The 114212-nt window shown below is 71.4% G+C and carries 107 protein-coding genes and 3 pseudogenes; 71 read left to right on the top strand and 39 right to left on the bottom strand.

Translation table 11 applies throughout. The features are described from left to right. Positions 1-152: 152 nt before the first annotated feature. The 9 genes from ACIBA9_RS25495 (at position 153) to ACIBA9_RS25455 (ending at position 7943) form a co-directional block, all read left to right on the top strand. On the top strand, positions 153-797 hold the full coding sequence (locus ACIBA9_RS25495) for an HAD family hydrolase (RefSeq protein ID WP_399366424.1): 645 nt from the start codon (positions 153-155) through the stop codon (positions 795-797). Between the two features lie 92 nt (positions 798-889). After that, entirely contained in the window at positions 890-1627 is a 738-nt protein-coding gene (locus tag ACIBA9_RS25490; protein WP_399366422.1) for a VC0807 family protein, read from the top strand. A gap of 82 nt (positions 1628-1709) precedes the next feature. Next, on the top strand, positions 1710-2927 hold the full coding sequence (locus ACIBA9_RS25485; RefSeq protein WP_399366420.1) for an MFS transporter: 1218 nt from the start codon (positions 1710-1712) through the stop codon (positions 2925-2927). After that, a complete protein-coding gene (locus ACIBA9_RS25480) occupies positions 2878-4050 on the top strand; it encodes an acetoin utilization protein AcuC (RefSeq protein ID WP_399366418.1) in 1173 nt (390 codons plus the stop codon). Before ACIBA9_RS25485 ends, ACIBA9_RS25480 begins: the two co-directional genes overlap by 50 nt. Positions 4051-4189: 139 nt before the next feature. Then, on the top strand, positions 4190-5005 hold the full coding sequence (locus ACIBA9_RS25475; protein WP_399366416.1) for a phosphatase: 816 nt from the start codon (positions 4190-4192) through the stop codon (positions 5003-5005). 129 nt (positions 5006-5134) lie between these two features. Then, the gene (locus ACIBA9_RS25470) at positions 5135-5344 is read left to right on the top strand and encodes a helix-turn-helix domain-containing protein (RefSeq protein WP_362165604.1); all 210 of its coding nucleotides are present in this window, start codon (positions 5135-5137) and stop codon (positions 5342-5344) included. Positions 5345-5478: 134 nt separating this feature from the next. Further along, on the top strand, positions 5479-5577 hold the full coding sequence (locus ACIBA9_RS25465) for a 30S ribosomal protein bS22 (RefSeq protein WP_003948845.1): 99 nt from the start codon (positions 5479-5481) through the stop codon (positions 5575-5577). Positions 5578-5796: 219 nt separating this feature from the next. Continuing rightward, on the top strand, positions 5797-6858 hold the full coding sequence (locus tag ACIBA9_RS25460; protein WP_399366414.1) for an NAD-dependent epimerase/dehydratase family protein: 1062 nt from the start codon (positions 5797-5799) through the stop codon (positions 6856-6858). Positions 6859-6872: 14 nt separating this feature from the next. Next, positions 6873-7943, top strand: a complete 1071-nt coding sequence (locus tag ACIBA9_RS25455) for a lysophospholipid acyltransferase family protein (protein ID WP_399366412.1) — start codon at positions 6873-6875, stop codon at positions 7941-7943. 87 nt (positions 7944-8030) lie between these two features. Here ACIBA9_RS25455 and ACIBA9_RS25450 read toward each other — a convergent pair whose 3' ends face one another. The 3 genes from ACIBA9_RS25450 to ACIBA9_RS25440 all read right to left on the bottom strand — a co-directional run bounded on the left by ACIBA9_RS25450 (position 8031) and on the right by ACIBA9_RS25440 (position 11736). After that, positions 8031-9266 (bottom strand): DUF5667 domain-containing protein, encoded by a 1236-nt coding sequence (locus ACIBA9_RS25450; RefSeq protein ID WP_399366410.1) that lies wholly within the window; start codon positions 9264-9266, stop codon positions 8031-8033. Positions 9267-9513: 247 nt separating this feature from the next. Further along, positions 9514-10293, bottom strand: coding sequence for an ECF subfamily RNA polymerase sigma factor, BldN family (locus tag ACIBA9_RS25445; protein WP_362165600.1), 780 nt, complete (start codon positions 10291-10293; stop codon positions 9514-9516). Between the two features lie 513 nt (positions 10294-10806). Continuing rightward, positions 10807-11736: an HAD family hydrolase gene (locus tag ACIBA9_RS25440; RefSeq protein ID WP_399366408.1), complete on the bottom strand. Its 930-nt coding sequence runs from the start codon at positions 11734-11736 to the stop codon at positions 10807-10809. A 137-nt stretch (positions 11737-11873) separates the two neighbouring features. On the opposite strand from ACIBA9_RS25440, the gene ACIBA9_RS25435 reads away from it, so the two are divergent. From ACIBA9_RS25435 to ACIBA9_RS25415, 5 genes are all read left to right on the top strand, one after another. After that, positions 11874-12146: a glutaredoxin family protein gene (locus ACIBA9_RS25435; protein WP_362165597.1), complete on the top strand. Its 273-nt coding sequence runs from the start codon at positions 11874-11876 to the stop codon at positions 12144-12146. Between the two features lie 281 nt (positions 12147-12427). Then, positions 12428-13192 carry a redox-sensing transcriptional repressor Rex gene (locus tag ACIBA9_RS25430; RefSeq protein WP_362165596.1) on the top strand — a complete coding sequence of 255 codons (765 nt, stop codon included), beginning with the start codon at positions 12428-12430 and terminating at the stop codon, positions 13190-13192. Beyond that, positions 13189-14880, top strand: coding sequence for a glutamyl-tRNA reductase (locus ACIBA9_RS25425; protein ID WP_399366405.1), 1692 nt, complete (start codon positions 13189-13191; stop codon positions 14878-14880). Before ACIBA9_RS25430 ends, ACIBA9_RS25425 begins: the two co-directional genes overlap by 4 nt. After that, positions 14877-15872, top strand: a complete 996-nt coding sequence (gene hemC, locus ACIBA9_RS25420; RefSeq protein WP_399366403.1) for a hydroxymethylbilane synthase — start codon at positions 14877-14879, stop codon at positions 15870-15872. Before ACIBA9_RS25425 ends, hemC begins: the two co-directional genes overlap by 4 nt. Next, the gene (locus ACIBA9_RS25415) at positions 15869-17578 is read left to right on the top strand and encodes a uroporphyrinogen-III synthase (RefSeq protein ID WP_399366401.1); all 1710 of its coding nucleotides are present in this window, start codon (positions 15869-15871) and stop codon (positions 17576-17578) included. The genes hemC and ACIBA9_RS25415 overlap by 4 nt, the downstream gene beginning before the upstream one ends. A 217-nt stretch (positions 17579-17795) precedes the next feature. Here the strand turns inward: ACIBA9_RS25415 and ACIBA9_RS25410 are convergent, their stop codons facing one another. Both ACIBA9_RS25410 and ACIBA9_RS25405 read right to left on the bottom strand, forming a co-directional pair. After that, entirely contained in the window at positions 17796-17975 is a 180-nt protein-coding gene (locus ACIBA9_RS25410) for a DUF397 domain-containing protein (protein ID WP_399366399.1), read from the bottom strand. Next, on the bottom strand, positions 17972-18805 hold the full coding sequence (locus ACIBA9_RS25405) for a helix-turn-helix transcriptional regulator (protein WP_399366397.1): 834 nt from the start codon (positions 18803-18805) through the stop codon (positions 17972-17974). Before ACIBA9_RS25405 ends, ACIBA9_RS25410 begins: the two co-directional genes overlap by 4 nt. Positions 18806-18923: 118 nt before the next feature. Here ACIBA9_RS25405 and ACIBA9_RS25400 point away from each other — a divergent pair, with 118 nt between their 5' ends. After that, positions 18924-19391: an ATP-binding protein gene (locus tag ACIBA9_RS25400; protein WP_399366438.1), complete on the top strand. Its 468-nt coding sequence runs from the start codon at positions 18924-18926 to the stop codon at positions 19389-19391. 265 nt (positions 19392-19656) lie between these two features. Beyond that, positions 19657-20637: a helix-turn-helix domain-containing protein gene (locus tag ACIBA9_RS25395; RefSeq protein ID WP_399366395.1), complete on the top strand. Its 981-nt coding sequence runs from the start codon at positions 19657-19659 to the stop codon at positions 20635-20637. A 53-nt stretch (positions 20638-20690) separates the two neighbouring features. Here ACIBA9_RS25395 and ACIBA9_RS25390 read toward each other — a convergent pair whose 3' ends face one another. Then, positions 20691-21683 carry a phospholipase D-like domain-containing protein gene (locus tag ACIBA9_RS25390; RefSeq protein WP_399366393.1) on the bottom strand — a complete coding sequence of 331 codons (993 nt, stop codon included), beginning with the start codon at positions 21681-21683 and terminating at the stop codon, positions 20691-20693. A gap of 262 nt (positions 21684-21945) precedes the next feature. Between ACIBA9_RS25390 and hemB the strand changes: the two genes are divergently transcribed. Then, positions 21946-22938, top strand: coding sequence for a porphobilinogen synthase (gene hemB / locus ACIBA9_RS25385; protein WP_399366391.1), 993 nt, complete (start codon positions 21946-21948; stop codon positions 22936-22938). Between the two features lie 116 nt (positions 22939-23054). On the opposite strand, the gene ACIBA9_RS25380 is transcribed toward hemB, so the two are convergent. The 3 genes from ACIBA9_RS25380 to argS all read right to left on the bottom strand — a co-directional run bounded on the left by ACIBA9_RS25380 (position 23055) and on the right by argS (position 26755). After that, entirely contained in the window at positions 23055-23876 is an 822-nt protein-coding gene (locus ACIBA9_RS25380; RefSeq protein ID WP_399366389.1) for a DUF4253 domain-containing protein, read from the bottom strand. 176 nt (positions 23877-24052) lie between these two features. Next, the gene (locus ACIBA9_RS25375) at positions 24053-24736 is read right to left on the bottom strand and encodes a chaplin family protein (RefSeq protein WP_399366387.1); all 684 of its coding nucleotides are present in this window, start codon (positions 24734-24736) and stop codon (positions 24053-24055) included. A gap of 249 nt (positions 24737-24985) precedes the next feature. Beyond that, on the bottom strand, positions 24986-26755 hold the full coding sequence (gene argS, locus ACIBA9_RS25370) for an arginine--tRNA ligase (protein WP_399366385.1): 1770 nt from the start codon (positions 26753-26755) through the stop codon (positions 24986-24988). A gap of 127 nt (positions 26756-26882) precedes the next feature. Between argS and lysS the strand changes: the two genes are divergently transcribed. Next, on the top strand, positions 26883-28628 hold the full coding sequence (lysS, locus tag ACIBA9_RS25365; protein ID WP_399366383.1) for a lysine--tRNA ligase: 1746 nt from the start codon (positions 26883-26885) through the stop codon (positions 28626-28628). Positions 28629-28727: 99 nt separating this feature from the next. Here lysS and ACIBA9_RS25360 read toward each other — a convergent pair whose 3' ends face one another. The 3 genes from ACIBA9_RS25360 to ACIBA9_RS25350 all read right to left on the bottom strand — a co-directional run bounded on the left by ACIBA9_RS25360 (position 28728) and on the right by ACIBA9_RS25350 (position 32151). Then, complete coding sequence (locus ACIBA9_RS25360; RefSeq protein ID WP_399366381.1) at positions 28728-30023, bottom strand: DUF2637 domain-containing protein; 1296 nt, start codon at positions 30021-30023, stop codon at positions 28728-28730. A gap of 92 nt (positions 30024-30115) precedes the next feature. Then, positions 30116-31129, bottom strand: coding sequence for a DUF3558 domain-containing protein (locus ACIBA9_RS25355; RefSeq protein WP_399366379.1), 1014 nt, complete (start codon positions 31127-31129; stop codon positions 30116-30118). Between the two features lie 113 nt (positions 31130-31242). After that, a complete protein-coding gene (locus ACIBA9_RS25350) occupies positions 31243-32151 on the bottom strand; it encodes a DUF3558 domain-containing protein (protein WP_399366377.1) in 909 nt (302 codons plus the stop codon). A 229-nt stretch (positions 32152-32380) separates the two neighbouring features. Between ACIBA9_RS25350 and ACIBA9_RS25345 the strand changes: the two genes are divergently transcribed. Further along, positions 32381-33574, top strand: coding sequence for an RtcB family protein (locus ACIBA9_RS25345; RefSeq protein WP_399366375.1), 1194 nt, complete (start codon positions 32381-32383; stop codon positions 33572-33574). Between the two features lie 55 nt (positions 33575-33629). On the opposite strand, the gene ACIBA9_RS25340 is transcribed toward ACIBA9_RS25345, so the two are convergent. The 3 genes from ACIBA9_RS25340 to ACIBA9_RS25330 are packed head-to-tail and all read right to left on the bottom strand — an operon-like array spanning position 33630 to position 34943. Next, complete coding sequence (locus ACIBA9_RS25340; RefSeq protein WP_393902154.1) at positions 33630-33776, bottom strand: hypothetical protein; 147 nt, start codon at positions 33774-33776, stop codon at positions 33630-33632. Then, entirely contained in the window at positions 33776-34552 is a 777-nt protein-coding gene (locus ACIBA9_RS25335) for an SDR family NAD(P)-dependent oxidoreductase (protein WP_399366373.1), read from the bottom strand. Before ACIBA9_RS25335 ends, ACIBA9_RS25340 begins: the two co-directional genes overlap by 1 nt. A gap of 52 nt (positions 34553-34604) precedes the next feature. Next, on the bottom strand, positions 34605-34943 hold the full coding sequence (locus tag ACIBA9_RS25330; RefSeq protein WP_393902152.1) for a YnfA family protein: 339 nt from the start codon (positions 34941-34943) through the stop codon (positions 34605-34607). A 343-nt stretch (positions 34944-35286) separates the two neighbouring features. Here ACIBA9_RS25330 and ACIBA9_RS25325 point away from each other — a divergent pair, with 343 nt between their 5' ends. Then, on the top strand, positions 35287-35592 hold the full coding sequence (locus ACIBA9_RS25325; RefSeq protein WP_399366371.1) for a hypothetical protein: 306 nt from the start codon (positions 35287-35289) through the stop codon (positions 35590-35592). Between the two features lie 29 nt (positions 35593-35621). Here the strand turns inward: ACIBA9_RS25325 and ACIBA9_RS25320 are convergent, their stop codons facing one another. Beyond that, entirely contained in the window at positions 35622-36041 is a 420-nt protein-coding gene (locus ACIBA9_RS25320; RefSeq protein ID WP_393902151.1) for a winged helix-turn-helix transcriptional regulator, read from the bottom strand. Between the two features lie 136 nt (positions 36042-36177). Here ACIBA9_RS25320 and ACIBA9_RS25315 point away from each other — a divergent pair, with 136 nt between their 5' ends. The 4 genes and pseudogenes from ACIBA9_RS25315 (at position 36178) to ACIBA9_RS25300 (ending at position 40040) form a co-directional block, all read left to right on the top strand. After that, complete coding sequence (locus ACIBA9_RS25315) at positions 36178-37068, top strand: NADP-dependent oxidoreductase (protein WP_399366368.1); 891 nt, start codon at positions 36178-36180, stop codon at positions 37066-37068. Positions 37069-37158: 90 nt separating this feature from the next. Then, a pseudogene (locus tag ACIBA9_RS25310) lies at positions 37159-37581 on the top strand (LLM class flavin-dependent oxidoreductase); the annotation flags it as partial. A 233-nt stretch (positions 37582-37814) separates the two neighbouring features. Continuing rightward, positions 37815-38588: a response regulator transcription factor gene (locus ACIBA9_RS25305; protein WP_399366366.1), complete on the top strand. Its 774-nt coding sequence runs from the start codon at positions 37815-37817 to the stop codon at positions 38586-38588. Beyond that, positions 38589-40040 carry an ATP-binding protein gene (locus tag ACIBA9_RS25300; RefSeq protein ID WP_399366364.1) on the top strand — a complete coding sequence of 484 codons (1452 nt, stop codon included), beginning with the start codon at positions 38589-38591 and terminating at the stop codon, positions 40038-40040. A 437-nt stretch (positions 40041-40477) separates the two neighbouring features. Here ACIBA9_RS25300 and ACIBA9_RS25295 read toward each other — a convergent pair whose 3' ends face one another. The 5 genes from ACIBA9_RS25295 to ACIBA9_RS25275 all read right to left on the bottom strand — a co-directional run bounded on the left by ACIBA9_RS25295 (position 40478) and on the right by ACIBA9_RS25275 (position 47758). Next, a complete protein-coding gene (locus tag ACIBA9_RS25295; RefSeq protein ID WP_399366362.1) occupies positions 40478-42328 on the bottom strand; it encodes a phosphatidylglycerol lysyltransferase domain-containing protein in 1851 nt (616 codons plus the stop codon). 113 nt (positions 42329-42441) lie between these two features. Next, positions 42442-42705, bottom strand: a complete 264-nt coding sequence (locus ACIBA9_RS25290) for a hypothetical protein (protein WP_399366360.1) — start codon at positions 42703-42705, stop codon at positions 42442-42444. Between the two features lie 223 nt (positions 42706-42928). Further along, on the bottom strand, positions 42929-45193 hold the full coding sequence (locus ACIBA9_RS25285; protein WP_399366358.1) for a hypothetical protein: 2265 nt from the start codon (positions 45191-45193) through the stop codon (positions 42929-42931). 674 nt (positions 45194-45867) lie between these two features. Next, the gene (locus ACIBA9_RS25280) at positions 45868-46401 is read right to left on the bottom strand and encodes an NUDIX domain-containing protein (protein WP_399366356.1); all 534 of its coding nucleotides are present in this window, start codon (positions 46399-46401) and stop codon (positions 45868-45870) included. Position 46402: 1 nt separating this feature from the next. Further along, positions 46403-47758, bottom strand: coding sequence for a tetratricopeptide repeat protein (locus ACIBA9_RS25275; protein WP_399366354.1), 1356 nt, complete (start codon positions 47756-47758; stop codon positions 46403-46405). Positions 47759-47985: 227 nt separating this feature from the next. Here ACIBA9_RS25275 and ACIBA9_RS25270 point away from each other — a divergent pair, with 227 nt between their 5' ends. From ACIBA9_RS25270 to ACIBA9_RS25250, 5 genes and pseudogenes are all read left to right on the top strand, one after another. Then, positions 47986-48735, top strand: a complete 750-nt coding sequence (locus ACIBA9_RS25270) for a hypothetical protein (RefSeq protein ID WP_399366352.1) — start codon at positions 47986-47988, stop codon at positions 48733-48735. Between the two features lie 77 nt (positions 48736-48812). After that, positions 48813-49724, top strand: coding sequence for an aminoglycoside phosphotransferase family protein (locus ACIBA9_RS25265; RefSeq protein ID WP_399366350.1), 912 nt, complete (start codon positions 48813-48815; stop codon positions 49722-49724). Then, positions 49725-50417 (top strand): class I SAM-dependent methyltransferase, encoded by a 693-nt coding sequence (locus ACIBA9_RS25260; protein WP_399366348.1) that lies wholly within the window; start codon positions 49725-49727, stop codon positions 50415-50417. It abuts the gene before it with no gap. Between the two features lie 29 nt (positions 50418-50446). Beyond that, positions 50447-51019: a hypothetical protein gene (locus tag ACIBA9_RS25255; protein WP_399366346.1), complete on the top strand. Its 573-nt coding sequence runs from the start codon at positions 50447-50449 to the stop codon at positions 51017-51019. Further along, a pseudogene (locus tag ACIBA9_RS25250) lies at positions 50974-51392 on the top strand (tyrosine-type recombinase/integrase); the annotation flags it as partial. The gene ACIBA9_RS25255 and the pseudogene ACIBA9_RS25250, both read left to right, overlap by 46 nt. A gap of 9 nt (positions 51393-51401) precedes the next feature. On the opposite strand, the gene ACIBA9_RS25245 reads toward ACIBA9_RS25250, so the two are convergent. After that, on the bottom strand, positions 51402-51839 hold the full coding sequence (locus tag ACIBA9_RS25245) for a hypothetical protein (protein WP_003974483.1): 438 nt from the start codon (positions 51837-51839) through the stop codon (positions 51402-51404). A 582-nt stretch (positions 51840-52421) separates the two neighbouring features. Between ACIBA9_RS25245 and hemL the strand changes: the two genes are divergently transcribed. The 8 genes from hemL (at position 52422) to ACIBA9_RS25205 (ending at position 60714) form a co-directional block, all read left to right on the top strand. Beyond that, positions 52422-53738 (top strand): glutamate-1-semialdehyde 2,1-aminomutase, encoded by a 1317-nt coding sequence (gene hemL, locus ACIBA9_RS25240; RefSeq protein ID WP_399366436.1) that lies wholly within the window; start codon positions 52422-52424, stop codon positions 53736-53738. Positions 53739-53821: 83 nt separating this feature from the next. Next, the gene (locus ACIBA9_RS25235; protein ID WP_399366434.1) at positions 53822-54481 is read left to right on the top strand and encodes a histidine phosphatase family protein; all 660 of its coding nucleotides are present in this window, start codon (positions 53822-53824) and stop codon (positions 54479-54481) included. Positions 54482-54627: 146 nt separating this feature from the next. Beyond that, the gene (locus ACIBA9_RS25230; protein ID WP_399366344.1) at positions 54628-55920 is read left to right on the top strand and encodes a hypothetical protein; all 1293 of its coding nucleotides are present in this window, start codon (positions 54628-54630) and stop codon (positions 55918-55920) included. 137 nt (positions 55921-56057) lie between these two features. Then, on the top strand, positions 56058-56648 hold the full coding sequence (locus tag ACIBA9_RS25225; RefSeq protein WP_393899637.1) for a TlpA family protein disulfide reductase: 591 nt from the start codon (positions 56058-56060) through the stop codon (positions 56646-56648). Position 56649: 1 nt separating this feature from the next. Further along, entirely contained in the window at positions 56650-57414 is a 765-nt protein-coding gene (locus ACIBA9_RS25220; RefSeq protein WP_393899636.1) for a cytochrome c biogenesis CcdA family protein, read from the top strand. A 3-nt stretch (positions 57415-57417) separates the two neighbouring features. Continuing rightward, positions 57418-59127, top strand: coding sequence for a cytochrome c biogenesis protein ResB (locus tag ACIBA9_RS25215; RefSeq protein ID WP_399366341.1), 1710 nt, complete (start codon positions 57418-57420; stop codon positions 59125-59127). Then, entirely contained in the window at positions 59124-60224 is a 1101-nt protein-coding gene (gene ccsB / locus ACIBA9_RS25210) for a c-type cytochrome biogenesis protein CcsB (RefSeq protein ID WP_399366339.1), read from the top strand. Before ACIBA9_RS25215 ends, ccsB begins: the two co-directional genes overlap by 4 nt. Before the next feature lie 25 nt (positions 60225-60249). Continuing rightward, the gene (locus tag ACIBA9_RS25205; RefSeq protein ID WP_362154845.1) at positions 60250-60714 is read left to right on the top strand and encodes an SRPBCC family protein; all 465 of its coding nucleotides are present in this window, start codon (positions 60250-60252) and stop codon (positions 60712-60714) included. 166 nt (positions 60715-60880) lie between these two features. On the opposite strand, the gene ACIBA9_RS25200 is transcribed toward ACIBA9_RS25205, so the two are convergent. From ACIBA9_RS25200 to ACIBA9_RS25190, 3 genes are all read right to left on the bottom strand, one after another. Then, the gene (locus tag ACIBA9_RS25200) at positions 60881-62287 is read right to left on the bottom strand and encodes a condensation domain-containing protein (RefSeq protein ID WP_399366336.1); all 1407 of its coding nucleotides are present in this window, start codon (positions 62285-62287) and stop codon (positions 60881-60883) included. A gap of 159 nt (positions 62288-62446) precedes the next feature. Further along, positions 62447-62896 carry a nucleoside deaminase gene (locus ACIBA9_RS25195; protein WP_399366334.1) on the bottom strand — a complete coding sequence of 150 codons (450 nt, stop codon included), beginning with the start codon at positions 62894-62896 and terminating at the stop codon, positions 62447-62449. Positions 62897-63012: 116 nt separating this feature from the next. Continuing rightward, positions 63013-63330 carry a PLD nuclease N-terminal domain-containing protein gene (locus tag ACIBA9_RS25190; protein WP_399366332.1) on the bottom strand — a complete coding sequence of 106 codons (318 nt, stop codon included), beginning with the start codon at positions 63328-63330 and terminating at the stop codon, positions 63013-63015. A gap of 103 nt (positions 63331-63433) precedes the next feature. Here ACIBA9_RS25190 and ACIBA9_RS25185 point away from each other — a divergent pair, with 103 nt between their 5' ends. After that, positions 63434-63922 (top strand): DUF3515 family protein, encoded by a 489-nt coding sequence (locus ACIBA9_RS25185; RefSeq protein ID WP_399366330.1) that lies wholly within the window; start codon positions 63434-63436, stop codon positions 63920-63922. A 3-nt stretch (positions 63923-63925) separates the two neighbouring features. Here ACIBA9_RS25185 and ACIBA9_RS25180 read toward each other — a convergent pair whose 3' ends face one another. Beyond that, positions 63926-64489 (bottom strand): TlpA family protein disulfide reductase, encoded by a 564-nt coding sequence (locus tag ACIBA9_RS25180; protein WP_399366328.1) that lies wholly within the window; start codon positions 64487-64489, stop codon positions 63926-63928. An 86-nt stretch (positions 64490-64575) separates the two neighbouring features. Here ACIBA9_RS25180 and ACIBA9_RS25175 point away from each other — a divergent pair, with 86 nt between their 5' ends. The 9 genes from ACIBA9_RS25175 to ACIBA9_RS25135 all read left to right on the top strand — a co-directional run bounded on the left by ACIBA9_RS25175 (position 64576) and on the right by ACIBA9_RS25135 (position 71848). Beyond that, complete coding sequence (locus tag ACIBA9_RS25175) at positions 64576-66033, top strand: menaquinone biosynthesis decarboxylase (protein ID WP_399366326.1); 1458 nt, start codon at positions 64576-64578, stop codon at positions 66031-66033. Continuing rightward, entirely contained in the window at positions 66030-66932 is a 903-nt protein-coding gene (gene mqnP, locus ACIBA9_RS25170) for a menaquinone biosynthesis prenyltransferase MqnP (RefSeq protein WP_362154862.1), read from the top strand. The genes ACIBA9_RS25175 and mqnP overlap by 4 nt, the downstream gene beginning before the upstream one ends. 91 nt (positions 66933-67023) lie before the next feature. Continuing rightward, positions 67024-67698, top strand: a complete 675-nt coding sequence (locus ACIBA9_RS25165; protein ID WP_362154865.1) for a UbiX family flavin prenyltransferase — start codon at positions 67024-67026, stop codon at positions 67696-67698. A 59-nt stretch (positions 67699-67757) separates the two neighbouring features. Then, on the top strand, positions 67758-68213 hold the full coding sequence (locus tag ACIBA9_RS25160) for an Lrp/AsnC family transcriptional regulator (protein ID WP_399366322.1): 456 nt from the start codon (positions 67758-67760) through the stop codon (positions 68211-68213). Positions 68214-68251: 38 nt separating this feature from the next. Further along, on the top strand, positions 68252-69415 hold the full coding sequence (gene mqnE, locus ACIBA9_RS25155; protein WP_399366320.1) for an aminofutalosine synthase MqnE: 1164 nt from the start codon (positions 68252-68254) through the stop codon (positions 69413-69415). A gap of 67 nt (positions 69416-69482) precedes the next feature. Next, positions 69483-70139 carry a UdgX family uracil-DNA binding protein gene (locus ACIBA9_RS25150; RefSeq protein ID WP_399366318.1) on the top strand — a complete coding sequence of 219 codons (657 nt, stop codon included), beginning with the start codon at positions 69483-69485 and terminating at the stop codon, positions 70137-70139. A gap of 76 nt (positions 70140-70215) precedes the next feature. Beyond that, positions 70216-70740 (top strand): GNAT family N-acetyltransferase, encoded by a 525-nt coding sequence (locus ACIBA9_RS25145; RefSeq protein WP_399366316.1) that lies wholly within the window; start codon positions 70216-70218, stop codon positions 70738-70740. Positions 70741-70838: 98 nt separating this feature from the next. Then, positions 70839-71138, top strand: a complete 300-nt coding sequence (locus ACIBA9_RS25140; RefSeq protein ID WP_399366432.1) for a DUF4229 domain-containing protein — start codon at positions 70839-70841, stop codon at positions 71136-71138. Between the two features lie 68 nt (positions 71139-71206). Then, positions 71207-71848, top strand: coding sequence for a TetR/AcrR family transcriptional regulator (locus ACIBA9_RS25135; protein ID WP_399366314.1), 642 nt, complete (start codon positions 71207-71209; stop codon positions 71846-71848). 367 nt (positions 71849-72215) lie between these two features. On the opposite strand, the gene ACIBA9_RS25130 is transcribed toward ACIBA9_RS25135, so the two are convergent. Both ACIBA9_RS25130 and ACIBA9_RS25125 read right to left on the bottom strand, forming a co-directional pair. Beyond that, positions 72216-73112 carry a MaoC family dehydratase gene (locus tag ACIBA9_RS25130; protein WP_399366312.1) on the bottom strand — a complete coding sequence of 299 codons (897 nt, stop codon included), beginning with the start codon at positions 73110-73112 and terminating at the stop codon, positions 72216-72218. A gap of 59 nt (positions 73113-73171) precedes the next feature. Then, positions 73172-73339, bottom strand: a pseudogene (locus tag ACIBA9_RS25125) (short chain dehydrogenase); the annotation flags it as partial. A 451-nt stretch (positions 73340-73790) separates the two neighbouring features. On the opposite strand from ACIBA9_RS25125, the gene ACIBA9_RS25120 reads away from it, so the two are divergent. Continuing rightward, positions 73791-75749 carry an AMP-dependent synthetase/ligase gene (locus ACIBA9_RS25120; protein WP_399366310.1) on the top strand — a complete coding sequence of 653 codons (1959 nt, stop codon included), beginning with the start codon at positions 73791-73793 and terminating at the stop codon, positions 75747-75749. A gap of 198 nt (positions 75750-75947) precedes the next feature. Beyond that, positions 75948-76844, top strand: a complete 897-nt coding sequence (locus tag ACIBA9_RS25115) for a LysR family transcriptional regulator (RefSeq protein WP_399366308.1) — start codon at positions 75948-75950, stop codon at positions 76842-76844. Here ACIBA9_RS25115 and ACIBA9_RS25110 read toward each other — a convergent pair. From ACIBA9_RS25110 to ACIBA9_RS25100, 3 genes are all read right to left on the bottom strand, one after another. Continuing rightward, positions 76780-77259, bottom strand: a complete 480-nt coding sequence (locus ACIBA9_RS25110; protein ID WP_399366306.1) for an ATP-binding protein — start codon at positions 77257-77259, stop codon at positions 76780-76782. The genes ACIBA9_RS25115 and ACIBA9_RS25110 overlap by 65 nt on opposite strands. 113 nt (positions 77260-77372) lie before the next feature. Beyond that, on the bottom strand, positions 77373-78023 hold the full coding sequence (locus tag ACIBA9_RS25105) for a methyltransferase domain-containing protein (RefSeq protein WP_399366304.1): 651 nt from the start codon (positions 78021-78023) through the stop codon (positions 77373-77375). Between the two features lie 93 nt (positions 78024-78116). Continuing rightward, positions 78117-78320: a cold-shock protein gene (locus tag ACIBA9_RS25100; protein WP_003998944.1), complete on the bottom strand. Its 204-nt coding sequence runs from the start codon at positions 78318-78320 to the stop codon at positions 78117-78119. Between the two features lie 286 nt (positions 78321-78606). Between ACIBA9_RS25100 and ACIBA9_RS25095 the strand changes: the two genes are divergently transcribed. From ACIBA9_RS25095 to ACIBA9_RS25070, 6 genes are all read left to right on the top strand, one after another. Then, positions 78607-79455: a menaquinone biosynthesis protein gene (locus ACIBA9_RS25095; protein WP_362154895.1), complete on the top strand. Its 849-nt coding sequence runs from the start codon at positions 78607-78609 to the stop codon at positions 79453-79455. A gap of 87 nt (positions 79456-79542) precedes the next feature. Continuing rightward, positions 79543-81354: a protein kinase gene (locus ACIBA9_RS25090; protein ID WP_399366302.1), complete on the top strand. Its 1812-nt coding sequence runs from the start codon at positions 79543-79545 to the stop codon at positions 81352-81354. Positions 81355-81461: 107 nt separating this feature from the next. Further along, the gene (locus ACIBA9_RS25085) at positions 81462-82376 is read left to right on the top strand and encodes a prepilin peptidase (RefSeq protein WP_399366300.1); all 915 of its coding nucleotides are present in this window, start codon (positions 81462-81464) and stop codon (positions 82374-82376) included. 70 nt (positions 82377-82446) lie between these two features. Beyond that, positions 82447-83661, top strand: coding sequence for a cyclic dehypoxanthinyl futalosine synthase (gene mqnC, locus ACIBA9_RS25080; protein ID WP_393899618.1), 1215 nt, complete (start codon positions 82447-82449; stop codon positions 83659-83661). A 7-nt stretch (positions 83662-83668) separates the two neighbouring features. Further along, positions 83669-84268 carry a hypothetical protein gene (locus ACIBA9_RS25075; protein ID WP_362154904.1) on the top strand — a complete coding sequence of 200 codons (600 nt, stop codon included), beginning with the start codon at positions 83669-83671 and terminating at the stop codon, positions 84266-84268. A gap of 124 nt (positions 84269-84392) precedes the next feature. Continuing rightward, on the top strand, positions 84393-85106 hold the full coding sequence (locus tag ACIBA9_RS25070) for a demethylmenaquinone methyltransferase (RefSeq protein ID WP_399366297.1): 714 nt from the start codon (positions 84393-84395) through the stop codon (positions 85104-85106). Here the strand turns inward: ACIBA9_RS25070 and ACIBA9_RS25065 are convergent. Then, a complete protein-coding gene (locus ACIBA9_RS25065; RefSeq protein WP_362154908.1) occupies positions 85096-85404 on the bottom strand; it encodes a PASTA domain-containing protein in 309 nt (102 codons plus the stop codon). The two genes, ACIBA9_RS25070 and ACIBA9_RS25065, sit on opposite strands and share 11 nt — an antisense overlap. A gap of 109 nt (positions 85405-85513) precedes the next feature. Then, a complete protein-coding gene (locus ACIBA9_RS25060) occupies positions 85514-86032 on the bottom strand; it encodes a GNAT family N-acetyltransferase (protein WP_399366294.1) in 519 nt (172 codons plus the stop codon). Positions 86033-86130: 98 nt separating this feature from the next. On the opposite strand from ACIBA9_RS25060, the gene ACIBA9_RS25055 reads away from it, so the two are divergent. Further along, complete coding sequence (locus ACIBA9_RS25055; protein WP_362154912.1) at positions 86131-87414, top strand: geranylgeranyl reductase family protein; 1284 nt, start codon at positions 86131-86133, stop codon at positions 87412-87414. Positions 87415-87461: 47 nt separating this feature from the next. On the opposite strand, the gene def is transcribed toward ACIBA9_RS25055, so the two are convergent. Continuing rightward, positions 87462-88088 (bottom strand): peptide deformylase, encoded by a 627-nt coding sequence (gene def, locus ACIBA9_RS25050; RefSeq protein WP_399366292.1) that lies wholly within the window; start codon positions 88086-88088, stop codon positions 87462-87464. A 229-nt stretch (positions 88089-88317) separates the two neighbouring features. Then, positions 88318-89148 (bottom strand): C40 family peptidase, encoded by an 831-nt coding sequence (locus ACIBA9_RS25045; RefSeq protein WP_399366290.1) that lies wholly within the window; start codon positions 89146-89148, stop codon positions 88318-88320. Positions 89149-89891: 743 nt separating this feature from the next. Between ACIBA9_RS25045 and ACIBA9_RS25040 the strand changes: the two genes are divergently transcribed. The 15 genes from ACIBA9_RS25040 to recQ all read left to right on the top strand — a co-directional run bounded on the left by ACIBA9_RS25040 (position 89892) and on the right by recQ (position 108271). Continuing rightward, positions 89892-90251 carry an NADH-quinone oxidoreductase subunit A gene (locus ACIBA9_RS25040; protein ID WP_003992243.1) on the top strand — a complete coding sequence of 120 codons (360 nt, stop codon included), beginning with the start codon at positions 89892-89894 and terminating at the stop codon, positions 90249-90251. Positions 90252-90264: 13 nt separating this feature from the next. Further along, a complete protein-coding gene (locus ACIBA9_RS25035; RefSeq protein ID WP_020941564.1) occupies positions 90265-90819 on the top strand; it encodes an NADH-quinone oxidoreductase subunit B family protein in 555 nt (184 codons plus the stop codon). A 92-nt stretch (positions 90820-90911) separates the two neighbouring features. After that, positions 90912-91649: an NADH-quinone oxidoreductase subunit C gene (locus tag ACIBA9_RS25030; protein ID WP_399366430.1), complete on the top strand. Its 738-nt coding sequence runs from the start codon at positions 90912-90914 to the stop codon at positions 91647-91649. After that, positions 91646-92968, top strand: a complete 1323-nt coding sequence (locus tag ACIBA9_RS25025) for an NADH-quinone oxidoreductase subunit D (RefSeq protein WP_362154923.1) — start codon at positions 91646-91648, stop codon at positions 92966-92968. Before ACIBA9_RS25030 ends, ACIBA9_RS25025 begins: the two co-directional genes overlap by 4 nt. Then, on the top strand, positions 92965-93834 hold the full coding sequence (nuoE, locus tag ACIBA9_RS25020) for an NADH-quinone oxidoreductase subunit NuoE (RefSeq protein ID WP_362154925.1): 870 nt from the start codon (positions 92965-92967) through the stop codon (positions 93832-93834). Before ACIBA9_RS25025 ends, nuoE begins: the two co-directional genes overlap by 4 nt. Continuing rightward, positions 93831-95180 carry an NADH-quinone oxidoreductase subunit NuoF gene (nuoF, locus tag ACIBA9_RS25015; RefSeq protein WP_399366287.1) on the top strand — a complete coding sequence of 450 codons (1350 nt, stop codon included), beginning with the start codon at positions 93831-93833 and terminating at the stop codon, positions 95178-95180. The genes nuoE and nuoF overlap by 4 nt, the downstream gene beginning before the upstream one ends. Continuing rightward, positions 95177-97681 (top strand): NADH-quinone oxidoreductase subunit G, encoded by a 2505-nt coding sequence (locus tag ACIBA9_RS25010; protein WP_399366285.1) that lies wholly within the window; start codon positions 95177-95179, stop codon positions 97679-97681. Before nuoF ends, ACIBA9_RS25010 begins: the two co-directional genes overlap by 4 nt. Beyond that, positions 97678-99042 (top strand): NADH-quinone oxidoreductase subunit NuoH, encoded by a 1365-nt coding sequence (gene nuoH / locus ACIBA9_RS25005; protein ID WP_399366283.1) that lies wholly within the window; start codon positions 97678-97680, stop codon positions 99040-99042. The genes ACIBA9_RS25010 and nuoH overlap by 4 nt, the downstream gene beginning before the upstream one ends. Continuing rightward, the gene (gene nuoI / locus ACIBA9_RS25000; RefSeq protein WP_399366281.1) at positions 99035-99676 is read left to right on the top strand and encodes an NADH-quinone oxidoreductase subunit NuoI; all 642 of its coding nucleotides are present in this window, start codon (positions 99035-99037) and stop codon (positions 99674-99676) included. The genes nuoH and nuoI overlap by 8 nt, the downstream gene beginning before the upstream one ends. Beyond that, positions 99673-100518, top strand: coding sequence for an NADH-quinone oxidoreductase subunit J (locus tag ACIBA9_RS24995; protein WP_399366279.1), 846 nt, complete (start codon positions 99673-99675; stop codon positions 100516-100518). Before nuoI ends, ACIBA9_RS24995 begins: the two co-directional genes overlap by 4 nt. Continuing rightward, positions 100515-100814 (top strand): NADH-quinone oxidoreductase subunit NuoK, encoded by a 300-nt coding sequence (gene nuoK, locus ACIBA9_RS24990; RefSeq protein WP_362154940.1) that lies wholly within the window; start codon positions 100515-100517, stop codon positions 100812-100814. Before ACIBA9_RS24995 ends, nuoK begins: the two co-directional genes overlap by 4 nt. 15 nt (positions 100815-100829) lie before the next feature. Next, complete coding sequence (nuoL, locus tag ACIBA9_RS24985) at positions 100830-102776, top strand: NADH-quinone oxidoreductase subunit L (RefSeq protein ID WP_399366277.1); 1947 nt, start codon at positions 100830-100832, stop codon at positions 102774-102776. 5 nt (positions 102777-102781) lie between these two features. Continuing rightward, entirely contained in the window at positions 102782-104353 is a 1572-nt protein-coding gene (locus ACIBA9_RS24980; protein ID WP_399366275.1) for an NADH-quinone oxidoreductase subunit M, read from the top strand. After that, on the top strand, positions 104350-105999 hold the full coding sequence (gene nuoN, locus ACIBA9_RS24975; RefSeq protein ID WP_399366273.1) for an NADH-quinone oxidoreductase subunit NuoN: 1650 nt from the start codon (positions 104350-104352) through the stop codon (positions 105997-105999). The genes ACIBA9_RS24980 and nuoN overlap by 4 nt, the downstream gene beginning before the upstream one ends. 247 nt (positions 106000-106246) lie before the next feature. After that, positions 106247-108271, top strand: coding sequence for a DNA helicase RecQ (gene recQ, locus ACIBA9_RS24970; protein ID WP_399366271.1), 2025 nt, complete (start codon positions 106247-106249; stop codon positions 108269-108271). Between the two features lie 519 nt (positions 108272-108790). Here the strand turns inward: recQ and ACIBA9_RS24965 are convergent. The 4 genes from ACIBA9_RS24965 to ACIBA9_RS24950 all read right to left on the bottom strand — a co-directional run bounded on the left by ACIBA9_RS24965 (position 108791) and on the right by ACIBA9_RS24950 (position 113905). Next, positions 108791-111571 (bottom strand): fumarate reductase/succinate dehydrogenase flavoprotein subunit, encoded by a 2781-nt coding sequence (locus ACIBA9_RS24965; protein WP_399366269.1) that lies wholly within the window; start codon positions 111569-111571, stop codon positions 108791-108793. Positions 111572-111664: 93 nt separating this feature from the next. After that, positions 111665-111892, bottom strand: coding sequence for a ferredoxin family protein (locus ACIBA9_RS24960; RefSeq protein WP_399366267.1), 228 nt, complete (start codon positions 111890-111892; stop codon positions 111665-111667). A gap of 78 nt (positions 111893-111970) precedes the next feature. After that, entirely contained in the window at positions 111971-112759 is a 789-nt protein-coding gene (locus ACIBA9_RS24955; RefSeq protein ID WP_399366265.1) for a GntR family transcriptional regulator, read from the bottom strand. A gap of 207 nt (positions 112760-112966) precedes the next feature. Next, positions 112967-113905 carry a M56 family metallopeptidase gene (locus ACIBA9_RS24950; RefSeq protein WP_362154959.1) on the bottom strand — a complete coding sequence of 313 codons (939 nt, stop codon included), beginning with the start codon at positions 113903-113905 and terminating at the stop codon, positions 112967-112969. Positions 113906-114212: the final 307 nt, after the last annotated feature.

Here is a 114212-nt window from a genome sequence, read left to right as displayed (position 1 = left end):
CGGAAGCTAAGCCTCACAGCGCCGATGGTACTGCAGGGGGGACCCTGTGGGAGAGTAGGACGCCGCCGAACAAATATTGGGAAAACCCCCGCATCGAAAGATGCGGGGGTTTTCTGCGTTCAGGGCCTATCGCCCTGTTTTATTGTCGACGCATGCGCTACGACCTCATCATCTTCGACAACGACGGTGTCCTGGTGGACAGCGAGCCGATCTCCAACCGGCTGCTGGCCGCCTCGCTGACCGAGCTGGGGCATCCGACGACATACGAGGAGTCGATACGGGACTACATGGGGTCCGCGATGCACCGGATCCACGATCTCGTGTTCGAACGAACCGGCCGGCGGCTGCCGGACGACTTCGACGACGTCTTCCACGCCCGCGTCTTCGCCGCCTTCGAGCGGGAGTTGCAGCCCGTGGCAGGTGTCGCCGGGGTGCTGGAGAAACTGGCCGCTGACGGAGTGCCGTACTGCGTGGCCTCCTCCGGGAGCCACGAGCGGATCAGGGTCGGGCATCGGACGACCGGGCTCGACCGGTGGTTCACCGAAGAGCGGATCTTCAGTTCGCAGGACGTCGGGCGGGGCAAGCCGGCCCCCGATCTGTTCCTGTACGCGGCCGAGCGGATGGGGGTCGCCCCGCACGCGTGCCTGGTGGTCGAGGACTCCCCGCTGGGCGTCCAGGCGGCCGTCGCGGCCGGGATGGACGTGTACGGGTTCACCACGATGACGCCGGCGTCCAGGCTCGCCGGGGCGAACCAACTGTTCACGACCATGGGTGAGTTGGCCGACCTGCTGGTATGACCCGAGCCATCGGCCGGGCCTGACATTTGTCACGCGGTCGTCCGGACGATCGTTCCTACCGGCCGGCCCCCGGCGCAGGCGATGCTGAGGTCATGAGGAAGAACACGGGGGCCCAGGGCCGGAACGACCAGCGCAGGCAGAATCCGAGCGTGCTGGACAACTTCAAGCCGCTCATCGTCGACCTGGCGGTGCCGCTCGGCTCGTACTACCTCCTCAAGGGCGGCTTCGGGATGAGCACCTTCGCCGCGCTCGCCTGGAGCAGTGTGGTGCCGGCGGCGCGGACCGTGTGGAGCCTGGTCAGGGAGCGCAGGACCAACGCGCTGGCCGGCCTCATCCTCGCCGTCAACGTCGTCTCGCTGGGCTTGAGTTTCGTCTCCGGCGACCCCCGGCTGATGCTGGCCAAGGACAGTGGGATCAGCAGCACCGTCGCCATCGGGATCCTGGTCTCCGTCCGGCTCGGGAAGCCGATGATGACCGCCGGTATGAAGCCGTTCCTCGTCAAGGGCGACGCGGCGAGGGAAGCCGCCTGGGAGCGGCTGGCGTCCGGTGCGGCGGCCGGATCCGCGGCCTTCCGCGGTAAGGAGAAGGCGTTCTCCGTCGTCTGGGGTCTGGTGCTGTTGACCGAGTGCGTCGCCCGGGCCGTGGGCGCGTACACCATCCCCGTGGACACCATGGTGTGGCTGGGCACGGTCATCATGATCGGGGCGATGGGAGTCGCCTTCGTGATCAGCGGCGGGCTGGCCGTCGGGCCGATGGAGGAGCTGCTCACCGCGGAGGCGGAGGCCGGGGCGGCCCCGGTCGAGGAGCCCGAGGTCGCCGTCGCCGCCTGACCTCCCCTCGTGGGAGAGCTGAATGAAACTCATCTTTGGCTCGATCTACCCACAGGTAGCCCGGGGCCCTACGCTCGCCGCCATGACTGATGTGCTGCGGCGCGGTAGGGCCTCGTTGGCGTTCGGCTTCTTCGCCCAGGGCGTCACCTTCGCCCTGCTCGTGACGCGCATCCCGGCCATCCAGGACCGGTACGGCATCTCCGACGCGCTGTTGCCGGTCTTCCTGGCCGCCGTGCCGATCCTCGCCGGCGTCGGCAGTGTGACCACCGAGCACCTGGTGAAGCGGGTCCGGCCCAGCAGGCTGCTGCGCTGGTCCCAGCCCGTCGTACTGCTGGCGCTGCTCGGAGCGGGAGCCGGCGGGCATGGGCAGCTGGCGGCGGTCGCGGTGGCGCTCGGCGCCTTCGGGCTGGCGGTGGGGGCGTTGGACGCCTCCATGAACATGCTCGGCGTCAGCCTTCAGCGCACGTACCGGCGCAGCATCATGCTCAGCTTCCACGCCGCGTACAGCCTGGGCGGGATTGTCGGGGCCTCGCTGGCCTGGGCGGGGGCGCACTGGCAGCTTCAGCTGTGGGTGTCGTACCTGCCGGTGGTGGCGGTGCTGCTGCCGGCCACGCTGGTGGCGAGCCGGTGGTACGTCGACGGGGACGCGGTGCCCGTCACGGCGGACGGTGAGCGGGGCGGGGGCGTCGTCTTCAAGCTGCTGCTGCCGCTGTGCCTGGTGATGACCTTCGCGTACATCGGGGACTCGACCGTCTCCAACTGGAGCGCGAAGTACCTCCAGGACGTACTGGGGAGTTCGGAGCAGCTGGCGACGCTGCCGTACAACGTGTACATGGTGACCACGCTGGTGGGGCGGACCATCGGGGACTTCGGGGTCCGCAGGTTCGGGGCCGCGGCGGTCGTACGGCTCGGGGCGCTGGTCGCGGCCGGTGGGTTCGCGGTGGTGGCGTCGGCGTCCGGCGCGTGGGTCGGGATGCTCGGGTTCACGCTGCTGGGCCTCGGACTGTGTGTTCTGGTGCCGCAGACGTTCGCGGCGGCGGGCCGGCTGTTCCCGGGGGCGTCGGACGCGGCGGTGGCGCGGCTGAACATCTTCAACTACGTGGGTTTCCTCGTCGGTTCGCCGTTGGTGGGGGCGGTCGGGGACGCCTGGAGCTACCGCGGCGCCATGCTTGTGCCGATGGTGTTGGTGCTGGTGACGTTGGTGTACGCCAGGTCGTTCGCCGCTCAACCGGACCGATACGGTGGCGGGCATGAGCGGCCGCGCACAGCTGATGTGGGACGAGGCAGTAACGGGCTATGACTTCGGCCCGGATCATCCGATGGATCCGGTCCGGCTGGAGCTGACCCGGAAACTGGTGGACGCCTTCGGGCTCGACCGGCGGATGGAGGTCGTCGCGGCGAAACCGGCGGGGGAGTCGACGCTGCGGCTGGTCCACCGGGAGGACTACATCGACGCCGTGAAGGCCGCGTCCGCCGATCCGGCGGGGGCCCTCGGGGCGTACGGGCTGGGTACGGTCGACGATCCCGCGTTCGCCGGGATGCACCAGGTGTCCGCGCTGATCGCCGGGCAGTCGGTGGGGGCCGCGGAGGCGGTGTGGCGGGGGGACGCCGAGCACGCCGTCAACTTCGCGGGCGGACTGCACCACGCGATGCCGGGGGGCGCCTCGGGGTTCTGCGTCTACAACGACGCGGCGCTGGCGATCGCCCGGCTGCTGGAACTGGGGGCCGAGCGGGTCGCCTACGTGGACGTCGACGTGCACCACGGCGACGGGGTGCAGGCGGCGTTCTGGGAGGACCCCCGGGTTCTGACGATCTCGCTGCACGAGCACCCGAGTACGTTGTTCCCGCAGACCGGGTGGCCGCAGGAGACCGGTGCGGGGGCGGGCGAGGGAGCGGCCGTGAACCTGGCCCTGCCGGCGGGGACCGGGGACGCGGGGTGGCTGCGGGCGTTCCACGCGGTGGTGCCGGAGCTGCTGGCCGACTTCCGGCCACAGGTGGTCGTCTCACAGCACGGGGCCGACACGCACTTCGAGGACCCGCTGGCGCACCTCGCGGTGTCGCTGGACGCGCAGCGGGCGGTGCAGATGGCGTGTCACGAGCTGGCGCACGAGTACGCCGGGGGCAAGTGGGTGGCGCTGGGCGGGGGTGGATACGCGGTGGTGGACGTCGTACCGCGGTCGTGGACGCATCTGGTGGGGATCGCGGCGGGGTGGCCGGTCGCTCCGGAGACGCTGACCCCCGAGGAGTGGCGGCGGCAGGTGTTCGCGCGGACGCGGCAGTTGGGGCCGCAGCGGATGACCGACGGCCGCTGGCCGGTTCAGTGGGCGTCGTGGGAGTCGGGGTACGACCCCGCCGACCGTGTGGACCAGGCCGTGCTGGCCACCCGGCGGGCGGTCTTCCCGCTGCGAGGGCTGCTGCCCTAGCCGCCCTGTGCGGGCCCGGCTCCGGCATGGGGCCGGTGTCAGGGCCGGTGCCGGGGTGTCGTCCGCCGCGTTAGGCCGACCGTGGGAACTTCCCCCGTTCCGGCCTCGCCCGCTACGGCCGTGCGTCACCATCGCACCCGTGTCGACCCGCGACGAGCTTCGTGCGCATCTGCTGGCCACGCGGCTGGCCGGGACCGTGCGGACCTCGCGGGAGGACAGCCTGCGGAGCTATCGGCTGTTCGCGGCCCGGGATCCGCGCGCCCTGATCGGGATCGATCCGCGGCGGCCGTGGGAGCAGCGGGACCTCCTCGCGCTGATGGCCGACAGATGCGGGGTCTCGGCCGATCCCCGGCACACGTCCGGTCCGGACGTGATCGACCCGGAGCGGACGCTGGCGGCGCTGGACGCCTTCGCGGAGCGGGTCGGCGGGGCGGCCCGGCGAGGCGCGCCCGTGCTGTTCGGCACCGGGCACCCGCGGCGGCTGCTCGGTTTCTACGCCGCCTTGGCGTACGCGCTCTCGGCGAGGGGGTGTGAGGTACTCACCCCGGCGCAGGGTCGCTGTGTCGACATATTGACCCGGTTCGGTCTACGCACGTACCGCCTCGACTACGTACGAGGGGTTGCCTTGGTGCGGGAACCGGCGGCCGAGCGCCCCGGTGGTGAGCCGGGTGTCCACAGCCATTCGCCCCTGCCGGTTCGGGTCGCCCTCGATGCCGCCGCGCAGTGTGGAGGGCCGCTCCCGGAGTTGGTCGTCGGGGACCACGGATGGGTCTGCGGCGCTGGTCAGCTGGGGTTTGAGGCGATCGGGCTGGCCGACACCGACGATCCCGCGCCGTTCGTGGGCGAGGCGGAGGGAAACGTGGCCGTCACCGTTCCGGTTGACGACGGGGCACGCTCCGATCACTACGGCCCACTCACCCGCTACGTGCTCAAACGAGCGTGTCTGTCACAGTAGGGCGGGGATCGGTGCACCTCTTCCCCACTCGCATCACCCGCCCCTACATTGGGGAGTGAGCGCGCAACGACGAAGAGTCACCGGAAGGGGAAGCCGGTGGCCGTCGAGTGCGGAAGGTTCAGGTGTGTCATGGCTGCAGGCGAGAGGCCTCTGAACGAGGTTCAGTTCCTTACCGTGGCGGAGGTCGCCACGGTGATGCGAGTGTCGAAGATGACCGTGTACCGGCTGGTGCACAGCGGTCATCTGCCCGCGATCCGGGTGGGGCGGTCCTTCCGTGTCCCGGAGCAAGCGGTACACGAGTACCTCCGCGACAGCTATGTGGGGGTGGAAACGGCCTGACTGGGCCGCCGCATGAGCCCCGGAGAACCCTCGATTACGACCTCGGCGCTCGGTTGGGTAGGCTAGCCCCTCGTAGGTCGTGTGGGCCCATGGCGCCCAAACAACCGAGTGATGAGAAGTGAGCGAGGGTAGTCGTGGGCTCTGTTATCAAGAAGCGGCGCAAGCGGATGGCCAAGAAGAAGCACCGCAAGCTGCTCAAGCGCACGCGCGTTCAGCGTCGCAACAAGAAGTAAGCGGCGCCGCCGAGGCGTGTACCTGTGGCCCCCCACCTACAAGGGTGGGGGGCCACAGGCGTGTTCGGGGGCCTCTCCCTCGTCACCCGGCACATTCCGATGGGGGACATTCGGTCACCTCGCGCATCGGGCGGTCACCCCAGCGCAACACCGACCCGCTAAGTTGGCCGCAGACGGGGAACGCGGGATACCGGTAACGCGGGAAGGAAGGCGCTGATCTTGGCGAAGGTCGTGCTCGTCACCGGAGCGGCCCGACAGCTGGGCGGCCGGTTCGTGCGGCGGATCCAGCGGGACCCGGAGGTCGACCGGGTGGTCGCCGTGGACGCGGTGCCGCCCGAGCACCATCTCGGCGGCGCCGACTTCATCCAGGCCGACATCCGGCAGCCGACCATCGCCCGGGTGCTCGCCGAGACCGGTGCCGACACGGTCGTGCACATGGACGTCACGGGCACGGCGCTGGCCGGCGGCAGCCGGGCCACGGTCAAGGAGACCAACGTCATCGGCACCATGCAACTGCTCGGCGCCTGCCAGAAGTCGCCGACCGTGCGCCGGCTGGTGGTGAAGTCCAGCTCGAACGTGTACGGCTCGGCGCCGCGCGATCCGGCCGTGTTCACCGAGACGACCCCGGCGAAGTCCCTGCCCAGCGGCGGCTTCGCGAAGGACGCCGTCGAGGTCGAGGGCTATGTGCGCGGGTTCGCCCGGCGCCGGCCGGACGTCGCGGTGTGCGTGCTGCGGTTCGCCAACATCCTCGGTCCGGCCGCGGACACCCCGCTCGCCTCGTACTTCGCCCTGCCGGTCCTGCCGACCGTGTTCGGCTACGACCCACGGCTGCAGTTCGTGCACGAGGACGACGTCGTCGAGGTCCTGCGGATCGCCTCGCACGAGCCGCGCCGGGGCACCCTCAACAGCGGCACCTTCAACATCGCCGGGGACGGCGCGCTGCTGCTCTCGCAGTGCTCCCGGCGGCTGGGCCGCCCCACCGTGCCGTTGCCGCTGCCCGCGGTCACCTGGGCCGGGTCCCTGTTCCGTACGCTGGGGATGACGGACTTCTCACCCGAGCAGATCCGGTTGCTCACCCACGGACGGGTCGTGGACACCGTCCAGATGCGCGAGACCCTGGGCTTCACGCCCAGGTACACGACGGCGGAGACGTTCGCGGACTTCGCCCACGGCCAGGGTCCCGGCCTGTTGCCGCCGGAGGCCCTCGCGGGGGCCGTGGACCGGATCGCCACGCTGGCCGTGCCGGGCACCGGCCGGCCCCCGACGCACAGCGCCAACTGAGGAGCGCAGCAACGATGGCGGACGCCAAGGTCATTCCCTTCGACGACGACCGCTCCCGCGGCGGCGCGGCCCAGCGCCCGGCGCGGCGCCGGAGCACGGGCAGCCGGCGGCGCGGGGCCGGTGAGGCCGGGGTCGGCGAGGTCCAGCCCCTGCCGGGCCGGGGGCAGGCGCGCGAGGATGGGACGGTGAGCCGCGAGCGGGAGTCGCCCGAGCCGCCGGACGCCGTGGGGCGGGACGGCCGGGACGACGGCCTGGATCGGCGCGTGGCGGCCGGGCTGGCCTTCCTGCGGCGCCGGCTGACCGGGGAGTACGAGGTCGACGACTTCGGCTACGACGAGGAGCTGACCGACCAGGTCCTGATGTCGCTGCTGCGGCCGGTGTACGAGAAGTACTTCCGGGTCGAGGTGAAGGGCATCGAGAACATCCCGGCCGAGGGCGGGGCGCTGATCGTCGCCAACCACTCCGGGACGCTGCCGCTGGACGGTCTGATGATGCAGGTCGCGGTGCACGACCACCACCCGGCCGACCGGCATCTGCGGCTCCTGGCGGCCGACCTGGTCTTCGTGCTGCCGGTGGTCAACGAGCTGGCCCGCAAGCTGGGGCACACCCTGGCCTGCGCGGAGGACGCGGAGCGGCTGCTCGAACAGGGCGAGCTGGTCGGGGTGATGCCGGAGGGCTTCAAGGGCATCGGGAAACCTTTCGGCGAGCGCTACAAGCTCCAGCGGTTCGGCCGCGGCGGCTTCGTCTCCACCGCGCTGCGCCAGGGCGCGCCGATCATCCCCTGCTCGATCGTCGGGGCCGAGGAGATCTACCCGATGCTCGGCAACGCGAAGACGCTCGCCCGGCTGCTGGGCTTCCCGTACTTCCCGCTGACGCCGACCTTCCCGTGGCTGGGCCCCCTGGGCGCGATCCCGCTGCCGACGAAGTGGACGATCCAGTTCGGTGAGCCGATCCCGACGGACGGCTATCCGCCGGAGGCGGCCGAGGACCCGATGCTGATGTTCAATCTGACCGACCAGGTCCGCGAGCAGATCCAGCACACGCTGTACAAACTCCTGGTGCAGCGCAGGTCGGTGTTCTTCTGACGTCAGGCGTCCGCCGCCGTCCACCGCGCCCACGACGATGGGGGCGCCCCGCTCGGGAGGGGCGCCCCCACTGTCGTAGGCGTGACGTCAGTTCGCGTCCTCGCCGTCGATGCCCAGGCCGGGCAGCAGGCCGGGCAGGAGCGGCGGAAGGGTGACGTCCGGTGCGCTCGTCGGGGGCTTGATGACGGACGGCGTACCGCTGCCGGTGCCGGTCTTCGGCGGGTCGAGCAGACCGCCGGTGTCGCCGCCGATGAGGCCGTCACCGCTGCTGCCGGTGGCCGGGCCGCTCGGGTCGCCGGTGCTCGAGTGCCGGCCGGCGGACGGGGTGCCGCCCGGGCTGCTCGGTGCCGCCGACCGGTGGGTGCCGGCTGAGCCGGTGGGCGACGAGCCGGATCCGCTGTGCCGCCTGCCGTCGCCGGGCTGGGCCGACGGCTGCGGAAGCAGGGACTGCAGCGGGGCGACCTCGTCGTCTATGGCGTCGAAGACCGACGACACCTGCTGTTTGACGTCACCGAGCTGCACGGGCAGCTTGTCGCTGAGCGCGCTCCACATCTCGCGATGGGACCGGGAGAAGGACGACAGCGCCTGGATGGGGCCCAGGGAGTCGGGGTCGGCCTCGTAGGCCGCGTGCAGCAGCCGGTGGCCCTCGGTGACGTCGTGCCGCATCCCGGACAGGGTGCGGCGGATCTCACCGATGGACTCGTGGTCGAGGTGCCCGCCGCGGCCGCGCTCCAGCAGCCGACGGGCTTCGCTCAGCCGGGTGGAGGCCTGGTCGAGGTAGTTCTGGCCGCGCTGGTCGTCGCCGTCGGCCAGGTAGTTGAGCTTGAAGTCCTCGATGCCGCGTTTGAGGCCGTAGAGCGAGTCTCCGGGCAGCGCGTGGGAGCTGGCGGCGGCGACCCCGCCGAAGGCCCCGGCGGCCACACCGACGCTCAGCCCGCCCGCGGCGAGCCCCTTGGTCAGCCTGGAACGCGGGCGGAGTTTGCCCAGCGGGCTCGCCCGGTGCGCGCCCTTGGCCCGGTGGGAGCGCTGTTCCGGTACCGACGCGTTCGCCGCCCCGGTCCCTTCCAGGAGCATGGCCTCCATCGCGGCCACCAGCTGGGCGCGCTGGACGACCTTGACCTCCGGGTCGAGCTGCGGTTTGGGCAGCGCGCCGAGACCCGTCGTCAGGGACAGCAGCGCGCCCAGCTCGGTCCGCTCCTCGGCGGTCGGCGGTGACTCCGCCGGTGCTGAGGACCGCTCGGCCGCCGTATCCCGGTCGGACTGCTCCTCCAGGGTCTGGGCGAAGGCGTTCGCCCGCCGGTGCGCCGATACGTTCGCGATCACTGGCGGCACCTCCTCTCGTCATGACGGTCGACTCCCCAGGGGGTCCTGAGGGTTGCACGCCCACGACCACTTCCACACGATCGAGCGATCAGGGTCGGCCAGGACGTGACCACAGGGAGCCTGTATCCCGCACAACGACTGGCGCGGCACTTGGGTTACGGACGGCGGAGGATCGGCTCGGAACGGGCAACGCGCTCTCACGCACCGTGAGTTGGACGTTGCCCTGTGTGGCGGCCCGGGGCCCCGATCAGCGCGCGTCGTCCGGCAGGAGCCGGGCGAGGGTGCGCACGGCACGGTACTGGAGGGTCTTGATGGCCCCCTCGTTCTTGCCCATCACCCGGGCGGTCTCGGCGACCGAGAGGCCCTGGAGGAAGCGGAGCGTCACGCACTCCTGCTGCTGCGGGTTGAGCCTGCGTACGGCGTCCAGGAGGGCGGCGTTCGACAGGGACTCAAGGACGGAGTCCTCCGGGGAGCGCTCGACCTCGTTGGCGTCCAGCATCTCGCCGGTGGTCACCTCGAGGCGGAAGCGGCTGGACTTGAAGTGGTCGGCGACGAGGTTGCGGGCGATCGTCACCAGCCAGGCCCCGAAGTCGCGGCCCTGCCAGGTGAAGGTGCCGATCCTTCTGAGGGCGCGCAGAAAGGTCTCGCTCGTGAGGTCCTCGGCGGTCGCCCGGCCGCCGACGCGGTAGTAGATGTACCGGTACACCGTGTCGCTGTACTGGTCGTAGAGGCGCCCGAAGGCCTCGGCCTCCCCCGCCTGGGCGCGTTCGACGAGGTCCATCATCCGCGCGCTGTCGCTGTCCGCGGCGGGGCGGCGGGTGGTGGCGGCGCCGGCGGAGCGCCCTCGTCTGCCGACCGCGGCGCTGCCGTCGGCCAGTGCGTAGCACGGACCGGCGGGCGCGGCGGCGGCGAAGGCGGGGATGGCGTACGCGGTCGGGACGAAGCCGCGCAGCGTCTCTTTGACGGTTGCGACCGTTGCGCGCAGCGTAGCCAGGCCCGAGGCGTCAACCCCGACGTGTGGGTACACGGGACTCCCAGAGGCAGAGCTTCCATCACGTGCAGTGCGGGACCGTTCACCCGTCGTAGCGACGGAGGGGTACCGGTTTGCGTCTGAGGAGAATAACGCTTCGTGCAGGCCCTGCTACACCGAGTTGCTCAAACTATCGATTGCGTCGCTTCTGTAGCCGATTGAGGCGCCATCAAGTGCCTGATAGTGATCGGTTGCTGAACGGAAAGCGGCGCTTTTCGGTGAAGTAGGGGACGTCTTGAAATGGCCGCGGCATAATTCGGGCGCGCGGGAAGAAGGCGGAGGAAGGCGGCCCGGGGCGTCGCAGGGGGCTAGGCCCTGTCTGACAATTCGCGTCTGCCGCGCGACGCCATGCACGCTCCCCCAGCCTTCGGCCGGGGGGACCCCCACTCGCCGCACCGGCCCCAGACCCGAGTACGTCCAGTACGAGGGCCTGGGGCCGGCACGGCGAGAGCACGCACCTGACGCCGCGCGGCCGCCCTTCGGGCGACGACGCGAATTGTCAGACAGGACCTAGCGACGCCGGCGGCTCAGGGCGATGGCGGCCGCGGTGCCGCCGGCGACCGCGCCGACGCCGGCCGCCGCCGGGATGCCGACCTTCGCCGCCTTGCGGCCCGTGCGGTAGTCGCGCAGCCGCCAGTCCTTCTCGTGGGCGTGCCTGCGTAGCTTGGCGTCCGGGTTGATGGCGTAGGGGTGGCCGACCAGGGACAGCATGGGGATGTCGTTGTGGCTGTCGCTGTAGGCGGCGCAGCGGGTGAGGTCGAGCCCCTCCGCCGCGGCCAGGGCGCGGACCGCCTCCGCCTTCGCGGGCCCGTGCAGCGGTTCGCCCACCAGCTTGCCGGTGTAGACGCCGCCGACCGATTCCGCGACCGTGCCGAGGGCGCCGGTCAGACCGAGTCGGCGGGCGATGACCTGGGCGATCTCCACCGGGGCGGCGGTGACGAGCCACACCTTCTGGCCCGCGTCCAGATGGGCCTGGGCCAGGGCGCGGGTGCCGGGCCAGATGCGGTCGGCCATGTACTCGTCGTAGATCTCCTCGCCGATCGTCTCCAGCTCGGCCACCCGGTGGCCCTTGACGATGGACAGGGCCGAGTCGCGGGCCTCCTGCATGTGCTCGGGGTCCTCGACGCCGGCCAGCCGGAACCACGCCTGCTGCCAGGCGAACCTGGCCAGGTCGCGGGTCTCGAAGAACTTCCGCTTGTACAGGCCGCGGCCGAAGTGGAAGAGCGCGGCGCCCTGCATGACGGTGTTGTCGAGGTCGAAGAAGGCGGCCGCCTTGTCGTCGCCGATCACCGGGAAGACCGGTTCCTCCGCGGCGACCCGCGCGGTCTTCGGTGCCTCCTGCGAGGACTTGCGGGCAGCCTCCGCCGAGGCCTCGCCTGCCAACACGCTCCGCGCCGTGGCGGAGCGCCTACGGGGGGTGAGCCATCCGAGAGCGGCCATGTCGTGAGCATAGCCAGTCCGTTCCGTGCTTCCGGAGACGAGAGGTGGGAAGGGTGTGAACTCTGCACGACCGCGTCGTCGAGGATGTGCGCGAAGACGACCGGAACGGGGGCGCCGAACGCGCGAGAATGGCCGGTATGACGCCCCTTTTCCGACGCAGGACCGAGCCGCGCGAACGGCTGGTCACCCTCGTCCGCAAACCCGGCTGCCATCTGTGCGACGACGCCGAGCTGGTGGTCGTCAAGGTCTGCGACGACCTCGGCGTGCCCTGGGAGCGGCGGGACATCACCGAGGACCCGGAGCTGCACGAGCGGTACTGGGAGCAGATCCCGGTCGTGCTGATCGACGGTGAACAGCACACCTTCTGGCGCGTGAACGAGCAGCGACTGCGCCGGGCACTGACCGACTAGTCCAAACTGGGCCGGAAAGTCGCTTAGGATCGACGGCAGATTGGTCTCGGGGGCGGGAATCGTGAGGAGAGTGTGCGGTTTTGCCCCCAGTAACGAAGGAACGTCGGTGCGTATGTGCCGGTTCCCGCCGTGGGTGCGAAAGGTGCGTGACCCCGGTCACTTCTGCCCGGCAAATCGGACACCATCTTTGTGCACGCGTTCACAAAGACATAGCCTGCTGTGGACGGGGCGGTCTGGGGACGTATGACCGCCTGCAGCCCCGCTCTACCCGCAGGAGCACCGTGGCAACTGGCCGAACACACCGACCGGCGACCCGTAGCCGAGGGATTCCCGAGGCCACCGTCGCCCGGCTTCCGCTGTACCTCCGAGCCCTGACCGCACTGTCGGAGCGCTCGGTCCCCACGGTCTCCTCCGAGGAGCTGGCCGCGGCGGCGGGGGTCAACTCCGCCAAGCTGCGCAAGGACTTCTCCTACCTGGGCTCCTACGGAACGCGCGGTGTCGGCTACGACGTGGAGTATCTCGTCTACCAGATCTCCCGTGAACTCGGTCTGACCCAGGACTGGCCGGTTGTGATCGTCGGTATCGGTAACCTCGGCGCGGCGCTGGCCAATTACGGGGGCTTCGCCTCCCGCGGCTTCCGGGTCGCCGCCCTCATCGACGCCGACCCCGCGATGGCCGGGAAGCCGGTCGCGGGCATCCCCGTCCAGCACACCGACGACCTCGAGAAGATCATCAAGGACAACGGGGTCTCCATCGGTGTGATCGCCACCCCGGCCGGTGCCGCCCAGCCTGTCTGCGACCGGCTCGTGGCCGCCGGGGTCACCTCGATCCTGAACTTCGCGCCGACCGTGCTGACCGTCCCCGACGGTGTCGACGTGCGCAAGGTCGACCTCTCCATCGAGCTGCAGATCCTCGCCTTCCACGAGCAGCGCAAGGCCGGCGAGGAGACCGCGGCCGGCGCCGGCGCCCGGCCCGCGGCCACCACCCGCCCCGACTCCACCGACCAGGGACCCGACGGGGACGTACCCGCCGTGATGCCGGCATGAGCCTTCTCGTCGTGGGCCTCAGCCACCGCAGCGCCCCGGTCAGCGTGCTGGAGCGGGCCGCGCTGAGCGCGGACGCCCAGAGCAAGCTGCTGCAGGACACGGTCGCCGCCGAGCCCGCCACCGAGGCCGCGGTGCTCGCCACCTGCAACCGCATCGAGCTGTACGCCGACGTGGACAAGTTCCACGCCGGTGTCGCCGAGCTGTCCACGCTGCTCGCCCAGCACAGCGGGGTCGGACTGGACGAGCTGACCCCCTACCTCTACGTGCACTACGAGGACCGGGCCGTCCACCACCTGTTCTCGGTGGCCTGCGGCCTGGACTCGATGGTCGTCGGCGAGGGTCAGATCCTCGGACAGATCAAGGACTCCCTGGCCCGGGCGCAGGAGCTGCACACCGCCGGACGCCTGTTGAACGACCTGTTCCAGCAGTCCCTGCGGGTCGGCAAGCGCGCCCACACCGAGACCGCGATCGACCGCGCCGGACAGTCCCTGGTCACCTTCGGCCTGGAGCAGCTGGCCGCCGGCGCCGAGGTCGCCACCTGGGCCGAGGGCAGGACGGCGCTGGTCATCGGCGCCGGGTCGATGTCGTCGCTGGCCGCCGCCACGCTCGCGCGGGCCGGGGTCGGCGAGGTCGTCGTGGCCAACCGCACCTTCGAGCGCGCCGAGCGGCTCGCCCGGATCCTGACCGAGGGCGACGACACGGCGGTGGCGGCCCGCGCGGTACCGATGGACGCGGTGCCGGACGAGCTGACACGTGCCGACGTCGTCGTCTCCTGTACCGGGGCGACGGGTCTGGTGCTCACGGCGGAGACGGTCGTGCAGGCGGTCGAGGGCCGCACCGGACAGGCCGCCGCCGAACTCCCCGACAGCGCCCGTACGACCGAGCAGCCCAAGGCGCCGCTGCCGCCGGCCGCTGCCGGCGACGACAACTGCCCGCTGGACCTGGCCGCCGTACAGCCCGGCTTCTCCGTCATGGGCGAGGCCGCCGTGGCCGGGATGGACGCGGCCACCCTCGAACAGCACGCGACGTGGGCCGCGGGCGGCACGGTGGACCGGCGCGAGCGCCGGAGTCCCGAGGCGGACGCCGAGCTGATCACCGCGCTCGCCGCGGCCGCGGCCACCTTCGGCCGCATCCCCGAGCACCGCAAGCCCGAGCCGGTCGCCGGGGTCCCGCGCCCGGCACCCCGCGTTTTCCTCCTCGACCTGGCCATGCCCCGCGACATCGACGCCGCCGTGCACCGGCTGGCCGAGGTGCGCCTGGTGGACATCGAGTCGCTGGCGGAAGCCTCCGCCGACGCTCCGATGGCGGCCGACGTCGACCAGGTGCGGCGTATCGTCTCCGACGAGGTCGCGGCCTTCGGGGCGGCACAGCGGGCGGCGCACATCACGCCGACCGTGGTGGCGCTGCGCACCATGGCCGCCGATGTCGTCGCCGGGGAGATCGCGCGCCTCGACGGCCGCCTGCCCGGCCTGGACGAACGCCAGCGCGGCGAGATCCGACAGGCCGTGCACCGGGTCGTGGACAAGCTGCTGCACGCGCCGACGGTACGGGTCAAGCAGCTCGCGGCCGAGCCCGGCGGTGCCGGGTACGCGGACGCGCTGCGCACCCTGTTCGACCTCGACCCCGAGACGGTTGCCGCCGTCTCCCGGGCCGTGGACAGCACAGACGAGAAGGACCGACCGGCATGAGTGAGAAGGCTTTGAGGCTGGGGACAAGGCGCAGCAAACTCGCCATGGCCCAGTCCGGGCAGGTGGCCGAGGCCGTGAGCCGGGTGACCGGACGGCCCGTCGAGCTGGTCGAGATCACCACGTACGGCGACACCTCGCGCGAGCACCTGGCGCAGATCGGTGGCACCGGCGTCTTCGTGACGGCGCTGCGCGACGCGCTGGTGCGGGGCGATGTCGACTTCGCGGTTCATTCGCTCAAGGACCTGCCGACCACGCAGCCCGAGGAACTGGTCCTGGCCGCCGTACCGGTGCGCGAGGACCCCCGGGACGTGATCGTCGCGCGGGACGCGCTGAAGTTCACCGACCTGCCGCGCGGGGCCCGGATCGGAACCGGCTCCCCGCGCCGCATGGCCCAGCTGAACGGATACGCCCGCGCCCACGGCCTGGACATCGAGACGGTCCCGATCCGCGGCAACGTCGACACCCGGATCGGATACGTCCGGGACGGCGAGCTGGACGCGGTCGTCCTGGCCGCCGCCGGACTGAACCGGATCGGCCGGATCGACGAGGTGACCGACTTCCTGTCGGTCGACACGGTTTTGCCCGCCCCCGGCCAGGGGGCCCTGGCGATCGAGTGTGCCGCGGACCACGCGGAACTCATCGCGGCGCTCGGCGAGCTCGACGACCCGTTCACACGGGTCGCCGTGACCGCCGAACGGTCACTGCTCGCCGCCCTGGAGGCCGGGTGCAGCGCCCCTGTGGGCGCGCTGGCCGACCTGTCCCCACTCTCGGCCCCGCTCGAGCGGGGGAACCCCCGGGTCGGCATGCAGATTGTCAAGGAAATGCGCCTGCGCGGCGTCGTCGGCACGACCGACGGCACTCGTACGGTGCAGCTGTCCACCACCGGTTCCGTGCCCCAGACGCATGAGCAGGCGATGGCACTCGGTCGCGAACTCGCCACCGAAATGCTCGCCCAGGGCGCGGCCGGTCTGATGGGGGAGCGAGCACTGTGAGCCCCACCACCCTTCCCGCCGGTCCGGAACACGGGCACGTCACCTTCCTCGGTGCCGGACCCGGGGATCCGGGACTGCTGACCCTGCGCGCCGTGGAGGCGCTGTCGAACGCGGACGTCCTGGTCGCCGAGCACGAGGTGCTCGACGTCATCCGGACGCACGCCCGACAGGGCGTCTCCATCGTGCCGATGGACGCTGACTCCTCCTCGGTGTCACCGCCTGGCACGGGCACGCCGCAGCTGACGGTGGTTGACGGCACGTCAACACCCGTCGCTGCCCCGACCCCTGCCAGGGATGCCGCTCATCTTGTCATGCAGGCCGCGCGGGGCGGCAGGCGGGTCGTCCGTGCGGTGTCCGGGGACCCGGGACTTGATACGTACGCGGCCGAGGAAATGCTCGCCTGCGCCGCGGCCGGTGTGCCCTTCGAGGTGGTACCGGGTGTGGCGGCCGCCGTCGGTGTGCCCGCGTACGCCGGTGTGCCGCTGCGCGACCCGCAGGGCGCGGACGTCCGGTTCGTGGACGCCCGTACCGCCTCCGACCGCTGCTGGACGGAGGTGGGCGCCTCGGACGGCACGGTCGTCGTCTCCACGACGCTGGACTCCGTGGCGGCCGCGGCCGGCGAGCTGGTCTCGGCGGGCCGCAAGCCGGACACCCCGCTGACGGTGACGATCGCCGGTACGACGACCCGCCAGCGCACCTGGGCGGCGACGCTCGGCACGATCGCCCAGACGCTGAAGCAGGCGAAGGTGCTGCCGTCGCCGGACGGCGGCCGGCCGGTCATAGCCGTGGTCGGTGAGCGTTCCGCAGCCGCCCAGCGCGACCAGCTGTCGTGGTTCGAGTCCAAGCCGCTGTTCGGCTGGAAGGTCCTCGTGCCGCGCACGAAGGAGCAGGCGGCCTCGCTCTCCGACCAGCTGCGCTCCTACGGCGCGGTGCCGCACGAGGTCCCGACGATCGCGGTGGAGCCCCCGCGCACCCCGCAGCAGATGGAACGCGCCGTCAAGGGCCTGGTGACCGGCCGCTACGAGTGGATCGCCTTCACCTCGGTGAACGCGGTCAAGGCGGTGCGCGAGAAGTTCGAGGAGTACGGCCTGGACGCCCGTGCCTTCGCGGGCATCAAGGTGGCCGCGGTGGGCGAGCAGACGGCCAAGGCGCTGGTCGCCTTCGGCGTGAAGCCCGATCTGGTGCCGAGCGGTGAGCAGTCGGCCGCCGGTCTGCTGGAGGACTGGCCGCCCTACGACCCGGTCTTCGACCCGATCGACCGCGTGTTCCTTCCCCGCGCGGACATCGCCACGGAGACCCTGGTCGCCGGTCTGATCGAGCTGGGCTGGGAGGTCGACGACGTCACGGCCTACCGGACGGTGCGCGCCTCGCCGCCGCCCGCGGAGACGCGGGAGGCGATCAAGGGCGGCGGTTTCGACGCGGTGCTCTTCACGTCGTCGTCCACCGTGCGCAACCTGGTGGGCATCGCCGGCAAGCCGCACAACGTCACGGTGATCGCGTGCATCGGCCCGGCCACGGCGAAGACGGCCGAGGAACACGGTCTGCGGGTGGACGTGATGGCTCCCGAGCCGTCCGTGCACAAGCTGGCCGAGGCGCTGGCCGCCTTCGGTCTGAAGCGGCGGGCCGCCGCGCTGGAGGCCGGCGACCCGGTCACCCGGCCGAGCGAACGCCGCCCGGGGGCGCGAAGGCGCCGGTCCACGACGTAGTCCTGCTCAGCGGTTTACGGGGCAACTCCGACGCCCCGCCGTCCCTGCACTCGGGAAACGGCGGGGCGTTCGCGTGGGGCACGCACCCCCCCAGGGGGCCAGTTTTCATCAGCCCGACCGCGGATCATGGCCCGAGTGCTGCGTCTGCTGCGCAAGCACGGCTATCCGCCGGGCAAGCGGCCTGCGGCGATCGGGCGAGGGCACCTTCGCTGGTGTGTCAGCGCCCGGAGGCGTACGGCAGGAAGGTCGCCCACGCGTCGGGGGTGAGGGCGAGGCGGGGGCCGGTGGGGTTCTTGGAGTCGCGGACGAGGATGTGGGTCTCGTCGGGGGTGGCCACCTCTACGCAGTCGGGGCCGCTGGACGTGCTGTAGCTGCTCTTTATCCACTCCAGCTTCATGTCTCTCCAAGCACTTTCTCGATGAGGGCCGTCGACTCCCCTGGGCTGAGAGCCTGTGCCCGGATGATTCCATACTGGATGTCCAGGAGTTGCACCTCTTTGGGCTCGGTGATCACACGGCTGATGTGCACCACCTCGGTGTGGCCAACCGTGGTGCCGTCCTTGAGCCGGAGCAATCTGAACGGTCCGTCGAGTCCCGAGTTCTCCTCCCGGCGCAAGGGCAGCACCTGGAGATCGACATTGCGGAACCCGGCAACCTCCAACAGTCGTTCGAGTTGTCCGCGTATCACCATCTTGCCTCCGATGGGCCGACGGAGCGTCGACTCGCACTGCACAAAACTGAAGACAGGGCGGGCCGTGGTGTCGTTGACGATCTCCTGCCGTGCCACGCGGGCCGCTACCTGCTGCTCCAACTGGTCGGCGGTGAAAGGTGGGCGGCGGGCGCTGAGCACCGCCCGTGCGTACGCCTCGCTCTGCAACAACCCATGGACGACGGAGTTGTTGTACGCGCACAACTCGACCGCATCCGCCTCCAGCTTCTTCAGGTCCCGCACCTTCTTCGGATACCGGACCTCTGCCAAGTCCTTCTTCATGGCGGCGATCCTCCCGCCAGCGTCCAACGCCTCGTCCGCCGCGTCCAGGTACTCCGGCCGGGGAATCCGCCGCCCCCGTTCCACCGAGGAGACCAGTTCCTCCCCGTACCCGATGGCCTCCCCGAACTCGGCCTGGGTGAGGCCGGCCGCCTCCCGCCACAGCTTCAGCTGCCGTGAGACCGTCCGGATCACCGCCCCGGCCTCGTCGTCGTCCAGCTCCGCATCCCAGTCGCTCACCTGAGCCGTCCTCCCGTCACCACTCACCCCGTACGGCCCGGACGCACCCGGACACCGCACGGACAGCCTCCGTCCGCACGGGCTGCCCCTCTTCACAGGCTAAGCACGGGTGGACACGCTGAGTGACGTGAACGAGCGAATCTCCACCCTCCACATCGCGGCGCGCCAGTTCTGCGTGCCGCTCTCCTCGACCCGGCGCGGCGCCCGCCTCGGCCGGCTGCTCGCGACGGAGCAACTGCGCTCCTGGGGGACGCCGTTGGATCCGGCACGGCTGATCGTCGCCGAGTTGACGGCGAACGCCGCGCTGCACGGCCGGGTGCTCGGGCGGGGCTTCCGGCTGGCGCTCGCGGTGACGGCCGAGGGAGTCCTGCGCATCGAGGTCACCGATACGCGTGGCGACGCACTGCCCGTTGCGCAGGCCGTCGCCCCGGGGCCGGCCGAGTCCGGCTACGGACTGCTGCTGATCGAGGAGTTGGCGGACCGCTGGGGCGTGCGGCAGGGGCCGGTGCCGTGCAAGACGGTGTGGGCCGAAATCGATACGGCGGGGCCATCGGCCCACGTCGCACCGGAGCCGGGGAACGCGTGACGCGGTGGCTCCGCGGCCGGGGCTGCGGGCCGTAAAAGACCTAAGAACCCGGGGAAAAAAACCAACCAACCAAACCAAACCCCGTGCAGGTCACTCGCGCGGGTGAAACGGGTCGGTCCGGCTGGCGCAGTGGCGGTTCGGGCGTGCAGTCTCAGCCCGGGGCATATGCGCCTCGTCGCTTCACAACCCCACACATGCATCGGCCCCCGCCGGGACTGGCATCCCAGTGCGAGGGCCTGACCATCGAGGAAGAAGGACCTTCCCCATGGCTGAGAAGAAGCCTAACGCCGCCCTGCGCCCGATTCAGGATGTTCGGCGATCCGCCACCCACTCCGGTGTCACCCACGTACGCACGTACCAGTCCGGACACTACGTGGTCGTCGGCAACCACCTCGCCCAGCACCGCGAGCTGTCGCTGACCGCCATCGGACTCGCGACCCACATCCTGTCGGTGCCCGAGGGCACCCCGGTGGACATCCGGACTCTCGCCGACCGCTTCCCCGAGGGACGGGACCGGATCGCGTCCGCGCTGCGCGAGCTGGAGGCGCACGGCTATCTGGCGCGGGTCCGCGAGCACACGGAGTCGGGCCGCCTGGTGACGCGGACGTACGTCCACCACACACCTGCTCCTGCCGCAGATGCCGGTTCTCCCACACCGCTTCGTCTCGCCGGGCGCCCGCCCCGTACCCACGACCGTCGGCCCATGGCAGGTACGGACGTCCAGGCAGCACCCGAGGAGGACGACCAAGTCCCTCCCCAGCAGCCGCCCGAGCCCGAACCGCCCGCGCCCACGTCCACCCCGACGCCCACGCCCACAGCGAGCGGGCCACGCGACCCCCGGTACGACCGGGCCGCAGCCCTCCTCGCGGGCCTGCGCCGTACCGACGACCGCCTCATCCTCTCCCAGCGGCAGGTGGACCGACTCGCTCCCACCGTCACCGCGTGGTTCGAGGCGGGGGCTACGGAGGCCGCTGTTCACCACGCTCTGAGCACCGGTCTTCCCGTGCACATGCCGCACCCGGCCGGTGTGCTCGCTTATCGGCTCGACGCGATGCGGCCGGTACCGCTCCCCCCGGGTCCCGTAGCCTCGCCGTCCACCGCGAAGCCGGTCGGAGCCGGCGGTCGGTCCGCCCCCCTGCAGAACTGCGACGGCTGCGATCGCGCCTTCCGCGCCCCACACCCCGGCCGCTGCCGTGACTGCCGCACCGCTTGGACGGTGCCAGAGGAGCGTGTGTGCGTTGCATGAGCCTGTTGAGCGGCAGGCGGGTATCGGTGGTGTTCGCCTGCCGCTCGTGGAGGTCAGGCCCCCGTACCGCCCGCATAGTCGCCGTTGAACGTCGTCTCGACCGTCTGGGCGACCGGCTGGGCCACGCCCGTGCCGGTCAGGATGATGCCCAGCTCGCGGTTGTTGCTGAGCGAGTTGCTGCTGATGTTCATGGAGCCCGCCTCCACCTCCTGGGTGGACAGGCCGTAGTCGGCGACCATCGCCTTGGCGTGGATGTAGAAGCCGTTGGGGTCGGAGTAGCCGACGACGGTGCCGCCGGCGGCCTTGACGGCGGAGACCTCGCTGGAGTAGCTGGAGGGGTTCTCCAGGACGACGCGGACCTTCACACCGGCCTTGGCGCGGGCGACGATCGCGTTGACCACCGTGCTGTCGCTGAACTCCAGTTCCTCCACGTCCAACGTCTTGGTCGCGGAGTTGATGAAGGACACCAGGCGGTTGCGGGAGTCGGTGGGGGACCACAGCAGGTGGTCACCGTCGGTGGGGGTGACGGACGTCGCCGTGTAGTCGGCGTTGAAGACCTTCTCGATGGCGGCGACGTCGCGGGTGTCGTCGGTGAAGACGCCGTAGTCCCGGCTGGTCGTGTAGTACTGGGACGTCAGATTGCCCGTCATGACCAGGGACTTGACGCCGTCCACCGTGATCGTCTTCTGATGGGTGTAGACGAAGGCCGAGGACGACCAGACCACGCCTATGCCCGCGTTCTTCAGGGACGTGTACGCCGGGTTGTTGGCGCCCTGGTGCTGGCGGTCGAGGATGACCCGGACCGTGACGCCCTTGTTCTTCAGGGCTATGAGGTCGTTGACGGCTGTGGTGTCCTCCAGCTCGTACATGGTCATGTCGAGCGTGCTGGTGGCCGAGTTGACGAAGTCGTAGATCGTGGGCTGGCTGCCGGTCTGGGAGAAGGCGAACGCCGAGTAGCTGGCGGCGTTCGCGGGTACGGCGGTGACGGCGACGGCGGTGCCGGCGGCGACGACGACGGCCGCACGGGTGAGGGCCTTCCGCAGCATGCGTGACTCCTGGGGTGAGCACCGGGAGGGGGTGGCGCGTGCATGACACCACGCGCGTAGAACGCTGGGGAGGACGGAGGATCCAGGGATGCCCAGGGGAGCGCAAAGACTTCGTATCCGCGCGCCGTTATGCCCGAGAATGGCGTGAATGGTCTGTCTGTGGACCCCCTATGGGCCCGTGACCGGGCAGACTGTGACTCCCGTCACCGGCCCGACAGGGCGTCGGCAAAGGAGGGGGCGCGGCGGGCGTAGCGTAGAAAGCATGACGAAGTACGGATCCTTCCCCGGTACGCGTCCCCGGCGGCTGCGCACCTCGCCCGTCATGCGCCGCATGGTCGCCGAGACGCGCCTGCACCCGGCCGACTTCATCCTTCCGGCGTTCGTCCGGGAGGGCGTGAGCGAGCCCGTGCCGATCGCCGCCATGCCCGGTGTCGTCCAGCACACCCGGGACAGTCTGAAGAAGGCCGCCCTGGAGGCCGTGGAGGCCGGGATCTCCGGGATCATGCTGTTCGGCGTGCCGGAGGAGTCCGGCAAGGACGCCCAGGGCACCGTCGGCACCGACCCGGACGGCATCCTGCAGGTCGCGCTGCGCGACGTGCGCGCCGAGGTCGGCGACGACCTGCTCGTCATGTCCGACCTGTGCCTGGACGAGTTCACCGATCACGGTCACTGCGGGGTGCTGGACGCCGAGGGGCGTGTCGACAACGACGCCACCCTGGAGCGGTACGCCGAGATGGCCCAGGTCCAGGCCGACGCCGGCGCCCATGTCGTGGGCCCCAGCGGGATGATGGACGGGCAGATCGGCGTCATCCGGGACGCGCTCGACCAGATCGGGCGCGAGGACGTGGCGATCCTCGCCTACACCGCCAAGTACTCCTCCGCCTTCTACGGCCCCTTCCGCGAGGCGGTCGGGTCCTCGCTCCAGGGCGACCGCAAGACCTACCAGCAGGACCCCGCCAACTGGCGCGAGTCCCTGCGGGAGCTGGAGCTCGACCTTGCCGAAGGCGCCGACATGGTGATGGTCAAGCCGGCCGGACCCTATCTGGACATCCTCGCCCGGGTCGCGGACAGCGTGGACGTGCCCGTCGCCGCGTACCAGATCTCCGGCGAGTACTCGATGATCGAGGCGGCCGCGGAGAAGGGCTGGATCGACCGGGACCGGGCCATCATCGAGACCCTGACCGGCATCAAGCGGGCCGGAGCACGGAACATCCTCACCTACTGGGCCACCGAGGTGGCGCGCAAGCTGCGCTGACCCCGGCTCACCAGCCGAGCGCGCGAGCGGCGCCAACGGCCGCCCCGGCTAAGCGTTTTCGCTGGGCGGGGCGGGCTGGGGCGAGGAGGCCACGACCAGGTTCCGACCCGGCGCGGTCAGTTCCACCGGAAGTGCCAGACGCGGGCGCCGACCAGTTCCCCGGCGTGGTCGCCCAGGCCGCCCGGGCCGATCCGCGCGAGGACGTCCGGGCAGAACGCGAAGTGCTCCGCCGCCAGCGGCTCGGCGTCGGCGAGGTCGGCGGGTGGCGCGGCCACGGACACCACCAGCGTGTCGAAGCCGAGCGCGACGACCCGTATGCCGAAGCGGTCCTCCCAGGAGCGCAGGACCGCGCACGAACGGGCCACGTCGTCCTCGTGGTCGAGCGGGCCGGACCAGCCGATGGCGGCGGGGATGTCGGCGGAGCGACGGGCCGGCACCAGGGCCAGCCGCGGTGGGTTCGCCGGCCGGGAGCGGGAACCGTCGGTCAGCGAGTCGGCCAGCCGGGCGGCGCAGGTGTCGGGATCGACGGTGAGGGCACCGGCCGGCGCGAGACCGGGCCAGTCCGTGTCGAACGGCGCGAGCGGCTCGGCCTGTTCGCCGTCGGGGTCCCCGTCCTCCCAGTACTCGGCGAGCACGTCCTGCGGGTCGTGGTCCCCGGGGTACGACGTGTGCCCGGGCCGCAGTTCCCAGTCGCCGGGGCCGCCCTGGGCGCCGTCGACATCGAGGAGTACCGGCAGGAGTCCCGCCCGGCGGGCCGGTATGCCCAGCGCCGCCCAATGCCCCGGCGCGGTGGGACCGCCGGCGTGCCACAGCAGCGGTTCCGGCCACGGGCCGTCCACCGTCGCGTCGATCAGCCGGCCGGGCGGCAGTTGCAGCCCGAGGGAGCGCCCGCTGGGGTCGGTGGCCAGCCTGGGCAGCGGGTTGGGAAGAGTCGCCATGGACGTGACTGTAGGGGCAGCCACTGACAGTCGGCCCCGCCGCGCACGGCCACCGCCGACGGGGCGTCAGACGCCGCGTCCCGCTGCCCCCGGGCGTCGTACGGCCTGGTCGGCCTGGTCGGCCTGGTCGGCCTCGTCGGGACGTGACCGACGAGGCCGTACGCCCGCGCCTGGGCTCATCCCTCGCGGTGGAGCGTCCGGGCGCGGAAGCGCCGGTAGAGCACCGTGCCGCCCAGCAGCGAGGCCATGCTCGCGGCGACGGCTGTCCAGGTGTCGTCCGTGCCCGTGTGGGCGAGGGTGCCGACGGTGGGGTGCCGTTCGACGACGGGCGTCGGCTTCGGCGCCGGGTGCTCCCTGACCGGCTGGGGCGGGGCCGGGGGTTCGGTGTGCTTCGGCGGGGTGACCCGGGTGGGCGGCTCGGGCTGCGGCTCCTCGTGGCGGGGGGTGGAGGTGTTGACGGACGTGTTGCCGAAGACGGGGTTGCCGATGCCCACCACGTCGACGGAGTTGCCGCTGACGTTCACCGGCAGATCCACCGGCAGCTGGACGCCGTTGCCGGAGACGACGCCCGGCGAGTTGTGCGTACTGCTCGCGGCGGTGGCCCCGCCCTTGGCCGGGCCGTGGTCCTTGGCGGTCCCGCCGCCGCCCACGTTGGCGCAGGTGTTGCCCATGGCGGGGTTGAGCAGTCCCACCACGTTGACGGTGTTGCCGCAGGCGTTCACCGGGACGTGCACCGGCAGCTGCACCGTGTTCCCGGAGATCAGACCGGGCGAGCCGACCGCGGCACCGTCCGCGGTGGAGTCGGCGTGCGCCGGACCTGCCATCGCCATCGCGCCCGAGGCGGCGGCGATGGCGATCACACTGTTTCGGGTAACCCGGTTCATAGGTTCCCTGCCTCTCCCAGACAATCGTCGCGGGCACTCACCCGCACACCGGGTGAAACGCGGCGGAAACCGTCTGAGTTATGGCTTATCCATCTTTCGCCCGGCGCCGGGTAAGTATTCGCTGCTCAGCGCCTAAAGATTGGGTACCGCCGGCCGTGGCGGACCGGGCGAAAGACGGCACCGCCGGTCCGATAAACCTCTCGGGAAATCGGACCGGCGGGTCTGTCAGAGCTTCTCGGGCGTCCGGATGCCCAGCAGGGCCATGCCCTGGTGCAGCGTGCGGGCCGTCACGTCGCACAGGAACAGACGGTTCTCCATCTGCTCCGGGGTCTGCGCCTTCAGCACCGGGCACTGGTCGTAGAAGGTCGTCAGGAGCGAGGCCAGCTGGTACAGGTAGGCGGCCAGCTTGTGCGGCTCGTACGACGCCGCCGCCTCCAGGACCGTCTCACCGAACCGGTCCAGGTGCAGGCCCAGCGCGCGCTCCGCGGGGGCCAGCTCCAGTTCCGGGTGGGCGGCGGGGCGGGCCTCGCCGGCCTTGCGCAGGATGGACTGGATCCGGGCGTACGCGTACTGGAGGTAGACGGAGGTGTCGCCGTTCAGTGACACCATCTGGTCCAGGTCGAACTTGTAGTCCCGCACGGCGGACGTGGACAGGTCCGCGTACTTCACCGCGCCGACGCCGACGTAGGCGCCGTTCTCGACGATCTCCTGCTCCGTCAGGCCCACCTTCCCGGCCTTCTCCCGGACGACCGCCGTGGCCCGCTCGACGGCCTCGTCCAGTAGGTCCTGGAGCCTGACCGTCTCGCCCGCACGCGTCTTGAACGGCTTGCCGTCCTTGCCGAGGACCGTGCCGAAGGCCAGCTGGGCCGCCGTCACGTCGTCGCCCAGCCAGCCGGCCCGGCGGGCGGTCTCGAAGACCATGCGGAAGTGCAGGGCCTGGCGGGCGTCCACCACGTACAGCAGGGTGCTCGCCTTGAGGTTGAAGACGCGGTCGCGGATCGCGGAGAGGTCGGTGGCCGCGTAGCCGTAACCGCCGTCCGACTTCTGCACGATCAGCGGGACCTGGTTGCCGTCCGGGCCCTTGATGTCCTCGAAGAAGACGCACAGGGCGCCCTCGGAGCGCACGGCGACGCCGGACTCCTCCAGCAGCCGGCAGGTCTCGGCCAGCATGTCGTTGTAACCGGACTCACCGACGATGTCGGCGTCCTGGACCCGCATGTCCAGCTTCTCGAAGACGGAGAAGAAGTAGATCTTCGACTCGTCCACGAACCGCTGCCACGTCGCGAGCGTGGCCGGGTCGCCGGCCTGGAGGTCGACCACCCGGCGGCGGGCGCGCGTCTTGAACTCCTCGTCGGAGTCGAAGAGCCGGCGCGCGGCCTTGTAGAGGCGGTCGAGGTTCGACATCGCCTCCTCGCCCGACACCTGGGCGTCCTTGTGGTCCAGCTCGTGCGGGTGCTCGTCCAGGTACTGGATGAGCATGCCGAACTGGGTGCCCCAGTCGCCGATGTGGTGGCGCCGGATCACGGTCTCGCCGGTGAATTCCAGCAGCCGGCCGACCGAGTCGCCGATCACCGCGGAGCGCAGGTGCCCGACGTGCATCTCCTTCGCCACGTTCGGCTGCGCGTAGTCGATGACCGTCGTACCGGCGTGCTCGGCGTACGGCACGCCGAGGCGGTCGGACTCGTCCGCGTACCGCGCGGCCAGGTTCCCGGTGATCGCCTTGTCCGCGATCGTGATGTTGAGGAAGCCGGGCCCGGAGACCTCGACGTCCTCGATCAGGTCGCCGGTGACCACCTGGGAGACGACCTGTGCGGCCAGCTCCCGAGGATTCGCCTTCGCCTTCTTGGCGAGCGCCAGGATCCCGTTGGCCTGGAAGTCAGCCCGGTCGCTACGTCGCAGCAGCGGGTCGGCGTCGGCGGCCTCCGGCAGGGTGGCCGAGAGGGCGGACGCGAGGTGCTGCTGGACGGAATCGCTGAGGGACTTGACCGAGGCCATAGGAATGGGTGCCGTTCTCCTCGTGGGGATGGATAGTCCCGGCCAGTATCCCATGGGGGGAAAAGCGGTTTTCCCGGTCGGCAGACCGTCTGTGACAATGGGGTGTCACCCGTTCAGAAAGAAGGACGTGCCGATCGTGGCTCAGAGCACCGATACCACCGACTGGGTCTCCCGTTTCGCGGATGAGGTCATCGAAGAGTCGGAGCGCCGGGCCCCGGGCAAACCGGTCGTCGTCGCGTCCGGTCTCTCGCCCTCCGGCCCCATCCACCTGGGCAACCTGCGCGAGGTCATGACCCCGCACCTGGTCGCCGACGAGATCCGCCGCCGCGGCCACCAGGTCCGGCACCTGATCTCCTGGGACGACTACGACCGCTACCGCAAGGTGCCGGCCGGAATCGCGGGCGTCGACCAGGCGGAGTGGGCCGAGCACATCGGCAAGCCCCTGACCTCGGTGCCGGCCCCGAAGGGCTCCGAGTACCCGAACTGGGCCGAGCACTTCAAGGCCGCGATGACCGAGTCGCTGGCCGAACTGGGCGTCGAGTTCGACGGGATCAGCCAGACCGAGCAGTACACCTCCGGCGCCTACCGCGAGCAGATCCTGCACGCGATGAGGCACCGCGCGGACATCGACGCCATCCTCGACCAGTACCGGACGAAGAAGGCCCCTGCCAAGAAGCAGCAGCAGAAGGCGGTCGACGAGGCGGAGCTGGAGGCCGAGGAGGGCTCGGGCGCCGCCGCCGAGGACGACGGCAGCTCCGGTTCCGCCGGCTACTTCCCGTACAAGCCGTACTGCGGTGACTGCGGCAAGGACCTGACGACGGTCACCTCGTACGACGACGACACCACCGAGCTGACGTACACCTGCACCGCCTGCGACTTCACCGAGACCGTGCGGCTGAGCGAGTTCAACCGCGGCAAGCTGGTCTGGAAGGTCGACTGGCCGATGCGCTGGGCGTACGAGGGCGTGATCTTCGAGCCGAGCGGTGTCGACCACTCCTCGCCGGGATCCTCCTTCCAGGTCGGCGGCCAGATCGTCGGCATCTTCGGCGGCGAGCGGCCGATCGGCCCGATGTACGCCTTCGTCGGCATCTCCGGCATGGCGAAGATGTCGTCCTCGCGGGGCGGAGTGCCCACCCCGGCCGACGCGCTGAAGATCATGGAGCCGCAGCTGCTGCGCTGGCTCTACGCCCGCCGCCGCCCCAACCAGTCCTTCAAGATCGCCTTCGACCAGGAGATCCAGCGCCTCTACGACGAGTGGGACAAGCTGGGCGCGAAGGTCGCCGAGGGCTCCGCCCTGCCGGCCGACATCGCCGCCCACACCCGGGCCGTCGGCACCGCCGCCGGTGAGCTGCCGAAGACGCCGCGCCCGCTGCCGTACCGCACGCTCGCGTCCGTCGCCGACATCACCGCCGGGCACTCGGACCAGGCCCTGCGCATCCTCTCCGAGCTGGACCCGGAGCAGCCGCTGGCCTCGCTGGACGAGGCCCGCCCGCGCTACGACAAGGCCGAGGCGTGGATCAACACGCACGTGCCCGCCGACCAGCGGACCGTCGTGCGCGAGGAGCCCGACGCCGAACTGCTGAAGTCCCTCGACGAGGCGTCCCGGCAGTCGCTGCGGCTGCTGCTCGACGGGCTCGCCGAGCAGTGGTCGCTGGACGGCCTCACGCACCTCGTCTACGGCGTGCCGAAGGTACAGGCCGGGTTCTCCGCCGACGCGACGCCCAAGGAGCTGCCGCCGGAGATCAAGATGGCCCAGCGGACGTTCTTCGCGCTGCTGTACCACCTGCTGGTGGGCCGGGACACCGGCCCCCGGCTGCCCACCCTGCTGCTGGCCGTGGGCCAGGACCGGGTGCGCCGGCTGCTCGGGGAGTAGCCCGGCGGAGGCGGCGGAGAACGCAGCGAAGGGGCCCTCCCACGGGAGGGCCCCTTCGCTCTGCGCGTCGAACGCGTCACGGCGTCACGCGAGGTGCCGTCACGCGATGTGCTCCTCCTGGAGCTCCCGGGTGTGGCGCTCGGCGAACCGGCCGACCATGCGGTCCGACTCCCGGGGCGGCAGGGCGATGCCGAAGGTGGCCTCCACGTCGTCCCGGAACTGGGCGGACGTGGGATAGCTGCCGTCGATCGACTTGCGGAAGACCATGTAGAAGTCCTCCTCGGTCGGTTCGGGCTCCGGGGTGCCGCCGCCCTCGCCCAGCTCACGGGTGCGGGTCGGCCCGACCGGGATGGGGAAGCTGCCGGTCTCCTCCGGGGAGGGCTGCTGGAACCGCTCCGCCGGCTGCTCCTCGTACCAGTCCTCGTACTGCTCCTCGGGCTCGTACTGGGGCTCGGGGGGCGGCTCGTAGGCGGGGTCGTAGCCGCCGTGGTACTCGATCTCGCGCTGCGCCTGGAACCAGGGGCTCTCCTCGTCCACCGGGGGCTCGGGGCGCTGCCCGCCGGCGGGCCGTGCCTGCCTCGGGATGCCGGGGGCCTCGGCGGTGCCCTCGTCCGCCGTCGCGGCGGCGGTGGGGGCGGGGGCGAGCTGTGCGGTGGCCGTGGCCGGCTGTGGCACCGGCGCGGGCCCGGGTGGCAGCAGCGCCGGCTCGATGCCCGCCGCCGCCAGACCCGCCGGGGCCGTCTCCGTCAGGGGCACGCCGTAGCGGGCCAGCCGCAGCGGCATCAGGGACTCCACCGGTGCCTTGCGCCGCCAGGACCGGCCGAAGCGGGAGTGCAGCCGGGCCTGGTAGACGAGACGTTCCTGCTCCAGCTTGATGACCTGCTCGTAGGAGCGCAGCTCCCACAGCTTCATCCGGCGCCACAGCAGGAACGTCGGGACCGGGGAGAGCAGCCACCGGGTGAGGCGGACGCCCTCCATGTGCTTGTCGGCGGTGATGTCCGCGATGCGGCCGACGGCGTGCCGGGCCGCTTCGACGGAGACGACGAAGAGGATCGGGATCACCGCGTGCATGCCCACGCCGAGCGGGTCCGGCCAGGCGGCGGCCCCGTTGAAGGCGATCGTCGCCGCCGTCAGCAGCCACGCCGTCTGGCGCAGCAGGGGGAAGGGGATGCGGATCCAGGTCAGCAGCAGGTCCAGGGCGAGCAGCACACAGATGCCCGCGTCGATGCCCACCGGGAACACATAGGAGAAGTTCCCGAAGCCCTTCTTGATGGCCAGCTCACGGACGGCCGCATACGAACCGGCGAAGCCGATGCCGGCGATGATCAACGCGCCGGACACGACCACGCCGACGAGAACGCGGTGCATCCGAGTCAGCTGCAGTGGCGCGGCCACTCGTACTCCCCTCCCCTTGCGTGTTGTTGCGCGCAACAGAGTGGCACACGTGTGCGGCGAACGTCGTGCCGGTCGGGCCTACGGCCCTCCGGTCAGCTCTTCTTGACGGCGGCCTTCGACGCGGACGCGGTGTCGGAGGGGGCCTTGGCGCCCGCCTTGGAAGCCGCCTTGGAGGCCGACGCGGACGGCGACTTGGACGGCGACTTGGACGGCGACTTGGACGGCGACTTCGAGCCCGGCTTCGAGGGCGACGCGGACGCCGTACCCGACGAACTCTGCCCAGAACCTTCACCGTTGGCGGCCGACACCGACGCGATCGCTTCCTTGACCGCCTGCTGCGCGGCCTTCGTCAGGTCGTCGGCGTCCGGGGTCTTCTCGCCTGCCAGACCGGCCCCGTTGTAGTCGACGGTGACGACGACGTTCTCCACCCGGGCCACGACCGTCTGCTGTTTGAAGAGGCCTTCCTTCTTCTTCAGGTCGTAGCGCACCGCCGTCGCCTCGGTGCCCGTGCCGGACAGCGGGACCACCTTGGCGTTCTTGGCGCCGTCCACCGCCTGGGCGTCCTTGGTCTGCCGGGTGTAGTAGGCGTGCGCCTGGGCCTCGCCGGCGCCCCGCGTGGAGTCCGAGTCGAAGCGGAGCAGGGAGACGTTCAGCCAGCGGAACTGGGAGCCCTTGACGCCGTTGTTGTCCAGGCTGCTCCAGGCGCAGGAGGAGCGGGACGAGGGGCTGTCCGAGCTGCCCTTCTTGCCCGACTTCCCACTCTTGGGGACCAGGTCGGTCAGGGTCTTCTTCGTCAGCACCGCGCACGCGTCCGGAAGCTTCCGGTACGCGGCCGGACGCACGGTCGGGGAGGCGCTGGCGGAGGGCTGCGTGGAGCCGGCCGCGGACTGCCCGGCGGAGCCGTCGCCGCCCTTGGCCTCGGAGCCGCCCGAGTCCGAGGAGCAGGCGGCGGTGATCAGCACCGCGGGTACGGCTGCCGCGCAGACAAGGGCCCGGCGGAGGCGCTTGGCTCGCTGGTCACTTCGCCACTGCCTGGACGGCGTGGGAGGTACCCCCTGGGCACGGTCGTCTCGCTGGGCTGCTCGCTGCATGGTTCCTTCACTCATGACGCTCGGTGTTCGTGCGGGTTCCTGCGGGGCCCCACCGTACGCGGTGAAGAAGCGGCGCGGCTCGTGTCCGGCCGCTCGCCGGACGGGGCCGGGCGGGGGCGCGACGGCCGTCAACCACCCAACTTGTCGGCCAGTTGAGAGGCCAGATCACGGGCCCTGTCCTGCATTTCCTTGCTGTCGGGGGGCGTTCCCACGGCCGTCGGCTGCTCCTCGTACTCGATGGTGACGATGACGTTGGACGTGCGGAACACCACAGTCACCGTCCGCGGTTCGGCCGTCGAACCGGAGGTGCTCAGCTGGTCGTCGAGATACGCCTCGTCACCGAGATCGGGCAGGACGCGCGGCTGCAGGGCCGCCAGATCGGCGCCGGACTGGGGGCCGGCGGCGGAGCCGGAGCCGGAGGCCGAGCCGGACGGGGAGCCGGCGGGGGAGCCGGAGCCGGAGGCCGAGCCGGACGGGGAGCCGGCGGGGGAGCCGGACGGCGAGCCCGAGGGGTCCGCCTGGTCGCTCGCGGAGTCCGTGGGCGAGGCGGGGGCGGTCGAGGCGCCCGTCGTCGCCGAGCCGCTCGGCTCGGGCAGATCGGCGGCCGTCTCCTGCTCCTGGTACAGCTTCTGCGCCTGGTCGTCGTCGCTGACCGCGTTGTCGTACGACACCACGCGCTCGAAGTCGACCGAGAGGCGGTCGGTGGCCTCGGCGGACATCACCTTCCAGCGGCAGCCGACCTTGCGGTCGGTGTCGTAGGTGAGCGAGGCCTCGCCCTGGTAGGCCTTGTCCCGCTGGCTCGGGTCGGTGATCTGCTTGACGCCGGGCAGCATCGAGTCGAGCGTGTCGTGGCCGACCGCGCCGCAGGGCTCGGGCAGGGTGCGGTACTTCCCGGGCTGGGCGGTGACCGCGGCCGTGCCGGCGTCCCCCGGATTGGCGTCGTCCGTCGGGCTGCCGCCCCCGGAGCCGCTCGTGCAGCCCGCCAGCAGCGCCGCGAGGAGGGCGGCGGTGCCGGATACGTACGCCTTGCGCCGCACGGTCGGTCTCCTCTCGTCGGTGTGCGATCCGACGGAGGTCGATCGCCCGGTGCTCCAGTGTCCCCGCTGGTTATTCGCTTGCCGCCGCGGGGCGTCCCCTGGAGACAATGTGTATCGCACGCACCGCCGTGGATGCCGGTCCCTCGTCCCTTCCGTAGACCTTCGCGCCGCTTTTGCGTTTTGTTGCTTTTAAGCCTTTTGTTGTCTTTGTCGGGGGAATGAGGAACACATGTCGTACGTGGAGATGCCGGGCGCCAAGGTCCCGATCCGGATGTGGACGGACCCCGCGACGGTCGAGGACGTGGCCCTGCGCCAGCTCCAGAACGTCGCCACCCTGCCGTGGATCAAGGGTCTGGCCGTGATGCCGGACGTGCACTACGGAAAGGGTGCGACGGTCGGATCGGTCATCGCGATGGCGGGCGCGGTGTGCCCGGCCGCGGTGGGCGTGGACATCGGCTGCGGGATGTCGGCCGTACGCACGTCCCTGACGGCGAACGATCTGCCGGGGGACCTGTCCCGGCTGCGCTCGAAGATCGAGCAGGCGATTCCGGTGGGGCGGGGGATGCACGAGGACCCGGTCGACCCCGGCCGCTTCCACGGCCTGGCCACCAGTGGGTGGGAGTCGTTCTGGGACCGGTTCGACGGGGTGGCCGAAGCGGTCAGGTTCCGTCAGGAGCGGGCCACGAAGCAGATGGGAACGCTCGGAAGCGGTAATCACTTCGTTGAGGTGTGCACGGACACGGACGGCGCGGTCTGGCTGATGCTGCACTCCGGCTCCCGCAACATCGGCAAGGAACTGGCCGAGCACCACATCGGCGTGGCCCAGAAACTCCCGCACAACCAGGGCCTGGTGGACCGGGACCTCGCCGTCTTCGTCGCGGACACCCCGCAGATGGCGGCCTACCGCAACGACCTGTTCTGGGCGCAGGAGTACGCCCGGCACAACCGCACCCTGATGATGGCGCTGCTGAAGGACGTCGTCCGCAAGGAGTTCAAGAAGGCCAAGCCGGCCTTCGAGCCGGAGATCTCCTGCCACCACAACTACGTGGCGCAGGAGCGGTACGAGGGCATGGACCTGCTCGTCACCCGCAAGGGCGCGATCCGGGCCGGCTCCGGCGAGTACGGGATCATCCCGGGCTCGATGGGCACCGGTTCGTACATCGTGAAGGGCCTGGGCAACGAGAAGGCCTTCAACTCCGCGTCGCACGGCGCCGGTCGGCGGATGAGCCGGAACGCTGCCAAGCGGCGCTTCTCGACGAAGGACCTGGAGGAGCAGACCCGGGGCGTGGAGTGCCGCAAGGACTCCGGTGTCGTGGACGAGATCCCGGGGGCCTACAAGTCGATCGACCAGGTGATCGAACGCCAGCGGGACCTCGTCGAGGTCGTGGCCAAGCTGAAGCAGGTCGTCTGCGTGAAGGGCTGACGCCCCGCGATGACGCGGTACGCCCGTGGGCGGTCCGGAACGGTTCCGGGCCGCCCTACTTCGCGTGGCGGACCGCGTAGATCATGACGAAGGCCAGGAAGTGGATGCCGAAGAGGAAGTAGGCCAGGAAGTACCAGACCTGGCGCTCGTCCTTCGTCTCCTGGGCCAGCCGGCGCTTTTCCAGGGAGTCCTCGTCGGACATCACCGCTCCCGGTGCACCTTGGTGTTGGAGGCCTGGGCGCGGGGGCGGACGACCAGCAGGTCGATGTTGACGTGGCTGGGGCGGGTGACCGTCCAGGTGATCGTCTCGGCCACGTCGTCGGCGCTGAGGGGCTCGGCGACACCCTCGTAGACCTTCGCCGCCCTCTCCTCGTCGCCGCCGAAGCGGGTCAGGGCGAACTCGTCCGTCTTGACCATGCCGGGCGCGACCTCGACGACCCGGACCGGCTTGGCGACGATCTCCAGGCGGAGCGTCTCGGCGAGCACATGGGCGCCGTGCTTGGCGGCGACGTACCCCGCGCCGCCCTCGTACGTGCTTAGTCCCGCGGTGGAGGAGACGACCACCACCACCCCGTCGCCGCTCGCCTCCAGCTTGGGCAGCAGCGCCTGGGTGAGGTTCAGGGTGCCGATGACGTTCGTCTCGTACATCGTGCGCCAGTCCGCCGGGTCGCCGGTGGCCACCGGGTCCGCGCCGAGGGCGCCGCCCGCGTTGTTGACGAGGACGCCGACCGTCTCGAAGGCCGTCGCGAACTCGTCCACGGCCGCGCGGTCCGTCACGTCCAGCTGGTAGGCCACCGCCGAGTGGCCCGCCTGCGTCAGCTCCTCGGCCAGGGCCTCGATCCGGTCCTTGCGGCGGGCGGTGAGGACGACGCGGTAACCGGCCTCGGCGAGCCGACGCGCCGTGGCGGCGCCGATGCCGCTGCTCGCACCGGTGACGACGGCGATGCGGGACGCGGCGGACGGGGCTGCGCTGGCCATGGGGTGCTCCTGGGCTCGGTGTGCGGACGGTTTCGTCCAGCGTAGGCGAGGCTCAGGCGCCGTTCCTCGGGGCCCACATGATCACGGCCATCCCGGCCAGGCAGATCAGCGCTCCGGTGACGTCCCAGCGGTCGGGGCGGTAGCCGTCGGCGACCGCGCCCCACAGCAGGGAGCCGGCCACGAAGACACCGCCGTACGCGGCGAGGATGCGACCGAAGTGGGCGTCCGGCTGGAAGGTGGCGACGAAGCCGTACGCGCCGAGGGCGAGGACCCCGCCCGTGACCCACAGCCAGCCGCGGTGTTCGCGCACCCCCTGCCAGACCAGCCAGGCGCCGCCGATCTCGAACAGCGCTGCGACGACGAACAGGGTGGCGGAGCGGAGGATCGGCATGGGGGCAGCCTCGCACGCCGGCGCCGCGTCCCCGACAACGCGTGTCACCTGTCGCAGGGCGCCTGTCCGGCGACCCGCGTGGCATACGTCCGGACGGCATGCGGGATCGCGTGTGCGTCCGGCGGTGAGGAGCGGTGCGCGGCGGCCGGAGGCGTGCGGGTGCGGACGGGACTGGGTGCGGCCGGGTGTGTGCCCGCGCCGCCCTGGCGCCGGGAGGCGCGTCGGCCGCCGGCGGGCCGGTGGGGGCGGTGGGCCGGTGGGGGCGGTGGCCGGTCCTCGGGCCGTGCGGAGCGTGCGGCCCGCTCCGGTGCCGGAGGGGGATCCGGCCTTTCACGGGGCCGCGGTGCTGACCGGGGACCGGGTGGAGGTGCGACTGGCCCCGCGCGACGACGGGGCCGCCGACGTCACCGACGCCACCGTGCGGCTGCGCTGGTCGGTGCGGCCGGCGGACCGGCAGCGGCTGCCCGCCCGGTGTGCCCGCGAGGACGAGCGGACCGTGGTGTGCGGGACCGGGGCGCCGGCCCCGGACGCGGCCGGGGAGGAGCCGCGCGTATCGGTACGGCTGCCGGGGCGGCCGTCGGAGGTGACGCTGGAGCCGGACACCGCATGGTGCGCGGGCGTGCTGGACAAGGACCGCCCTTCTGAGTAGCGCCCCTCCCGCGCGGCCCCGCCCCCGGGTCAGGCGGGGCCGGTCGCCCCGTCGTTCTCCTCGTCGTAGCGCTCGCGGGCCTCGCGCACCTCGTCCATATGGGTCTCCGCCCACTGCTTCACGGCGCTGAGCAGGCCCGCGAGGCCGGCCCCGAGCGGGGTGAGCGCGTAGTCGACGCGGACCGGCACGGACGGGGTGACGGTGCGGGTCACGATGCCGTCCCGCTCCAGCGCGCGCAGGGTCTGGGTGAGCATCTTGGGGCTGACGCCGGCGATCTTGCGGCCGAGGCCGCTGTAGCGCATGGGGCCGGCGGCCAGGGCGGCGACGACCAGGCCCACCCACTTGTCGCTGAGGCGGCCGAGGAGCTGGTTGGTGGGGCAGTCGCGCAGGAAGGCGTCGTAGTCGGCGCGGGCCTGTTCGCGCCGCTGGGCGGCGGTCATGGTCGCCATGGGTTCTCTCCTCCGGGGGACCAACGCACTCTCGGGTAACTACTTACCTATGGATAGTAGCTCTCCTAGGGTTGGTGCCGTGGCCGGGAAACCGGTCCGGAATCCGACAAGTGCCTTGTGCAAAGGGAGAGTTGACATGCTTGCCGCTGTGGTGAGGACGTTCGGCGGTCCGGAGGCCGTGGAGATCGCCGAGGTGGCGGTCCCGGAGCCGGCGGCCGGTCAGGTGCGGATCAAGGTGGCGGCCGGGGCGCTGAACCCGGTGGATCTGGCGACCCGGGCCGGGCTCTTCGGCGGGGAGGGCAGGACGATCGGGCTCGGCTGGGATGTCGCCGGGACGGTGGACGCGGTGGGGGTGGGCGCCGCCTGGCGGGTGGGCGACGAGGTCGTCGCCCTGGCGCCGGGGGTGGCCGAGCCGCTGGGGGCGCACGCCGAGTACGTCGTCGTCGCGGCGGACGCGGTGGCGAAGGCCCCGGCCTCGGTGGACGCGGTGCGCGCCGGGACCCTGCCGCTGAACGGGCTGACCGCCGCCCAGGCCCTCGATCTGCTGGAGCTCGAGCCGGGCTCGTCCCTGCTGGTGACGGGCGCTGCCGGGGCGGTCGGGGGGTTCGCGGCGCAGCTGGCCGCGCGCCGGGGCCTGGTGGTGACCGGGCATGCCCGGGCGGCCGACGAGGAGCTGGTGCGGTCGCTGGGAGCCGCGCACTTCACGGCCGAGGGCGTCCGGCCGGGCAGCGTGGACGCGGTGCTGGACACGGCGATGCTCGGTGCGCCGGCGCTGGAGTGGGTGCGGGACGGCGGGGTGTACGTCGGAGCGCAGCCCGGTAGGCAGCCCGGGTCCGTGCGCGGGGTGCGGACCACGGCGGTCGCGGTGCGCGCCGACGGGGCCCGGCTGGCGGAGCTGGTCCGGCTCGTGGACGAGGGGGCGCTGAGCCTGCGGGTGGCGGAGACCTTCGCCCTGCCGGACGCGGCCAAGGCGCACGCCCGGCTGGCCGGGGGCGGGGTGCGCGGGCGGCTGGTGCTGGTGCCCTGAGGCCGTGCTCGCGGCGACCGGAATAACCAGGGGTGGGTGACCGTTGGGCGGGTATAGTTGAACGGTCAACAATCTGGAGGGTGAGCGACCATGCAGTTCGGGATCTTCACGGTCGGCGATGTCACGCCGGACCCCACCACGGGGCGCACTCCGACCGAGCGCGAGCGGATCAAGGCCATGGTCGCCATCGCGCTGAAGGCCGAGGAGGTCGGGCTGGACGTCTTCGCCACCGGTGAGCACCACAACCCGCCGTTCGTGCCGTCGTCCCCGACGACCATGCTCGGCTACATAGCCGCCCGCACGGAGCGGCTGATCCTCTCCACCTCCACCACCCTGATCACCACCAACGACCCGGTGAAGATCGCCGAGGACTACGCGATGCTCCAGCACCTGGCCGACGGGCGCGTCGACCTCATGATGGGCCGCGGCAACACCGGACCGGTCTACCCCTGGTTCGGCAAGGACATCCGCGACGGCATCGACCTCGCCATCGAGAACTACGCCCTGCTGCGCCCCGGGGCTGGCCGAGCGGATCGAGAGGGCGGCCCAGGAGCTGTCGTCCCTGATGGAGAGGGCGCCGCGGCGGACCGAGGCCTCCGTGGTGCCGTTCGCCGAGCGACTGGCGGCGCTGGAGGGCTGATCCCCTTGGGGACGGGGCCGCCGGGACGGTGAGAGGCGGGTAAAAAGGGTGATCGCGAGGCCACCCGGCCCGGCCGAAGCACCGGCGGCCTTGGCAGACTGGAGCCGTGCCCCAGACAGTGCTGCTCGCCGAAGACGACCGTGCCATCCGTCATGCCCTCGAGCGTGCCCTGACCCTGGAGGGCTACGACGTGACGGCGGTCGCCGACGGCGTCGAGGCGCTGGCGCAGGCGCACAAGTCCCCGCCGGACGTGCTGGTGCTCGACGTGATGATGCCAGGCATCGACGGCCTGCAGGTCTGCCGCGTGCTGCGCGCCGAGGGCGACCGCACCCCGATCCTCATGCTCACCGCGCTGGTGGAGACCGCCGACCGCATCGCGGGCCTGGACGCCGGGGCCGACGACTACGTGGTCAAGCCGTTCGACGTGGAGGAGGTGTTCGCCCGGCTGCGCGCGCTGCTGCGCCGTACCAGCCCGGTGCCCGCACCGGAGGGCGACACCGGCGGCACGGGCGACGACACCGGCGTGATCACCAGCGGTGCCACCATCGAGCCCGGCCGCCCCGAGGCGCAGGTCTCCGGCCGGCGGCTCGAGGCCGCCGCGATCCGCATGGACCTCCAGGCCCGCCGGGCCTGGCGCGGCGGACGCGAGCTGGAACTGACCCGCACCGAGTTCGAACTGCTGGAACTGCTCGTGCGCAACGCGGGCATCGTCCTCGACCACTCCACGATCTACGACCGGATCTGGGGCTACGACTTCGGGCCCGGCTCCAAGAACCTCGCCGTCTACGTCGGCTATCTGCGCCGCAAGCTCGACGAGCCCGGCGCCCCGCAACTGATCCACACGGTGCGGGGCGTGGGTTACGTGCTGCGGGAGGACTGAGTGGGCCGCCAGCGGCGGCCGCCGGTCCTGCGCCGGCCCAAGCTCGTATCCCTGCGCACCACCTTCGCCGTGTCCTTCGCGGCCGTCACCGCCGTCGTCACGATCCTCGTCGGCATCCTGTCCTACAGCTCCGCCGCCCGGCTGGTCCGCGTCGACCAGCAGTCGGTGTTCACCCAGGTCGTGCAGGACGTCCAGGGCGAGGTGCGGCAGCACGCGATGGTCCCGGATGACTTCTCCTCCTCCCGGCCGGGGCACGACCTGGTCCGGCCCGCCCGCACCGATGTACAGGTGCTCGGCGCGCGGGGGCAGATCGTCGACCACGGCAGCCCGGTGCTGCCCGTCACCGCCCGCGACCGGTCCATGGCCGTCGCGGGGCCCGCCGGGAAGGTCGTCCAGCACAAGGACGTACGGGTCGACACGGACCTCTTCCGCATCGCCACCGTCTCGCTCGGCGACGGCCGGGGCGCGGTCCAGGTCGCCCAGGAGTTCAGCGACACCGAGGACCTGCTGCGGACGTTGCAGCAGCGCACGCTGATCCTGATGGCGGCGGTCGTGGTGGCCGCCGGACTGTTCGGCTGGTGGCTGGCCCGGCGGATCACCCGGCGGCTGGTGGTCCTGACGTCCGCCGCCGAGAACGTGGCCCGCACCCGGCAGCTGGGCATCCAGGTACCGGTCGCGGGCCTGGACGAGGTGGGGCGGCTCGGGCGGGCCTTCGACCGCATGCTGGGCCGGCTCGCCCAGTCCGAGGAGGACCAGCGGCGGCTCGTCCAGGACGCGGGTCACGAACTCCGTACGCCCCTGACGTCCCTGCGCACCAACATCTCGCTGCTGCGGCGGATCGACGAGCTTCCGCCCGGCAGCCGGGAGGACCTGGTCGCCGACCTCACCCAGGAGGCCCGGGAGCTGACCGACCTGGTCAACGAGCTGGTCGACCTGGCCGCCGGGCAGTCCGACGCCGAGCCGCCGCAGGCGGTGGACCTCGCCGACATCGCCGAGGACGTGGTGGGGCTGGCCCGCCGGCGCACCGGACGGGAGATCCTGCTGCGGGCGAGCGGTGACACGACGGCCGAGGGCCGCCCCGGGATGCTGCAGCGGGCCCTGTCCAACCTGGTGGAGAACGCGGCCAAGTTCGACCGGGGCGGCAGCGCGCCGATCGAGGTCGTCGTCATGGGACCGGCGCGGCCGGGCGCCGTGCGCGTGGAGGTGCGCGACCGGGGGCCCGGCATCGCCGACGGCGACCTGATCCGTATCTTCGACCGCTTCTACCGGGCGGCCGACGCGCGCTCCCAGCCGGGATCGGGCCTCGGGCTGTCCATCGTGCGCGAGGTCGCCATGGCGCACGGCGGAGCGCCGTTCGCCTCCCGGCGCGAGGGCGGGGGAGCGGTCATCGGGTTCACGGTGGGCGGCGGGATCGTGGGCAGCGGAACCGGACACGGCGGCGCAGGCGGCTGAGCACCGCCCGCGTCCGCTCCGGACGGCGCTCAGCGGCGACGGCGGGGCAGGCCGCGCCCAGCGCGGCTCCTTGCGGGTCGGGCGGCGGGCGGTTCTCTCGCGGGTCGGGCGGCGGGCGGTTCTCTCGCGGGGCAGGCCGCGCCCGGTGCCGGTCCCTCGTGGGTCGGGTGCCGGGCCGGTCCCTCGTGGGTCAGGTGCCTGGCCGCCCCCCCCCTCGCGGGTCGGGCGCCGGGCGGTCCCCTCGCCGGTCAGGCACCCGGGCGGTTCCCTCGCCGGTCAGGCGCCCGGCCGGTCCTTCGCGGGTCGGGCGCCGGGCCGGTCCCTCGCCGGTCAGGTGCCTGGCCGCCCCCCCTCGCGGGTCGGGCGCCGGGCCGCCCCCCTCGCCGGTCAGGTGCCCGGCCGCGGTTCCTTCGCGACAGGCCCTGTCGCGGACACGCCTAGGACGCCGGGCGGTGCTCCGTCGCGGGCCGCTGCTCGCGGCGGGCGAGGCCGGGCAGGCTGGGCGGGGTCAGGAACCCCTCCGCCCGGGCGCTCGCCAGGCCGATCCTCGGGATGTCGCTGCTCTTGGCGAAGAGCAGGAAGCGGGGCTCCCACAGCGGGCGGTACTTGGCGTTGGCGCGGTAGAGGGACTCGATCTGCCACCAGCGGGAGAAGAAGGTGAGGGTCGAGCACCACAGCCGCAGCACCGGGCCCGCGCCGAGGCGTGAGCCGCGTTCGAAGACCGAGCGGAACATCGCGAAGTTGAGGGAGACCCGACGGATCCCCAACTCCTCGGCCCGCGACAGCAGTTCGACGACCATGTACTCCATCAGGCCGTTCTCGCAGTCCCGGTCGCGGCGCATCAGGTCCAGGGAGAGGCCGTGCTCGCCCCAGGGGACGAAACTGAGCAGCGCGCGCGGTTCGTCGTCGGCGTCCCGGCACTCCAGCATCATGCAGCGGCCGTCGGAGGGGTCGCCGAGGCGGCCGAGGGCCATGGAGAAGCCGCGTTCGGTGGCGCCGTCGCGCCAGTGGTCGGCGCGGTCGACGAGCAGCGCCATCTCCTCGTCGCCGATCTCCTCGTGGCGGCGGACGCGGACGGTGTAGCCGGCCCGGCGGACGCGGTTGTGGGCCTGGCGGACCCCGCGCATGGCCCGGCCCTCCAGGGTGAACTCGGCCAGGTCGACGATCGCCTCGTCGCCCAGTTCCAGGGCGTCCAGGCCGTGACGGGCGTAGATGGTGCCCGCCTCCTCGCTCGCGCCCATCACCGCGGGGGCCCAGGCGTGCCGCCGGGCCTCGGTGAGCCAGGCGTCGATGGCGCCGGGCCAGGCCTCGGGGTCGCCTATCGGGTCACCGGAGGCCAGGCTGACACCGCCGACGACGCGGTAGGCGATGGCGGCCTTGCCGCTGGGGGAGAAGATGACGGACTTGTCGCGGCGCAGGGCGAAGTAGCCGAGGGAGTCCCGGTCGCCGTGCCGGGCCAGCAGCGCCCGGAGCCTGTCCTCGTCCGCCGCGGAGAGCAGGCACTCGCCGCGGGGGGAGCGGAAGCACGCGTACAGGACGAGGAGGAAGACCACGGCGGTCAGGATGTTGACGATCACGTCGGCCCACCGGGGCGCGAGCACGGTGGGCACATGGTCGGCGAGCGGGCCGACGCTGATGCCGCGCAGGAGGGTGTACGCCAGCTCGTCCTTGAGGGCGGCGCCGGGCAGGCGGTTCGTCGCGTGGACCAGGAGGGTGCCCAGGGCGCCGCCGAGGAGGGTGCCCCCGGCGCCGACGGCGAGGGCCAGCCGCGGGTTGGAGCGGTCGCCGATGGCGTCGAACTCGCGGCGGCCGAGCAGCAGGAGGACGACGAACAGGCCGGTGAGGGCGGCGGAGAGCCAGTTGAACACATGCCCGCGGAACGGGTCGCGGGTGAGCGCGACGACGTAGAGGCAGCACAGGGGGCCGGCCAGCAGCAGGTTGAACACCCAGGCGGCGCGCTTGCGGCGGCGCATCACCACCGCCAGGAACAGGGCGAGTGCCGCCGAGCCCAGGCCCGCCGTGGCGAGGTAGGGGGTGAAGTACTCGCCCGCGTTGTGCTCGTGCACTTCCTCACGGAAGGGCAGCGACACGACGGCGACGATGTTGAGGGCCGCGAGGAGCCGCAGATACCAGACGGTGGCGGTGGCGGCGCGGGCGCCCAGCCCGCTGCCGGGGGCCGGCCCGAAGCGGATCGGCGGGATCCCGGGCGGCAGGAAGCGGACGCCGCGGCCGGGGGTGCGGGGAGCGGGAACCCGTGTGGAGGTCAGGTTCGGCTGTCGAGCGGGCATGGTGACTGGTCACCTTGAGGGCGAGGGGACGGGGACGGAGCACCGTAGACCCTACAGCTTGTAGGGTTACCGGGTCACGGAGTCCGCACAGCCGGTACCCAGGGTCTCATCCGTCAACCACGGCGCCGGGCCATGGCCAGCAGCCAGGCCAGGTTGCCCACCGCCGCCCCGGCCGCCACCACGGCGACGATCACACCGCCGGTCGCGAGACCGTCACTGAACAGGTGGGGGCGCCGGTCGAGGCTGTGCAGCCCGAACCCGCACAGCTCGTACACGCCGATGGCGGCGATCACAAGGCTGACGACCAGCACGGTCAGGGTCGGCGCGAGACTGCGGACACCGACCTCTCCGCCGAGCTCCGCTTCCGTGTCCGGCATGACTCCCCCGTTGAACTGGCGTGTGACGCTGGCGGTTGGGAACCTACAGCACGTAGGGTCGCCGTCCGGGCGGGGTGCGCGGTGCGTCGTAGGTCTTCGGGGACGGCCGGCCGGCATGCGACGGTGTACGACGACCATGGTCCCACGGCGCCGGCCGTGGCCCGGACAGCCGCCTGGGCACCCCGGCCCGGTCGGCCCCACCCAGGTTGCACAGCCGGGGTCTCTACGCGTGCCGGGGATTGACGGTCAGCGTCCGTAGGACCTCCCGGGCCTCGGCGCGGAAGCGTTCGTCGTCGAGGATGATCTGGTCCTGGAGGCCGGCGCCCACGATGCGCCGGTCGCCGTCCGCGAGATCGCGGATCAGGTCGAGCCGAGCGTCGGTGAAGGCGGTCGGGCCGAGCGCGACGCAGGCCTTCAGCACTGCCGAGGCGGAGCGCGCGTACGAGCCCGGTCTGGCCGCCGCCAGGACACGGTCGGCCAGGGTGGTCCGGGCGAACCCGGCGAGTGTGTCGGCCTCGGGATAAGCGCTGGTCAGGACGAGTACGACGACAGGGGAGAGGTGCGGATCGTCCAGCAGCGGCAAGAGGTCGGGGACGAGCGGCTCGGCCGGGGGACCGAGCAGGCAGGCGACTTCGGCGGCGCGTCTCGCCGTCTCCTGACCCCACGTATGGGAGGCCCAGGCGAGGCCCTCCTGGATCACCGGGAGCACCGCCCGCTCGTCCCCGGTCAGTTCCCAGACCAGCGCTGCGGCCCCGAGCGCCGCCCTGATCGCCGGCACGGTCTCGCGCGACTGCGGCGGTTCCGCCAGCAGTGTGTGGAGCAGCGGCAGCAGGGGACGAGCTGCCTCCCCGAGCGAGGCGGCCGCGGTGACGATGTGGTCCAGGCTGTTGCCTCGCTTGGCCAGCGACTCGGAGAGTACGGAGATCAGGGGGTCGGCGTCGCCGGTCAGGGAGTGGAGTGCGCTTGCCGCCGCCTGACGCGTGGCCGGTGTTCCCTGTCGGGCTTGGGCTCCCAGCGCCTCGATCACGTGGGCGTCGGTCTGGGGATCGGCCACGCCGGCCAGGGCGCGGCTGACCGGGTGCGGATGACGGGGCAGCGCGGCGAGCAGCTCCGGCAGGGCGGCTCTGGCCTGTCTGCCCCAGGCGGCCAGCAGCCCGCTCAGGTGAACCGGTTCGTTGGTCGCGGCCGGCCCGCCGTCGAAGACCGAACCGCGCTCGCGGGACGTTTCGGCGGCGAGCCGGACGCGTATCGCGTCGAGCAGTTCAGGGTCGTAGGGCAGGGGCGTCCGGTCCTCGCCGGGCGCGTGGACATCACGCGGCGTTCGGGTCTCACCGGTCGCGAGGCGGTACGCGGCCTTCAGCGCGCGGGGTCGCTCGGGCAGGTGGCGGGCGAGCAGCCCGTTCGCCTCCGGGGCTCCCAGGGCCACCAGCGCGGCGAGGGCCTCGTCGGCCGATGCGTCATTGCCCTGCGCGATGGCAAGCAGGGCCGGGACCGCCTCCGGGGCTGGCTGACACCAGGTGCGCAGCAGCGCAATCACGTCGGCCGCGGTGGCCGGATCGTCGAGCAGCGGGAGCAGTGCGGGCAGCAGCCGTGCCGGGGTGGTCCGTGAGCGGCGGGCGAGTGACTCGGCGGCCCATCGCGCCTCGGTGGTGGCGGCCGGCGCGTGCTCGCTCTCCTGATCCCGTAGGGCCGCGGCCCGTCCGAGCGCGGCGCCGACCACGTCGATGGCGGTGTCGACCTCGCCGCGTGTGTGCAGGGCCTTGGCGAGCGCCTGGAGCGGCTCCCGCTCCCACAGGTCACCGAAACCGTGCCGCTCCAACGGGACCAATGCCGTGACGCACGCGGTCGTCTCCATGTCCCACGGCAGGCCTTGGTCGGCAGTGACCAGCAGCGCCGCGACCTGAACCGGCGCCGGCTCGTTTCCGGCGAGCGCAGCGGAGCACAGCTCGCCGGCCGCATCGGGATCCAGGAGCGCACAGGCCGTCAGCACATCCGCCCGCACCGCCGGATCGCTCTCCGCCGCCCAGCGGGCCCGCAGCGCCGCACGGGCGTCGGGGCCGACCGCCGACCGGCACTGGGCCACCGTCCACGCCGTGGTCCGCCGCACCTCGCGATCGTCGTCCGCGAGCAGCGGCAAAAGCAGCCCCAGGTGTGCCGCAACGGCGCGGCGAGCCGCGCCGGGCACCGGAAGATCGTGCTCGTCGACACTCCCGGCGATCACGCCGAGCATGCCCACCAGGGCGCTTTGGCGCACGCCTTCGGCAACGAGCCGTGCCAGGAAGGGCACCGCGGCCGCTGTCGCCGTGTAGACCGTGCCCTGGTGGACGATGCTGCTCCACAACGCCTGCTCCGCCTCCGCGGCGGTCTCCTCCACCGGGGATGCGAGATCCCGCAGCAGCGCGGGGACGTCCTCCGCAGAGCCGTAGGCATGGCGAAGCCGTGACCACTCCGTCCGGTCGAGGTCGGCGAAGACGAGGCGGAGATCCATGCCGCGGATCATGCCACCCGGAACCGACAACGCTCGGCCGGGCCTACCTCGGCAGCGCGACCGTGGCCGAGCTCCGGGCGGGATGTGCTCGCCCAGAGCCACCAGAAGAGAGGGGCGGTGGTACTCCCCGATGCAGCGGGTCGGCTGGCCACCGCCTACGGGCACATCCTTCTGCCGGACGCGGCGACCCGGAATGATGGGCTGCCCGTCCTCGATCAGGCGGCGCAGGTTGCTCGGCAGTACAGGCTGAGCCACGAGCTGCGCGGCATCGCGGGCATCCGAAGAGGCCAGCAGGGATGAGCCAGGGAGTGCCAGCGCCAGGGACGGGTTCAGATCCGCCAGGCTCTGCAGGTTCAACCGGTGGCGCTTGGCAATCAGTTGCATTGCCTCGACGGAAGCGCAGGGCATCCCGACCTTCAGATAATGCTCAACAGATGCTAGCGCTGCCGGCGGCAGCCAGCCAAGAGTGCGGAGCTGCTTGAGTGCCGCCGCTGCAGCGTACGGACTCGGGTTCGTAGGTGTACTTCCTGGCTGCCGATCCGGCGGACGGCCATCGCGCTCCGCTGCGGGTCGTTGGTATCCGGTGTTCATGCGACCGCAAGCGAGCGACTCCGGCGGCCAGGCACGAGTGGGAGGAGGCCCCCCAGACAGCCCCTCGCGCCGCAGTTGGCCCTCTACCGCCAGCCGTCGAGGGAAACCTCCGGGCCTCCAGCGAGATACCGGTGGAGGGCGCTCGCGGTCGTGTCCACGAACTCCTCGGGGATGGCGTCGGTGTCGACCCAGCGGACCTGAGCGTGCTTGCGAGGTTCGCGATTCTCCGGCTCGCCGGACCACTCGTGGGCGACGAAGACGACCGTGAGGAAGCCGTTGGGAGCTTCCACGCCCCAGGCGCCGTGGATGATGTGGGCGACCTTGAGCGCTTCCGGCTTGACGGTCAGACCGGTCTCTTCGTACAGCTCGCGGACTGCTGTCGCGGTGATCGGCTCGCCGGGCTCGCTCTTGCCGACGGGGAGGTCCCACATGCCCTTGGCGAATTTGGCCTGGTCGCTGCGCTGGAGGAGGACCACGCGGTTGGTGGCCTTGTCGTGGACGATGACGGCGGCGACTAGCAGGGTCATGGATTCAAGGGCGGGCTTGAGCGCCTTGGGCTGGTCATCGGTTGTCGGCTGAGCCACGGGTGTCCCTTCGTCGGCCGGGTTGGTGGGCATGTTAGGCGAGCGCCTCCCGCGCGCGCCGAGCCAGTTCGGCGGCGCCGGGTACTTTGCGTCGCTGGTAGACCGCCAGGGTTGATCGGATGGAGGTGATGGCCTTGCGAGTGCGGCCGGAGGTCATTCCGTCCATCAGCGTGAGGGCCTCGCTCCAGGCGGCGACCGCCTCATCGGCGCGGGCCTGGGCGGCGAGGCTGTCGCCGAGGTCGGCGTAGGTGAGGGCGTGGACGCGCTTGTACTTCACGGGGTCCCAGCGGATGAGCGCATCGCGGTGTTGTTGCTCCGTTCCGACGTGATCGGCGAGGTCGGTGAGGGTGCGAGCCGTGTGGCTGGCGACGGTGCCGGCGGCCGGTCCGCTGACGAGGGAGAAGCTGGGCTGGGGGCCGTCGTCGCGGAGCAGAGCGTCTTCGGCTGCCAGCAGGGCGCGGGCCGCTGCGGGTTTCTCATTGACTGCGGCGAAGGCGCGAGCGTGGGTGATGTGGAGCAGGGCCTCGGTCTGACCGTCTACGCGGCCGAGTCCACGGCTGAGGGCACCTTCGACCAGGTCGACGCAGTGGTGGGGCTGTTTGAGGCTCAGGGCCTGGTGTGCGAGGGCGCGCATCATCCAGGCGGCGTGGCCATGCGGATCGGCTTCGCAGGCGAGTTGGTAGCCGACCTGGTAGTAGCGCTGGGCGGCGCCCTCCTGGCCGAGGTCGTGGTGTTTCCAGCCCGCGAGGTAGGCCAGCTCGGCGACGGCGCCGAAGGCGGCCCGGCGCAAGGCTTCTGAGGCGAAACGGGCACGCAGCATCGGAGCGGCGGTGTCGGCGAGGTGGGCGGTGACGGTGGTCAGCCCGTGGCCACCACCCAGGCGTTCGTCGGCCGCGCTGAACACGGCAGTGATCTGGCGGACCACGTCGACGTCTTCCGCTCCTACCAGGGCCCTGCCAGTGCGGGCGCGGAGCATGCGAGATGCGGCCTCGTGGTCGTAGGCCAAGGGCATGGCCACGCCTGCGGTCGTGAAGGCGGCAACGGCGAGGAAGCGGCGCCGTTCCATGTCGGCACGGCCCAGGTCGGTGACCGTGACCACAGGATCAGGGTCGTCAGGGACGGCGACCTCGGGGTCGCGCAGGCCGATCTCGGTGAGGGTGACGGTGCGGCCGGCCCGGCGGGAGAGGGCCTCCGCCAGGTAACGGCCGGTCCGTCCGGTGGGCTGACGGGTGCCGTTGGCCCAGTGGGAGATCGCCGACTTGTTGGTGTGGATGATCTCGCCGTTCTCTGCGGCGATCCGGCGTACGTCCTTGGCCAGCGCGTCATACGTGCAGCCGATCGCGTCGATGGCCTCGCGTAAACGGACATTGGGTTTGTTGGGGGCCGCCATGGCCTCCTCCGTCCTGGGGGCTGTAAACCGCGTATACCGCTTGGCCTCGCCCACACCGTACCCACTGTGCGTGACGGCGTGTTCACTGAACATCAGCCGCCCGGCCCCGGTCCGACACCGTTACCAGGCTCCCCCCTTCGGTCGGGCGGCTCCCCGAAGTTCCGTACGCCCTACTCGAGTTCAGGCATGCCTGTGCCCGAACCCGGCCGATCAGAGACGGAGACACGGTGACCACCATCGACACCAAGGCCATCACGGTCGAACTGCCGCTGGCGTTCGACGAGCGCTGGAGCCGCCTGCCGGGCATCCAGGTCGACGGCCGGCGCATCACGATCGACCCGGCCGAGTACTTCTTCCGCTTCGAGTCCAACACCTGGCTCGTCGCCGACTGGGAGCTGGTCAAGTCCCAGCTCCTGGACGTGCAGGAAACCACCGAGAGCGCGGTGGAGCAGCTCGCGCTGGACTTCATCAAGGCCCATGGCGAGTCCACCTCGGACGCCGCCCGGGTGCTGTCCACCGCCTACGAGGTGTACGCCTACCTGTTCCGCGACGAACACCTCGACGGGCTCGGACTGCCGCAGATCACCGCCGACCACCTGCGGACGCTGCGCGAGGCGGCCACGCTCATGGCACTCAACAAGGTCGAGCTCGACGGGCACATCTCCAACGTCGGCCCGTGCTGGTTCTTCCCCGCCGCCACCTCGGTCGTCTTCGACCTGGACGACGAGATGGGCGGGATGCTCGACGAGGTCTACCACGGCGGCTGGTTCAACGAGCACCGCCGCATCGAGTCCATCAAGGCCCACGCCGCCCTCGGCGGACGTCTGGTGCACGGCTGCCAGTCCGTGCCGGACCAGTCCGGCGGCGTCGTCGCGCCCTACGGTGCCTCGATGGCCAACCTCCGCGATGACCTGGCCGCCTTCAAGGCCGGCTGGATCGAGCAGGTCTACGCCCACCGCGTGACCCCCGCCGCGTAACACCCAGCAGCAAGGCTCCGGGGCGGGCAGGTCCGCTCGCCCGCCCCGGATGCCGCCACAACCGCAATGGAGCCACTGTGGACGACAACCTGACAACCGATCTCCTCGCCAACCTGTGCATCGTCGCGAACCAGACCGCCGCCAAGCGCGAGGAGGTGAGAGTGTGGTCGATGTCCGGCGTCGAACGCGTGACCTTCCCCGACGGCAGCACGCGGATCTTCAAGTACGCCAAGAGGCCCTTCGACAGCGAGGACCAAGCCCTACGACTGGCCGACACCCTCGGCACCCCCGTCCCGAAGGTCTACCACTCGGTCCAGATCGAGGGCTGGCTCGGCATGTTCCTGGAAGACCTCGGCACCCCGACCCGGGAAGCGGACGACCTCGACGGCGCCGCCGCGGCCGTGGTCCTCCACCGCACCCGCACCGCCGGCGCTCTGCCCGTACTGCACGAGGAAGGGCTGCGGGCCCTGCCCAGCCGCGCCCTGGACCACCTCAACCAGCTCCGCAAGGCCGACCGGTGGCAGGACACCGGCGACATCGAGCAGGCCCTCAACCAGATCGCCCAGGCCGCCGACGTCCGCGCGCAGGGAACCACCCTGGCCCCGTTCGGCTGGGTGCACTCCGAGTTCCACCCCACCAGCCTCCACATCGGCCGACGCGGCTGGCGCCTGCTCGACTTCGCCCGCGCCTTCACCGGACCCGGACTGCTCGACCTCGCCAGCTGGCACGGCACCCTCGACGACCCCGACCCGGTGCGCCTCCGCGTCTTCCTGGAGTCCTACGTCACCGAAGGCGGCACCCCGGACGTACTCGCCGAGCGGGGCGGCCTGCCCGCCGAGAAGTGGGCGCTGGGCTGGCACCGCATGTGGGCCGTCGAGTGGTTCATGGAGCAGTCCGTCCGCTGGATCAACGACCCCGCCACCGATCCCACCTACATCAAGGTCGTCCGCAGGCACCTCTCCGACGTCCTCCAGCTCCTGGAGGTGTAGGTGCTCGCGCAAGCCTCCCCCTGGTACGCCCACGCCCTCCAGCGCACGGCCGCCGGCCCGGCCGAACCACTCGCCCCACCCGCCCGGATGGAGTGGACTACACGGCCAGGGATCGGACCCGGCGCCGAGATCCTCGGCCCTGACCTGCGCCGCAAAGGCGTGGTCGAACTTGGCTGCGGACCCGGCCACAACGCAGCATGTCTCGCCACCCGGCATGCGGCCCACGTCACCGGCGTCGACCTGGTCGGCCTTCAAGTCCGCAGGGCCCGCTCACATTACGGACGGCTGAACAACCTCACCTTCGTCGCCGGCCACGCCCTGCACTACCTGCAGGCCAGCGGCGAGCAGTTCGACGCGATCTACTCCGTCTTCGGCGCCATCGGCCTCGTCGCCCCCGAACTCCTGCTCCCCGCCATCGCCAACCGCCTCAAGCCCGGCTGCACCCTGGCCTACTCCGTCCCCCACCCACAGCGCGGCGGCCGGGCCCCCGCTGCCGACGACCGACCCCGCCGCGACTACGTCACGCTGCCGGACCGCACCCGCCTGCCTGTCGCTCGCTGGGACTTCGATGCCAGCCGCTGGGAGAAACACCTCGACCGCGCGGACCTGTGGCTCGCCTCCGCCCAGGACTTCCACGACCCCCGACAGGGCCGCTGGCCCGCCACTCTGCTGATCACCGCACGCAAGCTCTGATACCTGCCCCGGCTTCCGCGGAGGAACCGATGCGTCCCTACCTGCTCATCGACATCGACGGCGTCTTCATACCCTTCCCCGACGCGGACGGCACCACCCCCGCCGCCCATGCCCGCCATGAGGTTGTACCCACAGGCCGCAGTGCCGACGACCCGGTCACCATCTGGCTCAACCCCGCACACGGTCCCGCGCTCATGGACCTGATCCGTACTGGCCTCCTCACACCCGTCTGGTGCACCAGTTGGCGCCAGGACGCGACAACCCTGATCGGCCCCCTTCTCGGCCTCCCGCCATTACCGCACCTCGACTTGCCACGCCCCGACATCACCACCAGCCACCCCCACGGCTACCTGTGGAAGCGCGACCACGTCGACGCCTGGCTGGGCGACGCGCCCGCTGTGTGGATCGACGACGACTTCACCAGCCTCGACCACGAATGGTCAGCGGAGCGTGTCGCCCGCGGGTTGCCGACTCTCCTGATCCAGCCCAATCCCCGAGAGGGTGTCCAACCGGAGCACTTTGCGGAGGCCTCGGCATGGGCTACGGAGGTGTCCACGTGCCTCTACCGGCCCAGCTTGCCGCTGCCCTCAAGGCGCACATGAAGGAGTTCCCGCCGGTCGAGGTCACCCTGCCCTGGGCCAAGCCGGACGGCGAGCCGAAGCCTTCCGTCTCCTCTCCGTCGACCAGAAGGGGCGGGCGTACAACCGCAGCGTCTTCAACATGGGCGACTGGAAGCGCGCCCTGGCCGCCGCCGGCGTGATCCCTCCCCGCGAGCGCGGCGCGAGGTACCTCCAGGCGGCCCGGGAGGATGGGATGCACGCCCTCCGGCACGCCTACGCCTCCGTGCTCCTGGATGCGGGGGAAAGCATCAAGGCGCTCTCCGAGTACCTCGGCCACTCGGACCCCGGTTTCACCTTGAGGACGTACATGCACATGACGAGGGCGGGGCTCGAAAACCCCGCCCGGTACCAGTGAAACCCCAGCTCACGGCCAAACAAGGCAATAAGGCTGATGTCCCGCCTCGTGCAGCCGATGTGAGAAGTCCTGCCATTCGTGGAGGAGTTGGTACACGTTGAACGCGTCGCGTGGGCCGCCCCGGTCCGGGACCGTCGACCAGATGAACGCGGCCGCGCCGACCGCCTCCTCGCCGATGCCGCGCAGGGGGTCGACGACCGTCATGGGGAGCTTGACGACCGCGTAGTCGGGGTGCAGGACGACCAGTTCCAGGGGTGGCACCTTGTGCAGGGGGACGCCCTCGATGCCGGTCAGCACCATCGCGGCCATCGTCTCCGGCTTGATCTTGGTGAACATGCCGTTCATGCCCAGCTCGTCGCCGCCGAGTTCCTCGGGGCGCATCGAGATGGGGACGCGGGCCGCGGTCGCACCGTCGGGCGCGCCGAAGTATTTGTACGTCACCCCCACCCGACTACCATTCCCGCTCCCCGCCCGCAGGCGATCGACCCGCTGGTCGAGCCGGCGGTCGCCCGGTCGGTCCAGCCGGCGCTCCAGCTGCTGGTCGATCTCCCGGTCGAGTTGCCGGTCGAACCGCTCGGGCTCACTCGGTACACCCTGTGTCTGACGTGCGTCGGCCTGACGTGTCTCGGTCGTCTCCTCCGCGTCGCGCCGGTGCCTTCCCCGCCGGGCACGTCGAGGACCCAGGTCATCAGTCCCCTCGCCCAGTCCGCCACCGCGATGCATATCTCCACCCGACTGCTTTTCTAGGACGCGTGGCCCCCGCCGCGCAACCCGATCATCGTGTCAGTGACCTCCCCCACGGCCGCCCACCGAAACGTGCGGTGGAACAACAGTCCACGGGGAACCCACCCGGCCCTGATCATTACGTGCGAATGAGCTGTCTGTATCAGCTCTCAGTCTCGCAGATGCCGGACGGCATCGCTTTGATCTTGAGGCCGACCGCGGTCCGCCCGCCCCGCGGCCTACCCTGAGGGGGTCCGCACGCCACCGGAGTCCGAGAAGCCGGAGAAGACGCACGACATGAGTGCCCTGAGCGAAACGCCCTATCCCTACGAAGCGCCCGCCTCCCAGGCGCTCTTCGACCGTGCCTCCGTCGTCACGCCCGGCGGTGTGAATTCCCCGGTGCGCGCCTTCCGCGCCGTCGGCGGCACCCCGCGGTTCATGGTGTCCGGAAAGGGCGCCTACCTCACCGACGCCGACGGCCGCGAGTACGTCGATCTCGTGTGCTCCTGGGGCCCCATGATCCTCGGGCACTCCCACCCCGAGGTCATCGCCGCCGTCCAGGAGGCCGTGTCCCGCGGCACGTCCTTCGGCACGCCCGGTGAGGGCGAGGTCGCGCTGGCCGAGGAGATCGTCGCCCGGGTGGCGCCCGTGGAGCAGGTCCGGCTGGTCAGCAGCGGGACCGAGGCGACCATGTCGGCCATCCGGCTCGCCCGCGGGTTCACCCGGCGGGCCAAGGTGATCAAGTTCGCCGGCTGCTACCACGGCCACGTGGACTCGCTGCTCGCCGCCGCGGGCAGCGGTGTCGCGACCTTCGCGCTGCCGGACACCCCGGGCGTCACCGGTGCCCAGGCCGGCGACACGATCGTGCTGCCGTACAACGACCTGGAGGCCGTGCAGGAGGCCTTCCACCGGCACCCGGGCGAGATCGCCTGTGTGATCACGGAGGCCTCGCCCGGCAACATGGGCGTCGTGCCGCCGGCCCCCGGCTTCAACCAGGGGCTGAGGGACGCGTGCCACAAGAACGGCGCCCTCTACATCTCCGACGAGGTGATGACCGGCTTCCGCACCAGCCGGAGCGGCTGGTTCGGGGTCGACGGCGTCACTCCCGACCTCATGACCTTCGGCAAGGTCATGGGCGGCGGCTTCCCGGCCGCGGCCTTCGGCGGACGCGCCGATGTGATGGCCCACCTCGCGCCGGCCGGCCCCGTCTACCAGGCGGGCACCCTCTCCGGGAACCCGATCGCCACGGCCGCCGGGCTCGCCCAGCTGCGGCTCCTGGACGACGCGGCCTACGAGAAGGTCGACGCCGTCTCGGCGCAGATCCAGTCCCTCGTCACCGAGGCGCTGACCAAGGAGGGTGTGGCGCACCGGCTGCAGACCGCCTCCAACATGTTCTCCGTGTTCTTCACCGACCGACAGGTGCGGAACTACGAGGACGCCAAGCGGCAGGAGTCGTTCCGCTTCACCGCGTTCTTCCACTCGCTGCTGGCGAACGGCGTCTATCTGCCGCCGTCGTCCTTCGAGTCCTGGTTCGTGTCCACGGCCCACGACGAGCGGGCCATCCAGACCATCGCCGACGCCCTTCCGGCGGCGGCCCGGGCGGCTGCGGAGGCCACCGCGTGAGCAACAGCACCGGAAACAGCGCCGGCGACGGCATCGGGAACGGCGGCGGCGAGGGCGGCAAGGACGTCACCGTCGTCCACCTGATGCGGCACGGTGAGGTCGAGAACCCGGACGGCGTCCTCTACGGCCGGCTGCCCGGCTACCACCTGTCCGAGCTGGGCCGGCAGATGGCCGACCGCGTCGCCGAGCACCTCGCCTCGCGTGACGTCACCCACGTCGTCGCCTCCCCGCTGGAGCGGGCGCAGGAGACCGCCACCCCGATCGCCAAGGCGCACGGTCTCGACCTGGCCACCGACGAGCGGCTCATCGAGGCCGAGAACGTCTTCCAGGGCAAGACGTTCGGGGTCGGGGACGGCGCCCTGCGCAAGCCGGAGAACTGGAAGCACCTCGTCAACCCCTTCCAGCCGTCCTGGGGCGAGCCGTACGTCGACCAGGTCGTGCGGATGATGGGCGCGCTGAACGCGGCCAAGGACCAGGCGCGCGGGCACGAGGCGGTGCTGGTCAGCCATCAGCTGCCGATCTGGATCGTGCGGTCGTACGTCGAGCGGCGGCGGCTGTGGCACGACCCGCGCAAGCGGCAGTGCACGCTGGCCTCCCTGACGACGTTCACCTACCAGGGCGACCGGATCGTGTCCGTGGGCTACAGCGAGCCCGCCATCGACCTCGTCCCGGCCCATCTGCGGGCCGGTGCCAAGCCGCAGAAGGGCAAGGGCACCGTCCAGGGCAAGGCCTTCGGAGCCTGACCCGGCCGTTGTTGACGGTCCGTTTACAGGGGCTTGACGTGCTTTCGCGATTTCTGTTACGAAAAGCACACAAATCCACGGAACCTTCCCGATCGTCGCGTCCTCTCACTGGGTGACCCAGCAGGCGCGACGAATCGGGGATCCCCATGCCCACCACCTCCCGGACCTTCTCCCGCAGGGGAATGCTCGGACTCGGCGCGAGCGCGGCGGCCGCAGCCGGTCTCGCCGGCTGCGGAGGTTCCACGTCCTCGGGCGGCGCCGGGCACCCGGGCGGTTCCCCCAAGGGCAAGAACGCACCGGACGGCAGCGGCGGTTCCCGCCCGGGCCGGCCCCTCGGCGACGGCTCCACCTCCTTCACCGGCAAGCAGCCGCACCAGCCGGCCAAGCCCGAGCCGCTGGAGCCGGGGCAGACCCCGCCGCAGTTCGTGATCTTCTCCTGGGACGGCGCCGGCGAGGTCGGCAACGGACTCTTCCCGCGCTTCCTGGACCTCGCCAAGCAGCACGGCGCCAGCATGACCTTCTTCCTCTCCGGGCTGTATCTGCTGCCCGAGTCGAAGAAGCGGCTGTACGCGCCCCCGAACAACCCGCGCGGCGCCTCCGACATCGGCTACCTCACCGACGAGCACATCAAGGCCACCCTCGCCAACGTCCGCCGGGCCTGGCTGGAGGGTCACGAGATCGGCACCCACTTCAACGGCCACTTCTGCGCCGGCCACGGCACGGTCGGCAACTGGACCCCGCAGCAGTGGAAGAGCGAGATCCAGCAGGCCAAGGCGTTCGTGAAGGAGTGGCGGACCAACACCGGCTGGACCGATCTGCCGTCGCTGCCCTTCGACTACGACAAGGAACTGGTCGGCGGCCGTACGCCCTGTCTGCTCGGCCAGGACAACCTGCTGCCCACCGCCCGCGAGCTGGGCTGGCGCTACGACGCCTCCTCGCCGGGCGGCCGGCAGACGTGGCCGGTGAAGCGGATGGGGATCTGGGACCTGCCGCTTCAGCAGATACCTTTCCCCGGACGTTCCTTCGAGGTCCTGTCCATGGACTACAACATGCTCGCCAACCAGTCCGTGAACTCCACCAAGGCGCCCGCCTACAACTACCCGGGTTGGCGCAAGCAGTCGGCGGGGGCGTACATAGCGGGTTTCCAGCGGGCATACGAGACGAACCGGGCACCGTTCTTCGTCGGCAACCACTTCGAGCACTGGAACGGCGGCATCTACATGGACTCCGTCGAGGAGGCCTTCAAGCACATCGCGCGGGAGAAGGAGAAGGGCGCCGATGTGCGGCTGGTCTCCTTCCGGCAGTTCGTGGACTGGATGGACGTGCAGAAGCCCGAGGTGCTCGCGAGGCTCCGGTCGCTGGAGGTCGGGCAGCGGCCCACCGGCGGCTGGAAGGAGTTCCTGCGGGACACCAAGTCGGCCTCCTCGGACGCCGCCTGAGGTCTGCGGGGGGCGGGGCCGGGGGCACCCGGGGCGTCGTGTCCGAAATGCCCCGTGTAAATACGCCCTGAAATGCGGTTTTCCGCCCGGCAGGGGGGCGCGCGAGATCCCCGGAACAGGCATGCGAAACTTTTCACATGAGTACCCGTAGCCGCGCCGTCCTGTGCAGCGCCGTGGCCGCCGTCGCGGCCCTGACCTTGTCCGCGTGCGGCAAGGGCGGCATCTCCGGCGGCGGCGGCGACACCCACTTCGTCACCGGCCACAACGGCGTCGACGCCGCGCCCCGGGGCAAGCGGGATGCGGCGCCCGACCTGTCCGGCAAGACCATCGACGGCAAGACCCTGGACGTCGCCGACTACAAGGGCAAGGTCGTCGTCGTCAACGTCTGGGGCTCCTGGTGCGGGCCGTGCCGGGAAGAGGCGAAGTACTTCGCGAAGGTCTCCAAGGAGTACGCGGACAAGGGCGTGCAGTTCGTCGGGATCAACACCCGGGACGCCAGCACCACCCCCGCGCTGGCCTTCGAGAAGGACAACGGGATCGGCTACCCGAGCCTGTACGACCCCACCGGCAGGCTGATGCTCCGCTTCAAGAAGGGCACCCTCAACCCGCAGCTCGTCCCGTCCACGCTCGTCATCGACAAGGACGGGAAGGTCGCGGCGCGGGCGCTGGAGCCCCTCGACGACACGGCCCTGCTGAAGATGGTCAAGCCGGTTCTGGCGGAGAAGTGACGTGAGCGCACTCCTCATGCTCGCCGCGGAGAACCAGACGGTGAAGAGCGGCGCCCTGCCGATCGCCCTGCCGATCGCCCTGCTCGGGGGGCTCGTCTCCTTCTTCTCGCCCTGCGTGCTCCCGCTCGTTCCCGGCTACCTCTCCTACGTCACCGGCGTCGCGGGAACCGACCTGGCCGAGGCCAGACGCGGGCGGATGGTCGTCGGGGCCTCCCTGTTCGTGCTCGGCTTCAGTGCCGTGTTCATCTCTGGCGGGGCCCTGTTCGGGTACTTCGGCTCCACCCTCCAGGAGCACAAGGACAGCCTGTCCAAGGTGCTCGGCGTGCTGATGATCGTCATGGGTGTGTTCTTCATGGGGCTGATGCCCTGGTTCACCCAGCGCGAGTTCCGCTTCCACAAGCGGCCGACGACCGGCCTGGTGGGTGCCCCGATACTGGGAGCCCTGTTCGGCATCGGCTGGACACCCTGCATCGGCCCGACCCTCGCGTCGGTGAACATCCTCTCCCTGAACGAGTCGAGCGCCGCGCGCGGCACCGTGCTGATGGTCGCCTACTGTCTGGGGCTCGGCGTCCCCTTCGTGCTCGCGGCCGTGGCCTTCCGCAAGGCGCTCGGTGCCTTCGGCTGGGTCAAGCGCCACTATGTCTGGGTGATGCGCATCGGCGGCACGATGATGATCGTGACCGGTGTGCTGCTGCTGACCGGGGCCTGGGACAGCCTCGTGCAGGAGATGCAGGGCTGGTCCGATGGCTTCACCGTGGGGATCTGATCGATGAGCAAGACCGAAACCGACAAGGGCCAGGAGCAGGACGACCTGGGGGAGGCCGGCTCCCAGCTGTCCACCGCGCCGCGGGACGAACCGGCGAGCCTGCCCGGTCTCGGCGTGCTCGGCTGGGTCCGCTGGTTCTGGCGGCAGCTGACCTCCATGCGGGTCGCGCTGCTGCTCCTGCTGCTGCTCTCGCTCGGCGCGATCCCCGGCTCGCTGATCCCGCAGACCGGCGCCGACGTGAGCAAGGTCGACGACTTCCGCGCCGCCCACCGGACGCTGGCGCCGGTCTACGACAAGCTCGGACTGTTCCACGTCTACAGCTCGGTGTGGTTCTCCGCGATCTACATCCTGCTGTTCGTCTCCCTCATCGGCTGCATCGTGCCGCGCACCTGGCAGTTCGTCGGTCAGCTGCGCGGCCGTCCGCCGGGCGCGCCCAAGCGGCTGACCCGGCTGCCCGCCTACACGACCTGGCACACCGAGGCCGATCCCGAGCAGGTCCGCGAGGCGGCGCTCGCCCTGCTGAAGAAGCGCCGCTTCCGCGCCCATGTCGCCGGTGACGCCGTCGCCGCCGAGAAGGGCTATCTGCGCGAGGTGGGCAACCTGGCCTTCCACATCGCGCTGATCGTGCTGCTGGTCGCCTTCGCCTCGGGCCAGATGTTCAAGTCCGACGGCACCAAGCTGATGGTCGAGGGCGACGGCTTCGCCAACGCGCTGCCGATGTACGACGACATCAAGTCCGGCAGCCTGTTCCAGAACGACGACCTCGTGCCGTTCAGCTTCGACCTGAAGGACTTCGAGGGCACCTACGAGACCAGCGGCCCCAGCCGGGGCACCCCGCGGACCTTCGAAGCGAAGATCAAGTACAGCCGGGGTGCGTACGGCGCGGAGAAGCCGGCCACCATCAAGGTCAACGAGCCGCTGAAGATCGACGACGCCAAGGTCTACCTGGTCAGTCACGGCTACGCCCCCGTCATCACCGTCCGCGACGGCAAGGGCAAGGTCGTCTACCACGACGCCGTGCCGCTGCTGCCGCTGGACGGAAACGTCACCTCCACCGGCGTGGTCAAGGTGATGGACGGCTACCGGGACGGCCGGGGAGTCCGGGACCAGCTCGGTATCAAGGCCTTCTTCCTGCCGACCTACGGCGGCCCCGGCATGGAGATCGCCTCGGCGTTCCCGGCGCTGCTGAACCCGGTGCTGAACCTGGAGCCCTACCACGGCTCGCTCGGCGTCGACTCGGGCATCCCACAGAGCGTGTACCAGCTGGACAAGACCCACATGAAGGCGTTCAAGGACGCCAAGGGCGCCCAGCTGCGCACGAACCTGAAGCCGGGCCAGACCATGAAGCTGCCGAACGGCGCCGGGTCCGTGACCTTCGAGAAGAACATCAAGGAATGGGCCGGCTTCGAGATCGTCCAGGAGCCGGGTGGCGGCTGGGCGCTCGGCGGTGCCCTCACCGCGATCTTCGGTCTGGCCGCCTCCCTGTTCATCCAGCGCCGCCGGGTGTGGGTGCGGGCGGTGCGCGGCGCAGACGGCCGCACGGTCGTCGAGATGGCGGGCCTCGGCCGCAGCGAGTCCGCCAAGGTGCCCGAGGAACTGGGCGCCCTCGCCGGAACCCTCTACGACCTCGCCCCGGCGACAGCCGGCCCCGACGACACCACCGACGACTCCGCACCATCCCCAGCCGTACCTGCCGAAGGGGCTGAGAAGTGACTCTCGCCGCCGCAACCCAACTTGCCGTCGCGACCAACGAGCACCTGGCGAGCATCAGCAACACGCTGATCTACTCCTCGATGGCCGTGTACACCCTGGCCTTCTTCGCGTACATCGCCGAATGGCTCTTCGGCAGTCGCAGCAAGGTCGCCCGCACGGCGGCCGCGCTCACCGCCGACGGCGCGCGGAAGACGGCCGGCCCCGCCGTCACCGTCAAGCAGGCCGGCGGCACCGCCGTACTGGAGCGGCCCCAGGTCGTCGTCCGCTCGGCCTCCGGCGCCCGGGACGTCCCGGACGGGCCCGGCGCGCACGGCGGTGACGTCCAGGGCGACCTCTACGGGCGGATCGCCATCTCGCTCACCGCGCTCGCCTTCCTGGTGGAACTCGCCGGGGTCGTCGCCCGCGCGGCCTCCGTGGAGCGGGCGCCGTGGGGCAACATGTACGAGTTCAACATCACCTTCTCCACGGTCGCCGTCGGCGTGTACCTCGCGCTGCTCGCGCTGAGGAAGAACGTGCGCTGGCTCGGGCTGTTCCTGATCACCACGGTCCTGCTCGACCTCGGTCTCGCCGTCACCGTGCTGTACACCGCCAGCGACCAGCTGGTCCCCGCGCTGCACTCGTACTGGCTGTACATCCACGTCTCCACCGCGATCTTCTGCGGCGCGGTGTTCTACGTCGGCGCGGTCGCCACCATCCTGTACCTGTTCAAGGACGCCTACGAGAGCAAGCTCCAGTCCGGCGGCAAGCCCGGCGCCTTCGCCACCTCGGTGCTGGAGCGGCTGCCCGCCTCCGCCTCGCTCGACAAGTTCGCCTACCGGGTCAACGCGGCCGTCTTCCCGCTGTGGACGTTCACGATCATCGCGGGCGCGATCTGGGCGGGCGACGCCTGGGGCCGGTACTGGAACTGGGACCCGAAGGAGACCTGGTCCTTCATCACCTGGGTCGCCTACGCCTGCTACCTGCACGCCCGGGCCACGGCCGGCTGGAAGGGCCGCAAGGCCGCCTACCTGGCACTGATCGCCTTCGGCTGCTGGCTGTTCAACTACTACGGCGTCAACATCTTCGTCACCGGCAAGCACTCCTACGCGGGCGTGTGACCGCCCGGTCGGTGACACTGGTGTCATGAGCGGTTCCATCGAACAAGGCACCAGCCAGACGCACGGGAACACGCACATACTCCACTTCCTGGTGCGGATCCCGCGTCCCATGGAGGACGTCTGGGCGGCGGTGGCCACCCCCGAGGGCCTCGGGGCCTGGTGCACCGCCGTCGACGCCATGGAACCCCGCGTCGAGGGCGCGGTCACCCTGCGTGACTTCGGTGCCGGGCGGGTCACCGCGTGGGACGTCGACCGGGTCGCCGAGTACACCGTCGAGGGCGGCGGCCGGCTCCGGTTCCATCTGGAGCGGGACGGGGGCGGGGGCTGCGTGCTGCGCTTCACCCACGAGTTCCAGGACGAGGGTGCCTCCGAGGGCGCCTCCGAGTCGGGCTGGCGCGCCCGCTTCGAACGGCTGCTCACCGGCCCGGCGTCCGCGCCGCGGTCCCCCGCTCAGGAGGACGTGCGGCCGCTCCCGGGCCAGTTCACCTGAGACGCCCGCCGCGATTCGCACGCGGCGTGCGCCGCCTTCGGCGTCGGCTCCACGCCCGCCGGTCCGGCACGGCGAGGCGCGGCGACCGCTCGGCGTGTGCCGCGCAGGCGCCGCCGTCCCGGAAGTGCCGTGACGGCAGCCGCTCTCGTTCAGCGGCGGGGGCCTGTCACGAGACGGCCGGGAGCCTGCCGTGCGCCACCGAGGCGATGTGGTCGCGCAGCCGCTCGACGTACAGCCGCAGATTCTTCGCCGCCACGTCCGTGTCCGGGTACCGGCTGGCCAGCCACAGCCCCTCGGGCAGCCGGTTCACCCATACGCACACCTGGTCCCCGTAGGACACTCGCAGCAGCCCGTGCGCGTTCAACTCGGCCCACCGCTCGGCGCCGGGGATGGCCCGGGCGTCGATGTAGGAGACGATCGAGTACAGGTCGGGCGAGGTGGGCCGGAAGTCCGCGCCGAGCAGGCTCAGCACCCGGGCCAGCGGCATCCGGGCCAGCGGCCGGTTCGCCTGCAGCTCGGCGCGCACCGCCCGCAGGGCGTCCGGGAAACCGGGGGCGCGGCCCACGGGCACCTCGATCGGCGCGCCGCCCACGTACCAGCCCACCGAGTCGCTCCACCGGGTCTTCACCCGGGTGTGGAACGGCACCACCGTCCGGTACACCGACTGCCCGCCCAGCTCGTGGACGATGAGCGCGGTCGCGGCCAGCAGGCCGACGAGGCTGCCGCCGTAGGGCCGGCAGTACGCCTCGAACGCCGCCGCCTCGTCCGCGTCGGCCAGCGGCTCGCACAGCATCTGTTGCCGGGGCAGCGGGCCGCCCGGCCGCAGACCGAGGTCGACGGGGAAGCCGGGCAGCGTCCCGTCGCAGCGGTGGATGAACTCGCGCCAGCGCTCCACGATCGCGTGCCGGCCGTCGAGGCCGTCGGCGTCCGCCCGCTCGATCTCGCAGAAGTCGATGTAACTGGCGCTCGGGGCGCGGCTGTCGGGCTCGGTGCCGGCGAGGTGGGCCGCGTACAGTTCGTGGATCTCGGCGGGGACGCGGTTCAGGGAGTAGGCGTCCACGTTACTGTGGTCGAAGGCCATGTACACGCTCGCGCCGTCGTCCCGGACGACCGCGGTGTAGATGAGGTTCGGCCAGCGCAGCGCGTCCGCGGCGGTGTCGAAGCGGTCCTGGAGGTGCCGTACGAGGCCGTCGGCGTCGGGGAAGTCGCCCGCTTCCTCCCGGCACAGGGACACATCGGCGGCGTCGAGCGTGAACCGGCGCAGTTCCTCGCCCACCCAGCGGAAGCCGCTGCGCAGCGTCTCGTGCCGCACGGTCCAGGCGCGCAGCGCCTCCCCGAGCGCGTCGAGGTCGACCGGGCCGGGCAGGTCGAAGGCGGCACCGAGCCAGGTCGGCACGAACAGCCCGTCCTCCCGGACGCACTTGGCCGTCCTGATGTGCGACTCCTGGATGTAGGCCGGGGGCCGGGAGTCCTCCGGCAGCCCGGTCGCCACCGCGACGGTCGCCGGGCTCAGCGTCCACTCGACGAGCCGTCCCGGCCGGACCTCGCAACGCTGGATGTCAGTGATTCGCACGCGTCTCCCATCACAGAGGGGGGACCTGGGTGCGGGCCCCCCTCAAGGCAATGCCGTGGGACGCGGCCGGGACATGCCCGTACGGTTCATTTCAACGGAACGGGTGGCAGGCCGAACGCGGATGTGATTAAGCGGCGGTGACCCTCCGGGGAGCGGGGCTCACACGCCGATGTCCTCGTTCCACAGGTCCGGATGGTCCTCGACGAAGGCGCGCATCATCGCCACGCACTCGGCGTCGTCCACGAGCACGATCTCCACTCCGTGGGCGGCCAGCCAGTCGTGCCCGCCGTGGAAGGTGGTGGCCTCGCCGACCACCACCCGGGAGATGCCGAACTGGCGCACCAGGCCGCTGCAGTACCAGCAGGGGGAGAGGGTGGTGACCATGGTCGTGCCGCGGTACGTGCGCTGCCGTCCCGCCGCTCGGAAGGCCGCCGTCTCCGCGTGCGTCGAGGGGTCGCCGTCCTGGACCCGGCGGTTGCGGCCCCGGCCGAGCAGCTCACCGTCCGGGCCGTAGAGCGCGGCCCCCACCGGGATGCCCCCCTCGGCGAGCCCAGCACGGGCCTCCTCGACGGCGACACCGAGCCAGGCACGCACCCGCGATTCGTCCATTCCCCCACTGTGCGACGCGCCGGACGACCGGGCAACAACCCCGGGTGATCGTCGGCCGCAAGCAGTCAAGGGCGCGCGGCGGGGCCGTACTTGGGTCCCGGGACGGATGCCGGGGCTCAGTCGTTGTTCTTCGGGTCGTCCTTCTTGTCCTGCTTCTCCAGGGACTTGAGGAACTCGGGGTTGTCGTCGGGGGCCACCCAGCCGGCCGTGGTGCCGTGGCGCCGTTGCGCGGGGTCGGGGCCGTTCACGGGGCGGGTCCTGCCGGTGATCAGCCAGGCGACCGGGCCGACCAGGACCTCGCCGAAGAGCAAGATGACGATCACCCACACCACCTTCGGCAGATGGCGGACCTCTTCCTCGGGTGTGTTCAGACAGTCCACGAAGGCGTAGATCCACAGCGCGAGGACCAGCAGGAACGGCAGATACCTGAGCATGGTCGTGCGCTCTCCCGACGATGTGAGACGGCCCCGGTGACCGGGCCAGGGTAGCGGGTGGCCATGATGGACGCTCCGTGATCGCGGTTCGTCGGAGGGGGCCATGGGGTTACGTGCGCGCAGGAGACGGGCGGCGGCCGGGCTGGCGGCGGGCGGCCTGCTCGTCGCGGGGGTGCTGGTGGCCCGGGAACTGTCCTCGCCGGTGTTCGGTCTGCGGCAGGGCCCCTTGGCGAAGGATCCGGGCTGCGCTCGGATCGCCGGCCACTACCCGGACCGGCTGGACGGCGACCGGCTCGACCCGGTCACCTTCGAGGGACTCGCGGTGTGGGGTCACGGGACGGTGCGGCTGCGCTGCGGCCTGATCCCGCCGGCCCCGACGACGGACCCGTGCTTCGCCGTGGACGGGGTCGACTGGGTACTGCGGGAGGCCGGGTCCCACGGCGGCCGCAAGCTCCTCGTCACCTACGGCAGACGGCCGGCCGTGGAGGTGTCGATCGCGGACTCGGCAGGGCACACCGACACCGTGCTGTCGGACCTGAGCCGGCTGGTCGCTTCCCTGCCGCTCGACGACCACTGTGTGAGCGGCGGTTGACGTTCAGCGCGCCCGGTGCGCCTTCTCGCGCAGCAGCGGACGCGTGACGTCGCGCACCTCGGCCTCCGTGACGCCGCTGACGCGCAGGGCCGCGATCCTGCCGTCCCGGTCGATGACCAGCGTGTAGGGCAGCCCCACGGGCCGGTAGCCGCGGGGGAGCCGGGTGAGCAGCCGGCCGCCGGGGTCGTGCAGGCTGGGGTAGGCCAACGCGTGGTCGCGCTGGAACGCCCGGCCCGCCGACCGCTCGGCATCGGTGTCCACGCCCAGCACCCGCACCCCCCGCGCCGCCAGATGGCGCTGGGCGCGCGAGAGTTCGGGTGCCTCGGCGCGGCAGGGCCCGCACCAGGAGGCCCACACGTTCAGGACGACGACCTTGCCGCGGTAGTCGGACAGGCGGGCCGGCCGGCCGTCGAGGGTGGTGCCGGAGAGGTCCGGCGCGGCACGGCGGTCGGCGGCCGGCACCCGGTCCGGCGGGGAGCCGGCGGAGCCGCCCGTCTCCTGGGCGGGCGAGCACGCGGCGAGTACGGACAGCAGCGCGAGGAACCGTAAGCGACCGGGACGTCTCATGATCGACGAGTATTCCAGCCGCCCCGGTGCCGCCGGAGCCGCCCCGGTGACCGGTGCGGGCAGGCGGGTGGCCGATACTGGGAGGCATGGCTTACGACGATCTTCGCTCCCTGCTGCGGGCGCTGGAGCGCGAGGGCGACCTCAAGCGCATCAAGGCCGAGGTGGACCCCTACCTGGAAGTCGGGGAGATCGTCGACCGGGTGCAGAAATCCGGCGGCCCGGCGCTGCTCTTCGAGAACGTCAAGGGCTCCGCGATGCCGCTCGCGATGAACGTCTTCGGCACCGACCGGCGGCTGCTGAAGGCGCTGGACCTGAAGTCGTACGGCGAGATCTCCGAGAAGATCGGCGGTCTGCTGCGGCCCGAGCTGCCGCACGGCTTCGTCGGCGTCCGCGAGGCGTTCGGCAAGCTCGGCGCGATGGCGCACGTGCCGCCGAAGAAGGTGAAGCCCGGCAGCGCGCCCGTACAGGAGGTCGTCCTGCGGGGCGACGAGGTCGACCTGGACCGGCTCCCGGCGCTGTTCACCTGGCCGAAGGACGGCGGCTCCTTCTTCAACCTGGGCCTGACCCACACCAAGGACCCCGAGACCGGCATCCGCAACCTCGGCCTGTACCGGCTCCAGCGCCACGACAAGCGCACCATCGGCATGCACTGGCAGATCCACAAGGACAGCCGCAACCACTACCAGGTCGCGGCGAAGAGGGGCGAGCGGCTGCCCGTCGCCATCGCCTTCGGCTGTCCGCCCGCCGTGACGTACGCCTCCACCGCCCCGCTCCCCGGCGACATCGACGAATACCTCTTCGCCGGGTTCATCGCGGGCAAGCGGATCGAGATGGTCGACTGCCAGACGGTCCCGCTCCAGGTCCCGGCGAACGCCGAGGTCGTCCTGGAGGGCTGGCTGGAGCCCGGCGAGATGCTGCCGGAAGGCCCGTTCGGCGACCACACCGGTTTCTACACCCCGCAGGAGCCGTTCCCCGCCCTGACGATCGACTGCGTGACGATGCGCAAGCGCCCGCTGCTCCAGTCGATCGTGGTCGGCAGGCCGCCCACGGAGGACGGCCCCCTCGGCCGCGCCACGGAACGCTTCTTCCTGCCGCTGCTGAAGATCATCGTCCCGGACATCGTGGACTACCACCTGCCCGAGGCCGGCGGCTTCCACAACTGCGCGATCGTCTCGATCGACAAGAAGTACCCCAAGCACGCGCAGAAGGTGATGCACGCGATCTGGGGGGCGCACATGATGTCCCTGACCAAGCTGATCGTGGTGGTGGACTCCGACTGCGACGTCCACGATCTGCACGAGGTCGCCTGGCGCGCCCTCGGCAACACGGACTACGCCCGCGACCTCACGGTCGCCGAAGGCCCCGTCGACCATCTCGACCACGCCTCCTACCAGCAGTTCTGGGGCGGCAAGGCGGGTATCGACGCCACGAGGAAGTGGCCGGAGGAGGGCTACACCCGCGACGGCGGGTGGCCGGACATGGTCCTGTCGGACCCGGATACGGCGGCCCTGGTGGACCGCCGCTGGAAGGAGTACGGGCTGTGACCTCCGCGTCCGCCGCCATCCCGCAGCCGGGACGCACCAAGGCGTTCCTGCGCCTGGTGATGATCGAGCACTCGGTCTTCGCGCTGCCCTTCGCCTACATCGCCGCGCTCACGGCGATGTACGAGTGGGACGAGAACATCCACTGGGTCCGGCTGCTGCTGGTCACGGTCTGCATGGTCGGACTGCGCACGTTCGCGATGGCGGTCAACCGGATCATCGACCGCGAGATCGACGCCCGCAACCCGCGCACCGCGCACCGCGAGCTGGTGACGGGCGCGATGTCCGTCCGGCACGCCTGGACGGGCGCCCTGGTCGCGCTGGTGGTCTTCCTCGGCGCCGCGGCCCTGCTCAACCCGCTCTGTCTGGCGCTGGCGCCGGTCGCGGTGATCCCGATGGTGGTCTACCCCTACGGGAAGCGGTTCACCAACTTCCCGCAGGCCATCCTGGGGCTCGCCCAGGCCATGGGCCCGATCGGCGGCTGGCTGGCCATCTCCGGCTCCTGGTCCTGGGACGCGGTGATCCTCGGACTCGCCGTGGGCGTCTGGATCGGCGGCTTCGACCTGATCTACGCCTGCCAGGATGTCGAGACCGACCGGGAGATCGGTGTCCGCTCGGTCCCGGCCCGCTTCGGCGTCCCGGCCGCGATCTGGGGGGCGCGCGCCTGCCACACGGTGACGACGGGCCTGTTCGTCTGGTACGCCCTGGCCACCCACGCCGGCCCGTTCTTCTGGCTGGGCCTGGCGATCGTGGCGGGAGCGTTCGTCTACGAGCACCGCATCGTCCGCCCGCACGACCTGTCCCGCCTCGACCGGGCGTTCTTCTCGGTCAACGGCTTCATCGGCATCGCCCTGTTCGTGTGCGCGCTGCTGGACCTGCTGACGCGCGGTCTGACCGCCTGAGCACCCGCCGTGCCCGCCTCCCGCCCGACGGCCGGCCCCGCGGCGCGGCACCCGGCCTGAGTCCTGGGCGACCCGCCGGTACGCTCAAGGTGTGAACGCAGGAGAATCGCAGCGCGCGCCTTGGATCGTGGGGGTGTCCGGAGCTTCCGGGACGCCGTATGCGGCCGCTGTGCTGCGGGCGCTGCTGGGGGCGGGGGAAGCGGTCGACCTGGTGGTCAGCCGGGCCTCGCGGCTGACGCTGCTGGACGAGACGGGGATCTCGTTCCGGGACGCCCACTGGCAGGAGGACCTGCGCGCATGGCTGGCCCTGGGGGCGGACGGCAAGCCCGGGACCTTCGAGGTGGACGTCGACGGGGTGCGGTACTGGGGCGCGGGCGATCTCGCGGCGGGCCCGTCCTCGGGGTCGTACCCGGCGAAGGGGATGCTCATCGTGCCGGCCTCCACCGCGTGCGTGGCCGGAGTGGCGCTCGGGCTGTCCAAGGACCTGTTGCAGCGGGCGGCGAGCGTCACCCTGAAGGAGCGCCGGACGCTGGTCGTCGCGGTGCGCGAGACCCCTCTGAACGGGCAGACCCTGCGGCACCTGGTCGCGCTGGACGAGGCCGGTGCCTCGGTGCTGCCGGCGTCGCCCGCCTTCTACGCGGGGGCCACCCACATCCAGGATCTGGTGGACTTCGTCGCCGGGCGCGTGCTGGACGCGGCGGGCGTCGGGCACGACCTGTACCGGCGGTGGCGGGGCGAACTGGGCGGCGGCAGGCCCGACCAGTAGCGCCCGGCGCAACACCTCTCATCACACTTCGCAACTCTTCAGCGGAAGGCTTCGATCGCATGGACGCGGTGGACAGGCAGCTCATCCAGGCCCTGAGGGAGAACGGCCGGGCCTCCTACGCGGAGCTGGGGCGCCTCGTCGGCCTGTCGGGACCCAGCGTCACCGACCGCATCAACCGGCTGGAGGCGGCCGGGGTCATCACCGGCTACCGCGCCACGGTGGACTCGCCCTCGCTCGGTCTCGGCGTCACCGCGCTGATCGGCATCTCGCTCTCGGACGCCGCCGACCACGAGGACGTGGCGCAGCGGCTGCGGGACCTGCCGGAGATCGAGGACTGCTGGTTCATCGCCGGCGACGACTCCTTCATGCTCAAGGTGCGCTCGACGGACGTGGACGGTCTGGAGAAGACCATCCGTCGGCTGAGCGGGACCAGGGGCGTGTCCCGGACCCGTACCACGATCGTGCTCTCCACGAAGTGGGAGAACCGGGTCGGGGAGTTGCCCGAAGAGGTCTAGGGATACCGTGGGCCGAGCTGTCGTAGAAAGGTGTTGCCATGGACGTCGGGCTCAAGCGCGAGCTGGAGGAGAAGGTCCGCTCCGGTGAGCGGCTGTCCCGCGAGGACGGCATCGCGCTGTACGAGTCGGACGATCTGGCCTGGCTGGGGGGCCTCGCGCACGAGGTGCGTACCCGCAAGAACGGTGACGTCGTGCACTTCAACGTCAACCGGCACCTGAACATGACCAACGTATGCACGGCCTCCTGCGCCTACTGCTCGTTCCAGCGCAAGCCGGGCGAGAAGGACGCGTACACGATGCGCATCGAGGAGGCCGTCAAGCTCGCCAAGGCGATGGAGTCGGAGAACCTCACCGAGCTGCACATCGTCAACGGCCTGCACCCGAACCTGCCCTGGCGGTACTACCCCCGGTCGCTGCGCGAGCTGAAGGCCGCGCTGCCGCACGTCTCGCTGAAGGCGTTCACGGCCACGGAGATCCACCACTTCGAGACGATCTCCGGGCTGAGCGCGAGCGAGATCCTGGACGAGCTGATCGACGCCGGACTGGAGTCGCTGACCGGCGGCGGCGCGGAGATCTTCGACTGGGAGGTCCGGCAGCACATCGTGGACCACCGCACCCACTGGGAGGACTGGTCCCGTATCCACCGCCTGGCGCACGAGAAGGGGCTGAAGACCCCGTGCACCATGCTCTACGGCCACATCGAGGAGCCCCGCCACCGCGTCGACCACGTGCTGCGGCTGCGGGAACTGCAGGACGAGACCGGCGGCTTCCAGGTCTTCATCCCGCTGCGCTACCAGCACGACTTCGTGGACGTGCAGGACGGCAAGGTCCGCAACCGGCTCCAGGCGCGCACGCAGATGGCGACCGGCGCCGAGGCCCTGAAGACCTTCGCCGTCTCCCGGCTGCTCTTCGACAACGTCCCGCACGTGAAGGTCTTCTGGGTGATGCACGGTGTGCAGACCGCCCAGCTGGCCCTCCAGCACGGCGCGGACGACATGGACGGCTCGGTCGTCGAGTACAAGATCACACACGACGCCGACAACTACGGCACGCCGAACAAGCTGACCCGTGAGGACCTGCTCGACCTGATCCGCGACGCCGGCTTCCGCCCGGTGGAGCGCAACACGCGCTACGAGATCATCCGCGAGTACGAGGGCGCCGACCCGGCCCGCCGCGAGTCCCCGCAGCCGATGCGGCTCTGACCCCCGCCGCCGGGCCGCGGCCCGCGCGCCCCTGGTTCCGCGCCGGAACCAGGGGTACCCGCCCGGCATGGCCGTCACGAAGCCGAGGACACCCGAGGACGCCTACACCGCGGAGCCCTTCGTGCCGGACCACGGCGGCCTGCCCACCCTGCGCGAGGCCGCCGCGAACTGCCGCGGCTGCCCGCTGCACCGGGACGCCACCCAGACCGTCTTCGGGCAGGGTTCGGCGAGCGCCCGGCTGCTGCTCGTCGGTGAACAGCCCGGCGATCAGGAGGACCGGCAGGGCAAGCCCTTCGTCGGCCCCGCGGGCAAGCTCCTCGACCGCGCCCTCGCCGAAGCCGGCCTGGATCCGGCGGAGGCGTACGTCACCAACGCCGTCAAGCACTTCAAGTTCACCCGGGGCGAGCCGCGGGGGCGCCGGATCCACAAGGCGCCGAGCCTGCGGGAGATGTCCGCGTGCGGGCCGTGGCTCGCGGCGGAGCTGGCGATCGTGCGGCCCGAGCTGATCGTGGTGCTGGGCGCGACGGCCGGAAAGGCGCTGCTGGGTTCGTCGTTCCGGGTCGGCGAGGTGCGCGGGACGCTGCTGGAGCGGGAGATCCACGGCCGGGCGGAGCGGCTGCTCCCCACGGTGCATCCGTCGTCCGTGTTGCGCTCGGACGACCGGGAGAGCGCCTTGCGAGGGTTGGTGGCCGATCTGGAGGTGGCCGCACGGGCCCTGGGGTGACGGACGGCACACCGCGTCCCTGAAGACGGGCGAAGCCCTGGAGGGCACGCTGCGGGGTAATGGATAGTATGCGCCCATGCCCCTTACTTTCACCCTGGATCCGGCCGTCACGCCCGCCCTGCGCGACGGCATCCTCGACCTGTGGGCGGACGTGACCAACGCGGGCGGGGCCGTCGGCTTCGTGGCTCCCGTGAACCGCGAGGAGATACGCCCCGACCTGGTGCGTCACCTCGCGGCCATGGCCGAGGGCCGGCACCGGCTGCTGGTCGGGCACGACGAGGCGGGCGAGGTGGCCGCCACCGCCTTCTTCTCCTTCAACGGACACCGGTTGCAGCGGCACTGGCTGTGGCTCTACACGGTGATGGTCCACCCCCGTCACCAGGGCCGGGGCCACGGGCGCGAGCTGATGGCGGCCGCGGCGGACGCGGCCCGCGGCTTCGAGGGCATCGACGCGATACGGCTCGGCTGCCGCGGCGGCCTGGGCCTGGAGCGCTTCTACGCCTCCTGCGGCTACAAGGAGGTCGGCCGGGTGCCCGACGCCATCCGCGTGGCCCCCGGTGACGACCGCGACGACATCACCATGCTGCTGCCGCTGGCCTGAGCCGTCCCACCCGCCGCCGAGGCCCCGGGCCGGGCGTGCTTCACTGGACGATGCCCGATATGGGTTGTCCGACCTACGACACGGAAGAGTGGATTGAGATGCTCCGCTACACGCTGATGCGCCTCGGCATCTTCGCCGGCTGCCTCGTGGTCGTCTGGGGAGCCGTCTACTCCGGCATCTTCCCGCGCGGCTACGGCAACGCCAACTTCCTGTGGCTCCTGCTGCTCGCCATGGTGATCTCGGCGCCGATCAGCTGGGTGGTGCTGCGCGGGGAGCGGGACCGTGCCTCGGCGCGGGTCGCGGGCAGGGTGGACCGGATGAAGGCCAACCTGGACGCCAACCGCGCGGCGGAGGACGGCGCCGAAGACGGCGTTCACGCGCAGGGCCAGCCTTCCTGACCAAGCGGTCGTATCGGTCCTATCGGGCGATTCCGGGTGGTGTCCCGGACCCCGATTAGGCTTGCCCCATGGGTGCCGTCAAGACCAAGCGGATGCCGCGTGCGGTGCGGGAGCGGCAGATGCTCGACGCCGCCGTACGGATCTTCGGCCGGCGTGGATACAGGGCCGCGTCGATGGACGAGATCGCCGAACTGGCGGGCGTGTCCAAGCCGTTGGTGTACCTGTACCTGAACAGCAAGGAAGACCTCTTCACGGCCTGCATCCGCCGGGAGGCCGCCGCCCTGACCGAGGCGGTGCGCACCGGTGTACGGCCGGACCTCCCCGCCGACCGGCAACTGTGGGAGGGGCTACGGGCGTTCTTCGCGCACACCGCCGCGCATCCCGACGGCTGGTCCGTGCTGCATCTGCAGGCCCGCACGCACGGTGAGCCGTTCGCCTCCGAGGTCGCCGCGATGCGTGCGGAGATCGTCGCGTTCGTCACCCGTCTGATCGCCGACGCCGCCCGGGAGGCCCACCGGGTCCCCGATCCCTCCGAGCGTGAGGTCGCCGGCCTCGCCGAGGCCCTGGTCGGCGCGGCGGAGTCGCTGGCCGCCTGGGCCAACACCAACCCCCGCGTAACCGCCCGCCAGGCGGCCTCCACCCTGATGAACTTCGCCTGGTCAGGCCTATCCAACCTCCTACAAGGCCACCCCTGGACCCCGGCCTCATAGCCCCCCGAGCAACGACGCGCCGCCGCTCCCGTCAGGGCCACGGGGAACTCCGCGAGAACCACGACGCACCCGCACCCGTCACCGCACGCCCGCCCCGGTCAGGGGCGCGGGGAACTGCGCGAAACCCACGACGCACCCGCACCCGTCACCGCACGCCGGCCCCGGTCAGGGGCGCGGGGAACTGCGCGAAACCCACGACGCACCCGCACCCGTCACCGCACGCTCGCCCCGGTCAGGGGCGCGGGGAACTGCGCGAGAACCACGACGCACCCGCACCCGTCACCGCACGCTCGCCCCGCCCCCCTCAGGGGCGCGGGGAACTGCGCGAAACCCCACCACGCACCCGCACCCGACAGCGCGGCCCGCGTCACCCCCGCACCCCGCCGCCCAGCGCCCGCACCTCCCCGGCAAGGTGCAACTTCCCTCCCGCGCCGCGCAGATCGAACCGACCGGAGCCGTCCGCGCCGTAGGCCACCGCCCCGGGCAACAGCACCGGCGCCCGGAACCCGGCCCGCACCACCGCCGCCCCCGGCGTGCCGTGCGCCGCCAGACAGCGGGCCACCGTCCACATCCCGTGCGCGATGGCCCGCGGGAACCCGAAGAGACGGGCGGTGAGCGGATGCAGATGAATGGGATTGCGGTCACCGGAGACCGCCCCGTACCGCCGCCCCACATCCTCGGCCAGCCGCCACTCGGCGAGAACGGGCAGAGGCGTCGCCTCGACCTCCCGCACCACCGCGCCCGGTGCCGCAGGTGCCACACCATCCCCCGCGCCGTGCCGGGACAGATACGTGCTGCGCGACTCCCACACGAGGTCGCCGTCGGCGCGCAGCCCGGTCACCACGGTGGCCTCGGTGCCACGCCGGTGCGGAGCGAGACCGTCGATGTGGACGGCGAGTTCGTACTCCCCGGAGGCGGGCACCTCGGCGCGCCGGACGATCTCGATGGACGTGTGCACCAGCCCCAGCAGCGGCAGCGGAAAGTCCCGGCCGCTCATCAGCCGCATGGCCAGCGGAAAGCCGAGGACATGCGGGTAGGTGACGGGCAGCGCGTCCACGCCGGCGCACCCGTCGGCGGCCGCGGCGAACCCGCACACCCGCTCGTACGCGGCGAGCTTCGCCAGATCGACCCGCAGGCCCGGCAGCACCAGACGGGTGCGCGGGAACTCCGCGTCCGGGCCGGGACGCTTGAAGGGGGAGCGCAGGGCACCCCGGGCCAGCAGCGGGGCCAGCGCGGGCGCGGAGTGCAGCGTGACGGCGCTCATCAGGCCCCCGGCAGGCTCTGCCCGCAGACGCGGACGACCTGGCCCTCGACCGCGCCGGAGGCGAGGGCCAGGGCGGACTTCCCGGCCGTGAGGTGTGGCAACGGTCCGTCCGGCGCGGGCCGTTCGGGCGACCGGCGGCTCAGCTCGACCGGCTGGGGCAGGCCCAGGCGCCGGGCGAGGAGACGGCCGGGCGCCGTGCCGGTGAAGCTCAGATAGCGGTCGGCCATGTGCGACTCCCGCGCGACTCGGTTCCGAGGGGCTGACTTCTGCTTACTCTGGAGTAAGGTTACCGGAGGTAAGCCAAGGTGAGCCACTGTCACGGGTCAGGAGCACGTGGAGAGATGAGTCCCCTTTTCGGCCTGGTCGAGGTCGATGAGGCGTTCGCCTCCCAGGTGCCGGCCACGCTCGCCGCCCGGAGAAGCGGGGCCTGCCGCCGGCGGACCGCGTCCGGCGGAACGCGGCGGGTGTGGCGGCGGCCCTGGAACGCCCGTGAGGCTGCACAGCCCTGGCCCCGGACCCGCCCCGAACCCGCACAAGCCCCCCACGACGGACCCGTACCATCACCTGCCTGACCGGCGGTAACCCCCGTTGCGGCCCGCCACCGGTGAACGCCTCGCCACATGGGACACGTACGTCATGCAGCAAGCAGTGCGCCGCCGCACGCCTGAGGAGCCGCCCGTGACCACCCCGTACCCGAACGCCCCCGTCTCCTCCGGTGCTGCGGTCTCCTCCGGTGCCCCCGTCTCGGGCATCGACTACGACGGCCGTCCGGTCCTGGTGGAGCCCCGCATCCAGCGGCTGGACGGGGCCGTACGGGAGGTGTCCGTACCGCCGCTCGCCGCGCCGGTCACCCACGGCTCGCTGGCCGACCTGCCGTTCGACAACGCCGAGGCGGACCCCGGCGCGATCGTGCTCAGCCGCCGGCTGCCCGACGGCGGCTGGACCGACGTGACGGCCGCGAGCTTCGCCGAGCAGGTGCTCGCGGTGGCCAGGGGGCTGATCGCCGAGGGGCTGCGACCGGGCGACCGGATCGCGGTGATGGCCCGCACCCGCTACGAGTGGACCCTGCTCGACTTCGCCGCGTGGGCGGCCGGCCTGGTCACCGTCCCGGTGTACCCCACCTCCTCCGTCTTCCAGACCCGGTGGATCCTGCACGACTCCGGCGCGGTCGCCCTGGTCACCGAGACGACGGCCGACGCCTCCGCCATCGGCCCGGAACTCCAGCATCTGCCCGACCTCGGACACGTCTGGGTGATGGACCAGGGGCACGTGGAACAACTCGCCGACAGGGGCGCCCACGTGCCGGACGGCGAAGTCGCCGTACGCCGGGGCATGATGGGTCCCGCCACGCTCGCCACGCTCATCTACACCTCGGGCACCACGGGCCGCCCCAAGGGCTGCGCCCTGTCGCACGGCAACTTCCTCGCCGAGGTCGACAACGCCATCGAGCTGCTCTACCCGGTGTTCAAGGCACGGGACGAGGAGCCGTCGGTCCTCCTCTTCCTGCCGATGTCCCACGTCTTCGGCCGGATGGTGGCCGTCGCCTGCGTCCGCGCCCGGGTGCGCCTCGGCCACGCGCCCAGTCTGGCGCCGCAGGACCTCCTCCCGGACCTGGCCGCCTTCCGGCCCACCTGTCTGCTGACCATCCCCTACATGCTGGAGAAGATCTACAACTCCGCGCGGGCCACGGCCGAGGCGGGCGGCCGGGCGACGGTCTTCGACCGGGCGGCGGGCGTGGCCCAGCGCTACGGCGAGGCGGTCGAGGCCCGGCAGGCCGGCACCGGCCATGGCCCGGGACGGGCCCTGAAGACGGCCCGCAGCTTCTACGACCCGCTCGTCTACCGCCGCATCCGGTCCGCCATGGGCGGTCGGGTCCGCCACGTCATCTGCGGCGGCTCCCCGCTCGGCCGGCGCCTCGCCGCGTTCTACGCCGGTGCCGGCGTCCAGATCTTCGAGGGGTACGGCCTGACGGAGACGACGGGGGCGTCCACGGTCACCCCGCCCCTGAAGCCCCGTCTCGGCACGGTCGGCTGGCCCCTGCCCGGCACCCGGGTCCGGATCGCGGCGGACGGCGAGATCCTCCTCGCCGGCGACCACGTGCTGCGCGGCTACTGGGACCCACAGGCGGGCGGGGTCGTCCCGGCGACCCAGGACGGCTGGCTGGCCACCGGTGACCTGGGCGAACTGGACGACGAGGGCTATCTGACCCTCACCGGCCGCAAGAAGGAGCTGCTGATCACGGCCGGCGGCAAGTCGGTGGCCCCGGCCCCGCTGGAGAACTGGCTGCGCCAGCACCCGCTGATCTCCCAGGTGATGCTCGTCGGCGACGGCCGCCCCTACGTCGCGGCCCTGCTCACGCTCGACCCCGACGGTCTCACCCACTGGCGCCAGATGATCGGCAAGCATCCGGTCCCGCCGGAACTCCTGCTCGACGACCCCGAGTTGAGGGCCGTCCTCCAGCGGGCGCTGGACGAGGCCAACAAGATGGTGTCCCGGCCGGAGTCCATCCGCCGGTTCGCCGTGCTGCCGGGCGACTTCACCGAGGCGCTCGGCCATCTGACCCCGTCGATGAAGCTGCGGCGGGAACAGATCATGCGGGACTTCGCGCGCGAGGTGGAGGGCCTGTACGAGCGCTGAGCCGCACCACCGCCGGGAAGCGCCGCCCGGAAGATGGTCGGCACCCGCTCCCGTGCGAGCCCGCCTCGTCCGGACTCGGCGGGCGCGGGAGCGGGTTGCCGCCTGGGTCGGTCGCGGCCCGGGAAAATTCTCGTACGCCCCCTGAAGCCAGTCAATCCTTGGGTTTTGTCGCCAACCCCAAGTGTTAGCTTGGGTGTTGTGACCCTGGACGACCTCCGTGTGTTCGTGGCCGTGTGCCGCGCGGGCAGCCTCAGTGCCGTCGCCCGTGAACTGGGCTGCACCCAGTCCGCGGTCAGCCAGCACGTCAGGCGACTGGAGCGGGAGACCGGTGTGGCCCTGGTCGAACGCCGGCCGCGAGGCGTCGTGGCGACCCGCGCGGGGCGCATCCTGGAGGCCGCCGCGGCCGAGGGCATCTCCGGACTGGACCTCGCCGTACGGCAGTTGCGCGATCTGGTCGACGGCCACAGCGGCTACGTCCGCGTCGCCACCGGCGCCACCACGGTCCGGCACTTCATGTCCGACGCGGTGGTCGCCTTCCGCCGCCGTCACCCCGCTGTCAACCTGGAGTTCCGCACGGTCAGTTCGGGTCGGGGAACCTTCGACGCCCTCGCCGACGGCACCCTCGACCTCGCCTGGATCACCATCGGCCCGCCGGTACGGGGCATCGAGCAGCGCACGGTGGTCGAGCTGCCCTGGGTGCTCGCCGTCCGCGAGGACGACCCACTGGCCGGGCGGCGCGGGCTCACGGCCGCCGACCTGACCGACGTCCGCCTCATCCGGCTGCCGCCCAACTCCACGTCGGCCGCCCAACTCGACGCCGCCTGCGCCGAGTCGGGCGTACGGCTCACCTACGAGCCGAGCGTGGCCGACTGGGACACGGCCCTGTTGTTGGCCGAGGTGGGAGCGGGCCGCGCGGTCGTACCCGCCGTACCCGGTCTGCCCGTTCCGGGCGAGGGTCCGTTGCGCCTCGTGCCGCTGCCCGGGCTGCGCCCGCTCCCCGTCGGCTGGGCGGTCCGCCGCTGGGACGCGCTCAACCCGCCGGCCCGGGCCTTCGCGGACATGGTCGTGGAGCGCCGGGCCGCTGCCGCGGGCTGAGGGCCAGCTCCGCCCAGACGGTCTTGCCGACGTCCCGCTCGGCGACCCCCCACAGCGAGGCGAGCACCTGTACGACGATCAGGCCCCGGCCGGCCTCGGCCTCCAGGTCTCCGGTCAGGAACCGCAGGACCCGGTCGGCGCGGGGGTCGCTCACCTCGATACGCACGGTGTCCGCGCCGGGCAGCAGCAACAGCCGTAACCGGAAGTCCCGACCCGGGACACGACCGTGGGTGACGGCGTTCGCGGCCAGCTCGGCGACGAGCAGCTGAGCGGTGCGGTTGGGTTCGCTGTCGTGCGGATACCCCCAGGTGGCGAGCTGGTGGGCGGTGAGGCGGCGGGCCAGGCGGGCCCCGCGCGGGGTGGAACTCAGGCGTTGCGTGAGTTCGGTCGCGGGGGTGGGGATCTCTGCGTTCACCTCACCGAGCGTGGTCGGTTCTCCCTACCCTGACCAGGGGAGACTCGGCGACCGAGCGTAGTCGTACGGGTGCTGTACGTCTGCTGTACGGGTCGTCGGGCGGCCTGGCCTGGTCAGCGTTTCTTCCGGGCGAACAGGAACGCCTGCGGGACCGACTCCCCGAGGGCCTCGTCCGGTTCGCGGACGGTGCTGGAGCGGAGGGCGAGACCGGCGTCGCCCAGCAGCTCGGCCATCCGCTCGGGGCGGCGCCGCAGGAAGTCCAGCGCCACGGGGTGCCCCCAGGGCCGCTCGTGACGCCGGGGCCGCTCTCCGCACTGGAAGGCCAGCAGCAGGTGCCCCCCGGGAGACAGCACGCGGTGGAACTCGGCGAACAGGGCCGGGAGCCGGTCCACGGGTGTGTGGATGCTGGAGTACCAGGAGACGACCCCGGCGAGCGCGCCGTCGGCGACGGCGAGGTCCAGCATGGAGCCTTGCTGGAAGCTCAGCCCGGGGTTCTCACGGCGGGCGACGGCCAGCATGGACGCGGAGAGGTCGAGGCCGAAGACGTCGAGACCGAGGGAGGCGAGGTGGCCGGTGACCCGCCCGGGCCCGCAGCCGAGGTCGGCGACCCGCGCGCCGGGCCCGACCAGCGCGGCGTAGGCGCCGAGGAGGGCGCGCTCCAGCGGCGTACCGAGGCTCACGTCCCGGAAGCGGGCGGAGTAGTCCTCGGCGACGGCGTCGTAGAAGGTGCGGGTGGCGGCGAGGAAGTCGAGGGTGTCGGCCATGACCGGCGACCCTAACGAAAAGGCAGGAGCCCCGTCGCCGAAAGGCGTGGGGCTCCTTGGGTACTGCACTCAGGTTCTGCGATCAGGCAGAGGTCAGACGGGGGTGACGTTCTCCGCCTGCGGACCCTTCGGGCCCTGCGTCACGTCAAAGCTCACGGCCTGGTTCTCCTCGAGGGAGCGGAAGCCGCTGGCGTTGATCGCGGAGTAGTGAACGAAGACGTCGGGGCCGCCGCCCTCTTGGGCGATGAAGCCAAAGCCCTTTTCGGCGTTGAACCACTTCACGGTTCCGGTAGCCATAAGCCCTCCTTGGGCTCAAAAGGGTTGCCCTGCTCCAGAACCTGCACGTGCGAAACGGTGCTGCACAACTGCATTCGTCTGAAAACGACGAGAGCCCGCGGTCACATGCTCCGCAGGCTCTGTACTGCAAGGGAAACCAAACTGCAACTTGCGGCGAGCCTAGCACGCGGGCACCTGAAAGCAATAGAGGTCAAGATCACTTCACTCGGAGGTTTGAATCTTCGCCAGCCTGTTCGGCGGCGGGGCCGGTCCGTGCGCGCTCCGGCGCGGGGTCTACTGTCGCGATGTGGACAATTCCCGCACCCGGCCGCGCGTCGGCCACATCCAGTTCCTGAACTGCATGCCCCTCTACTGGGGGCTCGCGAGAACGGGCACGCTCCTCGACTTCGAGCTGACCAAGGACACCCCGGACAAGCTCAACGAACAGCTGGTGCGCGGCGACCTCGACATCGGGCCCATCACCCTGGTCGAGTTCCTCAAGCACGCGGACGACCTGGTCGCCTTCCCCGACATCGCCGTCGGCTGCGACGGCCCCGTCATGTCCTGCGTGATCGTCTCCCAGGTCCCCCTCGACCGGCTCGACGGCGCCCGGGTCGCGCTCGGCTCGACCTCCCGCACCTCGGTCCGGCTCGCCCAGCTCCTGCTGGCCGAGCGCTACGGCGTGCGGCCCGAGTACTACACGTGCCCGCCCGACCTCAGCCTGATGATGCAGGAGGCGGACGCCGCCGTCCTGATCGGCGACGCCGCCCTGCGCGCGAACCTCCTCGACGGCCCGCGCTTCGGTCTGGAGGTGCACGACCTCGGCGCGCTGTGGAAGGACTGGACCGGCCTGCCGTTCGTCTTCGCGGTCTGGGCGGCCCGGCGCGACTACCTGGAGCGCGAGCCGGCCATCACCCGCCAGGTCCACGAGGCCTTCCTCGAGTCGCGCAACCTCTCCCTGGAGGAGGTCGGCAAGGTCGCCGAGCAGGCGGCCCGCTGGGAGGCCTTCGACGAGGCGACCCTGGAGCAGTACTTCACCACGCTCGACTTCAGCTTCGGGCCGCCCCAGCTGGAGGCCGTCGCCGAGTTCGCCCGCCGGGTCGGCCCGACGACCGGCTTCCCGGCGGACGTGCGGGTGGACCTGCTGCGTCCGTAAGCGCGAATCACTACGCTGCCGTACACAAGGCGCCGACGGCACCCGGGGGGGCAGGGGCGGCGTCGGGGCATCGGGGGGGAGAGCGCCATGCGGCGGCTGGAAGCGGACGAGCCGGCCGAGATCGGGCCCTACCGGCTGCTCGGCCGGCTCGGTTCCGGTGGGATGGGCCGGGTCTACCTCGGCCGCAGCTCGGGCGGTCGTACGGTCGCCGTGAAGATCGTGCACCCGCACTTCGCCCTGGACGAGGAGTTCCGCGCCCGGTTCCGGCGCGAGGTGGAGGCCGCGCGCCGGGTCGGCGGCGCCTGGACCGCGCCCGTCCTGGACGCGGACCCGGAGGCCCCGGTGCCCTGGGTCGCCACGGCCTACGCGGCCGGTCCCTCCCTCGCGGCGGCCGTCACCGACGGCGGACCGCTGCCCGCGCACACCGTGCGGGCCCTGGGCGCCGGCCTCGCCGAGGCGCTGACGGCCGTACACGAGCTGGGTCTCGTCCACCGCGACGTGAAACCGTCCAACGTCCTGCTGACCCTGGACGGCCCCCTGCTGATCGACTTCGGCATCACCCGGGCCATGGACGGCACGGCGTCCCTGACCTCCACCGGGGTCTCCATCGGTTCCCCGGGCTACATGGCGCCCGAGCAGATCCTCGGCAAAGGCGTCACCGGCGCCGCCGACGTCTTCTCCCTCGGCGCGGTGATCGCGTGCGCGGCCGACGGCGAACCGCCCTTCCGGGGCGACTCCTCGGCCGCGCTGCTGTACAAGGTCGTCCACGAGGAGCCCGAACTCGGCTCCCTGCGCGGCGAGATGCGCGAGATCGTGGCGGCCTGTCTGGCCAAGGACCCGGCGGCCCGGCCCGCGCCCGCCGAGCTGAGCCGGCGGCTCGCCCCCGAAGGCACCGCCCACCTGGTCGCGGGCGGCTGGCTGCCGGGCCCCCTGGTGGAACAGGTCAGCCGCGGCGCCGTACGCCTGCTCAACCTGGACACGGGGGATCGGACGGGGGAGGAGGCACGGTCGGGACCGGTGCGCTTCGGCAACCTCTCGGTCGGTCCCGGCGAGTCCCCGGCCGCCTCCGGGACCACCGGTGGGGCCGACGCCGGCCCGCCCCTCCCGCCGCCCCCCGCCGGGCGGTTCGGGCCGGCTCCCGTCATGGCGGCCGGTGCCCCGGAGAGCGGCACAGGCAGCGCCCCCACCGGTGCGTCGACCGTCGTCCCGGCCCCCGGGGACGTACCGCCGCCCGGACGGGTCTCGCTCAGCGTGGCGGCGGCCTCCGCACCGGCGGACGGCGGCCGCGGCCGCCGGCTGAGCTGCACGGTGGCGCTGGCGATCGCCGGAGCCCTGGCCGTGGCCACCGTGGGCCTCGGCGTCCTGCTGCGACCCTGGTTCCACCCGGGCGGCGACGACACGAGCGCGGGCGGCGCCAGCACCCACTCCCCGGCACCCAGCGGTGGCGGCAGCGCGTACTCCCCGACACCGAGCGGCGGTGGCACCGCGCACTCCCCGGGCCCGAGCGCCGCCGCCAGCAGCCCCGGTGGCAAGAGCGACCAGCCGGGGACCGTCCCCGCCCGCTACCTCGGCACCTGGGAGGGCCAGGCCAGCGGGCTCGGCGGCACCCTGCCCATGGGCACCTTCCGGCTCACCGTCCAGCAGGCGCGCGCCGGCCAGGTGGTGGGACGTCTCCGGCAGACCGACCAGCTCGGCGCGGTCTGCGACGACATCCTCTACCTGAAGGAGGCGACCGGCAGCCGGCTGCTGACCACCTCGGTGGGTGCCGCCGGCAACCACGCCGGCTGTGACCCCGCCGCACACCAGGTGGAGTTGACCCCGGTCGGCGACGATCTGACGTACACGTCGGACAGTTCGGACGAGGGCAACCCGACCTCGCGGATGTCGAGAGTCCGATAGCGGCCCGGTCGGATGGTCCGTAGGCTGTCCGGCGCCCTTCCGGCCACCTTCGAGGACACCGCCATGGCCCCGCGCAGCACGCCGAGTTCGACGGAAGGCCCGACCACGTGAGCGCGGCCTGGGGTGACAGCGGCACGCCGGCGCTGGTGGTCGCCGCCGCGCTGTGGGGCGCGCTGGCGGGCGCGGTGCTGCCCCGCGCCGCGTACCGCTTCGCCGTACCGCCCGGCCGGCCCTGGCACGACCACTGCCCCGGCGGCCACCCCCTCCGAGGCTGGCTGGGAACGCGCGGGTGCGGGAGGTGCGCGGGGGAGAAGGGGCGTGCGGGGGAGAAGGGGCGCGCGCAGGCCCGGCCGTCGGTGCCGCACGCGCCGGACGCGTCCGAGGTGCCGCACGCGCCGGACGCGTCCGAGGTGCCGCACGCGCCGGAGGTGCCGGACACGCCCGAGGTATCGGACGCGCCGTCCACGCCGGGCCTGCCCTACGCCCCCTCCGTCCTCCTCCTCGCCGGTGCCACCGCCCTCACCTGTGCCGCCCTCGCCGCCGCCACCGGCACCCGGCCCGAGTTGGCGGTGTGGCTGCTGCTCGCGCCCGCCGGGGTGCTGCTGGCCGCGGTCGACCTGCGGGTGCGGCGGCTGCCCGACCCGCTGACCCTGCCGCTCGCCGCCGCAGCGCTCGCCCTGCTGGGCCTCACCGCGCTGCTGCCCGAGCACACGGGCCACTGGCTCACCGCGCTCTACGGCGCCCTCGCCCTCGGCGGCGGCTACTTCGTGCTCCATCTCCTCAACCCGTCCGGCATGGGCTTCGGCGATGTGAAGCTGGCCCTGGGCTTGGGCGCCGTGCTCGGCTGGTACGGCTGGCCCACCGTGCTGCTCGGCACCTTCGCCGGCTTCCTGTTCGGCGCGCTCTACGGCGGCGCACTCCTCCTGGCCCGGCGCGCGGGGCGGAAGACGGCGATCCCGTTCGGCCCGTTCCTGCTGGCCGGTGCCTTCGCGGGGCTGCTGGTGGGCGCGTTCACGGCCTGACGTCCTCGGTGCGAAAAGGCTGGCGTAGGCTGGTTCGGTCCGTCCACACCCTTGACGAAAGGGACGCCCGGTGACCGAGAAGGCCGACCTCGCATCCGTTGATGTCACAGCCGTCCTCGACCGAGCCGCGGCGGGCGGACGCATCACCCCCGAGGAAGCGCTCGTCCTCTACCGGGACGCCCCGCTGCACGCTCTGGGCGCCGCCGCCGACGCCGTACGCCGCCGCAAGTACGCCGGCATCGAGCACATCGCGACGTACATCATCGAGCGCAACATCAACTACACGAACGTGTGTGTCACGGCGTGCAAGTTCTGCGCCTTCTACGCGGCCCCCAAGGACACCGCCAAGGGCTGGACCCGCGACCTCGACGACATCCTGCGCCGGTGCGCGGAGACCGTCGAACTGGGCGGCACTCAGATCATGTTCCAGGGCGGCCACCACCCGGACTACGGCGTCGAGTACTACGAGCGGCACTTCAAGGCCATCAAGGACGCCTTCCCGCAGCTGGTGATCCACTCGCTGGGCGCGTCCGAGGTCGAGCACATGGCCCGGATCTCCGGCGTGTCGGTCGAGGAGGCCATCACCCGGATCCACGAGGCCGGCCTCGACTCCTTCGCCGGCGCCGGCGCCGAACTGCTCCCCGAGCGCCCGCGCAAGGCCATCGCCCCGCTGAAGGAGAGCGGCGAGCGCTGGCTGGAGATCATGGAGGCCGCGCACCGGCTGGGCGTGGAGTCCACCTCCACCATGCTGATGGGTACCGGCGAGACCAACGCCGAGCGCATCGAGCACCTGCGCATGATCCGGGACGTGCAGGACCGTACGGGCGGCTTCCGCGCCTTCATTCCGTACACCTACCAGCCGGAGAACAACCACCTCAAGGGCCGCACCCAGGCGACCCTCTTCGAGTACCTGCGGATGATCGCGATCGCCCGCCTCTTCCTCGACAACGTCCGGCACATCCAGGGTTCCTGGCTGACCACGGGCAAGGAGGTCGGCCAGCTGTCCCTGCACTACGGCGCCGACGACCTCGGCTCGATCATGCTGGAGGAGAACGTCGTCTCCTCGGCGGGTGCCAAGCACCGCTCGAACCGCCTGGAGATCATCGACCTGATCCGCAAGGCGGGCCGCGTCCCGGCGCAGCGTGCCACGACGTACGAGCACCTCGTCGTGCACGACGACCCGGCGAACGACCCCGTCGACGACCGCGTGGTCTCCCACATCTCCTCCACGGCCATCGAGGGTGGCACCGCCCACCCCGAGCTGAAGCTGCTGAGCACCAACTGAGCCTCGCGTGCTGACCCTTCACGTCGCCGAGCGGTCCGAGGAGGCGGCTGTCCTGGTCGACGGCGCGGCCATCGCCGCCGTCGGCCCCTACGAGGAACTGGCCGCCGCCGAGCCCCGGGCGCGAGTCCGGCGCTGGCCCGGCATCCTCACCCCGGGGCTGCTGAACCCGTACGCCCCGGAGCTGCTGGAGGCCACCTACCACCCCGACCCGCGCGAGGCCGGCACGCTCGGCACCGAGCCCCTCACGGGCGCGCGGGCGCGGGAGATCTTCCGTGGCGACCCCGCACGCCTCGGCGCGAGTGCGCGCCGCGGGGTGCAGCGGATGCTGGCGCACGGCACGGTGGCGGTCGCCGGGGAACTGCGCTCGCCGGCCGTGGTCGACACCGTGCGCAGGGCCGGACTCGCGGTCGGGCGGCGGCCCGACCGGCTCCCGGGCCCGGCGGCGCTGTCCCCGGTCCCCCTGATCCTGCTGCCCCGGCTCGTACCGGGCGGCCCGGCACGGTTCGCCGTGTTCGACGTCGCGGACCGCGCCGAACTCGTCCGACGCGGCGCCGGAACCTGCGTGGCGACCGTGATCGGCGGCCGCCTGGTGTACCGGGCGCGCTAGGGCGGTCCCACGGACGGATGTCCTGGCGCGCCTCGCTCCCGATCGCGCGCCCCGCCCCGATCGCGCGCCCCGCCGGAACACGGCCCGGACGGAGCCCGCAGAGCCGGGCTGCAACAATGGCCGGGTGACCCGCGCTTCCCTGAACAAGCAGCCGCACGAAGTCGCCTCGATGTTCGACGACGTGGCGGAACGGTACGACCTGACGAACGACGTGCTGTCACTCGGCCAGGACCGGCGCTGGCGCAAGGAGGTGGCGAAGGCGGTCGACGCGCGCCCCGCGCAGAAGGTCCTCGACCTCGCCGCCGGCACGGCGACCTCCTCGCTGCCCTTCGCGCGTACGGGCGCGTACGTCGTCCCCTGCGACTTCTCCCTCGGGATGCTCCAGGTCGGCAAGAAGAACCACGACTGGCTGCCGTTCACGGCCGGCGACGCGACGCGGCTGCCGTTCAAGGACGACACCTTCGACGCCGTCACGATCTCCTTCGGGCTGCGCAACGTCCAGGACACGGACGCGGCCCTGCGCGAGATGTACCGGGTGACCCGGCCCGGCGGGCGCGTGGTGATCTGCGAGTTCTCGCACCCCACCTGGGCGCCCTTCCGGACCGTCTACACCGAGTACCTGATGCGGGCGCTCCCGTCGGTCGCGCGCGCGGTGTCCTCCAGCCCCGACGCCTACGTCTACCTCGCCGAGTCCATCCGCGCCTGGCCCGACCAGCCCGCTCTCGCCGAGCGGCTGCGCAAGGCGGGCTGGTCGAAGGTGGCGTGGCGCAACCTCACCGGCGGTGTCGTCGCGCTGCACCGGGGCTACAAGGAGAGCCAGGCTCCTCTCAGCGGTTGATCACCTCGAAGGCGTCGCCCGGCTCGCCGAGTTCGCGCTGGAGTCCGCCGGCGGGCGGTCGCGGGACCCGCGGTTCGCGCACGCCTCCTCCGCCGTCGCCCTCACCGAAGTCGAACCACACGTACACCATCGAGTCCGGCGGCACCTCGGCCCCGGGCTGCGGATACTGGCGTACGACGTACTCGACGACCGTGCGAGGGAAATCCGGGCGGTCCGGCGCGTTGAGGAACAGGCCCCGCGCCCGGGCCGTCTCGCGCGCGTCCACAGCCATCAGGCCGACCAGACGCGGAACGCGCACTTCGGGTGTTTGCGGCGGTATATGCACAGATGTCACCCCCAGCGGTACTGGAAGCGTAACTCCCGCGCGCCCCGGCCGGAAGGTATTCGTGGCTATCTGTGACAGGTGACTACTCTGCGTGGTCGAAAGCGAGCCGGAAACAGAGCGCCGGCTCGTTCAGGGTGGGGTGTTCATAGGTCTCCGCCGGCTCCATGCCGAGGCGCCGGGCCACCGCGATCGACCGCGCGTTGCCCGGCCGGACCATCGCCACCACACCCGGCGTCCCCGCCCGCCGCACCCGCCGCAGCGTCTCCAGCGCCGCCGCAGTGACATACCCCTTGCCCCAGTGCGCCCGGCCGAGCCGCCAGCCGATCTCCGTCTCGCCGACCGGTCCCCAGTCCGGCCGCCAGGGCTGCGCGCCGGTGAAGCCGATGACCTCGTCCGACGCGTCCAGCATCGTCCACAGGCAGAAGCCGTGCACCGCGTCGTGCCGCCGCTGCCGCGCGGTGAGTTCCTCGTAGACCGACAGAGCCGCGGGACGGCCGCCGTAGAACTCCATGACCTCGGGGTCGCCGAAGACCCGGTGCCAGGCGACCGCGTCCTCGTGCGTGGGGACGCGCAGCCGTACCGCGGGGAGGGGTCGGTTCACAGGACAGCCCTTCAGCCGGGTGATCAAGTCTGCTGAATAGACTGCCTCTGTCCAGTGCCGGTCGGCACGCAGTTTCCGAATCCTGGGGAGATCCCGCCGTGACCGAGCCCCTCTCCGACAACACCGCCGATGTGATCGTCGTAGGCGCGGGGCCAGCCGGCTCCACCACCGCGTACCACCTCGCCCAGGCCGGCCTCGACGTCCTCCTCCTGGAGAAGACCGAGTTCCCGCGCGAGAAGGTCTGCGGCGACGGCCTCACCCCCCGCGCGGTCAAGCAGCTCGTCGCCATGGGCATCGACATCTCCGAAGAGGCCGGCTGGCTGCGCAACAAGGGCCTGCGCATCATCGGCGGCGGCTCCCGGCTCCAGCTCGACTGGCCGGATCTCGCCTCCTTTCCGAACTACGGGCTGGTCCGCAAGCGCGACGACTTCGACGAACAGCTCGCCCGCAACGCCCAGAAGGCCGGCGCCCGCCTGTTCGAGCGCTGCAACGTGGGCGCGCCGGTCGTGGACGACCGCACCGGCCGCATCACCGGTGTGACCGCCAGGCTCGGCGAGGAGAAGCGCGAGGTCACCTTCCGCGCGCCGCTCGTCGTCGCCGCCGACGGCAACTCCACCCGCCTCTCCCTGGCGATGGGCCTGCACCGCCGCGAGGACCGCCCCATGGGCGTCGCGGTGCGCACCTACTTCACCTCCCCCCGCCACGACGACGACTACCTGGAGTCCTGGCTGGAACTGTGGGACCGGCGCGGCGCCCAGGACCGCCTGCTGCCCGGCTACGGCTGGGTCTTCGGCATGGGCGACGGCACGTCCAACGTCGGCCTGGGCGTGCTCAACACCTCCGCCTCCTTCAAGGAGCTGGACTGGCGCGAGGTGCTCAAGGCCTGGTGCGCCTCCATGCCGGAGGACTGGGGCTACACCCCCGAGAACATGACCGGCCCCATCCGCGGTGCCGCGCTGCCCATGGCCTTCAACCGCCAGCCGCACTACACCAAGGGCCTGCTGCTCGTCGGCGACGCCGGCGGCCTGGTGAACCCCTTCAACGGCGAGGGCATCGCCTACGCCATGGAGTCCGGCCAGATCGCCGCCGACGTCATCGTGCAGGCCCACGCGCGGGCCACGCCCGCCCAGCGCGAGATCGCCCTCCAGCGCTACCCGCGCGTCCTGAAGGACACCTACGGCGGCTACTACAACCTGGGCCGCGCGTTCGTGAAGCTCATCGGCAACCCGAAGGTCATGCAGATCGCCGCGCAGCGCGGCCTGACGCATCCGCTGCTGATGAAGTTCACCCTGAAGCTGCTGGCCAACCTCACCGACCCCACCGGCGGCGACGCGATGGACCGCATCATCAACGGCCTCACCAAGGTGACCCCGAAGGCGTGAACTTTCCCCGGGACCCGGCCGGATCCCGGCCAGGTCCCGGGAGCCGGTCAGGTCCCGGCAGGATTGCCGGCTCTGACGGCCCGGCGGGCGAGCACCTCGTCACGCCGGGCCGCCATCTGCCCCAGGGCGTCCTTTTTCTCCCGCTTGGAGAGCCGGTCCAGGTAGAGGCGCCCCTCGGTGTGGTCGGTCTCGTGGGCCAGGCAGCGCGCGAAGTACCCCGAACCCTCGACGGCCAGCGCGGCGCCGTCCTTGTCCTGCCCGCACACGACGGCCCGGTCCGGCCGCGCCACGGCCATCACGGCGCCCGGCACCGACAGGCAGCCTTCGCCCTCGTCCAGCAGCCGTCGCCCGCTCGACCGCGTCCGAAGCACCGGATTGACAAGGTGTCCGACATGCCGGATTCCTTCGTCATCGAGGCAGTCGTACACGAACAGGCGTAGATCGACCCCCACCTGATTGGCCGCCAGCCCCGCGCCCTCGGCGACGTACAGGGTGCGGAACATGTCGTCGATCAGCGCGGCGAGGTCGGGCCCGAACTCCGTGACGTCACGGCACGGCCTGTGCAGCACCTCCTCGCCGACCTCGGTGATGCGGCGCACCATGCCGCGCCCGGCCTCGGGCGCGTACCGGGGGAACCGGTCGACGGGGCTTCCCTGCACGAACACACGTGGCATCGCGCTGTCTCCTTCGCTCGCGGACGGGCCGCCGGCCGGCGGCCCGAGCCGAGCATGGCAGGCGGGACGCGAGGCGGGCGGTCCGGCGAAGGGGCGTGCCGGACCGTCCGAAGACACCGCGAGCCGGGGCGGCGGGGCTGGGCACCCCGGCCGCGCGGCGCGGGAACGGCGCAAGGGCCGCTGCCCGGAACGGCTGCGGCCCTACGCGCGTGGATGGTGCGAGGAGCGCTCAGAGCACCCGCACGGCGCCGGTGGGCGGGTCGTACGACAGCGGACGCTCCACGACGCCCGTGGAGGGGTTCTGGGCGCCGACGAACATGCCGTCGCCCACGTACACGCCCACGTGGTACGCGCTGCCCGCACTGCCCCAGTACAGGATGTCGCCCGGCTGCAGGTTGCTCAGGCCCACCTGGGTCCCGGCGGTCGACTGGTCCTGGGAGACGCGCGGCAGGCTGATGCCGATCTGCTTGAACGCCGTCTGCACCAGGCCGGAGCAGTCGTAGGCGGAGGGGCCGGTGGCGCCGGAGACGTACGCCTTGCCGACCTGCGCCTTGACGAAGCTGATGACGGCCGCGGCCGAACCGGTGGCCGTGGACGTGCTCGTGGAGGTCGTGTCGGAGCCGGTGGCGGTGCCGGTGCTCGCCGTGGTGGACAGCGTCGTGCGCTCCGCACTGCGGGAGGCGTGCGCGGCGGCAGCCTTGCGGGCGGCCTCCTGGGCCTTCTTCTTGGCCTCCGCGGCCTTCTGCTTCGCCTCGGCGAGGTCCGCCTTGGCCTGCTTCGCGGCCTTTGCGGCGGCCGCGTCGCGCTCGGCCTGCAGCTGGTAGTTCGAGGCGGCCTGCTGCGTGGCGTCCGCGGACTGGGCCGCCTGAGCGGCCAGGTCGGCCGTCAGGGTGGGCAGTTCGAGGGTCTGCGTCACCGGCTCGGCAGCGTTCGCCGAACCAGACGCCCCGGCGACTGCCAGGGTGCCGAGGACGCCACCGGCGACTCCGGCCCGCATCGCGAGGGTCGACGCGCTGCGGCGGGGCTTCCGGTGGCTGCGTATGTGAGCGGTGTGGGGCATGGGAATAACCGGTACCAGGGTCTCCTTCATATCTTCAAGAAACGTGTGCTGCGCCACAGTTGTTCAGCCGACGCCCCTAATCCCGGGCGTGTCGCTCTTTATTGACGCCGTAACGGACATTGTGGACTGCGGCGATCAAGGCCTTGATCACGGTCTTTGATCATTACGCCCGAATTGCCCCACGCCTACCACTGGTTGGGATGGTTGGCCAAGCCCGGTTCCCGGACACCTCTCGCCGGTGTGGTGGAGGTCACGGAACGATTACCGGAGGGGTGGCGTCCGGGGCGCGCGGAGCTCGTGAACGCGCGCACGCGCCCGGACCGGCGTCCACACCCCGCCTTCCCCTCCCTCGGAGGTGTGAACGCCGCGCACTATCAGGAGCCCTCGTCCAACGCCAATTTGCATGCAACGGAACTCTCTTGATATTGAGACGACCCTTCTGGCCTGCGGTGACAAGCGGAAATGTCACTTCTGGTGATCAACTGAACGCTTCGAGTATGAAGATCACTCATCATCCGACTTCATGATCCTTCGTCAGGTGGTGGAGATCACAAAGCTTGTGCAATACCCCGTGTCGCAGATCACAGAGCGGCAGGCATAAGATGCGAGGCAGTTGGGCTTGTGACCTGCTTCACATGTTCTCGATCTTCGCCGGGACGAGCGGTGCTCGTGGGACCGGTGGGGCGGGTGTGAGCCCAGCACAACCGCCAGCAGTCAGCGCCGACTGAGAGGAGCGAGGAGCGGTGAACGCGTATGCGCCCATCCTCGTACTGGGAGCCCTCGGGGCAGGCTTTGCGATCTTCTCCGTGGTCATGGCCACGCTGATCGGTCCGAAGCGGTACAACCGCGCCAAGCTCGAGGCCTACGAGTGCGGCATCGAGCCGACCCCCACGCCGGCCGGCGGCGGGCGCTTCCCCATCAAGTACTACCTGACGGCGATGCTCTTCATCGTCTTCGACATCGAGATCGTCTTCCTCTACCCCTGGGCCGTCACCTTCGACGCCCTGGGGATCTTCGGGCTCGTGGAGATGCTGCTCTTCGTGCTCACCGTCTTCGTCGCATACGCGTACGTATGGCGGCGCGGCGGCCTGGAATGGGACTGAGGGGCCTTTAGACATGGGACTCGAAGAAAAGCTGCCGAGCGGCTTCCTGCTGACCACCGTCGAGCAGGCCGCGGGGTGGGTGCGCAAGGCGTCCGTCTTCCCGGCCACCTTCGGCCTAGCCTGCTGCGCCATCGAGATGATGACCACCGGTGCCGGCCGGTACGACCTCGCACGCTTCGGCATGGAGGTCTTCCGCGGCTCACCGCGCCAGGCGGACCTGATGATCGTCGCCGGCCGGGTCAGCCAGAAGATGGCGCCCGTCCTGCGGCAGGTCTACGACCAGATGCCCGCCCCGAAGTGGGTGATCTCCATGGGCGTCTGCGCCTCCTCGGGCGGCATGTTCAACAACTACGCCATCGTCCAGGGCGTCGACCACATCGTGCCGGTCGACATCTATCTGCCCGGCTGCCCGCCCCGCCCCGAGATGCTGATGGACGCGATCCTCAAGCTCCACCAGAAGATCCAGTCCTCCAAGCTCGGCGTGAACGCCGAGGAAGCGGCCCGCGAGGCGGAGGAGGCGGCGCTCAAGGCCCTGCCCACGATCGAGATGAAGGGGCTGCTGCGGTGAGCGACGCGAACGGCGCCAACGGCGCCAAGGGCACCGGCGGGGTGAACGGCTCCGGGAACGGGGCGAACGGGGTGAACGGCTCCGCGAACGGGGTGAACGGCTCCGCGAACGGGGTGAACCCCGAGAAGGACCTCGCCGCCTCCAACCTCCCCGGCCAGCGCGGCCAGGGCGGCGAGGAGATCCGCGTCCAGCACGGCATGTTCGGCGCCACGGCCGGCGGCGACACCTCCGGCTACGGCGGCCTGGTCCGCTCGGTCCGGCTCCCCGGGCCGGCGACCCGCCCCTACGGCGGCTGGTTCGACGAGGTCGCCGACGAACTGGAAGGCGCTCTGGAGGAGCAGGGCCTCCTCCCCGACAGCGCCATCGAGAAGACGGTCGTCGACCGTGCCGAGCTCACCTTCCACATCGAGCGCGAGCACCTGGTCCGCGTCGCCCGCACCCTGCGCGACGACCCGGCCCTGCGCTTCGAACTGTGCACCGGCGTCAGCGGCGTCCACTACCCGCACGACAAGGGACGCGAGCTGCACGCCGTCTACCACCTGCGCTCGATCACCCACAACCGCCTGATCCGCCTGGAAGTCAGCGCTCCCGACAGCGACCCGCGCATCCCGTCCCTGGTCCCGGTCTACCCGACCAACGACTGGCACGAGCGCGAGACCTACGACTTCTTCGGGATCGTCTTCGACGGTCACCCGGCCCTGACGCGGATCATGATGCCGGACGACTGGCAGGGCCACCCGCAGCGCAAGGACTACCCCCTCGGCGGCATCCCCGTCGAGTACAAGGGCGCCCAGATCCCGGCTCCGGACCAGCGGAGGTCGTACTCGTGAGCACGCAGTCAGCATCCGCCCGCGAGACCACCGAGGGCACCGTCTACACGGTCACCGGTGGCGACTGGGACGAGGTCGTCCAGTCCGCGGCCCGCGCCGACGACGAGCGCATCGTCGTCAACATGGGTCCCCAGCACCCGTCCACCCACGGAGTGCTCCGCCTGATCCTGGAGATCGACGGCGAGACGGTCACCGAGGCCCGCTGTGGCATCGGCTATCTGCACACCGGCATCGAGAAGAACCTCGAGTACCGCACGTGGACGCAGGGCACCACCTTCGTCACGCGCATGGACTACCTGACGTCCTTCTTCAACGAGACCGCCTACTGTCTCGCCGTCGAGAAGCTCCTCGGCATCGAGGACGAGATCACCGAGCGCGCCGAGATCATCCGGGTGCTCCTGATGGAGCTGAACCGGCTCTCCTCCCACCTGGTGTGCATCGCCACCGGCGGCATGGAGCTGGGCGCGACCACGATCATGATCTACGGGTTCCGTGATCGTGAAATGATTCTCGACCTCTACGAGCTCATCACCGGCCTGCGGATGAACCACGCCTACATCCGCCCCGGCGGACTCGCCCAGGACCTGCCGCCCGGCGCGGTGGACCAGATCCGCGAGTTCGTGAAGAAGATGAAGAGGAACCTCCCGGAGTACGACAAGCTCGCCACCGGGAACCCCGTCTTCAAGGCCCGTATGCGGGACATCGGCTACCTCGACCTGGCCGGCTGCATGGCCCTCGGCGTGACCGGCCCCATCCTGCGCTCCACCGGCCTCCCGCACGACCTGCGCAAGTCGCAGCCCTACTGCGGCTACGAGACGTACGACTTCGACGTCCCGACCGCCGACACCTGCGACGCCTACGGCCGCTTCCTGATCCGCCTGGAGGAGATGCACCAGTCGCTCAGGATCGTCGAGCAGTGCCTGGACCGGCTCCAGCCCGGCCCGGTCATGGTCGCCGACAAGAAGATCGCCTGGCCCGCCCAGCTCGCTCTGGGACCGGACGGGCTCGGCAACTCCCTCGACCACATCAAGAAGATCATGGGCACCTCCATGGAGGCCCTGATCCACCACTTCAAGCTGGTCACCGAGGGCTTCCGCGTCCCGCCGGGACAGGCGTACGCGGCCGTCGAGTCGCCCAAGGGCGAACTCGGGGCGCACGCCGTCTCCGACGGCGGCACCCGCCCCTACCGGGTCCACTTCCGCGACCCGTCCTTCACCAACCTGCAGGCCATGGCGGCGATGTGCGAGGGCGGCCAGGTCGCCGACGTCATCGTCGCCGTCGCGTCCATCGACCCCGTGATGGGAGGCGTCGACCGGTGACCACCAGTTCTTCGGAGCGCGGCGTCAGCCTGGGCATGCCCGAACTGCCCGCGCCCGCGTACCCGGACGAGGTCCGGGCCCGGCTGGAGGCGGACGCGCGCGAAGTGATCGCGCGCTACCCGGACTCCCGATCCGCCCTGCTGCCGCTGCTCCACCTCGTGCAGGCGGAGGAGGGACACGTCACGCGCACCGGAATGCGGTTCTGCGCGGACATGCTGTCCCTGACCACGGCCGAGGTCACCGCCGTCGCCACCTTCTACACCATGTACCGGCGCAAGCCGTCCGGTGACTACCAGGTCGGCGTGTGCACCAACACGCTGTGCGCGGTGATGGGCGGCGACGCGATCTTCGAGACCCTCCAGGAGCACCTGGGCGTCGGCAACGGCGAGACCACCGACGACGGCCTGGTCACGCTGGAGCACATCGAGTGCAACGCGGCCTGCGACTTCGCCCCCGTCGTGATGGTCAACTGGGAGTTCTTCGACAACCAGAGCCCGGCCAGCGCCAAGCGCCTGGTCGACGACCTGCGCGCGGGGCGGCCCGTGCAGCCCACGCGCGGGGCCCGGCTGTGCACCTTCAAGGAGACCGCGCGGGTCCTGGCCGGCTTCCCCGACGAGCGGCCCGGGGCCGTCGAGGAGGGCGGCAGTGCGGGACCGGCGTCGCTGGTGGGCCTTCGCCTGGCAAGGGGAGAAGCCGCACCCGCGCGCGTGGTCCATCCGCGCGACGGCGGTCCGCATGACGAACCGCAGGACCGGGTGCACGAGCCGTCGCCCGCCGAGCACCTCAGTTCTCATGACGCGCCGCAGGACACATCGGCCTCCGACCCCGCCCACCCGGCAGGGCCTACCGCCGAGGAGGGGGAGTGATGAGCGTGGCAGCCGAAATCAAGGACCCGAGCCCCGAGAAACTGCTCGCACCCGTGCTGTCGGCCTTCTGGGACGAGGACCGGTCCTGGTCTTTGGACGTCTACCGGAGGCACGAGGGATACGAGGGGCTGCGCAAGGCGCTCGCCATGTCACCGGACGACCTGATCGCGTACGTCAAGGACTCCGGTCTGCGCGGGCGCGGCGGCGCGGGATTCCCGACGGGGATGAAGTGGCAGTTCATCCCGCAGGGTGATGGAAAACCGCACTATCTAGTTGTCAACGCCGACGAGTCGGAGCCCGGGACCTGCAAGGACATCCCGCTCCTCTTCGCGAACCCGCATAGCCTCATCGAGGGCATGGTGATCGCCTGCTATGCCATCCGTTCGTCGCATGCCTTCATCTATCTGCGTGGTGAAGTCGTCCCTGTACTGAGGCGGTTGCACGAGGCCGTGCGCGAGGCCTACGCGGCGGGCTACCTCGGCGAGAACATCCTGGGCAGCGGGCTCGATCTCGACATCACCGTGCACGCGGGCGCCGGCGCGTACATCTGCGGTGAGGAGACCGCGCTGCTCGACTCGCTCGAAGGCCGCCGGGGTCAACCGCGGCTCCGTCCCCCCTTCCCTGCGGTGGAAGGCCTGTATGCCTGTCCCACTGTGGTGAACAACGTCGAGTCCATCGCGTCGGTTCCCGCCATCCTGAAGAACGGCAAGGACTGGTTCAGGTCGATGGGCAGCGAGAAGTCCCCGGGCTTCACGCTCTACTCGCTCAGCGGCCATGTGGCGAGCCCCGGCCAGTACGAGGCGCCGCTCGGCATCACCCTCCGCCAGCTCCTCGACATGAGCGGCGGCATGCGGACCGGGCACCGCCTCAAGTTCTGGACACCGGGCGGCTCCTCGACGCCGATGTTCACCGACGAGCACCTCGACGTCCCCCTCGACTACGAAGGAGTGGGCGCCGCCGGTTCCATGCTCGGGACCAAGGCGCTGCAGTGCTTCGACGAGACGACCTGCGTCGTGCGGGCGGTCACCCGCTGGACCGAGTTCTACGCGCACGAGTCCTGCGGCAAGTGCACGCCGTGCCGTGAAGGGACGTACTGGCTGGTGCAGTTGCTGCGCGACATCGAGGCCGGCAAGGGCGTCATGTCCGACCTCGACAAGCTGAACGACATCGCCGACAACATCAACGGCAAGTCCTTCTGCGCCCTCGGCGACGGCGCGGCCTCACCGATCTTCTCCTCGCTGAAGTACTTCCGCGAGGAGTACGAGCAGCACATCACGGGCCGGGGCTGCCCCTTCGACCCGACCAAGTCGACGGCCTGGGCGGATCGCCCGGAGGTGAACGCATGACCGTGACCACCAGCGCTCCCTCCGGAGGGGGCGAGGCGGCGGTCCCGCCGGAAGACCTCGTCACGCTGACGATCGACGGCGCCGAACTCAGCGTGCCCAAGGGCACCCTGGTCATCCGGGCCGCCGAGCAGCTCGGCATCGAGATCCCGCGGTTCTGCGACCACCCCCTGCTCGACCCGGCCGGCGCCTGCCGGCAGTGCATCGTCGAGGTCGAGGGCCAGCGCAAGCCGATGGCGTCCTGCACCATCACGTGCACCGACGGCATGGTCGTGAAGACCCAGCTCACCTCCCCGGTCGCCGAGAAGGCCCAGCACGGGGTGATGGAGCTGCTGCTCATCAACCACCCGCTGGACTGTCCCGTCTGCGACAAGGGCGGCGAGTGCCCGTTGCAGAACCAGGCCATGTCGCACGGCAACGCCGAGTCCCGCTTCGACGGCAAGAAGCGCACCTACGAGAAGCCGGTACCGATCTCCACCCAGGTGCTGCTCGACCGCGAGCGGTGCGTGCTGTGCGCCCGCTGCACCCGCTTCTCCAACCAGATCGCCGGCGACCCGATGATCGAGCTGATCGAGCGGGGCGCACTCCAGCAGGTCGGCATCGGCGAGGGCGACCCGTTCGAGTCGTACTTCTCCGGCAACACCATCCAGATCTGCCCGGTGGGCGCCCTGACCTCGGCGGCGTACCGGTTCCGCTCCCGCCCCTTCGACCTCGTCTCCTCGCCGTCGGTCTGCGAGCACTGCGCGGGCGGCTGCGCGACCCGCACCGACCACCGGCGCGGCAAGGTCATGCGCCGCCTAGCGGCCGACGACCCCGAGGTCAACGAGGAGTGGTTGTGCGACAAGGGACGCTTCGCGTTCCGGTACGCGCAGCAGAAGGACCGGCTGCAGACGCCCCTGGTGCGCAACGCCGACGGTGTCCTGCAGGCCGCTTCCTGGCCGGAGGCGCTGGAGGCGGCCGCGCGGGGGCTGGGCGCCGCCCGCTCCCGGGCCGGTGTCCTCCTCGGCGGCCGGCTGACCGTCGAGGACGCCTACGCGTACAGCAAGTTCACGCGCGTGGCGCTCGACACCAACGACATCGACTTCCGCGCGCGCGTGCACAGCGCCGAGGAGACCGACTTCCTCGCGGCCCGCGTGGCGGGCCGCGGCCGCGACCTCGACGGTACGGGTGTCACGTACACCTCCCTGGAGCAGGCGCCCGCCGTCCTGCTCGTCGGGTTCGAGTCGGAGGAGGAGGCGCCCGGCGTCTTCCTGCGGCTGCGCAAGGCCTGGCGCAAACGCAAGCAGCGGGTGTTCTCGCTGGCCACGCACGCCACCCGGGGCCTGGAGAAGGCGGGCGGTGTCCTGCTGCCGGCCGCGCCGGGCACCGAGCCCGAGTGGCTGGACGCCCTCGCGAGCGGCGTCGGCCTGGAGGGCGACGGCGCGCACGCCGCCGAGGCACTGCGCGAAACGGGCGCGGTCATCGTCGTGGGCGAACGGCTCGCGTCGGTCGCGGGCGGGCTCACGGCCGCCGTACGCGCCGCCACCGCGATCGGCGCCCACCTGGCGTGGATCCCGCGCCGCGCGGGTGAACGCGGCGCGGTCGAGGCGGGCGCGCTGCCGTCGCTGCTGCCGGGCGGCCGCCCGGCGACCGACCCGCGCGCGCGGGAGGAGGTCGCCGCCGTGTGGGGGCTGGCCGAACTGCCCGCGCGCCACGGTCGCGACACCCACCAGATCGTCGAGGCCGCCGCCACCGGCGAACTGTCGGCCCTGGTGGTCGCCGGCGTGGAGGTCGCCGACCTGCCCGACCCGGCACGCGCCCGTGAGGCCCTGCGCAGTGTGGGCTTCCTGGTCTCGCTGGAGCTGCGGCCGAGCGAGGTCACCGAGCACGCCGACGTCGTCCTGCCGGTCGCCGCGGTCGCCGAGAAGGCGGGCACCTTCCTCAACTGGGAAGGCCGTGTCCGCTTCTTCGAGGCCGCCCTCAAACCCGAGCAGATGACCCGCCGGCTCGCACCGACCGACGCGCGCGTGCTGCAGATGCTCGCCGACGCCATGGACGTCCACCTGGGTCTGCCGGACCTGCGCAGCACACGCGCGGAGATCGACCGGCTCGGTGCCTGGGGCGGCCCACGCGCCGCCGAACCGGTGGAGTCCGCGGGCGCACTGCCCCGCCCCGCCGCCGGTGAGGCCGTGCTCGCCGGACACCGGCTGCTGCTCGACCAGGGTGTCCTGCAGGAGGGCGACGAAGCGCTCGCCGGGACCCGGCATGCCGCTCACGCGCGTGTGTCCGCCGCGACGGCCGCCGAGGCGGGCGTCGGCAACGGCGGTGTCCTCGCGGTCACCGGCCCCGTCGGCACGGTCGAACTCCCGCTGCAGATCACCGAGATGCCCGACCGGGTGGTGTGGCTGCCGCTGAACTCCGTCGGCGGCGGCGTCGCCTCCGACACCGGCGCACAGCCCGGTTCCCTCGTCCGCATCGGCCCGGCGGCACGCGCCGAACAGGCCCCCAAGGAGGTGGAGGCATGAGCCCGTACCTCGCCGCTGAAGACCTTTCGATGTTCGGCCGCGACCCCTGGTGGCTGGTCGTCGTCAAGGCCGTCTTCTGCTTCGCCTTCCTGATGGTGACCGTGCTGTTCTCCATCGTCTGGGAGCGCAAGGTCGTCGCCTGGATGCAGCTGCGCATCGGCCCCAACCGGCACGGCCCCTGGGGCATGCTCCAGTCGCTCGCCGACGGCGTGAAGCTGATGCTCAAGGAAGACCTCGTCGTCAAGCGCGCGGACAAGGTGGTCTACGTCCTCGCGCCGGTCGTCGCCGCCATCCCGGCGTTCATGGCCATCGCCGTGATCCCCTTCGGCCCGGCCGGCAACGAGATCTCGATCTTCGGCCACCGCACCACGATGCAGCTCACCGACCTGCCGATCGCGATGCTGTACATCCTCGCCGTCGCCTCGGTCGGCATCTACGGCATCGTGCTGGCGGGCTGGAGCTCCGGATCGACCTATCCGCTCCTGGGCGGTCTGCGCTCGTGCGCGCAGATGATCTCCTACGAGATCGCCATGGGCGCCGCGTTCGCGTCCGTGTTCCTCTACTCGGGGTCGATGTCGACGTCCACGATCGTGGAGCAGCAGCACGACCGCTGGTACATCCTGCTGCTGCCGGTCTCCTTCATCCTCTACATCGTCACGATGGTCGGCGAGACCAACCGCGCCCCCTTCGACATGCCGGAGTCCGAGGGCGACCTGGTCGGCGGTTTCAACACCGAGTACTCCTCGATCAAGTTCGCGATGTTCATGCTCGCCGAGTACGTGAACATGGTGACGGTCTCCGCCGTGTCGACGACGCTCTTCCTCGGCGGCTGGCGGGCACCCTGGCCGATCAGCACCTTCTGGGTGGGCGCCAACCACGGCTGGTGGCCGCTGCTCTGGTTCGTGATCAAGGTCCAGCTGCTGCTGTTCTTCTTCATCTGGCTGCGCGGCACGCTGCCCCGCGTCCGCTACGACCAGCTGATGAAGCTCGGCTGGAAGGTCCTCATCCCGGTCTCGGTGACCTGGCTGATGCTCGTGGCGACGGTGCGGGCGCTGCGCAACGAGAACTACGGCTTCGCCGACATCGGCCTCTATGTCGGCGGCGGAGTCCTCGCGCTGCTGGTGATCTCCTTCGTCGCCGACATGTTCCGCGAGAAGGCGAAGTCGGCCGACGAGGCCGCCGTCGAGCAACCCGCATTCGATCCGATGGCGGGCGGGTTCCCCGTACCGCCGCTGCCCGGACAGGAACTCCCGGCGGTGCCGAGGCGCCACCCGCGCCGCGAGCGGGAGCTGATTGTCAGTGGTGGGTCGGACACTGTCAGTGACGGACCTACGGATGGAAAGGAGGCGTCCGATGGCTGAGGAACCCAAGGAGACCAAGCCCGGTTTCCAGAACCCCGTCGCCGGCTTCGGCGTGACCTTCAAGGCCATGTTCAAGAAGCGTCTGACCGAGCAGTACCCGGAGCAGAAGAAGACCACGGCTCCGCGGTTCCACGGACGGCACCAGCTCAACCGCCATCCCGACGGCCTGGAGAAGTGCGTCGGCTGTGAGCTGTGCGCCTGGGCCTGCCCCGCGGACGCCATCTACGTGGAGGGCGCCGACAACACCGACGAGGAACGCTACTCGCCGGGCGAGCGCTACGGCCGCGTCTACCAGATCAACTACGCCCGCTGCATCCTGTGCGGGCTCTGCATCGAAGCGTGCCCCACGCGCGCGCTGACGATGACCAACGAGTTCGAGCTGGCGGACTCCAGCCGCGCCAACCTCATCTACACCAAGGAGCAGCTGCTCGCCGGTCTCGACGACGGCATGGTCGACACACCCCACGCCATCTTCCCGGGGACGGACGAACAGGACTACTACCGGGGCCTGGTGACCCAGGCGGCACCCGGTACGGTCCGGCAGACCGCCGTCTCCAAGGGCGAGGTCGTGCAGGAGGCGGCGTCCACCTTCGGCGAGGACGAGCCGGCCTCGGAGAAGGTGATCGACCGATGAGCGCGCAGCAGCTCGCCGCCTACACCACCTCCACCGGTGAGGCCTTCCAGTTCTGGGTCCTCGGCACCGTCGCGGTGATCGGCGCCCTGTGCACCGTCTTCATGCGCAGGGCGGTGCACAGCGCGCTCTGCCTCGCCGGAACCATGATCGTCCTGGCGGTGTTCTACCTCGCCAACGGCGCCTACTTCCTGGGGATCGTGCAGATCGTCGTCTACACCGGCGCGATCATGATGCTGTTCCTGTTCGTGGTGATGCTCGTCGGCGTCACGGCCGCGGACTCCCTGAAGGAGACCATCAAGGGCCAGCGCTGGCTGGCCCTCGTGTGCGGTCTCGGCTTCGGGGTCCTGCTGTTCGCCGGCATCGCCAACGCCTCCCTGAAGGACTTCGACGGCATCGGGCAGGCGAACGCGAACGGCAACGTGGAGGGGCTCGCCTCCCTCATCTTCACCAAGTACGTCTTCGCCTTCGAGATCACCGGCGCCCTGCTGATCACGGCCGCCGTCGGAGCCATGGTGCTCACCCATCGCGAGCGCACCGAGCGCGCCGAGACCCAGCGGGAGCTGTCCGAGCGGCGCGTCCGCGAGGGCGTGAACGTCCCGCCGCTGCCCGCCCCGGGTGTCTATGCCCGGCACAACGCCGTGGACATCGCCGGTCTGCTGCCCGACGGCACCCCCTCGGAGCTCACGGTCAGCAAGACGCTGCGCGAGCGCGGCCAGGTCCGTGACGTGTCCACCGAGGCGCTCAACGACCTGCGCGCCCTGGAACAGCGCGCGCAGGAGCGCCTGGAGCGCACGACGATCGAGCCGACGACGTTCAAGCGGCCCGAGGAGGCGTCGAAGTGAACCCGGTCAACTACCTCTACCTCGCCGCCCTGCTGTTCACGATCGGCGCGACCGGCGTCCTGATCCGCCGCAACGCCATCGTGGTCTTCATGTGCATCGAGCTGATGCTGAACGCCTGCAACCTCACGTTCGTCACCTTCTCCCGGATGCACGGCAACCTCGACGGCCAGATCATCGCCTTCTTCACGATGGTCGTCGCCGCCGCCGAGGTCGTGGTGGGCCTCGCGATCATCGTGTCCCTGTTCCGCGCCCGCCACTCGGCCTCGGTCGACGACGCCAGCCTGATGAAGCTGTAAGGGGTCGGAAGAATCGTGGAGAAACTGATCGCGCTGCTCATCGCGGCGCCCCTGTTCGGAGCGGTCGTCCTGCTCCTCGGCGGCCGGCGCCTCGACCGCGTCGGCCACTGGATCGGCACCCTGCTGTCGACGGCCTCCTTCGCCGTCGGCCTGATCCTCTTCGCCGACCTGCTCGGCAGGAACGCGGAACACCGCACCCTGACCCAGCACCTGTGGACGTGGGTCCCGGTCGGCGGCTTCCAGGCGGACGTCACCTTCCGCCTGGACCAGCTGTCGATGACGTTCGTGCTGCTGATCACGGGCGTCGGCTCGCTGATCCACCTGTACTCGATCGGGTACATGGAGCACGACGAGCGCCGCCGCCGCTTCTTCGGCTACCTGAACCTGTTCCTGGCGGCGATGCTGCTGCTCGTCCTCGCCGACAACTACCTGCTGCTGTACGTCGGCTGGGAGGGCGTCGGCCTCGCCTCCTACCTGCTGATCGGCTTCTGGCAGCACAAGCCGAGCGCCGCCACGGCCGCGAAGAAGGCCTTCCTGGTCAACCGCGTCGGCGACATGGGCCTGTCGATCGCGATCATGCTGATGTTCACCACCTTCGGCACCTTCGCCTTCGGCCCGGTCCTCGGCCACGCCGGCGACGCGTCCGAGGGCAAGCTCACCGCCATCGGCCTGATGCTGCTGCTCGCCGCCTGCGGCAAGTCGGCCCAGGTGCCGCTGCAGTCCTGGCTCGGGGACGCCATGGAGGGCCCGACCCCGGTCTCGGCCCTGATCCACGCCGCGACGATGGTGACGGCGGGTGTCTATCTGATCGTCCGCTCCGGCGCCGTCTTCAACGCCGCTCCGGACGCCCAGCTGGCCGTCACCGTCGTCGGCGCGGTCACGCTCCTGTTCGGTGCGATCGTCGGTTGCGCCAAGGACGACATCAAGAAGGCGCTGGCCGGCTCGACCATGTCGCAGATCGGGTACATGGTGCTCGCGGCGGGCCTCGGCCCCATCGGCTACGTCTTCGCGATCATGCACCTCGTGACCCACGGCTTCTTCAAGGCCGGGCTCTTCCTCGGCGCGGGTTCCGTGATGCACGGCATGAACGACGAGGTCGACATGCGCAAGTACGGCGGCCTGCGCAAGTACATGCCGGTCACGTTCATCACCTTCGGCCTCGGCTATCTGGCGATCATCGGCTTCCCGGGCCTGTCGGGCTTCTTCTCCAAGGACAAGATCATCGAGGCGGCCTTCGCCAAGGGCGGCACCGAGGGCTGGATCCTCGGCGGCGCGGCCCTGCTGGGCGCCGCCATCACCGCCTTCTACATGACGCGCGTGATGCTGATGACCTTCTTCGGAGAAGAGCGCTGGAAGTCTCAGCCCACCCGCTCGCCCGAGGCGCCCAGCGCCGAGCCGGCCGCCGAGCACCGCGGCGAGCACGCCGAACCGCATCCGCACGAGTCCCCGAAGGTCATGACGATCCCGATGATCGTGCTGGCCGTCGGCTCGGTCTTCGGCGGCGCCTTCTTCAGCATCGGCGACCGGTTCCTGCACTGGCTGGAGCCCGTCACGGGCCACAGCGAGGGCGACTCGCCGCTCAGCGCCACCACCGTCACCGGCGCGACCATGGTCTGCCTGGTCGTCGGTGTCGCCATCGCCTGGCTCCAGTACGGCCGGCGGCCCGTCCCGGCCGTCGCCCCGCGCGGCTCCGTGCTCACCCGCGCCGCCCGGCGCGACCTCTACCAGGACGACTTCAACCACGTCGCCCTGGTCCGCGGCGGCGAGCACCTCACGCGCTCCCTGGTGTATCTCGACCACACCCTGGTCGACGGCGTCGTCAACGGCACCGCCGCCGGCTTCGGCGGCCTGTCCGGGCGGCTGCGCCGGCTCCAGAACGGCTTCGCCCGCTCCTACGCGGTCTCGATGTTCGGCGGTGCGGCACTCCTGGTGGCCGCGACCCTGCTGATGAGGGCGGTCTGATACCGATGTCCTTTCCCCTGCTGACAGCGACGGCGGCGCTCCCGGCCCTCGGGGCCGTCGCCACGGCCGCCGTACCGGCGCGGCAGCGCACCGCCGCCAAGTGGCTGGCGCTGCTCGTCTCGCTCGCCACCCTCGCCCTGGCGATCGTCGTCCTGGTCCGCTTCGACCCGGACGGCGCCCGTTACCAGCTCGCCGAATCGCACGCCTGGATCAAGGACTTCGGGGTGCGGTACGAACTGGGCGTGGACGGCATCGCGGTGGCCCTGATCGGGCTCACCGCCCTGCTGATGCCGTTCATCGTCCTCGCGGGCTGGCACGACGCCGACCCGCTGGAGACCGGCAACCGCCGCTGGCGCCCGACCCAGGGCTTCTTCGCGCTGATCCTCGCCGTCGAGGCGATGGTGATCATCTCGTTCGAGGCCACCGACGTCTTCCTCTTCTACATCTTCTTCGAAGCCATGCTGATCCCGATGTACTTCCTCATCGGCGGCTTCGGGGACCACGCCCACGAGCACGGCGAGGAGACGGCGGCCACACAACGCTCGTACGCGGCCGTGAAGTTCCTGCTCTACAACCTGGTCGGCGGTCTGATCATGCTGGCCGCGGTGATCGGCCTCTACGTGGTCGCCGGGAACTTCTCCCTCCAGGAGATCGCCGCGGCCCGCGCCAACGGTTCGCTGCACATGGCGACGGGCACCGAACGCTGGCTGTTCCTGGGCTTCTTCTTCGCCTTCGCGGTGAAGGCGCCGCTGTGGCCGCTGCACACCTGGCTGCCCAACGCCATGCAGGAGTCCACCGCGCCGGTCGCCGTGCTCATCACGGCGGTCGTCGACAAGGTGGGCACCTTCGCGATGCTCCGCTTCTGCCTCCAGCTGTTCCCGGAGGCCAGCAAGTGGGCGACGCCCGTGATCCTCGTACTGGCGCTGATCAGCATCGTCTACGGCGCGCTGCTCGCCGTCGGCCAGCGGGACATCAAGCGGCTGGTGGCCTACGCGTCGATCTCCCACTTCGGGTTCATCGTCCTGGGCATCTTCGCGATGACCAGCCAGGGGCAGTCCGGTGCCACGCTCTACATGGTCAACCACGGCATCTCCACGGCCGCGCTGATGCTGGTCGCCGGCTTCCTGATCTCCCGGCGCGGCTCGCGGCTCATCGCCGACTACGGAGGGGTGCAGAAGGTCGCCCCGGTACTGGCCGGCACCTTCCTGATCGGCGGCCTCGCCACCCTCTCGCTGCCCGGACTCGCCCCGTTCGTGAGCGAGTTCCTGGTCCTGGTCGGCACGTTCTCGCGCTATCCGGTGATCGGCATCATCGCCACCTTCGGCATCGTCCTCGCCGCGCTGTACACCCTCGTGCTGTACCAGCGGACGATGACGGGACCGGTGAAACCCGAGGTCTCGGCGATGCCCGACCTGCGGGTCCGGGAACTCCTGGTCGTCGCCCCGCTGATCGCACTGCTGATCTTCCTGGGCGTCTACCCCAAGCCCGTCACGGACATCGTCAATCCGGCGGTCAAGCAGACCATGTCCGACGTACACAAGAAGGACCCCAAGCCCGAGGTGGAGGCGGCCAAGTGAGCGCAGCAGCCGTCCACAGCCTGTGGACAAACGCGGTCGACCCGATCTCCAGGATCGACGCGCCGAAGATCGAATACGGACAATTGTCGCCGACACTGATCGTCCTCGGCGCGGCCCTGGTCGGGGTGCTGGTCGAGGCGTTCGTCCCGCGCAAGTCCCGCTACTACACGCAGGTGTTCGTCTCCGGCGTCGCGCTGTGCGCCGCGTTCGCCGCGGTCGTCGCACTCGCGGCCGGCGGGTACGGCACCACCAAGGCGCACATCGCGGCCATGGGTGGGATCGCGGTGGACGGACCGGCCCTGTTCCTGCAGGGCACGATCCTGCTGGCGGGCCTGGTCGGCCTGTTCACCTTCGCCGAGCGCCGGCTGGACCCCGCGGCGCACGGCAACCGGGTCGACTCCTTCGCCGCCCAGGCGGCGTCGGTGCCCGGCAGCGACAGCGAACAGGCCGCGGTGAAGGCGGGGTTCACCACCACCGAGGTCTTCCCGCTGCTGCTGTTCGCCATCGCCGGCATGCTGGTGTTCCCCTCGGCCAACGACCTGCTGACCCTGTTCGTGGCCCTGGAGGTCTTCTCCCTCCCGCTGTACCTGCTGTGCGCGCTGGCCCGCCGCAAGCGGCTCATGTCGCAGGAAGCCGCCGTCAAGTACTTCCTGCTCGGCGCCTTCGCCTCGGCGTTCACGCTGTTCGGCATCGCCTTGTTGTACGGCTACGCGGGCTCGGTGTCGTACGCGCGCATCGCACAGGTCGTCGACGGCACCGTCACCAACGTCGACCCGGCACTCGCCGGCACCATGGGCAACGACGCACTGCTGCTGCTCGGCAGCGCGCTGATCGTGATGGGCCTGCTGTTCAAGGTCGGCGCGGTGCCGTTCCACATGTGGACGCCCGACGTCTACCAGGGCGCGCCGACCCCCGTGACGGGCTTCATGGCGGCGGCGACGAAGGTCGCGGCGTTCGGCGCGCTGCTACGCCTGCTGTACGTCGTCCTGCCCGGCCTGCGCTGGGACTGGCGGCCGGTCATGTGGGCGGTGGCGATCATCACCATGCTGGGCGGCGCGATCGTCGCCATCACGCAGACCGACATCAAGCGGCTGCTGGCGTACTCGTCCATCGCGCACGCCGGATTCATCCTCGCGGGTGTCATCGCCACCTCGAAGGAGGGCGTGTCGTCCGTGCTGTTCTACCTGGCCGGGTACTCGTTCGTGACGATCGGCGCCTTCGCCGTGGTCACGCTGGTGCGCGACGCGGGCGGCGAGGCGACCCACCTGTCCAAGTGGGCGGGACTGGGCCGCCGTTCACCGCTGGTGGCGGCGGTGTTCGCGGTGTTCCTGCTGGCCTTCGCCGGCATCCCGCTGACCTCGGGGTTCGCGGGGAAGTTCGCCGTGTTCAAGGCGGCGGCGGACGGTGGCGCGGTGCCCCTGGTCGTCGTGGGTGTGATTTCCTCGGCGATCGCCGCGTTCTTCTACATCCGCGTGATCGTGCTGATGTTCTTCAGCGAGCCGAAGCCCGAGGGGCCGACCGTGGCCGTCCCCTCGCCGATGACCATGGCGGCGATCGCGATGGGCGTGGCGGTGACGCTGGTGCTCGGTGTGGCACCGCAGTACTTCCTGGACCTGGCGAGCCAGGCGGGAGTGTTCGTGCGCTGACGCGTACGGTACGGCCGTACGGCCCCGGTTCCCACTCGGGAGGGGAACCGGGGCCGTCGCACGTCAACGGTCGGACACCGTCCGTGACAAGCGGGCGGCGCGGCCGTTGCCTCCCGGCGCGCGGAGGCGTTGATACGACAAGCACACCCTGCCTGTGGACAACCGTCGGGCACTGTCGGCGCGGGCGCCTATCGTGGACGCAGTGGTCGACGGACGACACACGGGGGAAGCGGCGGGGGACAGGACGATGGGCGCGACGGGCGGAAGCAGCGAGATGCCAATGATGACCGAAGGACCCGGCCCGGCCGACAGCGAGGCGCTGGCCACACTCCACCGGGTCTTCGGATACGAGGCCTTCCGGGGCGAGCAGGAAGAGATCATCGAGCACGTGGTGGCGGGCGGCGACGCCCTCGTGCTCATGCCCACCGGCGGCGGCAAATCACTGTGCTACCAGATCCCGGCCCTGGTCCGGCCCGGCACGGGCGTGGTGGTGTCACCGCTGATCGCCCTGATGCAGGACCAGGTGGACGCCCTGCGCGCCCTCGGTGTGCGGGCCGGCTTCATCAACTCCACGCAGGACTTCGACGAGCGGCGCGTGGTCGAGGCGGAGTTCCTGGCCGGCGAGCTGGACCTGCTGTACCTGGCGCCGGAGCGGCTGCGCCTGGACTCCACGCTCGACCTCTTCTCCCGCGGTAAGATCTCCGTCTTCGCGATCGACGAGGCGCACTGTGTCTCCCAGTGGGGCCACGACTTCCGCCCCGACTACCTCACCCTGTCCCTCCTCGGCGAGCGCTGGCCGGACGTCCCGCGGATCGCCCTCACCGCGACCGCCACGCGCGCCACCCACGAGGAGATCACCCGGCGGCTGAACCTGCCGACGGCCCGCCACTTCGTCGCCAGTTTCGACCGGCCCAACATCCAGTACCGGATCGTGCCGAAGGCCGACCCCAGGAAGCAGCTGCTCGCCTTCCTCCGGGAGGAGCACGCGGGCGACGCCGGCATCGTCTACTGCCTCTCCCGCAACTCGGTGGAGCGCACGGCGGAGTTCCTGACCGCGAACGGCATCACGGCGGTGCCCTACCACGCGGGCCTGGACGCGGGCACGCGCGCGGCCCATCAGTCCCGGTTCCTGCGCGAGGACGGCCTGATCGTGGTGGCGACCATCGCCTTCGGCATGGGCATCGACAAGCCGGACGTGCGCTTCGTCGCCCACCTGGACCTGCCCAAGTCGATCGAGGGTTACTACCAGGAGACCGGCCGAGCGGGCCGGGACGGCCTTCCGTCCACGGCCTGGATGGCCTACGGCCTGAACGACGTCATACAGCAGCGCAAGCTGATCCAGTCCGGCGAGGGGGACGAGGCCTTCCGCCGCCGGGCCGCCGCCCACCTCGACGCCATGCTGGCGCTGTGCGAGACGGCCCAGTGCCGCCGCGTCCAGCTGCTCGCCTACTTCGGCCAGGACCCCGACGTCACCGCCTGCGGCAACTGCGACACGTGTCTGACCCCGCCGGAGACGTGGGACGGCACGGTCGCCGCCCAGAAGGCCCTGTCGACGGTGGTGCGGCTCCAGCGCGAACGCGGGCAGAAGTTCGGCGCGGTGCAGATCATCGACATCCTGCTCGGCAAGCGCACCGCCAAGGTGATCCAGTTTGACCACGATCAGCTGTCCGTCTTCGGCATCGGCACGGACCTCACCGAAGGCGAATGGCGGGGCGTCGTCCGCCAGCTGCTCGCCCAGGGGCTGCTCGCAGTCGAGGGCGAGTACGGCACGCTGGTCCTCACCGAGGCGAGCGGTTCGGTGCTGCGGCAGGAGCGCGAGGTGCCGTTGCGCAAGGAGCCGAAGAAGCCGGCCGCCTCCCGGTCCCGGTCGGCGGGGGGCTCCGGCGGTTCCGGCAAGGCCAAGGCCGCCGCGGTCGAGCTGCCCGAGGAACTCCTCCCCGCCTTCGAGGCCCTGCGCGCCTGGCGTGCCGAGCAGGCCCGGGAGCAGGGTGTCCCCGCCTACGTCATCTTCCACGACGCCACCCTGCGGGAGATCGTCTCCCTGTGGCCCGCTTCGGTGCGCGAGCTGGGCACGGTGAACGGGGTCGGCGAGAGGAAACTCGCCACCTACGGGGAAGGGGTCCTCGCGGCGCTGGCCTCCCAACCCCGGCCCGCACCGGCCGATGCGGCGAACCCGCCCCGCGCCGCGGCCCCTGCGGACCGCAGACCCCCGGAGGACCACTGGCCCGAGCCGACGGACGAGCCGGAGCCGGAGCCGGACGACTGGATGTAGCCGGACGGGGGCGACGGCGGCGCGGAGTCCGGCGGGGTGTGGCCCGGCGGGGCGCGAGGGGAAGCCCGGCGGGGTGTGGCTCGGCGGGGCGTGACGGCAAGCCCGGCCGGGGTCGCGGGTCTCGGGTCGGCCCGGTGGTGGGCCGTGCGGGGCGGATCGGCGTGGTGCGGTCCCTTCGCCCTTCGGCCTGGCGCCGCCCGGCGGGGCGCGAGGGGGAGGCTCGGCGTGTGTGGCTCGGCGGGTGACGGTGGGGCGGATTTGATGCGGGCCCGTGTGTCTCGCGCCGGCTCGGCGGGGCGTGACGGCAAGCCCGGCCGGGGTCGCGGGTCTCGGGTCGGCCCGGTGGTGGGCCGCGCGGGGCGGATCGGCGTGGTGCGGTCCCTTCGCCCTTCGGCCTGGCGCCGCCCGGCGGGGCGCGAGGGGGAGGCTCGGTGTGGTGTGGCCCCTCCGTCTTTCGGCCTGGTGCCGTCCGGCGGGGCGTCGCGTGAGGGTTGAGGCAGGCGGTCGGCTCTGTCGCGGCTAGGGCCTCTCGGGCTGAAGCCCCCGGGACGCGTAGGCCCGGACGTCGGCGTCCGCGTCCGTCATGGCGGTCGCCAGAGCTGTCCGGGACTCTTCGGTGGCGCGATGCCGGGTCAGCGCCAGGACCGCCGCCTTGCGGACGTCGGCGTTCAGGTCGGCGAGGGCGTCGGCCAGAGCGGGGACGGCCGTGTCGGCGGGCGCGGCCGACAGCGCGGTGGCCGCACCGGACCGCACCTGCCACGCGGGGGCGGACAGGGCGGCCACGGCCCGGGCGACGAGTGGTGCCGGGCAGCCCGTGGTGGCCAGCGCGCCGAGCGCGGCACCGCGCACCAGCGGATCGGCGTCCTCGGTCAGCCGGTCCAGGGTGCCGGCGAGCAGTTCCCGGTCGGGCGCGCTCAGGGACGCAGGCCCGACGGCGGCCAGGGCCTTGGCCACAGTGACCCGGACCTCCCGGGAGGGATCGTCCGCGACGCCGGTCAGCGGGCCGACGGCGTCGACCGAGACGAGCGCCCGCACGGCCTCGATGCGGACGGCGATCTCGGGGTCCCGCACCGCCGCCGCGAACACCGCCACCTCGCCGAGTCGCAGCGCCCGCAGGACATCGAGGGCGGCGGCGCGGACCACCGGGTCGGCCTGGCCGAGCGCGCCGACGAGGGCGGCGCCCAGGGCGGGTTCGGGCGGCAGGGTCTCGACCAGCTCGCGCAGTGAGGCCGCGGCAGCCGCGCGGACCTCGGCATCGGGGTCGGCGAGCGCACCGACGAGGGCCCGTCCGGTACCGGAGGGCACGGTCTCGGTGAGGACCGCGACGGCCGTGCGGCGGACGGCGGCCTCGGAGTCGGTCAGATAGGGCTCGACCGCGGCGAGTTCGGGTTCGGCCTCGGCCAGTTCCAGCAGTTCCAGCAGTCGAGGCGAGGCGGTGCCCCGGGCACCGGCCGGGTCGGCGGGACCGGAGGCGGGCGTGGGAGCCGCACCGGTGGCGACCGGCGCCGCGTCGCGCGGCCCGGCCGTGGCCACGTGCTCGGCGTGGACCTCGCCCAACGGCCGGGAGGGGCCGCCGACCGGCGTGAACTCCTCCACCGGCACCGGATAGGGAGCCACGGGACGTGCCGTGAACTCCATGGCACCAGAGGGGGACTTGTGCAGATCGAGATGGTGGAACCAGGAGACGTCGTCGCGCCCGGGATGGTCGAGACGGTCGTGGTAGAGGCCCCAGCGGGACTCCGTGCGGGCCAAAGAGGCGCGCGCGGCCATCTCCGCGCAGTCGCGAATGAAGGAGACCTCGGCGCAGCGCATCAGTTCGTGCGGGGTGCGGGCGCCCATCGAGGCGATGTCGGCGCGCATCCGCTCGAAGGCCTCCAGGGCGAGGGAGAGCCGCGCGCCGGACTTGGGCGGGGCCACGTAGTCGTTCACGAAACGGCGCAGCTTGTACTCGACCTGGGGCTGCGCCGGGCCGTCCGGGTGGCGCAGCGGGCGGTAGATCAGCTCGTGCGCCTCGCGTACCTGGTCCGCGGGAAGTTCACCGGTGTAGGCCGTGTACCGGGCGGCGTCCGCGCCGGCGAGGTCGCCGAAGACGAAGGCGCCGATCATGTAGTTGTGCGGGACGCAGGCGAGGTCGCCGGCGGCGTACAGGCGCGGGACGGTCGTGCGGGCGTGGTCGTCGACCCGGACACCGGAGGCGGAGTGCCCGCCGCACAGACCGATCTCGGAGATGTGCATCTCGACGTCGTGGGTGCGGTAGTCGTGTCCGCGCCCGGCGTGGAAGGTGCCGCGGGTCGGCCGTTCGGTGGAGTGCAGGATCGACTCCAGTGCGGAGATCGACTCCTCGGGGAGGTGGCTCAGCTTCAGATATACCGGCCCCCGGTCGCCGGCGGTCTCGGCGGCGAACTCGGCCATCATCTGCCCCGACCAGTAGTCGGAGTCGACGAACCGCTCGCCGTGCCGGTTGACCTGGTAGCCGCCGAAGGGGTTGGCGACGTAGGCACAGGCCGGACCGTTGTAGTCCTTGATCAGCGGGTTGATCTGGAAGCACTCGATGCCGGTCAGCTCGGCGCCCGCGTGGTAGGCCATGGCGTAACCGTCACCGGCGTTGGTGGGGTTCTCGTAGGTGCCGTAGAGGTAGCCGGAGGCGGGCAGGCCGAGTCGGCCGCAGGCGCCCGTCGCAAGGATCACCGCACCCGCGCGGACGGTGACGAAGGCGCCGGTGCGGGTGTGGAAACCGGCGGCGCCCACGGCCCGGCCCCCGGCGGTGAGGACCCGGACCGGCATCACCCGGTTCTCGATCCTGATCCGCTCCCGCATCTCGCGCCGCCGCAACTGCCGGTACAGGACCTTCTTGACGTCCTTGCCCTCGGGCATCGGCAGGACGTACGAGCCGGAGCGGTGGACCTGGCGGACCGCGTACTCGCCGTGCTCGTCCTTCTCGAACTTGACCCCGTACGACTCCAGCCGCTGGACCATGGCGAAGCCGCGGGTGGCGGTCTGGCGGACGGTGGTCTGGTCGACGATGCCGTCGTTGGCGCGGGTGATCTCGGCGACGTAGTCGTCGGGTTCGGCACGGCCGGGGACGACCGCGTTGTTGACGCCGTCCATGCCCATGGCGAGCGCGCCGGAGTGGCGGACGTGGGCCTTCTCCAGCAGCAGGACGTTCGCGCCGCGCTCGGCCGCGGTCAGGGCGGCCATGGTGCCGGCGGTGCCGCCGCCGATGACGAGGACGTCGCAGGTCAGCTCCTCGGCGTCGGTGACGGCGGGGATCTCCGTGGAAGCGGGCGCGTGGGTGGTCACCGGGGAGCCTTTCGGAGGGCGAGCGAGGCGAGGGTGTCGGGGCGCGGGGCGACGCGGTCGCCGGGGGCGGCACGGCGGGGCGGTGCGGACGGGTCAGCGCAGCAGGTAGGGCATGTTGACCGTGACGGCTCCGGTGGGGCAGCGGGCCGCGCAGGGACCGCAGTACCAGCACTCGTCGACGTGCATGTACGCCTTGCCGCTGGAGGTGTCGATGGCCAGGGAGTCCAGTGGGCACATGTCCACGCAGAGGGTGCAGCCGTCGATGCACTTCGACTCGTCGATGGTCACGGGCACGTCGACCCGCTGGGGTACCAAGGGCATGGCTGTCTCCTGGAAACGTGCGGAGGGGAAACGTGGGGTCGGGATACGCGGGGGAGGGGCGGAGCGGAGACCCGGCGGTCACGACCGGTGGAGCAGGCCGCTCATGCTGATGCGGTCACCGCGGAAGCGGATGAACTCCAGGTCGACGGGGCGCCCGTCGGCGAGGTGCGTGAGGCGTTCCAGCATCAGTACGGCGGTGCCGCGCGGGGCCTCAAGCACGGCGGCGGAGTGGGCGTCGGCGTTCACCGCCTCCAGGGTGATCTCGGCGTGGCCGAGACGCTGTCCGGTGATGGCTTCCAGGAGGCGGAAGACGTCGGTGTTCTCCAGATCGGCGCCGAGCAGGCGGGTGCCGATGTCGAGCGGGATGTAGGTCAGGTCGAGGGAGAGCGGCAGCCCGCCCAGGCGGCGCAGGCGTTCGACGTAGAGGACGTCGGCGCCGGCCGGGACGTCGAGGCGTTCGGCGACCGGGGCGGGTGCGGGGGCGGGGCCCATGGTGCGGACCTCGTTGGTGACATGGCCGTGTTCGCGCAGGGTCTCCGCGAGGCCCATCAGCCGGTCGAGCCCATGGGGGTACTTCCGGGCGACGACGACGGTGCCGACCCCGGGCAGCCGTGTCACCAGGCCCTCGGCCCGCAGCAGGTCCAGGGACTGGCGGACGGTGTTGCGGGAGACGCGGTAGTCGGCGGCCAGGGTGGACTCGTGGGGCAGCGTGCCGTCCGGGAAGGCACCGGCCAGGAGCTGGTGGCGCAGCAGGTCGGCGAGTTGCCGGGCCCGGTCCGCACGCAGCCGTCGACGCGTGCGGTGGGCGGCGACGGTGGTCGCGGCGCCCTGACCGGCATGGTCGCGGGGGCGGTCGGTGGGTGGCATGGCTGGAACCATACCGACGCGGTAGGAAGAGGGGTGTTGCTGAAGTGTTGCGCCAGGGGGAGGCCGCTGTGCACCCCCTTGACCTGCGGTTCTCCGAGGGTGAGGAGAAGATCTGCCACCTTCCGTGGACGGTCGGCCCGTGCTTCGCCCCGATGTCGCCGGTATCCCGGCCGCGCGGTCGACGCGTCGTGCCGGTGCCTCGCGGGGTCAGGACAGGGCGGTCAGTCCCGGGGCGAAGGTGATGAGCAGTGGCAGCAGCGGCACCAGCGCGGCGACCGTCGTCGTGAGGGCCCGGTGCCGGGGCAGCAACCGCGGCGGCGGCTCCAGCAGACGGTCCACGCGCTCGCCGAGGAGACGACGGCTGGAGTCGCAGGACAGGACGCCCCGGTGCTGGTTCAGCTCGATCAGCGCGAGCGCCGTGGTGAGGTGGCCGCAGCGCCGGGACGCGGTGTCGTCGGCGGCGAGTTCGACCAGACGGTGCGTCTGATCGCAGAAGTGGGCGAAGAGGGGGACGTGCGGGAAGCCCGTCGCGAGGGCGGTGGACAGGTGCAGCAGCCAGTCGTGGTGGGCCCGGGCGTGGCCGCGCTCGTGGGTGAGGACGGCGTCCAGCTGATGGTCGGTGAGGCGTTGCAGCGCCCCGGTGGTGACGACCAGCTGGGGCGGGTGACCCGGCATCCACCAGGCGTCGGGGTACTCGTCCTCCAGTACCAGCATCGGTCCGCGTGCCGCCGGCAGCCCGGCCGGCAGATCGGGGGCGCGCTCGCGCAGCTGTGCCCGGGCCTGGCCGCGGGTGCGGCGGGCCTCGACGAGTTCCCGGCCCAGCATCGCCGTCGTCCAGGCGGCCCCGCAGGCCAGCAGGACGGTGAGCGCGGCGGACCACACGGGCGCGGCGGAGAGATCGTAGGCGGCGGTGACGGCCGGCGGCGCGGGGGCGAACACGTGGTCGCGCACGGTGTGGAAGACGGCCGCCGCGACCAGGACCAGTGCGGTCAGGCAGCACAGCAGGACGGTGGCGACGAGGCACTGCCACACCCACAGCGCGAGTACGGGATCCCGCTCGGGCCAGTCGGCCCGGGTCAGGGCACGCGGCGCCGGTACGGCGGCCGCCAGGGCGACGACGCTCAGCAGGAGCAGGCAGACGGTCATGCCGGGGCTCCGGTTCCTGGTCGGAGAGTTGCGCGGGGGCCGGATGGTGCGGGGGCGGCGCGCCGGGGCGCGCCGCGTGATGCGTGTCCCGCCAGTATGACGCCGCGAGGCGGCGTGGGGCAGGTGTCCGCGGTGAACCGCACGGCGTCCTTCGGGCCGGAGGCTTTCAAGGGATCCGGGTCCGGGCGGCCCCTCGTGCGCCGCGGCCGTGGGGGGGGGGGGGGGGGGGGGGGGGGGGGGGGGGGCCGGGGCGCCCCCCCCCCCCGCGGGGGCCCGGCCCCCCCCCCGGGGGGGGGGGGGGCGCGGC

This window comes from Streptomyces sp. NPDC051452, from assembly GCF_044454765.1.
GTDB lineage: Bacteria > Actinomycetota > Actinomycetes > Streptomycetales > Streptomycetaceae > Streptomyces.
Note: the sequence above shows the minus strand (reverse complement) of the source record. Positions and strands in the feature narration are given on the sequence as shown.

What these genes read in the sequence shown, in the direction of transcription:
- ACIBA9_RS25495 (WP_399366424.1), top strand. Translation starts at nt 153, where the DNA reads ATGCGCTACGACCTCATCATCTTCGACAACGACGGTGTCCTGGTGGAC.
- ACIBA9_RS25490 (WP_399366422.1), top strand. Translation starts at nt 890, where the DNA reads ATGAGGAAGAACACGGGGGCCCAGGGCCGGAACGACCAGCGCAGGCAG.
- ACIBA9_RS25485 (WP_399366420.1), top strand. Translation starts at nt 1,710, where the DNA reads ATGACTGATGTGCTGCGGCGCGGTAGGGCCTCGTTGGCGTTCGGCTTC.
- ACIBA9_RS25480 (WP_399366418.1), top strand. Translation starts at nt 2,878, where the DNA reads ATGAGCGGCCGCGCACAGCTGATGTGGGACGAGGCAGTAACGGGCTAT.
- ACIBA9_RS25470 (WP_362165604.1), top strand. Translation starts at nt 5,135, where the DNA reads ATGGCTGCAGGCGAGAGGCCTCTGAACGAGGTTCAGTTCCTTACCGTG.
- ACIBA9_RS25455 (WP_399366412.1), top strand. Translation starts at nt 6,873, where the DNA reads ATGGCGGACGCCAAGGTCATTCCCTTCGACGACGACCGCTCCCGCGGC.
- ACIBA9_RS25440 (WP_399366408.1), bottom strand. Translation starts at nt 11,736, where the DNA reads ATGGCCGCTCTCGGATGGCTCACCCCCCGTAGGCGCTCCGCCACGGCG.
- ACIBA9_RS25435 (WP_362165597.1), top strand. Translation starts at nt 11,874, where the DNA reads ATGACGCCCCTTTTCCGACGCAGGACCGAGCCGCGCGAACGGCTGGTC.
- ACIBA9_RS25425 (WP_399366405.1), top strand. Translation starts at nt 13,189, where the DNA reads ATGAGCCTTCTCGTCGTGGGCCTCAGCCACCGCAGCGCCCCGGTCAGC.
- hemC (WP_399366403.1), top strand. Translation starts at nt 14,877, where the DNA reads ATGAGTGAGAAGGCTTTGAGGCTGGGGACAAGGCGCAGCAAACTCGCC.
- ACIBA9_RS25410 (WP_399366399.1), bottom strand. Translation starts at nt 17,975, where the DNA reads ATGAAGCTGGAGTGGATAAAGAGCAGCTACAGCACGTCCAGCGGCCCC.
- ACIBA9_RS25395 (WP_399366395.1), top strand. Translation starts at nt 19,657, where the DNA reads ATGGCTGAGAAGAAGCCTAACGCCGCCCTGCGCCCGATTCAGGATGTT.
- ACIBA9_RS25390 (WP_399366393.1), bottom strand. Translation starts at nt 21,683, where the DNA reads ATGCTGCGGAAGGCCCTCACCCGTGCGGCCGTCGTCGTCGCCGCCGGC.
- hemB (WP_399366391.1), top strand. Translation starts at nt 21,946, where the DNA reads ATGACGAAGTACGGATCCTTCCCCGGTACGCGTCCCCGGCGGCTGCGC.
- ACIBA9_RS25380 (WP_399366389.1), bottom strand. Translation starts at nt 23,876, where the DNA reads ATGGCGACTCTTCCCAACCCGCTGCCCAGGCTGGCCACCGACCCCAGC.
- argS (WP_399366385.1), bottom strand. Translation starts at nt 26,755, where the DNA reads ATGGCCTCGGTCAAGTCCCTCAGCGATTCCGTCCAGCAGCACCTCGCG.
- ACIBA9_RS25355 (WP_399366379.1), bottom strand. Translation starts at nt 31,129, where the DNA reads ATGAGTGAAGGAACCATGCAGCGAGCAGCCCAGCGAGACGACCGTGCC.
- ACIBA9_RS25345 (WP_399366375.1), top strand. Translation starts at nt 32,381, where the DNA reads ATGTCGTACGTGGAGATGCCGGGCGCCAAGGTCCCGATCCGGATGTGG.
- ACIBA9_RS25340 (WP_393902154.1), bottom strand. Translation starts at nt 33,776, where the DNA reads ATGTCCGACGAGGACTCCCTGGAAAAGCGCCGGCTGGCCCAGGAGACG.
- ACIBA9_RS25335 (WP_399366373.1), bottom strand. Translation starts at nt 34,552, where the DNA reads ATGGCCAGCGCAGCCCCGTCCGCCGCGTCCCGCATCGCCGTCGTCACC.
- ACIBA9_RS25330 (WP_393902152.1), bottom strand. Translation starts at nt 34,943, where the DNA reads ATGCCGATCCTCCGCTCCGCCACCCTGTTCGTCGTCGCAGCGCTGTTC.
- ACIBA9_RS25320 (WP_393902151.1), bottom strand. Translation starts at nt 36,041, where the DNA reads ATGGCGACCATGACCGCCGCCCAGCGGCGCGAACAGGCCCGCGCCGAC.
- ACIBA9_RS25315 (WP_399366368.1), top strand. Translation starts at nt 36,178, where the DNA reads ATGCTTGCCGCTGTGGTGAGGACGTTCGGCGGTCCGGAGGCCGTGGAG.
- ACIBA9_RS25295 (WP_399366362.1), bottom strand. Translation starts at nt 42,328, where the DNA reads ATGCCCGCTCGACAGCCGAACCTGACCTCCACACGGGTTCCCGCTCCC.
- ACIBA9_RS25290 (WP_399366360.1), bottom strand. Translation starts at nt 42,705, where the DNA reads ATGCCGGACACGGAAGCGGAGCTCGGCGGAGAGGTCGGTGTCCGCAGT.
- ACIBA9_RS25285 (WP_399366358.1), bottom strand. Translation starts at nt 45,193, where the DNA reads ATGGATCTCCGCCTCGTCTTCGCCGACCTCGACCGGACGGAGTGGTCA.
- ACIBA9_RS25280 (WP_399366356.1), bottom strand. Translation starts at nt 46,401, where the DNA reads ATGCCCACCAACCCGGCCGACGAAGGGACACCCGTGGCTCAGCCGACA.
- ACIBA9_RS25275 (WP_399366354.1), bottom strand. Translation starts at nt 47,758, where the DNA reads ATGGCGGCCCCCAACAAACCCAATGTCCGTTTACGCGAGGCCATCGAC.
- ACIBA9_RS25255 (WP_399366346.1), top strand. Translation starts at nt 50,447, where the DNA reads ATGCGTCCCTACCTGCTCATCGACATCGACGGCGTCTTCATACCCTTC.
- ACIBA9_RS25235 (WP_399366434.1), top strand. Translation starts at nt 53,822, where the DNA reads ATGCGGCACGGTGAGGTCGAGAACCCGGACGGCGTCCTCTACGGCCGG.
- ACIBA9_RS25230 (WP_399366344.1), top strand. Translation starts at nt 54,628, where the DNA reads ATGCCCACCACCTCCCGGACCTTCTCCCGCAGGGGAATGCTCGGACTC.
- ACIBA9_RS25225 (WP_393899637.1), top strand. Translation starts at nt 56,058, where the DNA reads ATGAGTACCCGTAGCCGCGCCGTCCTGTGCAGCGCCGTGGCCGCCGTC.
- ACIBA9_RS25215 (WP_399366341.1), top strand. Translation starts at nt 57,418, where the DNA reads ATGAGCAAGACCGAAACCGACAAGGGCCAGGAGCAGGACGACCTGGGG.
- ACIBA9_RS25205 (WP_362154845.1), top strand. Translation starts at nt 60,250, where the DNA reads ATGAGCGGTTCCATCGAACAAGGCACCAGCCAGACGCACGGGAACACG.
- ACIBA9_RS25195 (WP_399366334.1), bottom strand. Translation starts at nt 62,896, where the DNA reads ATGGACGAATCGCGGGTGCGTGCCTGGCTCGGTGTCGCCGTCGAGGAG.
- ACIBA9_RS25190 (WP_399366332.1), bottom strand. Translation starts at nt 63,330, where the DNA reads ATGCTCAGGTATCTGCCGTTCCTGCTGGTCCTCGCGCTGTGGATCTAC.
- ACIBA9_RS25185 (WP_399366330.1), top strand. Translation starts at nt 63,434, where the DNA reads ATGGGGTTACGTGCGCGCAGGAGACGGGCGGCGGCCGGGCTGGCGGCG.
- ACIBA9_RS25180 (WP_399366328.1), bottom strand. Translation starts at nt 64,489, where the DNA reads ATGAGACGTCCCGGTCGCTTACGGTTCCTCGCGCTGCTGTCCGTACTC.
- ACIBA9_RS25175 (WP_399366326.1), top strand. Translation starts at nt 64,576, where the DNA reads ATGGCTTACGACGATCTTCGCTCCCTGCTGCGGGCGCTGGAGCGCGAG.
- ACIBA9_RS25160 (WP_399366322.1), top strand. Translation starts at nt 67,758, where the DNA reads ATGGACGCGGTGGACAGGCAGCTCATCCAGGCCCTGAGGGAGAACGGC.
- mqnE (WP_399366320.1), top strand. Translation starts at nt 68,252, where the DNA reads ATGGACGTCGGGCTCAAGCGCGAGCTGGAGGAGAAGGTCCGCTCCGGT.
- ACIBA9_RS25150 (WP_399366318.1), top strand. Translation starts at nt 69,483, where the DNA reads ATGGCCGTCACGAAGCCGAGGACACCCGAGGACGCCTACACCGCGGAG.
- ACIBA9_RS25145 (WP_399366316.1), top strand. Translation starts at nt 70,216, where the DNA reads ATGCCCCTTACTTTCACCCTGGATCCGGCCGTCACGCCCGCCCTGCGC.
- ACIBA9_RS25140 (WP_399366432.1), top strand. Translation starts at nt 70,839, where the DNA reads ATGCTCCGCTACACGCTGATGCGCCTCGGCATCTTCGCCGGCTGCCTC.
- ACIBA9_RS25135 (WP_399366314.1), top strand. Translation starts at nt 71,207, where the DNA reads ATGGGTGCCGTCAAGACCAAGCGGATGCCGCGTGCGGTGCGGGAGCGG.
- ACIBA9_RS25130 (WP_399366312.1), bottom strand. Translation starts at nt 73,112, where the DNA reads ATGAGCGCCGTCACGCTGCACTCCGCGCCCGCGCTGGCCCCGCTGCTG.
- ACIBA9_RS25105 (WP_399366304.1), bottom strand. Translation starts at nt 78,023, where the DNA reads ATGGCCGACACCCTCGACTTCCTCGCCGCCACCCGCACCTTCTACGAC.
- ACIBA9_RS25100 (WP_003998944.1), bottom strand. Translation starts at nt 78,320, where the DNA reads ATGGCTACCGGAACCGTGAAGTGGTTCAACGCCGAAAAGGGCTTTGGC.
- ACIBA9_RS25090 (WP_399366302.1), top strand. Translation starts at nt 79,543, where the DNA reads ATGCGGCGGCTGGAAGCGGACGAGCCGGCCGAGATCGGGCCCTACCGG.
- def (WP_399366292.1), bottom strand. Translation starts at nt 88,088, where the DNA reads ATGCCACGTGTGTTCGTGCAGGGAAGCCCCGTCGACCGGTTCCCCCGG.
- ACIBA9_RS25045 (WP_399366290.1), bottom strand. Translation starts at nt 89,148, where the DNA reads ATGCCCCACACCGCTCACATACGCAGCCACCGGAAGCCCCGCCGCAGC.
- ACIBA9_RS25035 (WP_020941564.1), top strand. Translation starts at nt 90,265, where the DNA reads ATGGGACTCGAAGAAAAGCTGCCGAGCGGCTTCCTGCTGACCACCGTC.
- ACIBA9_RS25010 (WP_399366285.1), top strand. Translation starts at nt 95,177, where the DNA reads ATGACCGTGACCACCAGCGCTCCCTCCGGAGGGGGCGAGGCGGCGGTC.
- nuoH (WP_399366283.1), top strand. Translation starts at nt 97,678, where the DNA reads ATGAGCCCGTACCTCGCCGCTGAAGACCTTTCGATGTTCGGCCGCGAC.
- nuoI (WP_399366281.1), top strand. Translation starts at nt 99,035, where the DNA reads ATGGCTGAGGAACCCAAGGAGACCAAGCCCGGTTTCCAGAACCCCGTC.
- ACIBA9_RS24995 (WP_399366279.1), top strand. Translation starts at nt 99,673, where the DNA reads ATGAGCGCGCAGCAGCTCGCCGCCTACACCACCTCCACCGGTGAGGCC.
- ACIBA9_RS24980 (WP_399366275.1), top strand. Translation starts at nt 102,782, where the DNA reads ATGTCCTTTCCCCTGCTGACAGCGACGGCGGCGCTCCCGGCCCTCGGG.
- recQ (WP_399366271.1), top strand. Translation starts at nt 106,247, where the DNA reads ATGGGCGCGACGGGCGGAAGCAGCGAGATGCCAATGATGACCGAAGGA.
- ACIBA9_RS24960 (WP_399366267.1), bottom strand. Translation starts at nt 111,892, where the DNA reads ATGCCCTTGGTACCCCAGCGGGTCGACGTGCCCGTGACCATCGACGAG.
- ACIBA9_RS24955 (WP_399366265.1), bottom strand. Translation starts at nt 112,759, where the DNA reads ATGCCACCCACCGACCGCCCCCGCGACCATGCCGGTCAGGGCGCCGCG.
- ACIBA9_RS24950 (WP_362154959.1), bottom strand. Translation starts at nt 113,905, where the DNA reads ATGACCGTCTGCCTGCTCCTGCTGAGCGTCGTCGCCCTGGCGGCCGCC.